The organism is Bacillus paramycoides, assembly GCF_001884235.1.
GTDB lineage: Bacteria > Bacillota > Bacilli > Bacillales > Bacillaceae_G > Bacillus_A > Bacillus_A paramycoides.
In genome coordinates this window covers 1-115,343 of the sequence record NZ_MAOI01000123.1, presented here as the reverse complement: position 1 = coordinate 115,343, position 115,343 = coordinate 1, and the positions used below count along the sequence as shown (strand labels likewise).

At 34.3% G+C, this 115,343-nt stretch carries 109 protein-coding genes, 6 pseudogenes, 1 riboswitch and 2 other annotated features (1 of these 118 running past the window's edge); of the genes and pseudogenes, 87 read left to right on the top strand and 28 right to left on the bottom strand.

Annotation, left to right across the window (positions count from 1 at the left end):
• Positions 1 to 1,269 carry the 5' portion of a putative polysaccharide biosynthesis protein gene (locus tag BAU28_RS25815; protein WP_071720718.1) on the bottom strand. Its footprint begins 366 nt before the window's first position, so the window shows 1,269 of its 1,635 coding nt (coding positions 1–1,269); it begins with the start codon at positions 1,267 to 1,269; its stop codon lies beyond the left edge, outside the window.
• 220 nt (positions 1,270 to 1,489) lie between these two features.
• Positions 1,490 to 1,713, top strand: a binding site (T-box leader).
• A 298-nt stretch (positions 1,714 to 2,011) separates the two neighbouring features.
• Between BAU28_RS25815 and BAU28_RS25810 the strand changes: the two genes are divergently transcribed.
• The 3 genes from BAU28_RS25810 to BAU28_RS25800 all read left to right on the top strand — a co-directional run bounded on the left by BAU28_RS25810 (position 2,012) and on the right by BAU28_RS25800 (position 4,699).
• A complete protein-coding gene (locus BAU28_RS25810) occupies positions 2,012 to 3,349 on the top strand; it encodes a sodium-dependent transporter (protein WP_002171358.1) in 1,338 nt (445 codons plus the stop codon).
• 308 nt (positions 3,350 to 3,657) lie between these two features.
• Positions 3,658 to 3,921, top strand: coding sequence for a CD3324 family protein (locus BAU28_RS25805; RefSeq protein ID WP_002171359.1), 264 nt, complete (start codon positions 3,658 to 3,660; stop codon positions 3,919 to 3,921).
• Between the two features lie 136 nt (positions 3,922 to 4,057).
• The gene (locus BAU28_RS25800; RefSeq protein ID WP_071720716.1) at positions 4,058 to 4,699 is read left to right on the top strand and encodes a FusB/FusC family EF-G-binding protein; all 642 of its coding nucleotides are present in this window, start codon (positions 4,058 to 4,060) and stop codon (positions 4,697 to 4,699) included.
• Between the two features lie 261 nt (positions 4,700 to 4,960).
• On the opposite strand, the gene msrA is transcribed toward BAU28_RS25800, so the two are convergent.
• Positions 4,961 to 5,497: a peptide-methionine (S)-S-oxide reductase MsrA gene (msrA, locus tag BAU28_RS25795; RefSeq protein WP_071720713.1), complete on the bottom strand. Its 537-nt coding sequence runs from the start codon at positions 5,495 to 5,497 to the stop codon at positions 4,961 to 4,963.
• A gap of 533 nt (positions 5,498 to 6,030) precedes the next feature.
• Between msrA and BAU28_RS25790 the strand changes: the two genes are divergently transcribed.
• The 5 genes from BAU28_RS25790 to ilvA all read left to right on the top strand — a co-directional run bounded on the left by BAU28_RS25790 (position 6,031) and on the right by ilvA (position 13,008).
• The gene (locus BAU28_RS25790) at positions 6,031 to 7,098 is read left to right on the top strand and encodes a Fe(3+) ABC transporter substrate-binding protein (protein WP_071720711.1); all 1,068 of its coding nucleotides are present in this window, start codon (positions 6,031 to 6,033) and stop codon (positions 7,096 to 7,098) included.
• Between the two features lie 2 nt (positions 7,099 to 7,100).
• Positions 7,101 to 8,747 (top strand): ABC transporter permease, encoded by a 1,647-nt coding sequence (locus BAU28_RS25785; RefSeq protein ID WP_165615196.1) that lies wholly within the window; start codon positions 7,101 to 7,103, stop codon positions 8,745 to 8,747.
• A 2-nt stretch (positions 8,748 to 8,749) separates the two neighbouring features.
• Positions 8,750 to 9,385: an ABC transporter ATP-binding protein gene (locus BAU28_RS25780; RefSeq protein ID WP_071720707.1), complete on the top strand. Its 636-nt coding sequence runs from the start codon at positions 8,750 to 8,752 to the stop codon at positions 9,383 to 9,385.
• A gap of 653 nt (positions 9,386 to 10,038) precedes the next feature.
• Complete coding sequence (gene ilvD / locus BAU28_RS25775) at positions 10,039 to 11,712, top strand: dihydroxy-acid dehydratase (protein ID WP_002171362.1); 1,674 nt, start codon at positions 10,039 to 10,041, stop codon at positions 11,710 to 11,712.
• Between the two features lie 33 nt (positions 11,713 to 11,745).
• On the top strand, positions 11,746 to 13,008 hold the full coding sequence (gene ilvA, locus BAU28_RS25770; RefSeq protein WP_048375923.1) for a threonine ammonia-lyase IlvA: 1,263 nt from the start codon (positions 11,746 to 11,748) through the stop codon (positions 13,006 to 13,008).
• 35 nt (positions 13,009 to 13,043) lie between these two features.
• Here the strand turns inward: ilvA and BAU28_RS25765 are convergent, their stop codons facing one another.
• Entirely contained in the window at positions 13,044 to 14,147 is a 1,104-nt protein-coding gene (locus BAU28_RS25765) for a CapA family protein (RefSeq protein WP_071720705.1), read from the bottom strand.
• Between the two features lie 305 nt (positions 14,148 to 14,452).
• Between BAU28_RS25765 and BAU28_RS25760 the strand changes: the two genes are divergently transcribed.
• The 3 genes and pseudogenes from BAU28_RS25760 to BAU28_RS25750 all read left to right on the top strand — a co-directional run bounded on the left by BAU28_RS25760 (position 14,453) and on the right by BAU28_RS25750 (position 16,801).
• The gene (locus BAU28_RS25760; RefSeq protein ID WP_025150624.1) at positions 14,453 to 15,163 is read left to right on the top strand and encodes a DUF554 domain-containing protein; all 711 of its coding nucleotides are present in this window, start codon (positions 14,453 to 14,455) and stop codon (positions 15,161 to 15,163) included.
• 21 nt (positions 15,164 to 15,184) lie between these two features.
• Positions 15,185 to 15,367, top strand: a pseudogene (locus BAU28_RS25755) (GNAT family N-acetyltransferase); the annotation flags it as partial.
• A gap of 219 nt (positions 15,368 to 15,586) precedes the next feature.
• Complete coding sequence (locus BAU28_RS25750) at positions 15,587 to 16,801, top strand: multidrug efflux MFS transporter (RefSeq protein WP_002171367.1); 1,215 nt, start codon at positions 15,587 to 15,589, stop codon at positions 16,799 to 16,801.
• Between the two features lie 54 nt (positions 16,802 to 16,855).
• On the opposite strand, the gene BAU28_RS25745 is transcribed toward BAU28_RS25750, so the two are convergent.
• Positions 16,856 to 17,617: a DODA-type extradiol aromatic ring-opening family dioxygenase gene (locus BAU28_RS25745; protein ID WP_071720704.1), complete on the bottom strand. Its 762-nt coding sequence runs from the start codon at positions 17,615 to 17,617 to the stop codon at positions 16,856 to 16,858.
• A 209-nt stretch (positions 17,618 to 17,826) separates the two neighbouring features.
• On the opposite strand from BAU28_RS25745, the gene BAU28_RS25740 reads away from it, so the two are divergent.
• The 5 genes from BAU28_RS25740 to BAU28_RS25720 all read left to right on the top strand — a co-directional run bounded on the left by BAU28_RS25740 (position 17,827) and on the right by BAU28_RS25720 (position 21,798).
• On the top strand, positions 17,827 to 18,750 hold the full coding sequence (locus BAU28_RS25740; RefSeq protein ID WP_071720702.1) for an alpha/beta fold hydrolase: 924 nt from the start codon (positions 17,827 to 17,829) through the stop codon (positions 18,748 to 18,750).
• Positions 18,751 to 18,806: 56 nt separating this feature from the next.
• Entirely contained in the window at positions 18,807 to 19,412 is a 606-nt protein-coding gene (locus tag BAU28_RS25735; protein WP_048375939.1) for a pentapeptide repeat-containing protein, read from the top strand.
• Positions 19,413 to 19,588: 176 nt separating this feature from the next.
• Positions 19,589 to 20,032: a GNAT family N-acetyltransferase gene (locus BAU28_RS25730; RefSeq protein WP_025150630.1), complete on the top strand. Its 444-nt coding sequence runs from the start codon at positions 19,589 to 19,591 to the stop codon at positions 20,030 to 20,032.
• A 27-nt stretch (positions 20,033 to 20,059) separates the two neighbouring features.
• A complete protein-coding gene (locus BAU28_RS25725) occupies positions 20,060 to 20,419 on the top strand; it encodes a YunG family protein (protein ID WP_002171372.1) in 360 nt (119 codons plus the stop codon).
• A gap of 53 nt (positions 20,420 to 20,472) precedes the next feature.
• Positions 20,473 to 21,798, top strand: coding sequence for a bifunctional S-methyl-5'-thioadenosine deaminase/S-adenosylhomocysteine deaminase (locus BAU28_RS25720; RefSeq protein WP_116500481.1), 1,326 nt, complete (start codon positions 20,473 to 20,475; stop codon positions 21,796 to 21,798).
• Between the two features lie 136 nt (positions 21,799 to 21,934).
• Here the strand turns inward: BAU28_RS25720 and BAU28_RS25715 are convergent, their stop codons facing one another.
• The 6 genes and pseudogenes from BAU28_RS25715 to BAU28_RS25690 all read right to left on the bottom strand — a co-directional run bounded on the left by BAU28_RS25715 (position 21,935) and on the right by BAU28_RS25690 (position 25,597).
• On the bottom strand, positions 21,935 to 22,432 hold the full coding sequence (locus BAU28_RS25715; protein ID WP_071720700.1) for a hypothetical protein: 498 nt from the start codon (positions 22,430 to 22,432) through the stop codon (positions 21,935 to 21,937).
• A 483-nt stretch (positions 22,433 to 22,915) separates the two neighbouring features.
• A complete protein-coding gene (locus BAU28_RS25710) occupies positions 22,916 to 23,248 on the bottom strand; it encodes a DUF2185 domain-containing protein (protein ID WP_071720698.1) in 333 nt (110 codons plus the stop codon).
• Positions 23,226 to 23,657, bottom strand: a pseudogene (locus BAU28_RS31165) (MerR family transcriptional regulator). The gene BAU28_RS25710 and the pseudogene BAU28_RS31165 overlap by 23 nt, the downstream one beginning before the upstream one ends.
• A 126-nt stretch (positions 23,658 to 23,783) precedes the next feature.
• Positions 23,784 to 24,128: a DUF2185 domain-containing protein gene (locus BAU28_RS25700; RefSeq protein WP_071720697.1), complete on the bottom strand. Its 345-nt coding sequence runs from the start codon at positions 24,126 to 24,128 to the stop codon at positions 23,784 to 23,786.
• Position 24,129: 1 nt separating this feature from the next.
• Positions 24,130 to 24,657 (bottom strand): ankyrin repeat domain-containing protein, encoded by a 528-nt coding sequence (locus tag BAU28_RS25695; RefSeq protein ID WP_071720695.1) that lies wholly within the window; start codon positions 24,655 to 24,657, stop codon positions 24,130 to 24,132.
• 16 nt (positions 24,658 to 24,673) lie between these two features.
• Entirely contained in the window at positions 24,674 to 25,597 is a 924-nt protein-coding gene (locus tag BAU28_RS25690; protein WP_071720693.1) for a WXG100 family type VII secretion target, read from the bottom strand.
• A 391-nt stretch (positions 25,598 to 25,988) separates the two neighbouring features.
• Here BAU28_RS25690 and BAU28_RS25685 point away from each other — a divergent pair, with 391 nt between their 5' ends.
• Positions 25,989 to 27,617: a peptide ABC transporter substrate-binding protein gene (locus BAU28_RS25685; protein ID WP_071720691.1), complete on the top strand. Its 1,629-nt coding sequence runs from the start codon at positions 25,989 to 25,991 to the stop codon at positions 27,615 to 27,617.
• 68 nt (positions 27,618 to 27,685) lie between these two features.
• On the opposite strand, the gene BAU28_RS25680 is transcribed toward BAU28_RS25685, so the two are convergent.
• The gene (locus BAU28_RS25680; protein WP_071720690.1) at positions 27,686 to 28,216 is read right to left on the bottom strand and encodes a GNAT family N-acetyltransferase; all 531 of its coding nucleotides are present in this window, start codon (positions 28,214 to 28,216) and stop codon (positions 27,686 to 27,688) included.
• A gap of 143 nt (positions 28,217 to 28,359) precedes the next feature.
• Here BAU28_RS25680 and BAU28_RS25675 point away from each other — a divergent pair, with 143 nt between their 5' ends.
• The 4 genes from BAU28_RS25675 to BAU28_RS25660 all read left to right on the top strand — a co-directional run bounded on the left by BAU28_RS25675 (position 28,360) and on the right by BAU28_RS25660 (position 31,904).
• Positions 28,360 to 29,058 (top strand): response regulator transcription factor, encoded by a 699-nt coding sequence (locus BAU28_RS25675; protein ID WP_025150635.1) that lies wholly within the window; start codon positions 28,360 to 28,362, stop codon positions 29,056 to 29,058.
• The gene (locus BAU28_RS25670; protein WP_071720688.1) at positions 29,024 to 30,115 is read left to right on the top strand and encodes a sensor histidine kinase; all 1,092 of its coding nucleotides are present in this window, start codon (positions 29,024 to 29,026) and stop codon (positions 30,113 to 30,115) included. The genes BAU28_RS25675 and BAU28_RS25670 overlap by 35 nt, the downstream gene beginning before the upstream one ends.
• Before the next feature lie 82 nt (positions 30,116 to 30,197).
• Complete coding sequence (locus BAU28_RS25665; protein WP_071720687.1) at positions 30,198 to 31,058, top strand: M23 family metallopeptidase; 861 nt, start codon at positions 30,198 to 30,200, stop codon at positions 31,056 to 31,058.
• 12 nt (positions 31,059 to 31,070) lie between these two features.
• Positions 31,071 to 31,904, top strand: coding sequence for an alpha/beta fold hydrolase (locus BAU28_RS25660; RefSeq protein ID WP_071720685.1), 834 nt, complete (start codon positions 31,071 to 31,073; stop codon positions 31,902 to 31,904).
• Between the two features lie 117 nt (positions 31,905 to 32,021).
• Here BAU28_RS25660 and BAU28_RS25655 read toward each other — a convergent pair whose 3' ends face one another.
• Positions 32,022 to 33,317, bottom strand: a complete 1,296-nt coding sequence (locus tag BAU28_RS25655; protein ID WP_071720683.1) for an Nramp family divalent metal transporter — start codon at positions 33,315 to 33,317, stop codon at positions 32,022 to 32,024.
• A 488-nt stretch (positions 33,318 to 33,805) separates the two neighbouring features.
• On the opposite strand from BAU28_RS25655, the gene trhO reads away from it, so the two are divergent.
• Complete coding sequence (gene trhO, locus BAU28_RS25650; RefSeq protein WP_071720681.1) at positions 33,806 to 34,765, top strand: oxygen-dependent tRNA uridine(34) hydroxylase TrhO; 960 nt, start codon at positions 33,806 to 33,808, stop codon at positions 34,763 to 34,765.
• A 234-nt stretch (positions 34,766 to 34,999) separates the two neighbouring features.
• On the opposite strand, the gene BAU28_RS25645 is transcribed toward trhO, so the two are convergent.
• Positions 35,000 to 36,475, bottom strand: coding sequence for a hypothetical protein (locus BAU28_RS25645; RefSeq protein ID WP_071720679.1), 1,476 nt, complete (start codon positions 36,473 to 36,475; stop codon positions 35,000 to 35,002).
• A gap of 175 nt (positions 36,476 to 36,650) precedes the next feature.
• Here BAU28_RS25645 and panE point away from each other — a divergent pair, with 175 nt between their 5' ends.
• A complete protein-coding gene (panE, locus tag BAU28_RS25640) occupies positions 36,651 to 37,589 on the top strand; it encodes a 2-dehydropantoate 2-reductase (RefSeq protein WP_071720677.1) in 939 nt (312 codons plus the stop codon).
• A gap of 73 nt (positions 37,590 to 37,662) precedes the next feature.
• Here the strand turns inward: panE and BAU28_RS31360 are convergent, their stop codons facing one another.
• Positions 37,663 to 37,791, bottom strand: coding sequence for a hypothetical protein (locus BAU28_RS31360; RefSeq protein ID WP_071720675.1), 129 nt, complete (start codon positions 37,789 to 37,791; stop codon positions 37,663 to 37,665).
• A 140-nt stretch (positions 37,792 to 37,931) separates the two neighbouring features.
• A riboswitch (cyclic di-AMP (ydaO/yuaA leader) is annotated at positions 37,932 to 38,078 on the top strand.
• A 142-nt stretch (positions 38,079 to 38,220) separates the two neighbouring features.
• Between BAU28_RS31360 and BAU28_RS25630 the strand changes: the two genes are divergently transcribed.
• The 5 genes from BAU28_RS25630 (at position 38,221) to BAU28_RS25610 (ending at position 45,443) form a co-directional block, all read left to right on the top strand.
• Entirely contained in the window at positions 38,221 to 40,047 is a 1,827-nt protein-coding gene (locus BAU28_RS25630) for an APC family permease (protein WP_071720673.1), read from the top strand.
• A gap of 602 nt (positions 40,048 to 40,649) precedes the next feature.
• Positions 40,650 to 41,810 (top strand): non-hemolytic enterotoxin NHE subunit A, encoded by a 1,161-nt coding sequence (gene nheA, locus BAU28_RS25625; RefSeq protein ID WP_071720671.1) that lies wholly within the window; start codon positions 40,650 to 40,652, stop codon positions 41,808 to 41,810.
• Positions 41,811 to 41,847: 37 nt separating this feature from the next.
• Positions 41,848 to 43,056, top strand: a complete 1,209-nt coding sequence (nheB, locus tag BAU28_RS25620) for a non-hemolytic enterotoxin NHE subunit B (protein ID WP_071720669.1) — start codon at positions 41,848 to 41,850, stop codon at positions 43,054 to 43,056.
• Between the two features lie 107 nt (positions 43,057 to 43,163).
• The gene (gene nheC / locus BAU28_RS25615; protein ID WP_071720667.1) at positions 43,164 to 44,243 is read left to right on the top strand and encodes a non-hemolytic enterotoxin subunit C; all 1,080 of its coding nucleotides are present in this window, start codon (positions 43,164 to 43,166) and stop codon (positions 44,241 to 44,243) included.
• Positions 44,244 to 44,495: 252 nt separating this feature from the next.
• The gene (locus tag BAU28_RS25610; RefSeq protein ID WP_025151438.1) at positions 44,496 to 45,443 is read left to right on the top strand and encodes a sugar-binding transcriptional regulator; all 948 of its coding nucleotides are present in this window, start codon (positions 44,496 to 44,498) and stop codon (positions 45,441 to 45,443) included.
• 48 nt (positions 45,444 to 45,491) lie between these two features.
• Here the strand turns inward: BAU28_RS25610 and BAU28_RS25605 are convergent, their stop codons facing one another.
• Positions 45,492 to 45,854, bottom strand: coding sequence for a hypothetical protein (locus tag BAU28_RS25605; protein WP_071720664.1), 363 nt, complete (start codon positions 45,852 to 45,854; stop codon positions 45,492 to 45,494).
• A gap of 157 nt (positions 45,855 to 46,011) precedes the next feature.
• Here BAU28_RS25605 and deoC point away from each other — a divergent pair, with 157 nt between their 5' ends.
• The 6 genes from deoC to BAU28_RS25575 all read left to right on the top strand — a co-directional run bounded on the left by deoC (position 46,012) and on the right by BAU28_RS25575 (position 50,798).
• Entirely contained in the window at positions 46,012 to 46,683 is a 672-nt protein-coding gene (gene deoC / locus BAU28_RS25600; protein WP_001017433.1) for a deoxyribose-phosphate aldolase, read from the top strand.
• A gap of 106 nt (positions 46,684 to 46,789) precedes the next feature.
• Complete coding sequence (locus BAU28_RS25595; RefSeq protein WP_071720662.1) at positions 46,790 to 47,971, top strand: NupC/NupG family nucleoside CNT transporter; 1,182 nt, start codon at positions 46,790 to 46,792, stop codon at positions 47,969 to 47,971.
• Positions 47,972 to 48,007: 36 nt separating this feature from the next.
• Positions 48,008 to 49,309: a pyrimidine-nucleoside phosphorylase gene (locus BAU28_RS25590; RefSeq protein WP_071720660.1), complete on the top strand. Its 1,302-nt coding sequence runs from the start codon at positions 48,008 to 48,010 to the stop codon at positions 49,307 to 49,309.
• Positions 49,310 to 49,342: 33 nt separating this feature from the next.
• Positions 49,343 to 49,738 carry a cytidine deaminase gene (locus tag BAU28_RS25585; RefSeq protein ID WP_000358532.1) on the top strand — a complete coding sequence of 132 codons (396 nt, stop codon included), beginning with the start codon at positions 49,343 to 49,345 and terminating at the stop codon, positions 49,736 to 49,738.
• Positions 49,739 to 49,904: 166 nt separating this feature from the next.
• Entirely contained in the window at positions 49,905 to 50,300 is a 396-nt protein-coding gene (locus BAU28_RS25580; RefSeq protein WP_002171389.1) for a DUF2871 domain-containing protein, read from the top strand.
• A gap of 15 nt (positions 50,301 to 50,315) precedes the next feature.
• Positions 50,316 to 50,798: a CcdC family protein gene (locus BAU28_RS25575; protein WP_071720659.1), complete on the top strand. Its 483-nt coding sequence runs from the start codon at positions 50,316 to 50,318 to the stop codon at positions 50,796 to 50,798.
• A gap of 50 nt (positions 50,799 to 50,848) precedes the next feature.
• Here the strand turns inward: BAU28_RS25575 and BAU28_RS25570 are convergent, their stop codons facing one another.
• Positions 50,849 to 51,079: a DUF896 domain-containing protein gene (locus tag BAU28_RS25570; protein WP_071720657.1), complete on the bottom strand. Its 231-nt coding sequence runs from the start codon at positions 51,077 to 51,079 to the stop codon at positions 50,849 to 50,851.
• A gap of 189 nt (positions 51,080 to 51,268) precedes the next feature.
• On the opposite strand from BAU28_RS25570, the gene BAU28_RS25565 reads away from it, so the two are divergent.
• Entirely contained in the window at positions 51,269 to 52,552 is a 1,284-nt protein-coding gene (locus tag BAU28_RS25565) for an aminopeptidase P family protein (protein ID WP_071720655.1), read from the top strand.
• A 118-nt stretch (positions 52,553 to 52,670) separates the two neighbouring features.
• A complete protein-coding gene (locus BAU28_RS25560) occupies positions 52,671 to 54,323 on the top strand; it encodes a multicopper oxidase family protein (RefSeq protein WP_071720653.1) in 1,653 nt (550 codons plus the stop codon).
• Between the two features lie 79 nt (positions 54,324 to 54,402).
• Here BAU28_RS25560 and BAU28_RS25555 read toward each other — a convergent pair whose 3' ends face one another.
• Positions 54,403 to 54,948, bottom strand: a complete 546-nt coding sequence (locus tag BAU28_RS25555; RefSeq protein WP_071720651.1) for a hypothetical protein — start codon at positions 54,946 to 54,948, stop codon at positions 54,403 to 54,405.
• A 351-nt stretch (positions 54,949 to 55,299) separates the two neighbouring features.
• Here BAU28_RS25555 and topB point away from each other — a divergent pair, with 351 nt between their 5' ends.
• The 5 genes and pseudogenes from topB to BAU28_RS25530 all read left to right on the top strand — a co-directional run bounded on the left by topB (position 55,300) and on the right by BAU28_RS25530 (position 59,930).
• Positions 55,300 to 57,444: a DNA topoisomerase III gene (gene topB, locus BAU28_RS25550; protein ID WP_071720649.1), complete on the top strand. Its 2,145-nt coding sequence runs from the start codon at positions 55,300 to 55,302 to the stop codon at positions 57,442 to 57,444.
• Between the two features lie 245 nt (positions 57,445 to 57,689).
• Positions 57,690 to 57,776 (top strand): annotated as a pseudogene (locus tag BAU28_RS31160) (DUF6262 family protein); the annotation flags it as partial.
• Positions 57,777 to 57,924: 148 nt separating this feature from the next.
• A complete protein-coding gene (locus BAU28_RS25540) occupies positions 57,925 to 58,407 on the top strand; it encodes a DUF2975 domain-containing protein (RefSeq protein WP_071720647.1) in 483 nt (160 codons plus the stop codon).
• A gap of 11 nt (positions 58,408 to 58,418) precedes the next feature.
• The gene (locus BAU28_RS25535) at positions 58,419 to 58,634 is read left to right on the top strand and encodes a helix-turn-helix domain-containing protein (RefSeq protein WP_071720645.1); all 216 of its coding nucleotides are present in this window, start codon (positions 58,419 to 58,421) and stop codon (positions 58,632 to 58,634) included.
• 48 nt (positions 58,635 to 58,682) lie between these two features.
• Entirely contained in the window at positions 58,683 to 59,930 is a 1,248-nt protein-coding gene (locus tag BAU28_RS25530) for a DUF4153 domain-containing protein (protein WP_071720643.1), read from the top strand.
• A 190-nt stretch (positions 59,931 to 60,120) separates the two neighbouring features.
• Here the strand turns inward: BAU28_RS25530 and BAU28_RS25525 are convergent, their stop codons facing one another.
• The gene (locus BAU28_RS25525) at positions 60,121 to 61,086 is read right to left on the bottom strand and encodes an arsenic resistance protein (protein ID WP_071720641.1); all 966 of its coding nucleotides are present in this window, start codon (positions 61,084 to 61,086) and stop codon (positions 60,121 to 60,123) included.
• A 292-nt stretch (positions 61,087 to 61,378) separates the two neighbouring features.
• Between BAU28_RS25525 and BAU28_RS25520 the strand changes: the two genes are divergently transcribed.
• The 5 genes from BAU28_RS25520 to BAU28_RS25500 all read left to right on the top strand — a co-directional run bounded on the left by BAU28_RS25520 (position 61,379) and on the right by BAU28_RS25500 (position 66,801).
• Positions 61,379 to 62,071 carry an FMN-dependent NADH-azoreductase gene (locus BAU28_RS25520; protein WP_071720640.1) on the top strand — a complete coding sequence of 231 codons (693 nt, stop codon included), beginning with the start codon at positions 61,379 to 61,381 and terminating at the stop codon, positions 62,069 to 62,071.
• Positions 62,072 to 62,309: 238 nt separating this feature from the next.
• Positions 62,310 to 63,668, top strand: coding sequence for a branched-chain amino acid transport system II carrier protein (gene brnQ, locus BAU28_RS25515; RefSeq protein ID WP_048372796.1), 1,359 nt, complete (start codon positions 62,310 to 62,312; stop codon positions 63,666 to 63,668).
• An 86-nt stretch (positions 63,669 to 63,754) separates the two neighbouring features.
• Positions 63,755 to 64,174, top strand: coding sequence for a VOC family protein (locus tag BAU28_RS25510; RefSeq protein WP_000750833.1), 420 nt, complete (start codon positions 63,755 to 63,757; stop codon positions 64,172 to 64,174).
• Positions 64,175 to 64,491: 317 nt separating this feature from the next.
• Positions 64,492 to 66,141, top strand: a complete 1,650-nt coding sequence (locus BAU28_RS25505) for a copper resistance CopC/CopD family protein (protein ID WP_071720638.1) — start codon at positions 64,492 to 64,494, stop codon at positions 66,139 to 66,141.
• A 42-nt stretch (positions 66,142 to 66,183) separates the two neighbouring features.
• Positions 66,184 to 66,801 (top strand): YcnI family copper-binding membrane protein, encoded by a 618-nt coding sequence (locus tag BAU28_RS25500; RefSeq protein ID WP_071720636.1) that lies wholly within the window; start codon positions 66,184 to 66,186, stop codon positions 66,799 to 66,801.
• A 46-nt stretch (positions 66,802 to 66,847) separates the two neighbouring features.
• Here the strand turns inward: BAU28_RS25500 and BAU28_RS25495 are convergent, their stop codons facing one another.
• Positions 66,848 to 67,753 carry a DMT family transporter gene (locus BAU28_RS25495; RefSeq protein ID WP_025150032.1) on the bottom strand — a complete coding sequence of 302 codons (906 nt, stop codon included), beginning with the start codon at positions 67,751 to 67,753 and terminating at the stop codon, positions 66,848 to 66,850.
• Between the two features lie 97 nt (positions 67,754 to 67,850).
• Between BAU28_RS25495 and BAU28_RS25490 the strand changes: the two genes are divergently transcribed.
• The 7 genes and pseudogenes from BAU28_RS25490 to BAU28_RS25460 all read left to right on the top strand — a co-directional run bounded on the left by BAU28_RS25490 (position 67,851) and on the right by BAU28_RS25460 (position 72,783).
• Entirely contained in the window at positions 67,851 to 68,720 is an 870-nt protein-coding gene (locus BAU28_RS25490) for a LysR family transcriptional regulator (protein WP_002171420.1), read from the top strand.
• Between the two features lie 120 nt (positions 68,721 to 68,840).
• Positions 68,841 to 69,272, top strand: coding sequence for an Rrf2 family transcriptional regulator (locus tag BAU28_RS25485; RefSeq protein WP_071720634.1), 432 nt, complete (start codon positions 68,841 to 68,843; stop codon positions 69,270 to 69,272).
• A gap of 71 nt (positions 69,273 to 69,343) precedes the next feature.
• The gene (locus tag BAU28_RS25480; protein ID WP_025150030.1) at positions 69,344 to 69,994 is read left to right on the top strand and encodes a DsbA family oxidoreductase; all 651 of its coding nucleotides are present in this window, start codon (positions 69,344 to 69,346) and stop codon (positions 69,992 to 69,994) included.
• Positions 69,995 to 70,065: 71 nt separating this feature from the next.
• Positions 70,066 to 70,668 (top strand): nitroreductase family protein, encoded by a 603-nt coding sequence (locus BAU28_RS25475; protein WP_071720632.1) that lies wholly within the window; start codon positions 70,066 to 70,068, stop codon positions 70,666 to 70,668.
• Positions 70,669 to 70,794: 126 nt separating this feature from the next.
• Positions 70,795 to 70,923: a hypothetical protein gene (locus BAU28_RS31355; protein ID WP_071720630.1), complete on the top strand. Its 129-nt coding sequence runs from the start codon at positions 70,795 to 70,797 to the stop codon at positions 70,921 to 70,923.
• 123 nt (positions 70,924 to 71,046) lie between these two features.
• A pseudogene (locus BAU28_RS25465) lies at positions 71,047 to 71,569 on the top strand (amidase family protein); the annotation flags it as partial.
• A 194-nt stretch (positions 71,570 to 71,763) separates the two neighbouring features.
• Positions 71,764 to 72,783 (top strand): AI-2E family transporter, encoded by a 1,020-nt coding sequence (locus tag BAU28_RS25460; protein ID WP_002171425.1) that lies wholly within the window; start codon positions 71,764 to 71,766, stop codon positions 72,781 to 72,783.
• 44 nt (positions 72,784 to 72,827) lie between these two features.
• Here the strand turns inward: BAU28_RS25460 and BAU28_RS31690 are convergent.
• Together BAU28_RS31690 and BAU28_RS25455 are read right to left on the bottom strand one after the other, a co-directional pair.
• Positions 72,828 to 72,911, bottom strand: a pseudogene (locus BAU28_RS31690) (YesK family protein); the annotation flags it as partial.
• A 102-nt stretch (positions 72,912 to 73,013) separates the two neighbouring features.
• Complete coding sequence (locus tag BAU28_RS25455) at positions 73,014 to 73,958, bottom strand: L-lactate dehydrogenase (RefSeq protein WP_002171426.1); 945 nt, start codon at positions 73,956 to 73,958, stop codon at positions 73,014 to 73,016.
• 200 nt (positions 73,959 to 74,158) lie between these two features.
• On the opposite strand from BAU28_RS25455, the gene BAU28_RS25450 reads away from it, so the two are divergent.
• The 12 genes from BAU28_RS25450 to BAU28_RS25395 all read left to right on the top strand — a co-directional run bounded on the left by BAU28_RS25450 (position 74,159) and on the right by BAU28_RS25395 (position 87,041).
• Entirely contained in the window at positions 74,159 to 75,607 is a 1,449-nt protein-coding gene (locus BAU28_RS25450) for a flavin monoamine oxidase family protein (protein ID WP_071720629.1), read from the top strand.
• A gap of 104 nt (positions 75,608 to 75,711) precedes the next feature.
• The gene (locus BAU28_RS25445; RefSeq protein ID WP_071721027.1) at positions 75,712 to 76,635 is read left to right on the top strand and encodes a CobW family GTP-binding protein; all 924 of its coding nucleotides are present in this window, start codon (positions 75,712 to 75,714) and stop codon (positions 76,633 to 76,635) included.
• A 130-nt stretch (positions 76,636 to 76,765) separates the two neighbouring features.
• The gene (locus tag BAU28_RS25440) at positions 76,766 to 77,371 is read left to right on the top strand and encodes a TetR/AcrR family transcriptional regulator (RefSeq protein WP_025150025.1); all 606 of its coding nucleotides are present in this window, start codon (positions 76,766 to 76,768) and stop codon (positions 77,369 to 77,371) included.
• A gap of 12 nt (positions 77,372 to 77,383) precedes the next feature.
• Positions 77,384 to 78,874: an o-succinylbenzoate--CoA ligase gene (locus BAU28_RS25435; RefSeq protein WP_071720627.1), complete on the top strand. Its 1,491-nt coding sequence runs from the start codon at positions 77,384 to 77,386 to the stop codon at positions 78,872 to 78,874.
• A 4-nt stretch (positions 78,875 to 78,878) separates the two neighbouring features.
• Complete coding sequence (locus BAU28_RS25430) at positions 78,879 to 79,295, top strand: MaoC family dehydratase (protein WP_025150023.1); 417 nt, start codon at positions 78,879 to 78,881, stop codon at positions 79,293 to 79,295.
• Positions 79,295 to 80,290, top strand: coding sequence for a 3-oxoacyl-ACP synthase (locus tag BAU28_RS25425; protein WP_071720625.1), 996 nt, complete (start codon positions 79,295 to 79,297; stop codon positions 80,288 to 80,290). The genes BAU28_RS25430 and BAU28_RS25425 overlap by 1 nt, the downstream gene beginning before the upstream one ends.
• Positions 80,291 to 80,352: 62 nt before the next feature.
• Positions 80,353 to 82,149 (top strand): 6-bladed beta-propeller, encoded by a 1,797-nt coding sequence (locus BAU28_RS25420; protein ID WP_071721025.1) that lies wholly within the window; start codon positions 80,353 to 80,355, stop codon positions 82,147 to 82,149.
• 234 nt (positions 82,150 to 82,383) lie between these two features.
• On the top strand, positions 82,384 to 83,601 hold the full coding sequence (locus BAU28_RS25415) for a substrate-binding domain-containing protein (protein WP_071720623.1): 1,218 nt from the start codon (positions 82,384 to 82,386) through the stop codon (positions 83,599 to 83,601).
• 98 nt (positions 83,602 to 83,699) lie between these two features.
• The gene (locus BAU28_RS25410) at positions 83,700 to 84,473 is read left to right on the top strand and encodes an ABC transporter ATP-binding protein (protein WP_071720621.1); all 774 of its coding nucleotides are present in this window, start codon (positions 83,700 to 83,702) and stop codon (positions 84,471 to 84,473) included.
• Positions 84,451 to 85,155: a branched-chain amino acid ABC transporter ATP-binding protein gene (locus tag BAU28_RS25405; RefSeq protein ID WP_002171431.1), complete on the top strand. Its 705-nt coding sequence runs from the start codon at positions 84,451 to 84,453 to the stop codon at positions 85,153 to 85,155. Before BAU28_RS25410 ends, BAU28_RS25405 begins: the two co-directional genes overlap by 23 nt.
• A gap of 22 nt (positions 85,156 to 85,177) precedes the next feature.
• A complete protein-coding gene (locus tag BAU28_RS25400) occupies positions 85,178 to 86,038 on the top strand; it encodes a branched-chain amino acid ABC transporter permease (protein WP_025150017.1) in 861 nt (286 codons plus the stop codon).
• Between the two features lie 49 nt (positions 86,039 to 86,087).
• Positions 86,088 to 87,041: a branched-chain amino acid ABC transporter permease gene (locus tag BAU28_RS25395; protein ID WP_071721023.1), complete on the top strand. Its 954-nt coding sequence runs from the start codon at positions 86,088 to 86,090 to the stop codon at positions 87,039 to 87,041.
• A gap of 207 nt (positions 87,042 to 87,248) precedes the next feature.
• Here the strand turns inward: BAU28_RS25395 and BAU28_RS25390 are convergent, their stop codons facing one another.
• Positions 87,249 to 88,031, bottom strand: a complete 783-nt coding sequence (locus tag BAU28_RS25390; RefSeq protein ID WP_071720620.1) for a LysR family transcriptional regulator — start codon at positions 88,029 to 88,031, stop codon at positions 87,249 to 87,251.
• 120 nt (positions 88,032 to 88,151) lie between these two features.
• Between BAU28_RS25390 and BAU28_RS25385 the strand changes: the two genes are divergently transcribed.
• From BAU28_RS25385 to BAU28_RS25340, 10 genes are all read left to right on the top strand, one after another.
• Positions 88,152 to 88,700, top strand: coding sequence for a DUF4865 family protein (locus BAU28_RS25385; RefSeq protein WP_071720619.1), 549 nt, complete (start codon positions 88,152 to 88,154; stop codon positions 88,698 to 88,700).
• A gap of 154 nt (positions 88,701 to 88,854) precedes the next feature.
• Positions 88,855 to 89,298, top strand: coding sequence for a MarR family winged helix-turn-helix transcriptional regulator (locus BAU28_RS25380; RefSeq protein ID WP_071720618.1), 444 nt, complete (start codon positions 88,855 to 88,857; stop codon positions 89,296 to 89,298).
• Positions 89,299 to 89,352: 54 nt separating this feature from the next.
• On the top strand, positions 89,353 to 90,294 hold the full coding sequence (locus tag BAU28_RS25375; RefSeq protein ID WP_071720617.1) for a ring-cleaving dioxygenase: 942 nt from the start codon (positions 89,353 to 89,355) through the stop codon (positions 90,292 to 90,294).
• 16 nt (positions 90,295 to 90,310) lie between these two features.
• Positions 90,311 to 91,366 (top strand): LLM class flavin-dependent oxidoreductase, encoded by a 1,056-nt coding sequence (locus BAU28_RS25370; RefSeq protein WP_071720616.1) that lies wholly within the window; start codon positions 90,311 to 90,313, stop codon positions 91,364 to 91,366.
• A 696-nt stretch (positions 91,367 to 92,062) separates the two neighbouring features.
• Positions 92,063 to 93,466 (top strand): cytochrome ubiquinol oxidase subunit I, encoded by a 1,404-nt coding sequence (cydA, locus tag BAU28_RS25365; RefSeq protein ID WP_002171439.1) that lies wholly within the window; start codon positions 92,063 to 92,065, stop codon positions 93,464 to 93,466.
• Positions 93,453 to 94,469: a cytochrome d ubiquinol oxidase subunit II gene (gene cydB, locus BAU28_RS25360; protein WP_071720615.1), complete on the top strand. Its 1,017-nt coding sequence runs from the start codon at positions 93,453 to 93,455 to the stop codon at positions 94,467 to 94,469. The genes cydA and cydB overlap by 14 nt, the downstream gene beginning before the upstream one ends.
• Positions 94,469 to 96,190 carry a thiol reductant ABC exporter subunit CydD gene (gene cydD / locus BAU28_RS25355; RefSeq protein WP_071720614.1) on the top strand — a complete coding sequence of 574 codons (1,722 nt, stop codon included), beginning with the start codon at positions 94,469 to 94,471 and terminating at the stop codon, positions 96,188 to 96,190. Before cydB ends, cydD begins: the two co-directional genes overlap by 1 nt.
• Complete coding sequence (cydC, locus tag BAU28_RS25350; RefSeq protein WP_071720613.1) at positions 96,187 to 97,911, top strand: thiol reductant ABC exporter subunit CydC; 1,725 nt, start codon at positions 96,187 to 96,189, stop codon at positions 97,909 to 97,911. The genes cydD and cydC overlap by 4 nt, the downstream gene beginning before the upstream one ends.
• 209 nt (positions 97,912 to 98,120) lie before the next feature.
• Entirely contained in the window at positions 98,121 to 98,342 is a 222-nt protein-coding gene (locus BAU28_RS25345) for a hypothetical protein (protein WP_002171443.1), read from the top strand.
• Between the two features lie 272 nt (positions 98,343 to 98,614).
• Entirely contained in the window at positions 98,615 to 99,064 is a 450-nt protein-coding gene (locus BAU28_RS25340; protein WP_048372763.1) for a DUF6376 family protein, read from the top strand.
• 35 nt (positions 99,065 to 99,099) lie between these two features.
• On the opposite strand, the gene BAU28_RS25335 is transcribed toward BAU28_RS25340, so the two are convergent.
• From BAU28_RS25335 to BAU28_RS25325, 3 genes are all read right to left on the bottom strand, one after another.
• Positions 99,100 to 99,438 (bottom strand): EamA family transporter, encoded by a 339-nt coding sequence (locus tag BAU28_RS25335; RefSeq protein WP_025150005.1) that lies wholly within the window; start codon positions 99,436 to 99,438, stop codon positions 99,100 to 99,102.
• On the bottom strand, positions 99,431 to 99,772 hold the full coding sequence (locus BAU28_RS25330; protein ID WP_025150004.1) for an EamA family transporter: 342 nt from the start codon (positions 99,770 to 99,772) through the stop codon (positions 99,431 to 99,433). Before BAU28_RS25330 ends, BAU28_RS25335 begins: the two co-directional genes overlap by 8 nt.
• A 203-nt stretch (positions 99,773 to 99,975) precedes the next feature.
• Positions 99,976 to 100,977: a S66 family peptidase gene (locus BAU28_RS25325; RefSeq protein WP_071720611.1), complete on the bottom strand. Its 1,002-nt coding sequence runs from the start codon at positions 100,975 to 100,977 to the stop codon at positions 99,976 to 99,978.
• A gap of 211 nt (positions 100,978 to 101,188) precedes the next feature.
• On the opposite strand from BAU28_RS25325, the gene BAU28_RS25320 reads away from it, so the two are divergent.
• Positions 101,189 to 102,142, top strand: coding sequence for a D-alanyl-D-alanine carboxypeptidase family protein (locus tag BAU28_RS25320; protein ID WP_071720610.1), 954 nt, complete (start codon positions 101,189 to 101,191; stop codon positions 102,140 to 102,142).
• Positions 102,143 to 102,387: 245 nt separating this feature from the next.
• The gene (locus BAU28_RS25315; RefSeq protein WP_071720606.1) at positions 102,388 to 102,987 is read left to right on the top strand and encodes a nitroreductase family protein; all 600 of its coding nucleotides are present in this window, start codon (positions 102,388 to 102,390) and stop codon (positions 102,985 to 102,987) included.
• A gap of 54 nt (positions 102,988 to 103,041) precedes the next feature.
• Here the strand turns inward: BAU28_RS25315 and BAU28_RS30590 are convergent, their stop codons facing one another.
• Positions 103,042 to 103,212, bottom strand: coding sequence for a hypothetical protein (locus BAU28_RS30590; RefSeq protein ID WP_002171452.1), 171 nt, complete (start codon positions 103,210 to 103,212; stop codon positions 103,042 to 103,044).
• Between the two features lie 607 nt (positions 103,213 to 103,819).
• On the opposite strand from BAU28_RS30590, the gene entFM reads away from it, so the two are divergent.
• Complete coding sequence (entFM, locus tag BAU28_RS25310) at positions 103,820 to 105,118, top strand: enterotoxin EntFM (RefSeq protein WP_071720604.1); 1,299 nt, start codon at positions 103,820 to 103,822, stop codon at positions 105,116 to 105,118.
• Between the two features lie 104 nt (positions 105,119 to 105,222).
• Here the strand turns inward: entFM and BAU28_RS25305 are convergent, their stop codons facing one another.
• Positions 105,223 to 105,987, bottom strand: a complete 765-nt coding sequence (locus BAU28_RS25305) for an alpha/beta fold hydrolase (RefSeq protein WP_071720602.1) — start codon at positions 105,985 to 105,987, stop codon at positions 105,223 to 105,225.
• Between the two features lie 274 nt (positions 105,988 to 106,261).
• On the opposite strand from BAU28_RS25305, the gene BAU28_RS25300 reads away from it, so the two are divergent.
• From BAU28_RS25300 to BAU28_RS25265, 8 genes and pseudogenes are all read left to right on the top strand, one after another.
• The gene (locus tag BAU28_RS25300) at positions 106,262 to 108,022 is read left to right on the top strand and encodes an ABC transporter ATP-binding protein (RefSeq protein ID WP_048372754.1); all 1,761 of its coding nucleotides are present in this window, start codon (positions 106,262 to 106,264) and stop codon (positions 108,020 to 108,022) included.
• 88 nt (positions 108,023 to 108,110) lie between these two features.
• Complete coding sequence (gene hitR, locus BAU28_RS25295) at positions 108,111 to 108,788, top strand: envelope stress response regulator transcription factor HitR (protein WP_071721021.1); 678 nt, start codon at positions 108,111 to 108,113, stop codon at positions 108,786 to 108,788.
• Positions 108,785 to 109,858, top strand: coding sequence for an envelope stress sensor histidine kinase HitS (gene hitS, locus BAU28_RS25290; protein WP_071720600.1), 1,074 nt, complete (start codon positions 108,785 to 108,787; stop codon positions 109,856 to 109,858). The genes hitR and hitS overlap by 4 nt, the downstream gene beginning before the upstream one ends.
• Positions 109,859 to 110,025: 167 nt before the next feature.
• Positions 110,026 to 110,745 carry a 3-ketoacyl-ACP reductase gene (locus BAU28_RS25285; RefSeq protein WP_071720598.1) on the top strand — a complete coding sequence of 240 codons (720 nt, stop codon included), beginning with the start codon at positions 110,026 to 110,028 and terminating at the stop codon, positions 110,743 to 110,745.
• 128 nt (positions 110,746 to 110,873) lie between these two features.
• Positions 110,874 to 111,035 (top strand): annotated as a pseudogene (locus BAU28_RS25280) (O-methyltransferase); the annotation flags it as partial.
• Positions 111,036 to 111,168: 133 nt separating this feature from the next.
• Positions 111,169 to 112,041 (top strand): aminoglycoside 6-adenylyltransferase, encoded by an 873-nt coding sequence (locus tag BAU28_RS25275; RefSeq protein ID WP_071720596.1) that lies wholly within the window; start codon positions 111,169 to 111,171, stop codon positions 112,039 to 112,041.
• 117 nt (positions 112,042 to 112,158) lie between these two features.
• Positions 112,159 to 112,989, top strand: a complete 831-nt coding sequence (locus BAU28_RS25270) for a peptidoglycan-N-acetylglucosamine deacetylase (RefSeq protein WP_071720594.1) — start codon at positions 112,159 to 112,161, stop codon at positions 112,987 to 112,989.
• Positions 112,990 to 113,060: 71 nt separating this feature from the next.
• Positions 113,061 to 113,399, top strand: a complete 339-nt coding sequence (locus tag BAU28_RS25265) for an SdpI family protein (RefSeq protein ID WP_071720592.1) — start codon at positions 113,061 to 113,063, stop codon at positions 113,397 to 113,399.
• A gap of 52 nt (positions 113,400 to 113,451) precedes the next feature.
• Here BAU28_RS25265 and BAU28_RS25260 read toward each other — a convergent pair whose 3' ends face one another.
• On the bottom strand, positions 113,452 to 114,060 hold the full coding sequence (locus tag BAU28_RS25260; RefSeq protein ID WP_071720591.1) for an NUDIX hydrolase: 609 nt from the start codon (positions 114,058 to 114,060) through the stop codon (positions 113,452 to 113,454).
• Positions 114,061 to 114,141: 81 nt separating this feature from the next.
• Here BAU28_RS25260 and BAU28_RS25255 point away from each other — a divergent pair, with 81 nt between their 5' ends.
• Positions 114,142 to 114,780, top strand: coding sequence for a pyridoxamine 5'-phosphate oxidase family protein (locus BAU28_RS25255; RefSeq protein WP_071720589.1), 639 nt, complete (start codon positions 114,142 to 114,144; stop codon positions 114,778 to 114,780).
• A 236-nt stretch (positions 114,781 to 115,016) separates the two neighbouring features.
• Positions 115,017 to 115,249, top strand: a binding site (T-box leader).
• Positions 115,250 to 115,343: the final 94 nt, after the last annotated feature.

Below are 115,343 nucleotides of genomic sequence, written 5' to 3'. Positions count from 1 at the left end.
TGGTGTGTTCACTAAAACCTTAACGAGGATACCGACTGAGAATGCAATCATTGTTTTTCTTTGATAATCAATTCCTTGTAATATAGCTGCGGAAACTGTGAAAATCGCACTTAATATAGCAGAAGGTGCAAATGAAATTAAATATTGCGATCCCCCAAGTGCAATTTCAGGATTTACATAAACCATGCGGAATGCATCGTAAGCGATACTAGCTAAACCGAATGCGGCTGGGATAGTGAAGAATAACAATACTTGGAATATCTTTGAAATTTGTTCTTGTAATTCATCTAGCTTCCCGCTTGTATAAGATTTCGTAATAGCTGGAATTATCGTTAATGAGAATCCAGTTGCAAGTGAAGCTGGAATCATAATTAACTTTTGGGCATAGTTCGTTATATAAGCGAAGACTGCATTCGCGGTTTCTAAAGGCTCTCCCATCGCTCTAAGGACATCAGCGACTGTATATTGATCTACTAGCGTATAAAGTGGAATCGCAATACCGACAAATACAATTGGAATTGCATATCGAAGTAATTCCATATAAATATTTTTTAACGGAATATCGGATGCTCTTGACTTTAGCTCGCCTTCAGGAGGTTTTAATCCATTATATTTTTTCCAGTACAGCATTAAAATTGAGACGCTGGCAAGTGCCCCGATAACAGCGCCAAATGTAGCAACTGCAACAGAAGAGGCTACTGAACCTCCTAATAGTTTTGAGACAATAAAACTACCAACTAAAATGAAAACGACACGTGCGATTTGTTCTACGACTTGAGAAACAGCACTTGGTTTCATATGTTGAAAGCCTTGGAAATAACCACGTGTAACACTCATAGCTGGTACGATAATAAGCGCGAAACTTAATGCTCGCATCGTAAGCGTTACGTCGGCGATAAATTGTGGATCTGGCGTTTTTGAACGAATAATAAATTGTGATATGTATGGTGCTCCAATAAATAAAATTAAAAATCCTAAAAAGCCCATAAACAGCATCAATTTTACGCTAGAGTTGTATAATTTTTTACTTGTACTATAATCACCAAGCGCATTATGTTTTGCAACAAATTTGGAGACGGCAATAGGAATACCAGCTGTTGAAAAACTTAATAAAATACCGTACCAAGAGTATGCATATCCGTATAAAGCGACCCCTTGCGTTCCAACTAATAATTGAAAAGGGAAGAAGTATATAAAACCTAAAATTCGTGAAATCATTGTTGCACCACTTAATAAAGCAGTGCCTTTTAAAACTTTTGAAGTAGACAAAATCCTTTCCTCCTACTCGTGCTGTCTTGCATTCATCGTATACTACTATAAACCCGCTAGAGAAGTTAATACAGTATAAACCATAAATGTTCTAATACTATTCATACAAAAGTCATATTTTGAATTTTTAAATAGAATGTAATACATAAAAATTCAAAATATGAGTTGACACTATTTTTAATGTATGATAAAAATGATAGTAATCAATTCGGAAAATAATATTTGGGCAATGAAAGGGTATAGTAGTGAAAATCTCCCTATTTCAGAGAGCTGATGGTTGGTGTGAATCAGTATATAGATTATTCATGAAGTTCGTCCTGGAGCATCTTTCATAAATCTTACATTGTGAGGAAATGAAAGACGGTAGTGCATACCGTTATCAAATAAAGTGGTGAAGATTTTTTTCACAACTAGGGTGGTACCGCGATATATATCGTCCCTACGTATTTACGTAGGGACGTTTTTTATTTAGGTCTTACTTAGTTGTGTCTTCATAACTAGGGTGGTACCGCGATATTTTATCGTCCCTACGTATTTACGTAGGGGCGTTTTTATTTAGGTCTTACTTTTGGTGTATCTTCATAACTAGGGTGGTACCGCGATATTTTTGTCGTCCCTACGTGTTTACGTAGGGGCGTTTTTTTATTAGGAAGGAAGGGAGTGTATTAGAAAATAGTATTGATAGAACAATATAAATACCGAATTGTAAAACAGAAAAAAGATAAAGAGAGGAGATAAACAAATGAATTCACAGCAATGGACATCGAAATTAGGCTTCATATTAGCTGCAGCAGGTTCAGCAATTGGTCTTGGGGCGATTTGGAAATTCCCGTATATGGCCGGCATCGGAGGAGGCGGCGCGTTCTTCCTTATTTTCATTGGTTTCACATTATTAATTGGTTTACCGCTATTATTAGCCGAATTCGTTATTGGAAGAAGTACACAAAAAGAGGCCGTTGATGCGTACAGAGAAATTGCGCCTAAAACGCTATGGCCGTGGTTAGGTAAGTTGGGGATTGTAACATGTTTCATATTACTTTCTTTCTACAGTGTTGTAGGAGGTTGGATTATATTATATTTATGGAATGCAATTACAGGTAGACTATGGGAAGGAAATGGGGCATACGAAGCTACGTTTGGTGAAATCATTTCCAATCCGTATTTAGCGGTTGGATCACAGCTATTATTTATCCTTATTACTATTTTTATCGTAAGTAAAGGTGTACAAAATGGTGTTGAAAAAGTAAATAAATATTTCATGCCAGCACTATTCGTTTTATTCTTTGTATTAATTGTTCGTGCACTTACATTAGACGGTGCTGGAGAAGGAGTTCGCTTCTTCTTGCAACCTGATTTCTCAAACGTAACGTCAGAAATTATTTTATATGCAATGGGGCAATCGTTCTTCTCGCTATCTGTCGGTGTAGCTGTTATGGTAACGTATAGCTCATACTTACCGAAAGAAGAAAGTTTACCGCGTTCAGCATTTTCTATTGTAGCTTTGACGCTTGTTATTACATTACTTGCAGGACTTGCAATTTTCCCAGTTGTGTTCGCATTTGGAATGGAACCATCTCAAGGACCGGGGCTATTATTTATCGTATTGCCAGCTATTTTTAGTAAAATGGCGTTCGGAAAATTATTCTTCATCGTTTTCTTATTACTATTCTTCTTTGCTACTATTACATCAGCAATTTCGATGTTAGAAATTAGTGTTGCGTCATTAACATCAAAAGGTAAAGGGAAACGCGAAAAAATGGCCTTAATAGTTGGGTTATTAATCTTCGTTGTTGGTGTACCATCAGCATTATCATTCGGGATTTTAAGTGATCTCAAGATTTTTGGAAAGACTGTCTTTGATTTAGCAGATTATGCGGTTAGTAACGTATTAATGCCACTAGGCGTATTACTGGTTTCCATCTTCGTTCCTTTAAAAATGAAGAAAGATGTATTAATGAAAGAGCTTGGCGTAAGTAAAAATAAAGGCTATAAACTATTCGTATTATGGTTATTCTTACTTCGCTATATTGCACCAATTGCGATTATTATCGTATTCCTAAATGTATTAGGAATCATTTAATCTAAAGCGCTAGTCTATCGTTTTAACGAAAGGCTAGCGCTTTTTCTTTAAGAAAGCATGGAAGGTGCAAGGTGAGAGGATTTGTCATATAATAAAATGCAAAAGGTATATTAGGAGGTGTTTATATGGCGATTATAATTCAATTGCCAGACACTGCAACGTCTCATGCAAAGCCAAGTATGGAAATGGCGATACTTTGCGTGAGGTAGACAAGTAATATACAATCGCCCAAATGAGCTCGTATCATTTTTTATATTTGGCTTTGCACCTTATTGAAATGAACCATAAAAAATAAGGGGCGAGCAGAAATGAAATACGTAAAAGCTGCGACTGTTTTACCAGAAAGTTTAATTATTGAAATTCAAAAGTATGTACAAGGTGAAACAATTTACATTCCAAAACAAGAAACGGAACATTATAAATGGGGTACACAATCTGGAGGAAGAAAGCAATTAGATGAACGAAATAAAGCAATTAAGGATGCGTTTAAAAGTGGAATTGCTATTCATCAACTTGCTGAAAAGTATTTTCTGTCCGGGGAAACGATTAAGAAAATCGTGTATTCTAAATAAGGAAGCCGCCTCTAATGGGAAACCTAGAGGCGGTTTTGTTATGTAAAGTTCTTTTGTAAATCGTCTTTTACATACCGTAAAACATGATTATTGTATACAATGATACTAGATCAACAATTTGTATGGAGTGATAAAGATGGAAGCTTTTATTAGAAGTGATCAATATAATTTTATAAAATCACAAGCTTATATTTTAGCAAATGGACATGCGACAGCAAATGATCGAGGGGTTATTGCGGCACTGAAATCTCTTGCTATTGAAAAAGTGCTAAATGTCTTTGAGAATTTGGCTACCGAACAAAAAGAGTTAATTGATATGGTATTAACAGTCGAAAATAGAGAAGATGCAGAAGCATTTTTACTGAAAATAAATCCATATGTAATTCCGTTTCAGGAAGTTACAGCACAAACGTTAAAAAAATTATTCCCTAAGGCAAAAAAATTAAAACTTCCTGATATGGAAGAAATCAATATGAAAGAAATATCTTATTTGGGCTGGATTGATAAAGGCTCGAGCAGGAAATTTATTATAGCGAAAAACAATAAAAATAAGTTTGTTGGTCTACAAGGAACATTCCAAAGTATAAATAAAAAAAGTATTTGTTCATTATGTCATGGGCATGAAGAAGTAGGAATGTTCTTAGTTGAGATAAAGGGTGATGTACCGGGAACTTTCGTTAAAAAGGGGAATTATATTTGTAAAGATAGTGTAGCTTGTAATCATAATATGAAATCACTTGATAAGTTGAACGATTTTATTGAGAGACTGAAAAAGTAATTCTAGAAATAAGTATGCATTACAATGGGGCCTTCAGGAAATGAACTGGAGGTTTTTTCATGTTTATTGGAGAAAGGTATTTCTGTGGAAAAATAAAAGTGAGGTGAGGACAGATAATGTCAGCTAAGAAAAGAAGGCTGATAAATGAATTAAAGCTTTGGACATTAACAGTAATCGTTCTTATCATCGTTTTGTATTTCTTCCAAAGATAATAAAACTCCATGCTTTTTCAAAAAGATGAAAAAACATGGAGAGAGTGTGTTATTTTTTTGACCAATTTTCTTTAATAAATTCTTCACGCCCAGATTCTTTTTGCTCGGTAGCATATTTCTCTGGATTCTTTTTATAAAAATTTTGGTGGTATTCCTCTGCTTCATAAAAAGGTGCAGCTGAGCGAATTTCAGTCACGATAGGATCTTTAAATATACCGCTTTCTGCTAGAGTTTGCTTCGATTTTTCTGCAAGCTCTTTTTGTGTTTCATTATGATAAAAAATTGCTGTGCGGTAAGAGGGACCGCGATCGAAAAATTGCCCACCATCATCAGTTGGATCAATTTGTGGCCAATATAAATCAAGTAATTTTTGATACGGGAAAATAGAAGGATCGAATGTAATTTGAACGACTTCTAAATGTCCTGATATCCCTGATTTTACTTGTTCGTATGTTGGATTTTCAATGTGACCACCTGCGTATCCAGAAGTGACTTTTTGGATGCCAGGAAGTTCATCAAATGGTTTTACCATACACCAAAAACAACCGCCTGCAAAGGTAGCGAGTTCGTATGTTTTTTCAGACATTGCTGTAATCCTCCTAAATATATATGTTTCATATAGTATTATATAGTTGGTTTTATTACGCAATAAAAAAGATTTGAAAATATATGTTTTTTATACAAAAGATTCTCTGCCCACATCAATTTATTGACCGTTTCTCAGTAACAATCAGAGGGAAAAGAAAATCAGTAGTATAGGTACGCTTCTACTCCTCCTAGGTAATTGAAAGCTTTAATGTTAGTAGCCTACGCGTTTATTGTTGCATGCATAAAGAATATTGATAAAAGCGTCCTGTGAAAAACTTGATGAAATATTTTATCAAGTTTTTTATTCACGTAATAATTAATACATGTAATGTAGTAATTGTGTGAATTCTTCTACATTATATATATGGATATAGAAGAAGTAAATATTTTGTCATCAATTGTAGAAAAAATGTTAAAATTCTGCATGTAAATGCTTCCGAATATAGATTGGTAATTGAATTATAGTTTTCTATAATTTATATTGATAAAGATTATCAATATCTTTAGGGGAGAATAGGGAGGATTACAAACATGAAGAAGTTGTTATCAGTTTCTTTAGCTGCCATGATGGCATTAGGGACATTGGCAGGATGCGCGTCAAAAAAAGAGGAAGACGTAGCGGCTAAAACAAAGAAAAAAGAAGAGAGTAAAGTAGTAAACGTTTATACAGCACGTCACTATGAATCGGATGATAAATTATTCGAATCCTTTACAGCAGACACAGGTGTTAAAGTTAATGTTGTAAAAGGAAAAGCAGAAGAATTAATTGAACGTTTAAAACGAGAAGGGGAAAGCACTGAAGCTGATTTATTTATTACAGTGGATGGTGGTGTGTTGAATACAGCTAAGAAAAATGGCGTATTACAACCAGTAAGTTCTAAAGAAATTGATAAAAACGTTCCAAAAAATTTACGTGATAAAGATAATGAATGGATTGGTCTTGCGACACGAGCTCGTGTTCTTGTTTATGCAAAGGACCGTGTGAAGCCAGAACAATTGTCTACATATGAGGATATTGCAACAGCGAACTGGAAAGGGAAAGTGTTAGCAAGATCTTCTACAAGTTTATATAACCAATCATTATTAGCTTCATTTATTGCATTAAATGGTGAGCAAAAGGCAGAGGAATGGGCAAAGGGTATTGTTGAAAACTTTGCACAGGATCCACAGGGCGGCGATCGTGATCAAGCGAAAGCAGTTGTTGCTGGTAAAGCGGATGTCGCAATTATGAATACGTATTACGTTGGATTATTAGCGAATTCTCAAGATCCAGAAGAAGTAAAGGTCGCGGAAAAGTTAGGTGTATTCTTCCCTAACCAAGATACAACAGGTACACACGTTAACATTAGTGGCGCTGGTTTAGTAAAACATAGTAAAAATAAAGAAAATGCAGTGAAATTAATCGAATACTTCACAAGTGAAAAAGCACAAACAGAATTATCAAAAGCAAACTTTGAATTCCCAGTTAATAAAAAAGCAGAAATGCCAGAGCTATTAAAATCATGGGGTACATTTAAAACGCAAAAAATAGACTTTGCTGTACTAGGTGAAAATAACGCGAAAGCAACACAAATCTTTAATAAAGTGGGTTGGAAATAAACATGAAAAAACAGCATTTCTTACGAATGCTGAAACAAAATATGAACAGTTGGGTAGCCATTAGCCTCGTTGGAGTAGCTATTGTTTTGCTACCCAATTTTTTCATTGTGATCAGTTTGTTTCAGAAGGTTAACGAGAATTGGCAGCACATTAAAGATTATATGTTACGTGATTACATATGGAATACTTTGCAATTAGCTTTGTTCACCGGGATATGTACGATTATTGTCGGTGTGACACTAGCTTGGCTAGTCGCGGCATATGATTTTCCACTAAAAAAGCTATTTCGATGGATGTTTGTGTTACCTTTAGCGATTCCGCCTTATATTGCAGCCTATACATATAGTGGAATGCTAAGTTATACAGGAGTTGTGCAACGTTTCTTTCGTAATACGTTAGAATGGAAGGTAGATACATCGTATTTCAATATTATGTCGATTCAAGGTGCCGTATTTATTTTTACGATAACTTTGTTTCCTTATGTATATATCATTACAAAGTCGTATTTAGAAAATCAAAGTGCTTCGTTAATAGAAAATGCACGTTTACTAGGGAAAAACCAATGGCAAGTATTCTATCAGGTTGTATTACCTATTTCACAAGTCGCAATCGTTGGAGGAGTAAGTTTAGTAATATTAGAGGTGCTAAATGATTACGGAGTAGCAAGTTATTTTGGGATTCAAACTTTTTCAACAGCAATTTTTCAGACTTGGTTTGGAATGTATGATGTGGATTCGGCGGTTAGGCTTGCAGCGATTTTAATGGTTGGAGTTATTACTTTCTTATTCATTGAAAAACTATTACGAAACCGTAAAAAGTTTAGTGCTACAACGAGTAAGACAAAGTCGTTAACACCAATTCGATTAAAAGGATGGAAAGGCTTATTAGCGTTGTCGTATTGTGTATTGATTTTCTCCTTTTCATTTGCTATTCCGTTCATACAAATGATTTCATGGGCGTTATTAACGTATGAAAGTGTGTTACAGACACAATTTATTGAATTAATAAAGAATACATTGTTTGTAGCATTGCTAGCAACAACAATTATTATTGTTCTTTCTATTATGATTGCAAATGTGTGTCGTGTTCAAAAAAATTCATTTTCCAACGTATTAACAAGGTTTGTTTCAATTGGTTACTCTATTCCTGGTGCCGTATTAGCTATTGGTGTACTTACATTATTTATTTCAGTAGATAAAGGGTTATCTACACTATATGAATGGGTAGGTACAGATCGAAAACTTGTCTTAAGTTTATCGATAGTTATGGTCATTTTTGCTTATGTAATACGATACTTAGCAATCGGATTTAATTCTATTGAAGCTGGTTTTGAAAAAATGGGGACGAAGTATTATGAAGCATCACGTATGCTAGGGTTTGGGATGACAAAAACCTTTATCAAAGTGGATTTACCACTTATGAAAGGTACTATTATTAGCGGTTTTATTCTTACTTTTGTAGATATTATGAAAGAACTTCCGTTAACGTTAATTTTACGCCCATTCAATTTTGATACGTTAGCAACGAAAACATATCAATTTGCAAGTGATGAGCGAATACAGGAAGCATCAACTCCAGCGTTAATTATTGTTTTGATTAGTATGGTATCAGTATATATCTTTTATCGTTTAGAGAAGAAGGAGGCGTAGTAATGTTTTTTGAAATGAATAATCTTAGCTTCCGTTATAAAAATGCAAAACAAGATGTTATTGATGGGCTGTCTATTTCAATTGAAAAAGGTGAAATTGTTGGGATTCTCGGGAAAAGTGGCAGTGGGAAAAGTACATTACTTCGCCTAATTGCAGGATTAGAGTATCCTTCATCAGGTAGCATTGAAATAAAGAATAAAACGATTGTAGATGATGAACATTTTCTTGTTTCAGAAAAACGAGAAGTGGGAATGGTCTTTCAAGACTATGCATTGTTTCCACATTTAACGGTGGAGAAAAATATTAAGTTTGGTTTACATCATTTCTCAAAGAGTGAGCAAAAGAATCGATTGCTACATATGCTAGAGCTTATTGATTTAAAAGGATTTGAAAAGCGTTATCCATATGAATTGAGCGGTGGACAGCAGCAGCGTGTGGCGTTAGCGCGTGCGCTAGCACCTAATCCATCCATCCTTTTAATGGATGAACCATTCAGTAATCTAGATGCAGATTTAAGAGGAAAGATTCGTCAAGAATTGAAGGATATATTAAAAAAAGAAGGAATGACATGTATTTTTGTTACACATGATCGAGAGGATGTAAATGCTATTTGTGACCGAGTAATAAATATGGAGTAAAGTATGATCGGAAAGATACTTCCGTTGAAAAGAAGATGTAGATGAATTGTATCGAAAAATTTATATCCCCCTGATTTCTCATACGTAATGAGAATCAGGGGGGTATAAATAAAGAATAACGTGAAAACAAGCATTTGATATCAAAAGTAAATAAAATTTTGTTTAGGTGTGATTCAAAATGTTAGTTGGATGAAGGTTAAGTTTATTAAAAAATTTTAAAAATATATTGACAATGAAAAGAACAAAGTCCTATAATACGTTTAATAAATGAAAGTTAATTAAGAATCTTCTGACTTTATATTTTATATATGCAAAGAAGAGGAAAGTAGATGATTATGATCGTTTCAGAGAGCTGCTCCAAGGCTGTGAGAGTAGTAACAATCGAATCATTGAAGATCACCTCGGAGCATTGCTTGCGAAAGGGAAACTGAGTAGAGGGCGGCGGCATCGTCTCCGGTAAAAGGACGGGGGTCTGATTGGACCTACAGAGCTTATATTTCGTGAGAAGTGTAAGGAAGCTGAGTGGTAACGCGAAACTCTCGCCTCAGCAATCAAAGCTACTATTAAGTAGTAGTTGATTGCTGAGGCGAGAGTTTTTATTTAAAAAAATAGATTAAGTAAGAGAAGAAATGTATAAGAAGGGATTGGACAAAATGAGAAGTGACATGATTAAAAAAGGTTTTGACAAAGCTCCGCATCGTAGTTTATTAAAAGCAACTGGTTTAAAAGATGAAGATTTTGATAAACCATTCGTAGCAATTTGTAATTCTTTTATTGAAATTATTCCAGGTCATAAGCACTTAAATGAGTTTGGGAAACTCGTAAAAGAAGCAGTGCGTGCAGCAGGCATGGTTCCATTCGAATTCAATACAATTGGAGTAGATGATGGTATTGCGATGGGGCATATCGGTATGCGTTATTCACTTCCGAGCCGTGAAATCATTGCAGATTCAGTAGAAACAGTTGTAAATGCGCATTGGTTTGATGGGATGATTTGTATTCCAAACTGCGACAAAATTACGCCGGGAATGATGATGGCTGCACTTCGTGTAAACATTCCAACTGTATTTGTTTCAGGTGGACCGATGGCAGCTGGGAAGACTTCTAAAGGGGAAGTTGTCGATTTGAGTTCTGTGTTTGAAGGGGTAGGAGCCTACCAATCTGGGAAAATTTCAGAAGAAGAATTAAAGGATATCGAAGATCATGGCTGTCCATCTTGTGGTTCTTGTTCCGGTATGTTTACAGCGAACTCTATGAATTGCTTATGTGAAGTACTAGGCTTAGCTTTGCCTGGTAACGGTAGTATTTTAGCAATTGACCCAAGGCGTGAAGAGCTAATTAAACAAGCAGCAGAAAAATTAAAAATTTTAATTGAAAGAGATATTAAACCACGCGACATTGTAACAGAAGAAGCAATTGATGATGCGTTTGCGCTTGATATGGCGATGGGTGGATCAACGAATACAGTATTACACACGCTAGCTCTCGCACAAGAAGCGGGTTTAGATTACGATATGAACCGCATTGATGCAGTTTCAAGACGTGTACCGCATTTATGTAAAGTAAGTCCAGCTTCTAATTGGCATATGGAAGATATTGATCGCGCGGGAGGGATTAGTGCAATTTTGAAAGAGATGAGCCGAAAAGAAGGGGTACTCCACCTTGATCGTATAACTGCTACTGGGCAAACGTTGCGAGAAAATATTGCTCATGCAGAGATTAAAGATAAGGAAGTTATCCATTCTCTCGAAAATCCTCATAGTGAAGAAGGGGGATTACGTATATTAAAAGGAAACCTTGCGAAAGACGGAGCGGTTATTAAAAGTGGGGCAACAGAAGTAAAACGATTTGAAGGACCTTGCGTTATTTTTAATTCACAAGATGAGGCGCTTGCCGGCATTATGCTTGGGAAAGTCAAGAAAGGAGATGTAGTTGTTATTCGTTACGAAGGACCAAGAGGCGGGCCTGGTATGCCAGAAATGTTAGCACCAACGTCAGCAATTGCTGGTATGGGATTGGGGGCAGATGTTGCACTTTTAACTGATGGTCGTTTCTCTGGTGCTTCACGTGGTATTTCGGTAGGGCATATTTCACCAGAAGCAGCTGCGGGAGGAACGATTGCACTTCTGGAACAAGGGGATATAGTTTGTATTGATGTTGAGGAACGATTGTTAGAAGTAAGAGTTAGTGATGAAGAATTAGAGAAGCGTAAAAAAGAATGGAAGCGACCAGAACCAAAAGTGAAAACTGGCTGGCTTGGACGCTATGCACAAATGGTAACATCAGCGAATACAGGTGCAGTTCTGAAAATCCCTAATTTTGATTGAGCCAATATAAAAAAGAGATAAGGATGATATAAAATGGTGCAAAATGTAAAGGAGAGAGTGAAAATTGAAGATATCTTAATGGCTCATAATTGCATGAAAGATATCGTTATTAAAACACCGCTACAACGTGATACAGTTTTATCTGAGAAATACGAATGTGACGTATATGTGAAGCGAGAAGATTTACAAGTTATCCGTTCTTTCAAAATTCGTGGTGCGTACAATTTAATCCAAAGTTTATCGAAAGAACAATTACAAAATGGTGTTGTTTGTGCAAGTGCTGGTAATCATGCACAAGGAGTTGCTTATACGTGTAATTTATTGAAGATTCCGTCTAAAATATTCATGCCGACAACGACTCCTAAACAAAAAGTATCACAAGTTGAATTTTTCGGCGGCGATTTCGCAGAAATTGTATTAGTTGGAGATACGTTTGATAGTTCTTTCCAAGAGGCGCAGCGCTATTGTGAGCAGAATAGGATGACATTTGTTCATCCGTTTGATGATCCGTATGTCGTTGCTGGTCAAGGAACAGTCGCTGTTGAAATTATGCACGATATGGAGAAACCAGTTGATTACATATTTACAGCAATTGGTGGTGGTGGATTAGCATCAGGAATCGGTACATACGTAAAAGGTGTAAGCCCAACTACAAAAGTAATCGGTGTAGAACCAATGGGGGCTGCATCTATGAAAGAATCCTTTTTACAAAATGAAAATGTCGCATTAGATAGGATTGATAGTTTTGTTGATGGCGCAGCTGTTAAAAAGGTAGGAAAGTTAACATTTGAAACTTGTAAAGATGTAATTGACGACATTGTTTTAGTGCCAGAGGGAAAGGTTTGTACGACAATATTAGAATTGTATAAGAAAAATGCGATTGTAGCGGAGCCAGCTGGTGCGCTATCTATAGCGGCGCTTGATCTATACAGAGATGAAATAAAAGATAAAACGGTTGTGTGTACGTTGAGCGGTGGGAATAATGATATTGATAGAATGCAAGAAATGAAAGAACGTTCGCTCATTTATGAAGGGTTAAAGCATTACTTCGTTATTGAATTTCCACAACGTTCAGGGGCACTACGAGAATTTCTTGATAAAGGATTAGGACCGGAAGATGATATTACCCGCTTTGAGTATATTAAGAAACATAATAAAGAGAACGGGCCTGCATTAGTGGGAGTAGAATTGAAACATAGAGAAGACTATGAGGCTTTAATTACTCGTTTTCAAGAAAATAACATTCAATTTATGGAGCTTAATAAAAATCCTGTGTTGTTTGATTTACTTATTTAATAGAAATAGAAAGAGAGCTAATAATAGCTCTCTTTCTATTTTCGTTTATTAATTATCTTACCACTTTCATCAATTTCTACATCAGTAGAAACAGTTTGTAAATATTGAAGTGCTTTTTTCTTCTCTTCTTCATTCACAGGAGAAATTTGATTGTTTCGTATTATGTAAGGATTGAACGACATTTGAACATCTTTCCCTTTAAACGTTAAGGTCAAAACGCCTGTTTCGGCACTTTTTCCGTTTACGTAGCTCGGGAATAAAAAGTTTCCTAATGAGTAAGCTACAGGAACCTTATTGTGATATTCAAATCCTTGTAGCCAATGCGGGTGACTTCCAACGATAGCGTCAGCACCTGCCTCTACCATTTTAGGAACATATTGTTTTTGATATTCTACCGGGCGATTTGATTTTTCAACGCCCCAGTGCATATAGACGATTACATAGTCTGCATCTTTCTTTTGCTCTTGAATCGTTTTTGTGACAAGATCTAGATCATATCCGTTTGTAACGCCTGGTTTATTGTCACCAGCTACCCAATTAAAGTTAGGCATAAAGCGTACGAAAGAAAGAAATTTAAACTTTTTCCCTTTTACAGTTAGTTCACGAGCTGTATAGGCATCTTCAGCATTTTTTCCGGCTCCAGTGTAAGGTAGTTTTAATTTTTCGACGTGAGAAATGGTGTCTAGTAGTCCATCTTGTCCATAATCAAGCGTATGGTTATTGCCAATATTGACAATATCGTATCCAGTATTTTTAATTGCTTGTAGTGTAGATGGATCGCTTTTTATCCAAAATTGTTGACCAGGCACTTTTTTTTCTTTTGTTGTAAATGCAGACTCTAAATTAATAAAGGAGATATCAGCTTTCGTTATTTCCTCTTTTACGTGTTGAAACGGATAATCAGCCCCGTTCTTTTCAATTATGGGACGTAATTGCCAATCGAACATCGTATCACCAGAGAAGGTGAGTGTAATTTCAGGGTCTTCGGTTTTCTTTTCGGTCGTTGAATTTGCCTTGCTTGATGCGTTTTGTAGATCTGGTTTATTTTTTGCTTTTGAAATGTAAGTGTAATTGATTAATAAAACAATTGGTGTAATGAAAAAGGCTATTAAAATAAGTCGTTTTAATAAAGTTTTCATAGCTACCGTCCCTTTTGTGTTATCCCGCTTTATTTAATTAGTAAATAGTAAATAGTAGGAGATGAAAAAACTCCCACTGACTAAAGTCTCACTTTGTACCGTAATCGTGAACTTCCACGATGATGCTCATAATGGATGTAGTAAAAGTAAGTTATAACTAGATTCATAGATGTGAAAAAGCGAGTTTTTAATAGTGAAAATCATTTGTTAATATTCATAATATTAAGTTAACATATAGATAACCTTTAAATCAATGTGTAATCCAGAATGTAGTAATAAAGAATTCAGAGGGTGGAGAATGTAAAATGGTTATATTAGGAGCAGTTGTAAATGGGGTTTGTATTATAGTTGGTACTTTACTTGGTAAATTATTTAGTAATATTCCAGAAAGTATGAAAGGAACGATTATGCACGCAATTGGTTTAGCGGTCACGGTACTGGGACTCCAAATGGCATTGAAGAGTGAAAATTTTCTCGTTGTGATTTTAAGTTTAGTAATTGGAGCGGTAATGGGGGAATGGCTACAATTAGAAGAAAGGTTAAAATGTTTAGGAGATTGGCTAGAAAATAAAGTTGGATCGAAAGGTAAAGGAAGTATATCAGAAGGTTTTGTAACAGCTACTCTTATTTTTGCAATTGGCGCGATGGGGATACTTGGTGCATTGGATAGTGGTATTCGCGGGAATCACGATGTTTTATTTACGAAGGCGATTATCGATGGGTTCATTTCTATTATATTGACGACAACTCTTGGAATTGGCGTAGTATTTTCAGCGATTCCAGTTATCTTATATGAGGGAGCAATAGCAATCTTCGCAACGCAAATTAATAGTTTTGTACCAGAGAAGTTAATGAATCAATTTATAGTTGAAATGACAGCAACTGGTGGGATTATGATTTTTGCAATTGGATTAAACTTACTTGGATTTATTAAAATTAAAGTAGCAAATTTACTTCCAGGTATATTAGTAGTTGGAGTAATTGTTTCTATTATATATGGATACGGTTTGATATAAAATCGTTAAAGGAAGTGATACTTTGGCCCGATGGGAACGGCGAAACATAATCGAGCGAAAGGAGTAGGGAAACATTTGTTGCATCATTGTTTATATAATATGAAGAAAAACGGATATGAGTATGCAATTATAGGACAAGCAGGTCCGATTGCGTTTTATGAGCGATGCTGCAATGCACGTTTAATACCTGTAGGGGATAATTAACCACATTCCTTTGCTACAATGCAAAGGAAGGTGGTTTTATATGGAGAAAATAGTATAGAACACAGGGAGTATTTTTGAAAAAGATTGATTCTGTTACAAAAACTTGTTTTCTATACAAAAATAGTGCGAGTTATAGGGTTTTATAATATATAAAGCAAATTACTAAACTTTTTCCAGGAAACGGTGTAGAATGGGTATCGAATGAAAGAAGGTGTGAAAATGGCCAGCTGGAAACGAAATTTAATGATTTGTTGGCTAGGTTGTTTTACCACTGCAGCCGGTATGAGTTTAGTAATTCCTTTTTTATCTTTTTATATTGAGGAATTAGGAGTGACTGGCACTTCTAGTATTGCACAGTGGTCGGGACTTGCATTTGGTGTAACATTTTTAATGGGTGCGATCGTATCACCGATATGGGGAAAGCTTGGTGATATACATGGACGGAAATTGATGCTTATTCGTGCGAGTCTTGGTATGGCGATAATTATGACGCTTATGGGGTTTGTGACAGATGTGTATCAATTAGTCGCACTTCGGTTTTTAATGGGAGCGGTATCAGGTTTCCTTTCTACAGCGATGACATTTATTGCAGCAGAAACTCCGCAAGAACATTCAGGTTGGGCAATTTCTACAATTTCAACTGGAGGCGTGAGTGGTTCATTACTTGGGCCAATACTCGGAGGTTATTTATCTGAGTTAATCGGAATGCGCCATGTCTTTCTAGTAACAGGAGCTTTCTTATTCCTTTCCTTTCTCATCGTCTTTTTCTTCTTACATGAAGAGAATCACTCTGCTAAAGCAAAAAAGGCACAGCCGAAAAAAGTATGGACGATGGTCCCAGCAAAACATTTAATAATAAGTTTATTTGTGGCAACGTTTATTATTCAGCTTGCAAATATGTCAATTCAACCTATTATTACGTTGTACGTAAAGCATTTGGCAGGACCAGGAACAAATCATATTGAAATGATTGCAGGTGCAGTCATGTCTGCGACAGGATTAGCAGTTATTTTGGCAGCTCCTAAGCTAGGAAGATTATCAGATCATATTGGTCCTCAAAAAACTTTAGTTGTAGCGTTGTTTGCTGCAGGAATTATTTTTATCCCGCAAGCATTTGTAACCTCAGCTTGGCAACTATTAATACTTCGTTTTTTATTAGGTATTGCACAAGCAGGATTATTACCTTCCGTACAAACTCTACTAAAACAACATACACCAACCCATGTAACGGGACGAATATTTGGATATAATCAGTCGTTTCAGTTTTTAGGAAATATGATTGGACCAGTACTTGGTGGGCAAATTGCAGCTCATGCAGGCTTCCAATATGTTTTCTTCTCTACATCATCACTTTTATTTATTGCGTGTATTTGGGTATATTTTCATAGTAAGAACGCGGAATTATCAGAGAAGCAACATTTGGAAGTTAGTTAACAAGGTGAATGAAAAAAGGAAAGGATGAAGCAATATACGCTTCATCCTTTTTCATTAAAATTGAAGACAAAGATAGCTTAACGTACCGAGCTCGTAGCTACGGTGAATGACGGTTCCTTTATTTTCACCGCTTCCCATTGCGATAAATAAAGGAACGAAATGTTCTGCTCTTGGCACAGCTAATTGTGCATGAGGAGCATTCTTTTCCCAATTAAACAATGTATCTTTATCATTAGTCTGCATATGATTTATAATCCAATCATCAAATTCAATTGCCCACTTTTCAGGTGTTATTTCATTCCATTTGAGTGCTCGTAAATTATGAACGGTAACACCGCTGCCAATTACTAAAATATCTTCTTGTCCAAGCCCTTTTAGTGCCTCTCCAATTTCAAATTGCTCTTTTGCAGGAAGGAAAGGATTTACTGATATTTGTACGACAGGAATATTTGCTTCTGGATACATACGATGTAGGAGTGTCCATGAGCCGTGATCTAAACCTCTTGTCGTATTTTTATGGACTGGAATTCCTTTGTCTTTAAATTTCGCTTCCAGCATAGTTGCAATGTGAGAAGAACCTTTAGCTCGATATTGTATTTCATATAACTCGGGAGGGAATCCACCGAAATCATAAATTGTTTCATATTCGTCATCTGAAGAAGAAATCGTCAATACTTCACTTTCCCAGTGAGCGGTGAAAATAACAATTGCTTTCGGTTTATATGTTTCTCCAAGTGTTTTTAAAAATCGTGTATAGTCTGTATCTTGAATAGCAAGCATTGGTGAACCATGCGCTAAAAATAATGATGGCATCATAATTGAAACCTCCTAAAAATATGATAATTACTTTATGTAAGCAACTATATAATCTTATAGTTGATTCGTCAAGGTAATAGTTTAGAATGTAATCGGAAAAATAGATCATTTGTCATAATGAAAGCAATTGCATATAATACATAATAAGAATAATGAATGCATATTCATATTAAAAGAAAATATACATAATAGATTTGGGAGGTGTCGAAATGAACATACAGGAAAATTTCGTTACGGCATTGGATGAATCGGAAATTTATTTACGCAAGTGGTTACCAGAAGACAATCTGCGGGGGATTGTTCAAATTGCACATGGTATGACAGAACATGCAGGTGTGTATACAGAATTTATTGATGCTTTATTAGAAGCAGGATACGGTGTTTATGCTCATGATCATAAAGGACATGGGAAAACAGTGATAAGAGAAGAGGACTATGGTCATTTTGAGCCAGATATAGGCTGGAATCAGGCTGTGTCTGATGTGATTTTTGTATCGGAAACGATAAAAAAAGAACAGAAATGTCCACTGTTTTTACTTGGACATAGTATGGGTTCTTTTTTATCAAGACGAGCTGTCCAACTTAAAGGCGAACTATATGATGGATTTCTTATTTCAGGAACTGGGGGGAATCCAGGGTTTTTAGGTGTCGTTGGTCATAAAGTAGCGACAATTGAGATGAAACTACGCGGAGCAAAAACGAAAAGTCCGATGCTAAACTTCTTATCTTTCGGAAATTTCAACTCACACTTTAAGCCGAATCGTACGAAATTTGATTGGTTATCTTCAGATATAAGTCAAGTTGATAAATATATTGCTGATCCATTCTGTGGATTCATTTGTACGACGAGCTTTTATCGAGAATTATTTCATGGTGTACTTGAAGTAAATAGATTAGAAGAATATGAGAAGACTCCGAAAAATCTTCCAATACATATTTTCTCTGGAGATCGTGATCCTGTTGGGGATATGGGGAAAGGTGTAAAAGAAGTATATGAAAACTATAAAAAATGCGGTGTGAAAGATGTAACACTTCGTTTATATGAAAATGGTAGACATGAAATGTTCCATGAAGTGAATAGAGAAGATGTATTTCAAGATTTGATTTCATGGTTAGAAGAGCATATTGTATAAGAAGAAACCTCACTTCATGCTGAAGTGAGGTTTTTTGAGAAATTGGAGGATTGATTATGAGTGAATTTGTAAATAAAGAATATGTAGAAATAGATTTTCAAGATGTTTGGATAAAAGAAGAGGAATTGAAAAATTGCACCTTCATAAAATGCCGTTTTAGAGGGATAGATGCATCAGAAGTTTTTACTCAAAATTGTAATTTTATAGAATGTGATTTTACCGGTACTCTTTTTAATGCTTCTATCCATCAAGGAACTACGTTTGCTAATTGTAGGTTTTTTGGTGCGAATCTATTTGTATCTAAGTTTGAAGAATGTAAAATGACTGGTTCTGATTTCGAAGAGGCGAATTTAGACGGAATAACAATTATATCAGGCGATTGGTCATATACGAATTTAAGGTTTGCGAACTTAAGTAAACAAATTCTAAAGGGTATTCGTTTAATTGAAGCTGACTTATATGAATGTAATTTAGAAAAAGCAGATTTGCGTGAAGCGGATTTAACGGGCGCACAATTAGGCAAAGTAAAACTTAGCGGTGCAGATTTAAGAGGAGCTGTAGTTGATAGAATTGATTTTAAAGCTTTTGATTTAAAAAACGTGAAATTAGATATAGCGCAGGCGGTTGCAGTTGCGAGATGTTATGGAGCGAAGGTAAATTAAATAATTTTAAAAAATATTTTCTATATATGAGGCTACTTTATTAGCAAGAGTCGATGTTAATAGTGTAGATACATAGATTAGCAAGTTGATTTCTAATCTATGAAAATAAAAGGTTTTTTGAATTACTTTCCGAATCATTTTAGTAGTTTACATATCGAAGGTGAGGAAAAAGAATCATGAAGATAAGAGAAGCTTTATTAAGTGAAGCAAATGAATTAAGTAAACTCGCACTACATTCAAAAGCTACTTGGGATTATAGTGAAGAATTTATTTTAGCTTGTAAGGAAGATTTAACGATTTCGGAGGATTACATAAAAAAAAATTTTGTATATGTTTTAGAAAATGATAATACAAAGATTGGATTTTTCTCATTTTTATGTAATGAAAATGCTCTCGATTTCCTATACATCCACCCTTGTTATAAAGGAAAAGGATACGGAAAAATACTTTGGAATTTTGTTATAGAAAAAGCAAATGAACTAAGGCTAAACAGCTTTACGATTGATAGTGACCCAAATGCGAAAGGGTTTTATTTGAAAATGGGGGCAAAGTTAATCGGTGAGACACCATCAACAGTGTATAAAAATCGTCTTTTACCTCTTTTACAATACGATGTGTAAAACTACCGATGTCAGGGGATGCTGAAAATGGATAGCATAAAGATTAAACAAATATATGAAGCATTAAGAAAATCTTGGTCAATAGAAACGAGTTCTAAGTGGACGAGCGAAAACCCAGCAAAGGGACAATGTGGTGTAACGGCCCTTATTGTTCAAGAATTATGCGGGGGAGAGATAAAAAAGACGAAGATAGGAGAAGTGTGGCATTTTTACAATATGGTAGATGAGAAAAGACATGATTTTACGTGGAGCCAATTTCATAAAAAATTAAAATATATGGACATTAAGTCGAGCCGTGAAGAAGCATTTGCAGATACGAATGAAATACAATATGACATTTTGAAGGAAAAGATAGCTAAAGAATTAAAATTATCTTTTGACTCTTAATCTCTGATAAGTTACTATAATGGTGGTAACTAATTAAAGGGAACTACATAGAGTTGAAAGGGGAAATACTTTTGAAAACAGCTTATGTAAGCGCTGCGATTGTAACGTTAAATGAACAAAATGAAGTGTTAGAAAACGGATATATCATTGTAGAAGATGATCGAATTATAGAAGTGAATAGTGGAGAAATCCCTTCTTATTATGAAGTGGATGAAGTAATAGACATGAAAGGAAAGTGGATTTTACCAGGGCTTGTAAATACACATACACATGTTGTTATGAGTCTTTTAAGAGGTATCGGAGATGATATGTTATTACAGCCGTGGCTAGAGACGAGAATTTGGCCTTTAGAGAGTCAATTTACTCCGGAACTTGCCGTTGCTAGTACGGAATTAGGGTTACTTGAAATGGTGAAAAGTGGTACGACAACATTCTCTGATATGTTTAACCCAATTGGAGTAGACCAAGATGCAATTATGGAAACGGTATCAAAAAGTGGAATGCGAGCTGCTGTTTCAAGAACTTTGTTCAGCTTCGGAACGAAAGAAGATGAAAAGAAAGCGATTGAAGAAGCTGAGAAATATGTGAAGCGCTATTATAAGGAAAGTGGTATGTTAACTACGATGGTTGCACCGCATAGTCCATATACATGCTCTACAGAAATGTTAGAAGAGTGTGCACGTATTGCAGTAGAAAATCAAACTATGGTTCATATTCACCTTTCTGAAACGGAGCGTGAAGTACATGATATTGAAGCAAAATACGGGAAACGTCCAGTAGAATATGCGGCAAGCTGCGGGTTATTTAAGCGACCAACAGTCATTGCACACGGTGTTGTTTTAAATGAAAATGAGCGTGCTTTCTTGGCAGAACATGATGTTCGGGTAGCTCATAATCCGAATAGTAATTTAAAATTAGGCTCTGGTATAGCGAATGTAAAAGCGATGCTAGAAGCTGGGATTAAAGTAGGAATTGCTACAGATAGTGTTGCGTCTAACAATAATTTAGACATGTTTGAAGAAATGCGTATTGCGACTTTATTACAAAAAGGTATTCATCAAGATGCAACGGCATTACCAGTTGAAACAGCTCTTTCTCTTGCGACGAAAGGAGCAGCTGAAGTAATTGGGATGAAACAAACAGGATCACTTGAGCCTGGAAAGTGTGCCGATTTTATTACAATTGATCCATCTAATAAGCCGCATTTACAACCAGCAGATGAAGTGTTATCACATCTTGTATATGCAGCAAGTGGAAAAGATATAAGTGATGTAATAATTAACGGAAAGCGTGTCGTTTGGAACGGTGAATGTAAAACATTAGATGAAGAGCGTATAATATTTGAAGCGAGTCGTTATAAACGAGGTTTACAAAGATAGGTATTTAAATGTACGTTGAGAAAGCTATCCTTTCTAGGAAATAGAATAGGGTAGCTTTTTTTGTTGAACGAATAAATATTCAATGTAATGTCGCATCTTTCTATTGATATTTCTGCTATAATATATCAAGTATTTATTATTTCTTTTCTTTAACTTCATATTTTGCTTCAACAAAATTCAATACTTTCCCTTTGGGATCATCATTTTCAAATTGAACCGCTGTAACTGTATGTACACCTGGTTTTAATGTATCTTCCTCTAATGAGAAAGTTGATTGCGTTAATTCACCAACTTGAGTAGTCAGATTAAAGATTTTATCAACGTAAACAAATGTTTGTTTGTCACCTTGGAAGTTAGCATAATCTAAACCGATTTGGTCCATGATGGTGTTTTTATCTGCGAATAAAACAGGTACATTTCCATTCTCGGAGTTTCCTGCTGGTGTATCAACTGTTATTCTTCCTTCACCAACTGGTATTGCATCTTTAGGGAAAGGATGCTTACTTGTTTTTTTAGTACTAGTTTCAGATTTTTGACTTTGTGATGTTTGGTCTTTTGCTTCACTTTTAGTATCTGTAGAACCGCATCCAACTAAAAGTCCTATTGATAGTCCTGCAATAATTAATTTTTTCAAAGATTGTTCCTCCTAGTTGATATTAATAACTTTATCATTATATCAAACATTGGAGATATTGGGATTATTGATGTAATTATAAAATAAATGCTTAGAGATTTTTGGTTCCACATAAAATCAAAATAGAAGAAACTAAAGTAGAGCTATTTTTTTTATTACCCTATTGGTGTCAAGCCGTTGTCAACGGTGGCTATAAATATGTTAAATCTGGTGGTACGAGTATTTGAAATAAGACAAAAGAATAGCGTAACTAAATATAGAATAATCTTGTCCCCATAAAAAAACACCTTCCATTAAATACTAGTTATTCAATGAAAGGTGTTTTTATTTATCTCATATTATTAGGTCAGTACGCTTAGTTTTTCTTACGCCGTTCTTGACTTTTTTACATTCTTTTCGAAGATATTTAATGAACTCACACTTGGTAAATTTACATCTCCTCGAACCATTTTACCTTGTTGTCTTTAGATTTTCGTATTCTCATCAAACTTCTTTACCAGTTAAATTATCAACAAATCTTATTTTTCCATTTTCAGAAACTAATTGTAAATCACTACCTATTGGTAGTTCGTATATTCCCAGAATGGCCGGTTCAATATTTGCTACAGTATTAAAATCACATACTACTAAATTATCAGGATTATTAATGTAATCATCATCATCAATTTCTGAAAAAAATCTCCAACCATTATCTACCGTATCTATTGATTGCTCTCTCAACATCCATTTCAATTTTCCTGTTTCATTTATTATATTTTTTGAAACAATACAGGCCCCAGCTTTTTCAATAAATTCAATAGGCTCTTTTTGATTCATATTTTTCCATCCTTTCAATTAAACTTGATCTATATGGGAATTTTCTAGCGTATTCAATGGATGAAAATCCTGTACTACCTTTAGAAATTAAATCTAAGTTTGGTTGAGAAAACCACAAATTATATAACTTTTCTAATACTTCATCCAATTTCTTTTCTATTTCCGATTTTTCTTCTTTTGAAAGAAACGAATCAAGTTCTCTATTACACCATCTCGAACTTGATCATAAGACCATTTTTGCACCTGTATTTTTTCTCTTATAGCTTTTAATTCTTCTATATTTTCCTTCGAGTATCTCCGATATCCTTCCTGACTTCGCTCCGTTTGACCATACTTTAAGCAAATCGAGAGTCACCCCTAAATGATCCGCAATAATTTTCGGTGTATACATTTCCGATTTTAGTTCCAATTTTCATTTCACCCCTGTTCTCAAACATAAATCTTCATAAAACACCCTATATGTCTTCTACACATCTAGATAAAACAAAAAGAGCATATCCCTTTCGGAATTGCCCTCTCACCTTAAAAAATAATATCAATTTCCTTTTAAAATTTGATCAATATCTTTCTCATTTTCACTTATTAAATCATAAAATCCTACATGAATATCTTCTTCATACAGCCAACATAAATCTGTACCATAAGGAGCATCAAAAATTTCTAACATAACTGGAGCTATTTCTAATATAGAGCTTGCTCCTAATACTTGAAAATTACTAGAATCATTTACATATCCATCATCATCTTCCGAAGAATAAATAGTCCACCCATTTAATTGAGGAATTTCTGATTTTTCCCTAAATGTATAACGTATTGATTTTCCAGCTACAACATTTTTAGAAACAATAAAGCCCCCGTAATCAGAATTATTTACTTTCATATTAACACTCCTCAATAATAGTTAATAAATCATTTCTCCAAGAATACTCTTTAGCATAATCTACACATGATTTTCCAAATTGATCTTTCAAATTATAGTTTGAACCATTTTTAATAAGTAATTTATACATGTCTTTATTGTCTTCTGTAGACAATTTATTTATCGTAATAGCATACTTCAAAGGAATAGCATTATATTTATCCAAAGCATTTATATTAATTTCATTATCAATAAGTAATCTTGTTATCTCTAATTCATATTCTATTGTTGGGCGTAAAACACAAAAATAAAACATATGCAATGCATTCCTTTTATCTTTAGCTGTAGTGTAATTAATATCAATACCCTCTTCAAGTAAAAATTTTATAATTTTAAGTTTTTCACTAGAATTTTTATTATTAGTCATAGCCATGCACAATAAATTAATATCTAAATCACTATCAATTTGATTAATATCACCATCATAAAATTTTTTGAAATCTTCAAAACTTCCTTCTCTAACTGCATCAAAAACATTTAATATTTTCATTCCATCATCTTCCTAACTACTCATATTTATGACTTCTATTTACAGAGGGCTTTTCTAATCTGAAATTATCCGAATTAAACTGAAATTCTTTTAACTCTTTAAGAGTAATCTCACGATTTTTATATTTCTCAAACATATTCTTATAAGTATTTCCTTCTGTATGACCAAAATCTACTTTATCTTTTCGTGCCTGTCCAGGTTTCCAGTCAAGTACCTGACTAGTATTAGGATCCCGTAAAATCCCATCTGGGTCTATCTGTTTATCAAAAACATCTTTTTCAAATTCATATTTCTTTTTACCAGATAACTGTGGTCTACCATTAGGCTTTCCGTTTTTAATATAGGGACCATTTTCTAAAGCTTTATCCGAACCCTTAACTTTTTTAGCTATATTTACAGCCTCAGTAGCTTTAGCAGTCATTTTAACTCCTTTTCCTACTTTAGCTATCTTTCCAAAGGGTGTAAGGCCGGCTACAGCTATGACACCTGCCCCAGCACGTTCCCACCCCGAAAGTTTTTCGCCAGTAGATGGATCAATACCATCCCAAACACGACGAACATCATACTCACCACTTATTTCACCCGCTATATCCCTAGCTAGTTTTTTACCATCAAAACCCTCTTTTTCTGATGATAGTGGTCCACACATTGCACCTTTTTCCATTGTAACATCTTGATTATCTGTATTGCGGAATTTTTCGGCAATTCGTTTCAAATCTTCTTCCACTTGTATAAGTGAATTGATAGATGTAAAAGCTTTTGGTCCCGCATCATTGAACATATGAATGAATTGTTGATTAGAGGCACCAATCCATTGAAAACACAAATGATCAATTTCATTACATAAATTATTATGTATAGATTCTAATGCGATTCTGGTATTACTTGCACGATTAGCAACTTCTTCTAGCATTTCAGGTGTCACTTTGATTTGAACCATTTTCTTCCTCCTTTCCCCAATTAAAATTATGAGGTGAACAGAAGAAAATGTAAATATTTAAAAAGGAAGGATATTTTCCGCACAAAAGTACAGCGGAAAAATAGCAGCAGTCCATTTTTTGCAATTCCAAAATACAGAGAAAAGAAACTGGAAGAGTTAGCAGCTAAGTATGATGTATTTGAGAGGAAATATATATAAGAAGAAATATAAAAGTGCTAACAAGTTTGCAAACGAACTTGCTAACACCTATACGAAATAGACATAAATTATCACTGATATGTCTCTTAAAAAAATGTTAATAATTAACCACTTATAATGTATAATGACTTATTGTTATAGAAGCAACAAAATATAACGTTTTATAATATTTTATTTTTAAGGAGAGCAATTTATGAAGCGAAAAAAGAGTCGTTTAATGGTAATGGCACTTGTTACATCTTTATTTTTAACAGCTTGTACTAATAAAGCTAATAAAAGTGATACAGAGGCTCAAAAACAAGTGTTAAATCTAACAGTATCAGAAGAAATTCCTTCTCTTGATACTGCGAAAACGATGGATGGTACATCAGCGCACGTTATGCAAAACATATTTGAAGGGTTATATGTACTAGATGATCAAGATAATCCTATTCCCGCTGTAGCAAAATCGTTTGAAAGAAGTGAAGATGGTAAAAAATATATATTTGATTTGCGTAAAGATGCAAAGTGGTCAAATGGAGACCCAGTAACAGCAAATGATTTTATGTTTGCGTGGAGACGAGCGGTAAGCCATGAAACAGCGTCTCAATATGCGTACATGCTGTTTTATATAAAAAATGCGAAAGAGATACATAAGGGAGCAATTCCTCCTAATGAACTTGGGGTAAAAGTAGTAGATGATTATACGCTAGAAGTTGAACTAGAACAGCCGACTCCGTATTTTTTACAGTTGCTAGCGCTACCGATATACTTACCGCAGCATGAATCATTTTTGAAAGAACAAGGGCAAAATTATGGACTTGAGCCTAGTAATCTCATATATAATGGTCCATTCGTGTTAGAGAAATGGAAGCATGAACAAGAATTTCAATTAAAGAAAAATAATACATATTGGGATAAAAAGAAAGTGAAATTAGATGAAATAAACTTTCAAATTGTAAAAGATACAATGACAGCTGTAAATTTATATGAAGCGAGTAATCTTGATCGCGTAGCTATTAATTCACAATTTGTAGACAAGTATAAAGGGAAAAAAGAATTGCATATGTCGAGCGATCCTGGAATTGCGATGCTTCGATTTAATGAAAAAAATAAAGCGTTAGCAAATAAAAAAGTTCGTCAATCTATTTCCTTAGCGTTAAATAAAGAAGATTTTGTCGCTCATTTTATTAATAATGGGGCGAAGTCTGCGAATGGACTCGTACCAGAAGGTCACAAAAATGAAGAGACAGGTAAAGATTTCAGAAAAGAAAATGGAGATATTTCTCCATATGATTTACCAAGAGCAAAGAGTATTTGGGAAGAAGCGAAAAAAGAACTTGGGGTAGAACAGATAACAATGGAGTTCTTAACGTTTGAACAAGATAACGCAAAACGTATGGCGGAATATTTAAAAGGTGATTTAGAAAAGAACTTACAAGGATTAACGATACAAATTAAACAACAGCCATTTAAACAAAAGTTGCAATTAGAACAAACAGGTGAGTACGATATATCTATGGTAATTTGGGGACCAGATTATAAAGACCCTATTAGTTATTTAGAGCCATTTACGACAAGCAATCCAAATAATAAAATGAGTTACTCCAATCCTCATTACGATGAGCTAATAAAAAAAGCTGAAAATGATTTTGTACTAGATCAGACAAAAAGATGGGAAGCGTTGCGAGAAGCTGAACGTATCGTATTAGAAGACGCTGCGATAGCACCGCTTTATCATATTGGTTCAGCTTATGTACAAAAGGATTATGTAAAAGGAATTGATAAGCATCAATTTGGTGGTGTTTATACTTATAAGAATGCTTATATCGCTAATAAGTAAAATTATTTATTCTAAAAAAGAAACCTGACTTTTAAAAGTGAGGTTTCTTTTTTTACACATAATTTCTATTAAACCGATTTTAATAAAGAATAAAAATTCGTATCATATGGGATATCATTTTGATACATATAGTTTTTTAGAACCCCTTCTTTTTCAAACCCTAATTTTAATAGCACTTTATTTGAAGCCTCATTTTCAAGAAATACAATTGCCCCGATCCGTTTTAAATGAAGCGTGTGGAAACCGTATGATATAACTTCAGACACTGCCTCAGTAGCATATCCATTTCCCCAGTGTTCAGGGAAAAAGGCATAACTTATATTTGCTCGTTTATGCTCAGAAGACCAATCATGAAAACCAATTGTTCCAATGATTCCTTTCTTGTTCTTTAATTCGATTCCCCATTTTATGCCGTTTCTTGCATTGTAACTCAACTTAAAATTATTAATGATTTGTTTTACTTGATCTACATTCTCTAATGGTTTTTGGCCATAATACCGCAATACTTCAGTATTAGAAAAGCAATGTAATATACCTGTCGCATCTTCTTCGGTAAGTTCTCGCAAAATGAGTCGATCGGTTTTTAATAGAGGAAACATGTCTTCGCTCCTTTTCATATGAAAATAGAATGTATTTGTTATTATATAATTTAATCTGAAAATAAAGATTATTCAAGGTGTAGTGGCGATTTTAATTTATGTTAAACTTAATTGTGGAATATATTTCAAAAAGAGGTTTATATATGGAGAAAAACTCAATTTTAATCGTAGACGATGATCGAGATATTATTCGATTCATAAATGTAAATTTAAAGCAAGAAGGTTTTACGGTTTTTAGTGCTGACAACGGAGAAGAGGCATTAGAGATATTGAATAATAATAATATTCAACTTGCTATCCTTGATGTTATGATGCCTCAAATGGATGGGATTGAATTGTGTAGAAGGATAAGGGAGACGCATAGTATTCCGATTATGTTTTTAAGTGCAAAATCATCAGATGTAGATAAAGTAATCGGATTAAGTACAGGAGCAGATGATTATATCGTAAAGCCATTTAGTACAATTGAATTTATTGCAAGGGTGAAAGCTCAATTAAGAAGATATACATATTTTAATCAAAATACAGTTCAAGTAATTGAAAAAAAAATAAATATTAGAGGTTTAGAAATAGATGAAGTGTCGAGAGCAGTGATGCTATATGGACAGGCAATTAATCTTACGAAAACTGAATATGATATATTGCATTTAATGGCAGCTGCAAGAAATCGTGTTTTCACAATTGAAGAAATATATGAAAGTGTTTGGAATGAAAGGGCTCATGAAAGTAATAATACGGTAATGGTTCACATTGCTAGGTTAAGAAATAAGATTGAGGGAAATCCAAAAGAGCCGAAGTTTATACAAAATGTTTGGGGAGTCGGATATAAAATTGGAGATTAAATTATTACAAGGAATTAGAGCTAAATTCTTTTTCGCATTCATATGTAGTATTTTGTTAGCTACAGTAAGTATCGTATCAGTTCAAATTTTATTAGGAAGTATATATAGTGATGTTGTCGCGTTAGAGGAAAGATATTCATTTCTTTATTTTATAGTTTTTCTTCTTTTAACCACTATATATTTTGCATTACTGTCAAAAACAACTATAAAAAGATTGAATGAGATTAATCAATGTGTGAAGGAAATAAGCAATGGTAATTTGGAAATACATATACCTATTTCGAAAAGCGATGAGATTGGTGAATTAGCGACGAATGTTAATAGAATGGCCCAAAGTTTAAAAGAGTCTATTGAGAATGAAAAAAAATCACAGGAAATGAAAAATGAAATGATTAGTAATATTTCGCACGACTTACGAACGCCTGTAACATCTTTAATAGGTTATGCTGATCTATTAGGAAATAAGCTTCATTCAAATATAGAAGAATGTGAACAATATGTAAGTGTATTAAAGCGAAAGAGCTATGAATTAAAAAGTCAGGTAGATGATTTGCTAGAATACTGTCAAATAAATTATAGAGAAAAAGAATTACATAAAGATGTAATAAATATGAAAGCATTAATTGAACAAATTATGATTGATTTTGTACCACAATTAGATGATGCCAATATGAGCTTTTATATTAAAAGTGATGAGGAGCTACATGTGGAAGTTGATGTAGCACTTATAGTGAGACTATTGGAAAATGTAATTAGTAATAGCATTATGTACGGGAAGGATGGAAAGGAAATTTTGATTCGAATTTCAAAAAGAGCATTGAATGTTGAAATAGAAATTAAAAATTTAGGGCAACGCATTCCAAAGGAGAATCTTCCTTACGTTTTTGAAAAGTTTTACCGTGGTGACAAATCACGTAGCTCTCATACGGGTGGAAAAGGGATGGGACTTGCGATTGCGAAGAGCATAGCATATCTTCATAAAGGGGATATAGCGGTGCGTAGTAACGATGAAGAAACAGTTTTTACTGTTGCTTTATCACAATATAGTAAAACGTAAGAAAGTCGTAAGTATTTCTTTCATATGTTGTAAATTTTACTTCGTATCATGGAGAATAAAGATATGAGAGTAGGGATACAGCATGTGGAAGAAATTTATATTAAAAATTTTAGTTGTTGTTTTAATTACAAGTTGGAGTTTAATTTATTTAGCTAATGGTGTTGTATCAGTTTTCGCTTGGTGGAGCATACAAATTTTCAGCTTATTTTCTATCGTTATTTTACTGGTCTCCTTAATCATTGTTGTATGGGAAATTACCTTTAGAAAATGTATAGATAAAGTGATGATTTTTATTATTCTTTTTTCTCTAATTGGTGTTTGGCCCGCGGGGTGGTTTGGTGGGATGGGGAGGATTGCTTTTCCGGCAGAAGTAGATTCCATGACTCCAAAAGTAGTAGTCCGTTTTCCATTGGATCAACGAGCGCTAATAGGATGGGGTGGTGATCGACTTGATACGAATTATCATGTGATAAAACCAAATGAACGATGGGCATATGATATTCTTATTCCACCTGCTGAAGTGAAAAGTATTAAGTTAGAGGATTACGGAATATATGGGGCAGAAGTAGTAGCGCCAGCTTCAGGAACAGTTGTATCAACTCAAAATGATGAAAGAGATTTAGTTCCAGGGACAGATGATTTTGAATCAATGGCTGGTAATCATATTTATTTACAGTTAGATGAAACAGGGACATATTTGTTTATTGCACATTTAAAGAGAGATTCCATCAAAGTGCGTGAAGGACAACATGTAAGCGAAGGGGAAGTCATTGCTCAAGTTGGTAACTCGGGAAGTTCAAGTGAACCACATTTACATATCCATCATCAAAGACAGGATCCATCCAAGACGAGTATGTTTTTTACGGAAGGATTGCCACTTTATTTTCGAACTGAAAAAGGTGCAGTGATGCCAGAAAGAGGCGAATATATAAAATGGAATTAGGGGGAAGCGCTGATGTGGGAGAAGCATTACGTTGAAACTGATAGAGGGAAATTTGAGTATTTTAAAAAGGGAGAAGGAAAACCACTTTGTGTAACACATTTATACAGTGAGTTTAATAGCAATGGCAACTTATTTGCCTCTGCATTTACGAATCTTTACACAGTGTACCTTATAAATTTAAGGGGGTGTGGAAATTCTACACACGACACAACTGAATTTAATCTAGGAATAGTAGATTCTGTACGTGATTTAGAGGCAATACGTGAAGCGTTAAATATTAAAGAATGGACGTATGCAGGTCATTCAACAGGCGGGATGCTTGCTTTACAGTATGCGGTAATGTGTCCAGAGAATCTTGTGAAAATTATAGCTGGTGGGTTATGTGCATCAGCTGAGTATATGAATCACAAAAATAGTATTTATTGTAGAGAGAACAATCAAAATGCTCGTTTAAAAGAAATATTTGCAGTGCTCAGGGACACAGCTTTTACAATTGATGAGAGGCGTGCGGTAAGTAAAGAGTGGACAATGATGTCTTTGTATAATGAATCAGCATATGACGAAATGATAACTAGACCAAATAGCGGTAAAACAGTATCAAAACGTCTTGATTACTTTTCTTACAAGGAGTTACCTACATTTGATTTACGTCCACAATTAGAGAGTGTATATATAGAGGCTCATATTTACGCTGGAATTTATGATGCACAGTGTCCACATGAATGTGCAATTGAAGTGGCGGAACTTATGCCAAATGCAATATTGTCGACATTTGAATACAGTAGTCATTTTCCGTTTATTGAGGAAGAGAAAGAGTTTAAAAAGTTTGCTGAAAGAACAGTGTAGCATGTAAATAGAAGATACAATAATGAGTCGAAAAAAATATTAATTTAACAATAAAATTTAAAATTAATAAGAGAAGGCTGTCTCTAAAACAATCTTTGGGACAGCCTTCTTCTTTCGTTATCCTGCAAACGTTTGATACAACAAGAAAATATTTAAAACAATAACGAGTGCAGCGATTATCCATGCAATGAATGTTGTAATGCGATGGTTAACGAGTGCGCCCATAATCTTCTTATTACTTGTAAACATAATAAGTGGTACTAATGCAAAGGCAATACCGAATGATAATACAACTTGGCTCATTACGAGAGCGTAAGTTGGGTTTACGCCTAAAGCGATAATAGCGAGAGGCGGAATCATTGTTATAAATCGGCGTAAATATAACGGAATATGCATTCGAATGAATCCTTGCATAATAATATCACCGGACATTGTGCCGACCGAAGAGCTAGATAATCCGGCTGATAAGAGTCCGATTCCAAATAAAGCGGCGGATGCAGGGCCGACTAAATGACTAAATTGATTAAATGCAACATCTAAATCCTCAACATGTAGACCGTTTTTAAAGAATAGTGCAGCAGCAACAATTAGCATACTTGCATTAATAGCTCCTGCGATAACCATTGCAATAATAATATCAATGAATTCGAAGCGGAAAATCTTTTTCTTTTGTTCATCATTTGTTCCGACTACGCGGCGCTGCGTTAAGGCCGAGTGTAAATATATTGCGTGTGGCATTACGGTTGCGCCTAAAATTCCAGCTGCTAATAAGATGCTATCCACACCTTGGAACTTTGGAGTAAATAGTCCTGAAAGAAGAGGGCCTAATTCCGGTTTTGCGTAAAAGACTTGGACACCAAAAGCGATAACAACGATAAATATCATTCCTGTAATAATAGCTTCTAATGGACGAAAGCCTCTGCGTTGAAATTCAAGAATAATAAATGACCCAACCGCTGTAATTAAGGCAGCTGGCAACATCGGAATTCCAAATAGTAAGTATAAGCCGAGTGCTGCCCCGATAAATTCAGCTAAATCTGTAGCCATAATAACGAGTTCCCCTTGAATCCATAAACCAATGGAAACCGGTTTGGGGAAGTTTTCGCGAGCTACTTCAGGAAGGTTTCTCCCAGTAGCGATTCCTAATTTGGCTGATAAAGTTTGAATTAATACAGCCATTAAATTAGAAGCGAGTATTACCCAAAGTAATAAATACCCATATTGTGACCCAGCCGCGATATTTGTAGCGAAGTTCCCGGGATCAATATAAGCAACTGATGCGATGAAAGCAGGCCCTAAGAATGGTAACAGTCTTTTAAAGCCTTTTGTTTGTCCGCTTAACACTAAATGGGCTGATTGAACTGTAGTACTTTGAGAAGGGACTTGTTCATCTTTTGTTATATCTTTATTCATAGTAGTTTTCCCCTTTGAAATCTTAACTTGATGAAATTATTGTATTTATTCTTACTCATTATTTCAATACATTTAAATATATTATGTGGCAATTTCATTTGAACATAAAAGTTTCCTTAATGCAAATTATATGACTGCATGCAATGAATGGTGTGAAGATGTAAAAATATTTTGGGAGTTTATGGTTGCTGAATAAAGGGGAAGATAATAAATTAAAGGGCTGTTTTTGAAATTTATGTGAACATAAAGCCTATATTACAGCATATTAATTGATGGAAATGAAATTGTATGATATATAATATATTGGGATTACAACATAACCGTAGTGTTTTGTTCTGTAATCTTGTTTTTATTTCTGTTAACTTATAGAAAAAATTGTAAATAGAAGAAAATGTGCTGACTATGCAAACTTTTTCTTATTATATATGTTTTGATATGAACGTTAACTTATACATGATTTTAAAATTTAGATAGGTGGTAGAAATACATTGGCAACTACAAAACCATATAGAGTATTACTGTATTACATGTACACAACAATTGAAAATCCAGAAGAATTCGCTGCTGAGCATTTAGAATTTTGTAATTCACTTGAATTAAAAGGAAGAATTCTTGTAGCAACAGAAGGAATTAACGGAACTTGTTCGGGAACTGTTGAACAAACAGAGAAATACATGGAAGCAATGAAGAACGACCCACGCTTTGATGGAATCGTGTTTAAAGTAGATGAAGAAGATGAGCATGCATTCAAGAAAATGCACGTGCGTCCTCGACCGGAGTTAGTTACACTTCGTCTAGAAGATGACATTAATCCGAAAGAAATAACTGGGAAATATTTAGAGCCAAAAGATTTCTATGAGGCAATGAAACAAGATGATACAGTTATCATTGATGCACGAAATGATTATGAGTTTGATTTAGGACACTTCAAAGGTGCAATTAAACCTGATATTGAATCATTCCGTGAATTACCAGATTGGATTAGAGAAAATAAAGAAACACTTGAAGGTAAAAAGATTTTAACGTACTGTACAGGCGGAATTCGTTGTGAGAAGTTTTCTGGTTGGTTAGTTCGAGAAGGTTATGAAGATGTAGGTCAGCTTCACGGCGGAATTGTAACTTACGGAAAAGATCCAGAAGTACAAGGTGAACTTTGGGATGGTCAATGTTACGTATTTGATGAGCGTATCTCTGTACCAGTAAACCGAAAAGAGCACGTTATTGTAGGTAAAGATCACTTTACGGGTGAACCGTGTGAGCGCTATGTAAACTGTGCAAATCCAGAATGTAACAAGAAAATTTTATGCTCTGAAGAAAATGAAGCAAAACATTTACGTGCATGTTCTCATGAATGTCGTGTGCACCCACGTAATCGTTATGTAGCACAACACGAATTAACAGAAGAGCAAGTAGCTGCTGCATTAGAGCAAATCGAAGCAGGGAAGTAAGCAGAATTAGTGTAATAAAAAAAGAGGATATTCCAAAGTTCATTTTGGAATATCCTCTTTTTTATTATATATAACTATTGTCAGTTTTTGTCGGCCAATCGATATATCTTAAAAATCGTTGATATATTTTGAGTTGCGGTCGATATATTTTAAAAATCGCCGATAAAAATTTCATTTACTAACGTACGGCACGCATTACAAAATTGAAAAATCATCTTTTGGAGCCAAGAGTCTTTAATTCTTATCCTCTTTCTCTTTCACAGCAGACAATACAGTTTGTTTTACCCATGCTTTACGATTCCTATGTTGTATAGCCCATTGGTATAAACCTTGCACACCTAAAATAAGTGAAATGACTATGCCGCTAAACGCGATTAAAAGAGCAAAATATTCTAGGGGTGAAGATATATGATTTGAATCAGTGTTTTTCAAAAGGTCAATCATAGTAAACCCTAGCATTTGGCCCACTACAGAGTAGAGGGTTAAAATTAATAATAAAAGGCTATCTTTTTTAGAGGCAACATTTTCTTGATATTTAAACAAACTATCAAGATTTTGTTTCGCATTCGTGAACAGTATTTCAATATTGAAAAGCTTTCTTAAACGAAAGAAAATATCTTCACTTTGTGACTGAGATACTAATTCTAAAGAAAAATAATTAGCTGTAAACGAATTGATAGAGTAAATTAACTTCTCTATCTCATTTGTATCCTGTTCAATATTTAGTTCAGCATAAGCGTTTGCCATTTTTAATAATACAATTTTATGAAATAAGTTTAATAATAAAGCGTAATAATATTCCCCATACATTTGACTAGCAAGTTTAGCTATTTTATTATCATCTTCGTTCGTAATACATGTGAAAATATGTTCTTCCATTATGAAATAACGATTAGGAGCCCACCTTTGATAGGCGTGCTGTTTTAAGTAATCATTAATATAAGGGAGATTGTTCGCACTTACATATGGTTTACCATTACTTGATAATCCAGAAAGACTGGAAGTACGATAAACATCAATAACGTTAAGTTCCATATTTTCTTTTAGCGATAACAAAGTTTGCACGTACATTCTTTGGTCTTCAAAGAAAGGAAAAGTTTGAAAGTAAGAACTTCTTAATCTTTTCTTTTCAAAAAAATCTGTTAAGCCGTTAAATAAATAACCGAAAATGAATTTTTCAACTTGGGAATATTTTTTCCCATCGCATGTTATGCAAATGTTTTCGTCCGTTTCATTTCTCGTTTCAAGTACACGGAATCGTGTAGCGAATTCTATTGCGTCTGATAGTGTCATATTTGGAGAGATGTTAACTTCAGTTCGAATTGTTAGGAACCCAAGTTCATAAGGGCATAATGTTACATCGATTGAGTGCACCGTGAACGGGACAGAGATTAGATTTGTTGTTAAATGTCCGTTTAAATTAAGATCTTTAGAATAGCGCTGTAATCCTTTTTGATGCTCAGAATGAGGAAAGAGAATTTTATTCGTAAATGAAAGATAGTATGCTTCCATATTTTGATGTGAAACATGAAACTCCCCGTAATATGTATTTTCATCTTCGAGATGATCGAGTCGAAAGGGCCGGAAATCATTTTTTTGTAAGAAAGGGAACATATTTTGTTCATATCCACTTTTGAACGAAAATGGGAAAATAAATTGAAAAATAGCTGTTGATACATATTTTTCTTCGATTGTTTGTATTGCCTCCATTTACATAGTTTCCTTTCAATATAAGCTATAGAAACAACATGCCCAAATCTTCTTAAAAATAACCACTGTTTTTCACTCGATTAAGAATGAAAATTCATCTTATTCATTAGGGGACATGTACAATATTATGTATACTAAAAGTAGTATTATCATGTTTTGAAAAGGGGGATGTAATATGCGCATTTTAGTATTAGGAGCTGGAGGCGTTGGTGGATTTTTTGGTGGACGACTAGTAGAGAAGGGAGAAGATGTTACTTTTCTCGTTCGTAGTAGACGGAAACAACAATTAGAGGAAAAAGGTCTTGTTATTCGAAGCGTTAACGGAGATTTTTCATTTCAACCGAAATTAATAACGAAAGAAGATATCACTGCTCCATTTGATGTGATTTTATTTTCAACAAAAGCATATCACCTAAAAGAGGCAATAGTAGATTTGAAATCATTTGTAGGTGAGAATACAGTCATAATCCCGCTATTGAATGGTATGGCTCATTTATCACTATTACAAAAAGAGTTTGGTGAGGAAAAGGTGATTGGTGGTTTATGCTTTATTGAAACGACATTAAATAGCGAAGGGGATGTCGTACAAACTAGTGCTGCAAACAGACTTGTATTTGGGGAAATTAAGCCTCAAGATTCAGAGAGGATGCAACGTATTTCGAAAGTATTTGCGGGTACGAAAGCTAGTTTTATTTTAAGTGAAAATATTTTGCAGGACATGTGGCACAAATATTTATTTATCACCGTAATGTCAGGAGTGACAACATTAATGCGTGCGCCAATAGGGCCGATTCGTGAAAGTGAAGGTGGACGTGAATTTATCCGAAATGTATTTGAGGAATCTATGCAAATTATGAGGGCATTTGGAGCTCCAGTTAAGGATAATATTGTTGAGGAACATATGAAAACAATTGATAAAATTTCTTATGATATGAAGTCCTCTATGCAGCGTGATATGGAAAAAGGTTCGCTCGTTGAAGGGAAACATTTGCAAGGATACTTATTGGAATTAGCGGAGCAATTTTCTATAAATGTGCCTTTATTAGGCGTTGTATATCAAAATTTAAAGGTATATGAAGAAATGATCTTAAGCGAAAAAAAAGTACAATTTTAATAGTATGAAAAAAGGGAAAGGATAGCAAAATATAAATACGTTGCTATCCTTTTTTATGTTCATTTTTGACAATCTACTCGTTTCTTTCAGTTCTTTTTGTCGTGTTTCTCTCTTTTTCACGGTTACCATATAACTGATTAATTTCATTTGCTACTGTATCTAAATATAAATCGGAAAAAAGTGGCTTCTTTTCTTTAGACATACGGGTCTCCTTTGTGGATTTTTTAGTATTCATTATGCATGTTTATCGGTGGATTATGCGCAATCATTTTAAATTTTTTCGTTTTTAAAATTTTTGTTTACTTTTTGAAAATAAAGGAGTATTATAATCCACAGTTTCAATTTTCTAAATCGCTGAGACCGCATGGTGCGGGGGACCCGTTTTAATGGATTAGTGCATAATTCAATGGGGTGAATCCTTGAAAAAGGTAGGGCTACTCATAGGCCCGAATCCGACAGCTAACCTCGTAAGCGTTATATTGAGAAGGAAGGTGGAGCTTGTGCGACAAAAAAATTAATGTCTACAAGTCTATTCGTTATGGCTTGTAGACATTTTTGCTTTCTGAAGAAATAGTTTATTGGTTGTGACTAGCAGAATGGTTCGTACAAAATTATTGGAGAGTGGACAGCAGTGGTTTCATCTATAAAAAAATTTTTAATTGGAAGACCGTTAAAATCAACCGAGTTAGGAGAACAAAAGCTTAATAAAACGAAGGCGTTAGCGATTTTATCTTCTGACGCATTGTCATCGGTTGCTTACGGTCCAGAGCAAATTTTAATTGCATTAGCAGGTCTTGGAGCAGTAGCTTATTGGTATTCTATTCCAATAGCTGTTGGGGTATTAGTATTATTGACAGCTCTTATTTTATCTTATCGACAAATTATTTTTTCTTACCCTCATGGCGGGGGGGCATATGTTGTATCAAAAGAAAATTTAGGGATGAATCCAGGCTTAATAGCAGGAGGATCTTTATTAGTTGATTACATTTTAACTGTTGCAGTAAGTGTGTCTGCAGGTACAGACGCGCTCACATCTGCTTTTCCTAGCTTACATGCACATAATGTAATCATTGCGATTATATTTGTCATATTGATTACTATTTTGAATTTAAGAGGGGTAACGGAATCAGCTTCGATTTTAGCATATCCTGTTTATTTATTTGTTTTAGCATTATTTATACTAATTGGTGTAGGAATATATAATATTTTAACTGGTCACGTTTCACCGACTTTACATTCGCCAATTGGAACACCCGTTGCAGGAATTAGTTTGTTTTTACTGTTAAGAGCATTTGCTTCAGGAAGCTCTGCTTTAACAGGTGTTGAAGCAATCTCTAATGCAATCCCAAATTTTAAAGATCCTTCTCCGAACAATGCGGCAAAAACATTGCTTGCGATGGGGGCTTTACTTGCCGTTTTATTTTCGGGAATTGTCTTTTTAGCTTACTATTATGGCATTAATCCAAGTAAACAAGTAACGGTTGTTTCACAAATCGCTGAACAAACATTTGGACGTAATTTCATGTACTATTTCATACAAGGTACAACAGCTTTAATATTAATTCTTGCTGCTAATACAGGATATTCTGCATTTCCATTATTGGCGGTTAATCTTGCGAAAGATAAGTTCATCCCGAGAATGTTTACAATTAGAGGAGACCGTCTAGGGTATTCAAACGGTATTATTATACTTGGGATTGCTTCGATTATTTTAATTGTAGCTTTCCAAGGGAAAACAGAACACTTGATTCCGCTATATGCGGTAGGGGTATTTATTCCATTTACACTTTCTCAAACTGGAATGGTACTAAAATGGCTTCGTGAAAAACCTGAGGGATGGATGTTACGATTAACGATTAATTTAACTGGTGCAGTTATTAGTTTTATCGTTATGAGTATGTTCTTTTTAACTAAATTCGCGCAAGTTTGGTCAATACTTATTTTCTTACCTGCAATCATCTTCTTGTTTCATCGAATTAAGAAGCATTACGATGCAGTCGGTGATCAATTAAGTTTAAAGACTTGTGAACCGCTTATTCCGATTGAGGGGAATGTAATTGTTGTTCCTGTAGCTGGCATGACTCATGTAGTAGAAAATTCATTGAACTATGCTAAGGCTCTTTCTCCAGATCAAGTTATTGCTGTATATGTTTCTTTTGACAGAGAAGAGGAAAAGAAATTTGAAGAGAAATGGAAGAAGTGGCAACCTGAAGTAAGGCTTGTTACATTACATTCTCATTATAGAAGTATTATTCAGCCGCTAACTAAGTTCATTGATACAGTGCAATATAAAGCGAGTGAATCAAATTACCGAGTTACGGTCGTTATACCACAGTTTATTCCGAAAAAAGGTTGGCATAACATTCTTCATAATCAGTCTAGTTTACTCATTCGTGCGTTTCTACTGTATCGAAGAAATGTTGTTATTACGACAGTGCCATATCATTTGAAAAAATAAGAAAAATAAATTTTAGAGATAGCTTCACTTTTGTGAAGCTATCTTTTTGTATGTTCTATGCATAATTGCATATCGACCTAAAAGATATACTAATATAATTTTATTGTTTGTGGGTTAGTCACGTTTTCTAGTGTAAGTTATGGATATTTCAATTGAGTTAGTCTCTCGGATTTTATTTTGAAATAAGGACATGAGAGCTTGAAAATAAAGGGAATTAAAATACTTCTTTACGGTAGATAAATAGCTGTGTTTAAATGACCTTACAGTACAAAACTTAAATGGAAACAAAACGAAATTTCATATTTTCATACGTTAATTAGTTTAAAATGAATAATATTTTTATGTAATATATTCACTGTGTGAATGTGGGAATTGCGATAAAATAGAAATTTTATACAATATTATTCATACTAAGCACATATGAAAAGTTATGAAATGTTTTATAACAATAAGTAAGTACTGTAGCAATAAAACTTGAGAGAGGTGGTTAGTACATGAATCACGATGAGAACGTTCTCTATTTTTAACCATCTCAATATATGTAAGAAAATAAAATAATACAATGCGATATTAATAGTTGCTAATACATAGGAGGAGTTAAAGTGAAAAAGACTTTAATTACAGGGTTATTGGTTACAGCAGTATCTACGAGTTGCTTCGTTCCTGTAAGCGCTTACGCTGAGGGGGGGCAAACAGAAGTGAAAACAGTATATGCGCAAAATGTAATTGCTCCAAATACATTATCAAATTCAATTAGAATGTTAGGATCACAGTCACCGCTCATACAAGCATACGGATTAGTTATTTTGCAACAACCAGACATTAAGGTAAATGCTATGAGTAGTTTGACGAATCACCAAAAGTTTGCAAAGGCGAATGTACGAGAGTGGATAGATGAATATAATCCGAAGTTAATTGACTTAAACCAAGAGATGATGAGATATAGCACTAGATTTAATAGCTATTATAGTAAGCTCTATGAACTAGCAGGAAAAGTAAATGAAGATGTACAGGCCAAAGCAGATTTTACAAGCGCATATGGAAAATTGCAATTGCAAGTACAAAGCATCCAAGAGAGTATGGAGCAAGACCTATTAGAATTAAATCGATTTAAATCGGTATTAGACAAAGATAGTAGCAATTTATCAATTAAAGCTGATGAAGCAATAAAAACACTGCAGGGATCAAGTGGAGATATTGTGAAATTAAGAGAAGACATAAAAAGAATTCAAGGGGAAATTCAAGCTGAACTAACAAACATTTTGAACAGACCACAAGAAATTATTAAAGGTTCTATTAATATCGGAAAACAAGTATTTACAATCACTAATCAAACTGCACAAACGAAAACAATTGATTTTGTTTCTATCGGTACTTTAAGTAATGAAATTGTAAATGCTGCAGATAGTCAAACGAGGGAAGCAGCTCTTCGTATTCAACAAAAGCAAAAAGAGCTATTACCACTTATTCAAAAGTTATCACAAACTGAATCAGAGGCGACTCAAATTACATTCGTTGAAGATCAAGTAAGTAGTTTTACAGAACTAATTGATCGCCAAATCTCAACTTTAGAAACGTTATTAACAGATTGGAAAGTTTTAAATAATAATATGATCCAAATTCAAACAAACATTGAAGAAGGCACGTATACAGACAGTAGTTTACTTCAAAAACATTTCAATCAACTTAAAAAAATAAGTGATGAAATGAATAAGCAAACAAATCAATTTGAAGATTACGTTACAAACGTTGAAGTACATTAAAAAGAAAAATAATTAGCGATATAGGGAGAGAAGAAAAATGACAAACAAACCTTATAAAGTAATGGCTCTATCAGCACTTATGGCAGTATTTGCAGCAGGGAATATTATGCCGGCCCATACTTATGCAGCTGAAAGTACAGTAAAACAAGCTCCAGTTCATGCGGTAGCAAAAGCTTATAATGACTATGAAGAATATTCATTAGGACCAGAAGGCCTGAAAGATGCAATGGAAAGAACAGGTTCAAACGCTTTAGTAATGGATCTGTACGCTTTAACAATTATTAAACAAGGTAATGTTAACTTTGGAAATGTAACGTCGGTTGATGCTGCTTTAAAAGGTAAAGTTATTCAGCATCAAGATACGGCTAGAGGAAATGCAAAACAATGGTTAGATGTATTAAAGCCACAGCTTATTTCAACGAATCAAAATATTATTAATTACAATACGAAGTTCCAAAATTATTACGATACTTTAGTTAAGGCTGTAGATGAGAAGGATAAAGCTACACTTACGAAAGGTCTAACTAGATTATCAAGTAGTATTAATGAAAATAAAGCGCAAGTAGATCAGTTAGTAGAAGATTTGAAGAAATTCCGAAATAAAATGACTGGGGATACTCAAAACTTCAAAAGCGATGCAAATCAAATTACATCCATTTTAGCTAGTCAAGATGCTGGAATTCCGCTTCTGCAAAATCAAATCACAACGTATAATGAAGCAATTAGTAAATATAATGCAATTATTATCGGTTCATCTGTTGCGACAGCATTAGGACCAATTGCAATTATCGGTGGCGCGGTTGTTATTGCTACTGGAGCAGGAACTCCGCTAGGAATCGCATTAATTGCAGGCGGAACAGCAGCTGTAGGTGGTGGAACAGCTGGAATTGTACTAGCTAAAAAAGAACTTGATAATGCACAATCTGAAATTCAAAAAATAACAGGACAAATTACAACGGCTCAATTAGAAGTAGCAGGTTTAACAAACATTAAAACACAAACAGAATATTTAACAAACACTATTGATACTGCAATTACAGCATTGCAAAATATTTCAAACCAATGGTATACAATGGGATCAAAATACAATTCTTTACTTCAAAATGTAGATTCAATTAGTCCAAACGACCTTGTTTTCATTAAAGAGGATTTAAACATTGCGAAAGATAGCTGGAAAAACATTAAAGACTATGCAGAAAAGATTTATGCTGAAGATATTAAAGTAGTAGATACGAAAAAAGCATAATCGAATACGAATCGTTAGAGCGTTAAGTATTGATGAATGATTTGAAGCTCCTGTTCAGTTGTGAGCAGGAGCTTTTTATATCCTTATAAAGAGAATAGGTGAAAAGTATGCAGAAAAGATTTTATAAAAAATGTCTTTTAACGCTAATGATTGCTGGGGTGGCAACGAGTAATGCGTTTCCTTTACATCCTTTTGCAGCAGAACAAAATGTAAAAGCATTACAAGAAAATGCGAAAAATTATTCTCTCGGTCCAGCAGGATTCCAAGATGTAATGGCGCAAACGACATCAAGCATATTTGCAATGGATTCATATGCAAAACTAATTCAAAATCAACAAGAGACTGATTTGAGTAAAATAAGTTCAATTAATGGTGAGTTAAGAGGGAATATGATTCAGCATCAAAAAGATGCAAAAATTAACGCATCATATTGGCTAAATGAAATGAAACCTCAAATTATGAAGACAGATCAAAATATTATTGATTTTAATAATACGTTTCAGACATACTATAATCGTTTATTAGCAGCGATTGATCAAAAAGATAGTGTGAAGTTTAAAGCAGATTTAGAAAAATTATATGCGGACATTTTAAAGAATCAAAATGAGGTAGACGTATTATTAGGGAATTTAAAAGCTTATCGCGATAGAATGGCGAAGGATACAAATAGCTTTAAAGAAGACTCGAATCAATTAACAGCGATTTTAGCAAGTACGAATGCTGGTATTCCAGCTCTGGAACAGCAAATCAATACATATAACGATTCGATTAAAAAGAGTAACGATATGGTCATTGCTGGTGGGGTACTTTGCGTAGCGCTAATTACATGTCTTGCTGGCGGACCGATGATTGGGATTGCGAAAAAAGATATTGCAAATGCAGAACGAGAAATAGCCAATTTAAAGGATAGAATTTCTGGAGCACAAGCAGAAGTGGCAACTTTGACAGATGTGAAAAATAAAACAACAAATATGACAGAAACAATTGACGCAGCAATTACTGCATTGCAAAATATATCAAATCAATGGTATACGGTAGGTGCAAAATATAATAATTTACTACAAAACGTAAAGGGAATCAGTCCTGAAGAATTTACATTTATAAAAGAAGATTTAAATACGGCGAAAGATAGCTGGACAGATGTAAAGAATTATACAGAGAAATTACATGAAGGCGTGACGAAGTAAAGTTTTAGCCGAATTATAATACAGGTGCTATTTTTGTCATTATTTGTTGATAAGTCGATATATTTGAAAAACCTTTGATATAATTTCATTTACTTTGGTACGGTTCTAAAAAGGGATGTAACCTAGTCAAAAACTTCGACTTAGGGGACATCCCTTTATTTTTTATTGTTCATTAGTCGAAATTTCTTGCATAAAGCTGTATAATGCTTGTAACGAAAGGGAAATACAGGAAAGGATATGTAATTAGTTACTATGGATAAAGATAAACAACAATTAAGTGTCGAAGTTGCAAGATTATATTATCAATCAGATTATAGTCAGCAAGAAATTGCTAATAAATTAAATATTTCAAGACCTACGATTTCTAGATTATTAAAGTATGCAAAAGAAAAAGGGTTTGTTCAAATTAGTATAGCTGATCCATTTGCTGATTTAGATAACGTAGGGAATTTACTTAAAGAAAAGTATAATTTGTTAGAGGCTCATGTTGTATTTTCTCCTGTACCAGAATATGCAACGATTACGGAGTACATTAGTAAATATGCTGCTGAGTATATGGAAAAGACAGTTGAAAACGGTGATATCGTTGGTGTTAGCTGGGGAATGACGATGTATGAAATCGCTAGAAAAATCGTACCGCAACATGTAAAAGGGGTAGAGGTTGTTCAATTAAAAGGTGGCATTAGTCACTCGAGTGTAAATACATATGCGAATGAGACAATTGCTTTATTTGCAGATGCTTTTCAAACGACGCCAAGAAATCTACCACTTCCAGTTATATTTGATAATGCGGTAACAAAAGAATTAGTAGAGCAAGATAGACATATTCATCATATTATCGAAATGGGAAAACAAGCAAACATTGCAATTTTCACTGTCGGAACAGTGCGTGATGAAGCGTTATTATTCCGATTAGGATATTTAGATAAGGATGAAACGAGCTTACTGAAAAAACAAGCGGTCGGTGACATTTGTTCACGTTTCTTTGATGGAGACGGAAATATTAGTAGCGAAGAAATTAATCAGCGTACAATTGGAATTGAGTTAGAAGAATTAAAGTTAAAGAAACGTTCTATTTTAGTTGCAGGTGGTAATAGAAAAATAAAAGCAATTGATGGAGCGTTAAGTGGTGGGTATGCAAATGTGCTAATTATAGATCAGCATACGGCGAAAGAATTGTTACATTATCAAAAAGGTTAGAAATAAAAGGCTTTCTCAAAAGGATACTTTTGAGAAAGCCTTTTATTTTTAGTATGAATAAATCAATGTGTAGTACCTTGTAAAGTATTTGTAAGGAACGCTCTTTGATTGATCTCCTTTTTCAAAAATTAGTGAGTTAGCCATAATATCTCTATCTACAAAACTCCATCCATCTTGTTCCATCTTTTCGATAAAAGGTTCCATTTTTCCTCGTTTTACTAAGTATGGTGATTGCTCATCTATCGAACTTACTTCTACCATCTCTTTATCGTGAATAACCATTTTAGACATAGCTAAAGCAAATGGAATGGGGTTACCTTCTTGGAAAATAACATCCCTTTTTTGAAAAATAAATATGGATAGTAAGGTGCATACTAGCAATGTGAATATAAAGAATTTTGATTTTAACAAGGGGATCACATCCTTTCAATTACAAGTTTACACTATTTTCAATTTATCTCAATAAATTCCTTCTTGGAAAAGAATGAACAAAATTTCAAAAGTGTATTTACATTTGTTCAACTAAGAGTTAGAATGAAGTTGTTAAAAGATATGAGGAGTGAAGATAATGAACATTGCAAAGTTAATTGACCATACAATTTTAAAAGCTAATTCTACAAAAGAAGATGTTATGAAAGTAATCGAAGAAGCAAAGGAATATAAATTCGCTTCTGTTTGTATTAATCCTACATGGGTAAAGCTAGCTGCTGATGAATTAGCTGGACATGATGTAGATGTTTGTACTGTAATCGGTTTCCCATTAGGAGCAAGCACTACTGAAACAAAAGCATTTGAAACAAAAGATGCTATCGCAAAAGGTGCAACTGAAGTTGATATGGTAATCAACGTTGGTGCTTTAAAAGATGGCGACAATGAACTTGTTGAAAAAGATATTTATGAAGTAGTACAAGCAGCGAAAGGAAAAGCTCTTGTAAAAGTTATTATTGAAACTTGCCTTCTAACAGACGAAGAAAAAGTTCGTGCTTGTGAATTATCAGTGAAAGCTGGTGCTGATTTCGTAAAAACTTCAACTGGATTCTCAACTGGCGGAGCAACTGCAGAAGATATCGCATTAATGCGTAAAACAGTTGGACCAAATGTTGGTGTAAAAGCATCTGGTGGCGTTCGTACACGTGAAGATGCAGATAAAATGGTAGCTGCTGGAGCTTCTCGCGTTGGAGCAAGTGCTAGTGTTGCAATCGTATTAAATGATGCAAAAGGTGCTACAGATAACTACTAATTAATAATGAAGTAAAGAGCAATAGATACACCTTTAAAGTAAAGTGTATCTATTGCTTTAACAATTGAAAAAAATGTAAGCGGATACGAATGGGAGGAGACGGCTTATGAAATACTTAATCGGTGTTTTAGGCCTCGTATTGATTTTAGGTATCGCTTGGCTTGCTAGTAATGATAAAAAGAAAGTCAAATTTCGCCCAATCATAACGATGGTTATATTACAATTCATTTTGGGATTTTTATTATTAAATACGAGTATTGGGAATATATTAATTAGCGGAATCGCTGATGGTTTTGGAGAATTATTAAAGTATGCCGCTGATGGTGTTAATTTCGTATTTGGTGGATTAGTAAATCAAAAAGAGTTTTCATTCTTTTTAGGGGTATTAATGCCAATTGTATTTATATCAGCGTTAATAGGTATCTTACAACATATTAAAATACTGCCTTTTATCGTGAAGTATATTGGTCTAGCTTTAAGTAAAGTAAACGGTATGGGGAAACTTGAGTCATATAATGCGGTAGCTTCTGCAATTTTAGGACAATCTGAAGTGTTTATTTCAGTAAAAAAACAACTAGGATTATTGCCAGAAAAAAGAATGTACACTTTATGTGCATCCGCAATGTCTACAGTTTCAATGTCTATCGTTGGATCGTACATGGTTTTATTGAAGCCGCAATATGTAGTAACCGCTTTAGTACTTAACTTATTTGGTGGTTTTATAATTGCTTCTATTATTAACCCATATGAGGTTACTGAAGAAGAAGATATGTTAGAAGTACAAGAAGAAGAGAAAAAGACCTTTTTTGAAGTATTAGGGGAATATATTATAGATGGATTTAAAGTTGCGATTACAGTAGCAGCTATGTTAGTTGGCTTCGTTGCTCTGATTGCCTTTATTAATGCATTATTTAAAGGTGTAATCGGTATCTCATTCCAAGAAATTCTTGGTTATGTATTTGCACCATTTGCATTTATTATGGGCGTTCCGTGGCATGAAGCAGTTAATGCCGGCAATATTATGGCGACAAAACTTGTATCAAATGAATTTGTAGCGATGACAGATTTAGCACAAGGAAACTTTAATTTCTCAGCTAGAACAACAGCGATTATATCTGTATTCTTAGTTTCATTTGCAAACTTCTCTTCAATTGGAATTATTGCAGGAGCAGTGAAAAGCTTAAATGAAAAACAGGGGAACGTAGTCGCAAGATTCGGCTTGAAATTACTTTTCGGTGCAACATTAGTAAGTTTCTTATCAGCGACGGTTGTTGGCTTACTATTTTAATAGATTCATATAATATGAAAAGGAATGGTGATTGTAATGAGAATGGTAGATATTATTGCGAAAAAACGTGATGGAAAAGAATTAACGACTGAAGAAATTAATTTCTTTATTAATGGTTATACAGACGGAAGTATTCCTGATTATCAAGTGAGTGCACTTGCAATGGCAATCTTCTTCCAGGATATGACGGATCGTGAACGTGCAGACTTAACAATGGCAATGGTTGAGTCTGGAGAAACTATCGACTTATCAGCAATTGAAGGCATTAAAGTAGATAAGCATTCAACTGGCGGTGTTGGTGATACAACAACATTAGTATTAGGACCATTAGTTGCTGCTTTAGATGTACCAGTAGCAAAAATGTCTGGCCGTGGTTTAGGACATACGGGCGGAACAATTGACAAATTAGAAGCAGTAGAAGGATTCCACGTTGAAATTACAAAAGAACAATTCATTGATATTGTAAACCGTGACAAAGTGGCAGTTATCGGACAAACTGGAAATTTAACACCTGCTGATAAAAAAATCTATGCATTACGTGATGTAACAGGAACGGTAAACTCAATTCCTCTAATCGCAAGTTCAATTATGAGTAAAAAAATTGCAGCTGGCGCCGATGCAATCGTACTTGATGTAAAAACAGGTGCAGGAGCATTTATGAAAACAGAAGAGGATGCAAAAGAATTAGCACATGCAATGGTACGTATCGGAAATAATGTTGGACGTCAAACGATGGCAGTTATTTCAGATATGTCACAACCTCTTGGTTTTGCGATTGGTAACGCTCTAGAAGTGAAGGAAGCAATTGATACTTTAAAAGGTGAAGGTCCAGAAGATTTAACAGAATTAGTACTTGTATTAGGTAGTCAAATGGTTGTACTTGCGAAAAAAGCCAATACATTAGAAGAAGCTCGTGAAATGTTACTGGAAGTTATGAAAAACGGAAAAGCAACTGAGAAATTTAAAGAGTTCTTAAGCAATCAAGGTGGAGACAGCTCGATTGTAGATAATCCAGAAAAAATGCCACAGGCGAAGTATGTAATTGATGTACCTGCTAAAACTTCAGGTGTTATTTCAAACATTGTTGCAGATGAAATCGGTATCGCAGCTATGTTACTTGGTGCAGGCCGTGCAACGAAAGAAGATGAAATCGATTTAGCTGTAGGTTTAATGTTACGTAAAAAAGTTGGCGATGAAGTAAAAGAAGGCGAGCCATTCGTAACAATCTATGCAAATCGTGAAAATGTAGAAGATGTAAAAGCTAAAATTTATGAAAACATTTCTATCTCTGAAACAGCAGTGGCTCCTAAATTAGTTCATACAGTTATTACTGATTAATCATAATTACATTTACTTTGAGGAGGAAATAATATGGATAAGAAAAAATATATTGAAGAAGCAAATAAGATGTTATCAAAAGCATATATTCCGTATTCAAAATTTCCTGTTGGTGCAGCGTTAGTTACGAAAGAAGGTAAAATCTATACTGGTTGTAATATAGAAAATGCTTCTTACGGATTATGTAACTGTGCAGAAAGAACGGCAATCTTTAAAGCAGTCTCAGAAGGTGAGCGTGACTTTAGTTATTTAGTCATTACAGGCGAAACTGACGGACCAATTTCACCATGTGGTGCATGTAGACAAGTTATTGCTGAATTTTGTGATCCGAAAATGCCTGTTTTACTAACGAATGTAAAAGGCGATGAAAAAGAAGTGACGGTTGAACAGTTGTTGCCGGGTGCTTTCTCAATTGAAGATTTAAAATAAGATAAAAAGGGCCTTCCACAATCAACAGTTGTGGAAGGTCTTTTTTTGTATAAAAAGAACAATGTAATATTCTGTTCATATTCCGTTCATAAACTTTGAGTAAAATGATTGCAGCGAATATGGAAAGTGACGATATTAATTGTCGTTCTACAGCAGGAGGAATATAATGAAGAAATTATATAATGCAGCATTCATGTACTTAATTATTGGCTTATTATCAGGTGTATTTGCAAGAGAGTATACAAAAGCACAAGGAATTAAAGGATCCACTATGTTACAGCTAGTGCATACGCACGTATTAGTATTAGGATTCATATTCTTTTTGGTTGCTTTAGCTTTATTTAAAGTGTTTCATGTACAAGAAACAAAAAGCTTCCGCGCATGGTTTGTTGTTTATAATGCAGGATTAATTTTTACTATCGCTACAATGGTATTTAGAGGTCTTCTACAAGTAAACGGAACGGACTTTAACGGTTTAAGCCATATGGCTGGATTAGCTCATGTCATTATTAGTGTCGGGCTTGTTTGGTTTATGATTTTGCTAAAAAAGTCGTTTAAATAGATAGGAGTGGAGAATATGAGTTTAGCACTTTTATCAAGTATCGTAGCAGTTTGTATGGCCGTTGGAGTGATGTTTCTTCGATTTAAGTCAGCGAAAAAACCGGTAACGAAAAAGAAAATTATATTACCGCCAATCTTTATGAGTACGGGCGCATCGATGTACTTCTTACCAGAGTTTCGGTTAACATCGTTAGAAATAGTAGAGGCAATTAGCGTAGGACTTATTTTCTCTATATTTCTTATTAAAACAACTAAGTTTGAAATAAAAGGCGAAGAGATATATATGAAACCGTCAAAAGCGTTCATATTTATTTTAGTTGGTTTATTAGCTGTACGGGTAGCATTAAAATCATATTTAAGTCAATCGATTGATTTAGCGCAATTAAGCGGGATGTTTTTCTTACTTGCCTTTGCGATGATTGTATCGTGGAGAATTGCTATGTATCGCTCGTATACTAAATTAGAAAAGACAATAAAAAGAGCTGGAATTTCTATATAGGAATTCCAGCTCTTTTTATGTTTTATTGAATGTATTCTTTAACGCGGAGCTCATTCGCTGAATTTCAAACGGTCTTGGGCATGCTGTAAAGCAATAGGAGTAACGTTCTCGCCGCTAGGATCTACAATTTTTGTATTTAATAAAATGGAATCTAAACTTCCGCGAAATTCTTTCGTATAGCTTTTTCTTAGCGTTTGTTGCTCTTTTTTTTCTGCACTATTTAATCCTAAAGTTTTTTCTTTTTTTGCTAATTCGTTAATACGGAATAAAATGTTTTTCATTTTGCTCACCTCTTATTTTAAATTAAATTAGTTACTTACTAATTTATAGTTATTTTAACTCGTATAGTTTGTTATGTCAACATCATCTACAAATGGGTTAAAAATTGACGAAAAATTATAACAATAATAAAATGAATAACAGAGGCCAATTAGTTTTAAAAGCATACATAGAACGTTAGGGGGATTATTATGAAGTCAACATTTTTTACTCAAAATAGAGAACGATTAGTAAAAACATTACCGGAGGAATGTATTACTATTTTATTTGCGGGACAAGCACCTCATATGTCAGCTGATGCACATTATAAATTTGTACCGAATCGTAATTTTTACTACTTAACGGGAATCAATGAGCCAAATGTTATTTTCATGCTAAAAAAGTTTGGGAATAGTGTAGAAGAGACTCTTTTCATTGAAAAATCAGATCCAGTGCTTGAGAAGTGGGTTGGAAAAACAGTTTCTAAAGAAGAAGCAGAGAAATTATCAGGTATAAAGAAAGTTGTATATATAGAGAGCTTTGAAAAAACAATGTCAAATACACTTTTCACCGAAAATGTGAAACATGTGAATTTAGATTTGGAGCTTCGTGAGTGGAAAGGTATAGAGACGAAAACGTTAGCGTTTGCTAAACATGTAAGAGAACAATATCCTCACATTACAATCGGAAATGTTTATCCGAACATTTGTGAATTACGAGTGTTTAAAACAGAAGAAGAAATTGAAATCATAAAAGAAGCTATTGCTGTTACTAAAGAGGGCATTTATAACGTACTGAAGCATGCAAAAGCAGATATGATGGAATATGAATTAGAAGCTCATTTTGATTTTACGCTGAAATCATCTGGTATTAAACATCATGCGTTTAATACAATTTTGGCGAGCGGTAAAAATGCTACTGTGTTGCATTATGAAGATAATGATGCAAAAGTGGGGCAAAGTGATTTAGTACTGCTCGATTTAGGTGCTCAAAAAGACTACTATAATGCTGATATTAGTTACACATTCCCAGCTACTGGAACATTCTCTAGTCGCCAAAAACAAATATATAATATAGTGTTAAAAGCATTAAAAGAAACAACGGAACTTATTAAGCCAGGTTTAAAATTCGCTGCATTAAATGAACATACAAAAAAAGTGCTAGCAGAAGAATGTAAAGCAATTGGTTTAATTCAAGAAGACGAGGAATTAACTAAATATTATTATCATGGTGTCAGCCACTTCCTTGGTTTAGATACGCATGATGTAGGAACATATAAAGATAGAGTATTAGAAGAAGGTATGGTCATTACGATTGAACCGGGTCTATATATTGAAGAAGAATCAATTGGAATTCGTATTGAAGATGATATTCTTGTAACAAAGGATGGGTATGAAAACTTGTCAAAAGATATCATTAGAGAAGTTGAAGAGATTGAAGAGTTTATGAGAGAAAATAATGTGAATGTAAAAGAAGATGAAGTTGTTACGAAATAATAATTAGAAGAGGCGCTCAATTTTGGGTGCCTTTTTATTTTGTTCATTTTACATCTCCATATTTTCTTGAAAATCATCTTCTATAATGATTTTGAAATAGAAAAAGGAGGGATTTACCATGAAGAGATTTGTATTAACAGCAGTTATAGTCTCTGTAATATCTTTAATTACTGCATGTTCTGCGACCACAAATATAACAAATGATCATAAAAATATGAATGATAAAAAAGCAGAACAGACTGAAACGGCTACAAAACCATTGAAAGTTGTAAAAGGACCAGAAGTCATTTTAATAGCGAAAGAAGAAAAGCAAAAGCTAAGTAATGGTGTTATTGCTCCAGTCTGGACATTTAATGGTTCATCTCCTGGGCCGGAAATTAGGGTGAAAAAAGGTGAAAAGGTTAAAGTGACATTAAAAAATGAATTATCTGCACCTGTATCTATTCATTGGCATGGGTATCCTGTTCCGAATAACATGGATGGAATTCCAGGCGTGACACAAGATGCGGTTGAGTCTGGAAAAAGTTTCATCTATGAATTCGAAGCAAACGTACCAGGAACGTATTGGTATCACTCGCATCAAGATTCTGTAAATCAGCTAGATAGAGGTTTGTATGGTGCTCTTGTTGTAGAAGATACAAATGAAAAATATGATAAAGATTACACATTAATGTTAGATGAATGGGTAACAGATAAAGAAGAAATTGATAAGCAGTTAAAAGAAATGACAAAAGGGAAAACAGAAAAAGCAGACGGTAATAAATCTAAGGATAATGAAAGAACGAAAAAGAATGATGATATGAAAGGCATGGATCATTCCGGTATGGACATGGGCAGTGATAAAAAAGACTCCGGCAATATGGCGGGTATGGATCATGGGAATATGAAGATGGAAGGTCATGATATGAGTATGTATGACCTATTCACTATCAATGGTAAAAGCGGTGGTTTAGTGGAACCATTAAAAGTGAACAAGGGAGAGAAAGTTCGACTTCGACTAGTTAATGCTGGTTACCTATCACATGATATACATGTTCACGGTCATGATATGAAAGTCATTGCGACAGATGGCCAACCAATTAATGATCCAAAAGTTATTAAGGACAAAGTAATTTCAATTGCACCTGGTGAACGTTATGATGTTGAATTTACAGCTAACAATCCTGGGAAATGGTATGTTGAAGACCATTCGGAAAATAAAGGTACAAAAGGAATGAAAGCTGTTATTGAATATGATGGCAGCAAAGAGATGAAAGACAAGGCAAATGAAAAAGGAAAATTACCAAAATTAGATATGACGAAATACGGTACTAAAAAATTAGGTAGTTTCACGTTAGACCAGCAGTATACTACCACATATAATATGGACTTGAATACGAAAATGAATGGAAATGAAATGGTATATACAATAAACGGAAAAGTATTTCCGGATATCGACCCAATTCCAGTGAAAAAGGGTGACTTAGTAAAAGTAAAATTAGTAAATCGCTCTAAAACAGATGATCACCCAATGCATTTACACGGTCATTTCTTCCAAGTATTAAGTAAAGATGGAAAACCGATAGAAGGTTCTCCAATTGTTAAAGATACATTGAACTTAAAACCAGGAGAAGAATATGAAGTAGCCTTTGTAGCAGACAATCCAGGTGAATGGATGTTCCACTGTCATGATTTACACCATGCTTCAGCAGGAATGGTAACAGAAGTAAAATATAAAGATTACAAATCTGATTATGTTCCAAACCCTAATATTCCAAATAAGCCAGAATAATATAAAATTCATGTAATTTATTATGATATAAAGCAGTTATCTTATTGGATAGCTGCTTTATTAATTTTGATTGTAAGTGTTAATGCATGTGTTGATCGTGCCCTGAGGAAGATGGGGGAGTATGATCTGGGAATGTCACGAATACAGTAAGAACAATTACTACGCTAATGGAAAGTAATAATAGAAACCGTCGGTGGATATAAGTAGAAAAGTTCTCTGATAACAATTGAATCATACATGACATGGTAATAGTTATGGTAAGTAAGAGGCTAATAAGAAGTATACTATGAGCTTGTTGAGTGTTTAACATTTCTGTAATCATTGCTCCCATCATACTTGCCATTAATCCAGAGAACATTCCTTCTAAGGCAGTATACAGGTGAAAACGTAGACCGACTAAAAGACCGATAAAACCACTAATCAAAATAGCAAGCAAAGTAGAATATAGTAGTTCACCTTTAAAGAGAATACCTAAATAAAAACCTATACTTAAACCGATACTCATACTAAAAGACATGATAAATACCATATACTCCATTAGGGTACCCTTACGTTTAGAAATATATGATGTAATAATAATCGAGATACAACAAAGTGTTAAGGCAGTTAACGTATAAGTAAACATCATGATACCTCCCTGTCCTATCATTCACTTCATCATATGTTTAAATGGAGGGTACTTATGCTTATATATATCTGCAAATTATCTGCACAATTTAATGAATGTAAGCAAGTAGTAATAAAGGAAAGAAAGGACGCTTGATTTTTTTTGGCGTCTTTTTTGCTTGTAAGCATGTGAAAGAAATTGTTATATAATGAGTTTCTATTGTGAAGCCATAAAGAATAAGCGTATAATATTATAGGTCTCACATTTGTGAGGCAAACCGCGAATGATAAATAAGATTGTTGTATTATCATCGCTTCTAAACATATAGACAATGAAAGTAACACTGGAATACAGATAGGGAGTTATAAAATGAAATTAATTATTGCCGAGAAACCAGATCAAGGTTTGGCTCTTGTTTCACAGTTTAAATATCGCAGGAAAGATGGATATTTAGAAGTAGAAGCAAATGAGTTATTTCCAAATGGAGCGTACTGTACATGGGCAATTGGTCATTTGACGCAGTTATGTAATCCAGAACATTATCACGCTGAGTGGAAAAAATGGTCGCTCGATACATTACCAATGATTCCAGAGCGATTTCAGTTTGAGGTAACAAAGTCAAAGTATAAGCAATTTAATGTAGTGAAACAGCTGTTACATAATCCGGGGGTAACAGAAATTATTCACGCGGGCGATGCTGGGCGTGAAGGGGAACTGATCGTAAGAAATATTATTAATCTTTGCAACGTGCAAAAGCCGATGAAACGTCTTTGGATTTCATCTTTAACGAAGCAAGCAATTTATCAAGGGTTTAAAAACTTACTTGATGAATCAGATACGATTAATACGTATTACGAAGCATATACAAGATCTTGCGCCGACTGGGTCGTTGGTATGAATGCATCACGTGTCTTTAGTATTTTGCTAAAGAAAAAGGGAATGAATGATGTGTTTTCCGCTGGTCGTGTACAAACACCAACATTAGCATTGATCGTAAAGCGTGAAAAAGAAATAGAGAACTTTAAGTCAGAGCCATTTTGGGAAGTGTTCGCAACCTTTAATATAGAAGGAAAGAAGTATGAGGGGAAATGGGAGAAAGATAATGAGTCCCGCTTAAATGATCCTGATTTGGCAAATAAAATTGCAGCGTTTTGTCAAAATAAACCGGCTGTAGTAAAAGAAATGAAAACGGAGCGTAAAGAGTTTCAGCCGCCGTTTTTATTTAATTTATCATCACTACAAGCAACGGCAAACAAAGCTTTTAAATTTTCACCGAAAAAGACGCTTGATATAACGCAAGCACTATATCAAAAAGGGATAGTATCTTATCCACGTTCAGATTCTAACTATGTAACACAAGGAGAAGCAGCGACGTTCCCTGATATTTTACAGAAGTTAAGTCAGTTTGATGAATATAAAGGTTTATTGCCAGCACCAATTGAATCAATTATGAGCAACAAGCGCTATGTGAATGAAAAGAAAGTTACAGATCACTACGCAATTATACCGACAGAGCAAGTGACAAATCCAAGCAAACTATCAGGTGATGAAAAGAAAATTTACGATATGATCGTAAGAAGACTTATTGCGGCGCATTATGAAGTAGCAATCTTTGACTACACAACGATTACAACGCTTGTAGACGAACGTGCGGAGTTCATTTCGAAAGGAAAACAGCAAATTCAAGAAGGTTGGCGTAAAGTTATTTTCCAAGACGATAAAGATGACGAAACGATTCTTCCAATTGTCGCTGAAGGTGAACAAGGGAAAGTTGTAAAGGTGAAAGTGAAAGAAGGAAAAACACAGCCACCGAAACGTTATACAGAAGGACAACTTATTACGTTAATGAAAACGGCCGGTAAGTATTTAGATAATGAAGAACTTGAGAAAGTATTGAAGAAAACAGAAGGTCTAGGTACAGAGGCAACTCGTGCAGGTATTATTACGATGCTGAAGGATCGTAAATATATAGATGTGCAGAAAAACCAAGTGTATGCAACCGATAAAGGGAAAGTATTAATTACAGCAATTGGAGACAAAATTTTAGCTTCACCAGAAATGACTGCGAAATGGGAGCAGCGCCTTGCGGAAATTGGAGAAGGTACAGCTTCACCAGCTACTTTCATGGAACAGACGAAAAAATTATCAGCTAAAATTATTGAAGACGCGGTAGAAATGTCGGAGAAGTGGGACTTCACTGGATTACATGTTGAATCGATTGAACGAAAAGGATCGAAATTTACAACAGGTAAAAAGGTTGGGAACTGTAAAAAATGTGATGGCGATGTTATTGACAAGTCCACATTTTACGGTTGTTCAAACTACAATACAACACAATGTGACTTTACCATCTCGAAGAAGATATTAAGTAAAACAATTTCGCAAAAAAACATGACAAAGCTCTTAAAAGGTGAGAAGACCGATTTAATTAAAGGCTTTAAAAAGGGCGAGAAGACCTTTGATGCGAAGTTAGAGTGGAAAGATAATAAGATTAACTTTGTGTTTGAAAATTAAGTGGTTTCAACAAAAAAAGTGCTTTACTAAATAAAAAAGCTCCTGCCCGAGTAAAAGGTGCTATAACAGGTTAGGTTTGAAAAATATTGATAGAAAAGAAAAAGCATGACAATTTTATGTCATGCTTTTTTATTTTTTAATTACAGACTTTTGTGTACTAATACTAAAAAATATTTAAAATAATTGTTTGAAAAGATGGTATTAAATAGGATGTTTATATTATCTTTATCATTTCTTTTATATAAAGGAAAAATAAAAAATTAGAAAATGAAAACAAGCAATTAAGAGAACAACTGAAAGTAACTTACACCGATGTTTATAAAAAGTTATAGAGCATTTCTTTGAATGAGGAATGCTTTATATTTTTTTCTTAAAACAAAATCCGCAATAAAAACATTATTTGAATTGATAAAAATTTATTGTAAAACGATAAAAAATATATTAGAATCAAAAACAGAATAAATAAGTGAGGTGCTTTTTATGGGAAAAGTAACAACGTTATTTTTAAAAATAGTTGTTATTCTTTTAGGGGTCCCAGTTCTTGCTCTGTGCATCTTTTTGGTGCCTGAGATGGCGAATCTTGCAGTAAAATTGCTTCCACAGTTTGCTTTTATACAATATCTCGTTTTCATTGCTTTTGATGCATCGGCTATACCTTTTTATTTTGCTTTGTATCAGGCTTTCAAACTCTTATGCTATATTGACAAAAATAAAGCTTTCTCTGATTTATCTGTAAAAGCTTTAAAGAAAATCAAATACTGTGCCATCACAATCAGTATTTTGCATGTGCTAGTTTGGCCGCTCTTCTATATCTTTGCAGAAGTAGAAGACGCATCAGGAGTTATCTTTGTCGGATTGGTTGTTCCTTTTGCTTCGATGGTTATCGCAGTCTTTGCGGCTGTTCTTCAAAAACTTTTACAAGATGCAATTAATATCAAATCAGAAAATGATTTAACGGTCTGAGGTGAATAACAATGGCAATTATAATTAACATTGATGTGATGTTAGCAAAAAGGAAAATGAGCGTAACAGAACTTTCGGAGAAGGTTGGAATAACAATAGCGAACCTTTCTATATTGAAAAATGGAAAGGCAAAAGCGATTCGATTAGCCACTTTAGAGGCAATTTGTAAGGCTTTAAAATGTCAGCCTGAAGATATTTTAGAATACAAAAGTGAAGAAGACAGTTAAATATTGTGGAGGAAACTTAATATAACAATTATTAGGGGAGGTATAACTATGGACATTAACAATTTGATTATTGAAAATATTGATAAGCCTCATGAGTTGGAGAGAATGTATAGAAAAGACCCGAAAGCTTTTAAAAAGTCATTCTCACATGCATGGGAACAAAACCCTGATTCTCAGGTTCTTGGTGTTTGGTATGAAAGATTGCATTTCAAGGAGACAGCAAATACAGAAAAAACTTCCTTGCTTCAAAAAGGTTTCTTATTCATGGGTATTTTAGCTATTCTGGCCGGGATAAGTACCAGAATCATTTTCCACTTTGTCGAACAGGAAGCAATTGCTCCAATTAACCTGGCTTTTGGTATAATGCCCTTTATTGCTGCCTATTTTGTTTACAATAATATTCCGAAAAAAAGTGTTATTTATTCCCTTGCAGCGCTGTTCCTAATTTCCGGGTTTTATCTTAATATGTTGCCATTAAATTATAAAGATAGTATTATCCTTGCTTATTTACACCTTCCCATATTTTTATGGGTATTGGTAGGTCTTGCATTTACAGGAAATGAATATTCAAAAGGTAGTACAAGGTTAGCTTATATTAAATTTAATTTGGAATATTGTATTCTCTACGCCAGCATGGCAGTTAGCGGAATGGTACTAGCAGCATTAACAATGCAGTTATTTAGGTTTGTTGACTTGAATATAGAAGACTTCTATTTTAGTAATGTTGTTTTATTTGGTGCTGCCGCTCTTGCTATTGTGGCTACATATCTGGTATCAATGAATCTTAAACTTGCTAAGAATATTACACCATATATAGCTAAAATTTTTAGTCCTCTTGTCCTGATCACATTGTTGATCTATCTTATAACGGTTATATGGGTCGGAAAAAATCCATTCTTGGACCGCAATTTCCTGATAGTCTTCAACGGAATACTCCTTGGTGTATTGGCTGTTACCATATTTTCCATTATCGAGAGCGATTCAGACAAGAAAAAGAACATTTCAGATTATATAAATTTTGCCTTAATTGTTCTTGCGCTTATCATTGACAGTGTGGCTTTGTCAGCCATCGTGTTCAGACTTTCTTCTTATGGGATTACGCCTAATAGACTTGCTGTTTTAGGAGTAAACATACTTATCTGGGCAAACCTAATTTGGATTATGCTCTCCTATATGCGTTTTCTACAAAACAAATCCGGGCCTTTAACTATCCAAGATGCCGTTACTAAGTATTTGCCAATCTACGGACTTTGGGCAGCTTTCGTTACATTTACTTTTCCTATAATTTTTAATTAGAAAGGATCTGTTAATGTAACGAAAAGTTAATCTTCTATAACATATAAAATTTTTAGAGCCGATTGATTTATTATAATTGGAATTATTACGTTTGTAGTTTCGGTTATTTCATTTGTATTGATAAATAAGAAATAAGTGTTGTATGTAATCTTTCCATAATAAAAAACGTCCCATTTTGGGACGTTTTTTATTATGTGTATTGCTGTTTTTTCTTAATAAGTAACAACACTTGTGAGACACAAGCAAGAACTGGCAACTCAATCAACGGTCCAATAACGAGTGCAAGTGCGATAAGAGGCTCGTCTGGAAAAGCAGTCACAGCAATAGCAAGTGCAACAGGCGAGTTTCTTGCTAACGTTGTTAAGCTTAGACTTACTGTATCTTTATAAGATAAATGCATGATGCGCCCGATAAATTGTCCTAGTAAAAAATTAATGATGAAGAACAATAGAACAGGAATCAGTAATAATAAAACGACATTCATATTTTGTAGTAAATATTTACCTTGTGATGCAAACATCGCTACAATTGCTAAACTTAAAAATACAATTTGAGCAGAGCTGAAAAATGGAATGATTTTATTCTCGAGTGCGTCAGCTTTTTTCATTTTATTCATAATGAATTTTGTAGCGTGTGCAAGTAAAAATGGTAAGACGATTACAATAACAATACTTTCTACTAAAACTGAAACCGCTACAGTCTTCATTACACCAGCAAATAAAAATAAATAAATTGGAAGCAGTAATACTTGTAAAATTAAATTTACGGGTAAAATTGCTGTAGAAAGTGCTACATTTCCTTTCGCTATTTCAGTAAATATTAAGTACCAATCTGTACATGGAGTAACCATCAACATTATAAATCCAATCCAAAGTGCTGGGTGGTCTGAAAGAAATAATGCACCTAATCCCCAAGCAAGGAAAGGTGTCCATAAAAAGTTAATGGTAAGGCTTGTTCCAGCAAATTTTAAATTGCGAAATCCATTTTTTATTTCTTTTAATGGGATGCTGAGGAATAATCCATATAGCATGAAAAATAAGGAGGGGACAATGAATTTGTCTGAATACGTATGTACGATATTAAATTGTCCGAGTGCGATGCCACATGTAACAGCAAAAAGAATAATAAAAGTTTGAATCTTTTCTATAGTGCTCATGAATAAATCCTTTCTATATATGAATTTTCCTCTCTAAGTTTATTATACAAGTAATAAAGATGTATTTGGTGTTCAATTGTATTTTAGTTAATATTTTTAATTCGAGATTTTGTTTTTTATTAAAAGTTACTTGACTAAAGTAAGTGACTATATTACAATCACTTACATAAGGTAATTAAATAACGAAAAGTTGTAATAGCTTAACTTAAGGTATCTATTGGAACTTTTTCTTAGAATAAGAATTTTTATGATGATGAATAATGAATATGAAAAGAAAGATTAGGTGAAGAAAATGGGACTATTTAGCTCATTATTTGGTAAGAAAGAAGAAAATACGAATGTAGAGGAGAATAAAAAAATGTCAAAAGTATTATTTGTTAAAGCAAACGATCGTCCAGCGGAGCAAGCAATTAGTTCAAAAATGTATGAAACATTTGTAAGTACTTATAAGGAAGCAAATCCAAATACAGAAATTACGGAGTTAGATTTATTTGCATTAGATCTTCCTTATTACGGAAATATCGCTATTTCAGGTGGATATAAACGTAGTCAAGGAATGGAGTTAACAGCTGAAGAAGAGAAGGCCGTTGCTACAGTAGATCAATATTTAAATCAGTTTTTAGAAGCTGATAAAGTTGTATTTGCGTTCCCATTATGGAACTTCACAGTGCCAGCGCCTTTAGTTACTTATATTTCATATCTTTCTCAAGCTGGAAAAACATTTAAATATACAGCAAATGGTCCAGAAGGTTTAGCTGGTGATAAGAAAGTAGTTGTATTAGGTGCTCGTGGTTCAGATTACTCTTCAGAACAAATGGCTCCTATGGAAATGGCAGTTAATTATGTAACAACTGTGCTTGGATTCTGGGGAATTACAAATCCAGAGACAGTTGTAATTGAAGGACACAATCAATATCCAGATCGCTCACAACAAATTGTTGAAGAAGGTTTAGAAAACGTTAAAAAAGTAGCTGCAAAATTTTAATTTAGGATAGCAAAAGAGAAAAACCAACATGGATGACCATGTTGGTTTTTTAGTCTAGTTTCTATGTTAAAAAATGTATATTTATAAAATAAAAGAAAAGTTTGAAAATAGTATTGCAAAATATTATATATCAAACTATAATGAGTTCAAGAATAGTTGATACTTAAATTAAATATTCAGAAAATTCAATTAGTTAAAATTGGAAATGAGATAAGGAATTTTGAATGGGGGTTTTATTATGACGAATAAAGTACCGTTTTCGTTCATAGTAGTTATCGGATTAATGTTATTTGCACTATTTTTTGGAGCAGGGAATTTAATTTTCCCAGCTATGCTTGGTCAATCAGCGGGTGAGAATGTATGGATTGCAAACGCTGGATTTTTAGTAACAGGAGTAGGATTGCCATTACTTGGTGTATTAGCATTTGGAATTTCAGGTAAAGACGATTTACAGTCATTAGCAAGTCGCGCTCATCCGGTATTTGGGATTGTGTTTACAACAGTTTTATACTTAGCGATCGGTCCGTTATTTGCAATACCAAGAACAGGGAACGTTTCTTATGAAATTGGTCTTAAGCCTTTTATGCCAGAGGGATTAGGTTCTACACCTTTAATTCTTTTTACAATTATATTCTTTAGCATCACTTGTTTTTTTTCGCTAAATCCTGCGAAAATTGTCGATATTGTTGGAAAAATATTAACGCCAATTAAATTAACATTCATCGGTATTTTAGTAATCGTTGCTTTTATTCATCCGATTGGAGATATGCAAGCACCAGTTGAAGGGTATACATCACATGCATTTTTTAAAGGATTCCAAGAAGGATACTTAACAATGGACACGCTTGCATCGTTCGTATTCGGGATCATCATCATTAATGCAATTAAAGAAAAAGGTGCGAAAACGAAAACACAAATTATGGTCGTTTGTGCAAAAGCAACAATCATTGCAGCATCTATCTTAGCAATGATTTATACAGCACTTTCTTATATGGGAGCTTCAAGTGTTGCGAAGCTTGGACATTTAGAAAATGGTGGAGAAGTATTAGCGAAAGTTTCGAACTACTATTTCGGATCATATGGTGGAATATTATTAGGATTAATGATTACAGTTGCTTGTTTAACAACTAGCGTGGGACTTGTATCAGCATGTTCTTCATTTTTCCATAAGTTATTCCCACAAGTTCCTTACAAAGTAATTGCAATTACGCTATGTGTGTTTAGTGCCATTGTGGCGAATGTTGGATTAACGCAATTAATCTCAGTTTCGGTTCCTGTATTAACAGCGATTTACCCACTAGCAATCGTGTTGATTTTCTTAACATTCTTCCACTCGTTATTCAAAGGAAGAGCTGAAGTTTATCAAGTGAGTTTAATCGTAACGTTTATCATCAGCTTATTTGATGGATTAAGTGCAGCTGGAGTTAACATTGAAGTGGTAAGCCGAGTGTTCACTAAATTCCTTCCGATGCAGGAAGTAGGTTTAGGCTGGATTTTCCCAGCGATTATCGGTGGATTTATCGGATATGGTATTAGCGTTTTAAAAGTGAAAAATCAAGTTCAACCAACAGCTAGAGCAAATAAGAAAATAGGTTAAACAAAAAAAGTTATAGAACTTGTTTCTATAACTTTTTTTGTTAATATTGATAAGGATAGAAAAAATAAAGTAGTAGGGGAAATAGAATGAAAAAAACAATTGATCATATCGGAATCGCAGTTCGTGACATAGATAGTACGATACGCTTTTATGAAAAAGTTTTGTTAGGAACTTTAATAGATCGATACGTAAGTGAAGCACCCGGTGTTGAAAGTGAAGTAGCTATTCTTGAAGTAGATGGTGATAGAATTGAATTACTTGCGCCGACGAATAATACAACTTCTCCAATAGCACGATTTATTAAGCAAAAAGGTAAAGGTGTTCATCACGTTGCCTATCGTGTCGATGATTTAGATGTAGCTTTAGAAGAGTTAAAAGAACAAGGTATTCGAACGTTAGAACATACACTTCGAATTAATAAACATGGTAGACGATTAATTTACCTTAACCCAGCGGATACAGAGGGAACGATTATTGAGTATTGTGATTATCCGGAAGAGAAATAAATGAAAAGGTGTTACGTAATAACGTAACGCCTTTTCATTTATGTATTTCACACTTTCTTCACAAATGATTCACGATAACTTTTCTTCTTCGGAAACTTATATAAATATATTTTATGCTATAATAATAATCAGCTTTAAAAATATAAGTAGTATCCATGAAGGTAGCTACTATTATATTGAAAGTATAGAGGTGAGAAATAAATAGAGAGTAATACGGTATAGAACCTTATATTTAATCAGGTTAATATTTTATCGAAAAATAAAACTTAGAAAGTAAAAAGTAATGAAAGTGTAGTGACGAAAAAGAAAGAAGTGAAATGAGTGTGAAAGTAATAAGAAGGTTAGGGGCATGGGTATTAATAGCATGCGTGTGTATTATATTGATACCAAAAAGCGTATCTGCTCATGCGTATGTTGTGAAATCAAACCCTACGGAAAATGAAACGTTAAAGAAAGCACCATCTGTTGTGAAAATTGAATTCGATGAGGATATACAAGTTTCACGATTTAATACATTGTTTGTAAGAGATTCCTCAGGTAAAAGAGTAGATTTAAAAGATGCTCATATAGATAAAAGTAATAAAAAATTATTAGAAGCTGGGTTAAAAGAGAATCTCAAAAATGGTCTCTACTCTGTTCAGTGGAAAGCTATTTCAGCTGATGGACATCCAATTCAAGGAGTTATTCCATTCCGTATTGGGTCAGCAGAAGCGGGAACAGATGATATAAAAGTAGAAGAGATGGGCTATGTTCCCAAAATCGATATGATTGTGGAACGCGGAATTTTATATACAAGTTTCTCACTATTTTTAGGAGTTCTATTCTTTAATCTTATTATTTATAAAGGGAAGGGAATTGAAGTTCAATCAAGGAGTAAGAAAGTAATATGGATATCATTATTTGGTATATTCATTAGTTTACTATTCAATTTACCATTGCAAGCGAAAATGAACGCTGATGTTTCATGGCTAGAAGCATTCGATCCTTTATTATTAAAAGAAACATTACAGCTATCTGTTTTTGGTTATGTATGGATCACTCAAATTGCTCTTATTAGTACGCTCATGATTGTTACATATTTTGCGATGAAACGTGAAAAGCTCTCGTCTTTTAAAGTATGGAGCATTCCACTTGTATTGTTCATTAGTTTACTTATAATGAAGGCCTTAAATAGTCACGCATATGGTTTAAAGTTTAAAGAAATTGCTATCGCTATGGATTTTCTACATTTATTTGCAGCTTCATTATGGATTGGTGGTCTGTCATCGATTATTCTTCTTTTACGTAAAGAGGATGACATATGGACCATGTATTGGGATGCAATTAAGCGTTTTTCACCATGGGCAACAGGTGCTGTCATTGTGATATTAATAACAGGCCTTTTTAATAGTACATTTTTTATTCCAACGATTCATTCGCTATTTGATACGAAGTATGGATTAGCCTTATTAACAAAGATACTTTTATTCGTTTGCATGGGGATATTGGGGATTTTTCATTATGTGAAAGGGAGAATGAGAGCTCAGAAAAGGTTAGGAGCTTCAGTGAAAGTAGAGTTTATTGTTGGGATTATCGTTTTCATAATCGTAGCATTTATGACAAACGTACAAACACCGCCGATGCCCCCTACTGGACCTTTTACAGAGAGTAAACAAGTAGATAATGGATATGAACTTACTTTACATGTAAGTCCTAATAAGGTAGGACAGAATACATTCCATATTAATGTAAAGGATGAGACTGGACAGCCTGTTACCGATATGGAACAAATCGTATTGACGACTCAATCATTAGATATGAATATGGGCAAAGGTTCATTTAAAGTTTCGGCAGTTTCACCGGGAGAATATGAAGCGGAAGGGATGTATATTAATATGACAGGAAACTGGAATATACATGTTCATGGATTAACAAAATCTCTTGATAGCTTCGATTTAGATTTTAAATTTATTGTAGGTGGCCGCTAGGGACTTCTTACTTATAGATAGTCAAAAAGGAGTTATAAGAAAATGAAACGTATAAAAAAATTAGGAACAACAATGATAGCAACTATAATTGCAATGGGAATTTTTTCGTTACCTGTTAGTGCTCATGTAACCGTAAAACCAGCAACTTCTGACGTTAACTCTTGGGAGACTTACACAATAAAAGTACCCGTTGAAAAAAATGTAGCAACAACAAAAATCACACTGAAAATACCGTCTGGAGTTGAGTTTCAACAGTATGAGCCAGTGCCAGGATGGAAAGTAGAAGAACAAAAAGATACAGCTGGAAAAGTTAAAACTGTAGTATGGGAAGCAACAGGAGAGGGGATTTTACCTGGTCAGTTCCAGCGATTTACTTTCGTTGCTAAAAATCCAGATAAAGAGCAAAAAATAGCTTGGGATGCATATCAACAATACAAAGACGGAGAAATTGTTGAATGGACAGGCGATGAGAAAGCTGAGAAGCCACATTCACTTACGACTATTACAAAAGGTACATCCACGGGAGAACATGGAGAAGTGTCTAGTGTGGAAAAGAATGAAGGTACAAGTAATATGCAAACAATAGCAATTGTCTTATCTATTTTAGCGATTGCATCATCGATGGGTACGTGTATTTTTGTAGTACGTCGTAAAAAGTAAGATATAAGAAAGAGCCTACAAGCAGTAGGCTCTTTCTTATATCTATTTATTTCACTTCAACTTGCTGCCCTACAGCAAGTGTTTTCGGCTTTATATTTACAAAACAAATACTCACCACAATAAATAATAGTCCAATAAATAGGCTAATTGTAATGGCCTCATGTAAGAAAATTGAACTTACAATAATAGCGATAAGAGGGATAAGGAATGTATAAGCTCCAACTTTACTCGCTTCACCAGCTCCAACAAGTGTGAAGTAAGCAAGCCACCCCATTGCAATAACGAAGAATGAAATAAAGAGTAGTACACTTACAAAAGGTATACTCCAAGCGATGTTAGACCAACTTTCAAATTCTGAACCGAATCCGATTAAGCAAAATCCACCAATAATAAGTTGAAGTGTTACCATCCAAATGGCATTAACGCGGTGTCCAGTTTTCTTAATAAATACTGTGCCGAGTGCCCAGCCGATAGCGCATCCTAAAGCAAGTAGCACACCAATAATAGAAATATGTCCAGTTAAACTACTAGAGCTAATAACCCCTACACCAATAAATCCGAGAATAAGTCCGAAAACTTTCAAGCCATACATTGATTCTTCAAGCCAAATCCATGAGAAAATGCCGAGTAAGACTGGTTGGAGAAATACGATTGCGGAGAAGAGTCCGGCGGGCATATATTGAAGTCCGACAGTTTGTAGTCCGTAAAATAAAATGATATTGAGTAAAGATGAAATAAAGTATAAATGCCAAGTTTCTTTTAAATTTAATTGTTTGTATTTTGGTAATGCGAAAATAAGTAGGATAAATCCTCCTATTAATGTTCTAATCCCTGCAAAGAGTACGGGTGGTGTGTAATGCAGAGCAAATTTAGATAACGGCCAATTGATTCCCCACATAAAAACGAGAAAGGTAAGGATTATGGCCGTCTTAGTTCGAGAAAGCTGTGTCACTGTGAGACCTCCTTGTTGTTATTCATTTCACTATGATATGATATCGACTATGATAAATAAAATGAATCTTTTTTATAAGGAGTATAAGTGATTAGTTATGACAATTACACAACTTCAAGTTTTAATTAAAACGGTTGAGTTAGGTAGTTTTACGAAGGCTGCCGGGGTTTTAAATATGACGCAACCAGCCGTTAGTCATGCGATTTCAAGTATTGAGTCAGAGTTAGGAGTTACTATTCTTATACGTGATAAACGAAAAGGGTTAATCGTTACGGATGTTGGAAACAGAATTCTTGTACATATTAGAGAAATCTTGAATGGTGTTGAGAAGATTGAACAAGAAGTGGCGATGGAGAAAGGGCATGAAGTTGGAACGATTCGTATAGGAAGTTTTCCGAGTGCCTCGGCGTATTTCTTACCGAAAATGATTAATATCTTTCGTGAAAAGTATCCCAATTTACAATTAGTTCTTTGTGAGGGAGCGCTAAAAGAAGTTGAAGATTGGTTATTATCACGAGTTATCGATATTGGAATTGTCATTTTACCGAATAAAGATATGGAAATAGTCCCAGTAACGAAAGGGAAGATGGTTGTAGTTTTAAGGGACGATCATCCCCTTTGTAAGAAAAGTTCTATTACGATAAGTGATTTAGAGAACGAACCGATTATACTATTTAAAGGTGGATATGAACCGCCGATTATTGATATGTTCAAACAAGCAAACGTGCCACTTCGAGTTGAATATGCAGTTTCGACTGTAACAACATCTTTAAATATGATTCAAGAAGGATTAGGAATTGCAATATTAGCTGAATTATCTTTAACGAATTTACCAAAGAACGTGCAAACGCGAGAATTGGAGCCGCAAGTGTGGAGAGAAATTGCTTTAGCTGTTCCTTCATTAAAGGAAGCTTCACTTGCTGTTCAGTTATTTATTGAAGAATTTCAAGAGTTATTTGCAGAATAAGATAAGGTGTCTCATATATCGTAATGAGGCACTTTTTTTATTTACCTAAAAAAATCTATAAAAAGGATTGACTTATCTTTTTGTTGTAACTATAATGATTACATCGAGGTGGTGATAACGATGAAAATTAGTAGCCGCTTTTCTATAGCTGTTCACATTTTATCTATTTTGAAAAACAATCCATCTTCAGTTTGTACGTCGGACTATATGGCCGAAAGTGTAAATACAAATCCGGTAGTAATTCGCAAAATAATGTCTTACTTGAAACAAGCTGGATTTGTTTACGTAAATCGTGGACCAGGTGGTGCGGGATTATTAAAGGATTTACATGAAATCACATTGTTAGATGTATATCACGCAGTGAATGTAGTAGAAGCAGACAAACTATTTCATATGCACGAGCAACCAAATCCAGATTGTCCAATTGGAGCAAATATTCAAGCTGTGTTAGAAGTTATTTTAATTCAAGCACAATCCGCGATGGAAGAAGTTTTGAGAAATATTACGATGGGACAGTTGTTTGAATCCTTGCAAGAGAAAATGAATTCTTGAAATAATATCTATATTTTTTTGTTATTATTGTAACTATATTGATTACAACTATAAAGGTAAGGTGTAAAGATATGACTGTAAAAATGAAAGTATACTCAGACTTTATATGCCCGTTTTGCTTTTTAGCAAAAGGTCCATTAGATGAAGTAGCGAAAGAGAAAGATGTAGAAATTGAATGGATGCCATTTGAATTGCGTCCAAGTCCATATTCTAAAATAGATCCTTGGAATGAGCCAGATAAATTAGGTTCATGGGATGCTTTCATACTTCCTACTGCAAAGAAATTAGGAATTGAAATGCGATTACCACGTGTTTCACCGCATCCATATACACATTTAGCTTTCGAAGGATGTCAATTTGCGAAAGAACGTGGACTTGGAAATGAGTATCATCACCGTGTATTCACAGCATTTTTCCAAGAAGAACAAAACATTGAGGATATTGATGTTTTAACGAAATTAGCGGTAGAAGTAGGGCTTCCTGAAGCTGAATTTAAAGATGCTTTAGTAACTCGTAAATATAAAGAAAAACATCAAGAAGCAATTCAACATGCATATGATGAAGCGAATATTATGGCTGTCCCAACTGTAATGATTGGAGATGAAGTCATTCAAGGGCTTGCTAGTAAAGAAACGTTACAAAGAGTAATTGATAAAGAAATCGAGAAGGATAAAACAAATTCATTTGAAGGAATGCAATGTAATACGGATGGCTATTGCTAATTCGTTTGTCATGGAGGAATCAAATTAATTTGTTTAAATAAATTATAAAACATACATTTGGAGGAATTAAAATGTCAGCAACTACAACAAATTTAAAAGAAGCAATCGTAAACCGCCGTTCAATTCGTAAAGTAACAAAAAGCGCTACAATAACAAAAGAAAAAATTGAAGAAGTTTTAAAAACGGCTTTACACGCACCAACTTCTTTCAATATGCAAAGTGGCCGTATGGTCGTATTAATGGATGGAGAGCATGAAAAGTTTTGGGATATCGTAAAAGAAACACTAAGAGCCCGCGTACCAGCAGAAAACTTTGAAGCAACTGTAGAAAGACTAAAAGGCTTCCATGCAGGTGTAGGAACAGTACTATTCTTTGAAGATCAAGCAACAGTAGAAAAAATGCAAGAAAATGCACCATTATATAAAGAGCAGTTCCCATTCTGGTCTCATCAAGGAAATGCAATGTTACAACATACGGTATGGATGCTATTATCTGCTGAAGGAATTGGAGCATCATTACAACATTACAATCCAATCGTAGATGCTGAAGTGAAAGAAACTTGGAACATTCCAGCAGAGTGGAGCTTAGTAGGACAAATGCCATTTGGTGAACCAAATGAACAACCAGGAGAAAGAACATTCTTACCTACTGAAGATGTAGTGAAATTTTATTAAGAAATACAATATATAATGAGAAGGAAGCTGTGATTAGAAACAGCTTCCTTTTTTGTATTGGTGTTAATTTATGTGCATTTAGGGAAGGAATATAAGAAATAATCCAGTGAGAAGGGAAGTAGAAAAATGAATGATGATAAAAAATATACAGTGGTAGGTACTGATGTTGAGGAAGTAAAACGTTTAAATAAAAATTCAGGGTTAACCTATAACCAAGTGAAGGAATTGTTAGCGAAGCGAATGGAAAAAAAGTAATGATTTGATTGGAATAATTAATTGTATCATTTAGCATTTTGTCTAGAGAGAGTTAAGAAGATAACTCTCTTTTTTCAATCTGAAAATTTACTAGTGAGCAACTTGTAGATTGGAGGGAACAACATAAAAAAATGGGTAAAGGTAACGTTGTCTATCGCAGGAGGGATTGTCCTATTGGCATGTGCCGGAGGATATACGTATATAAAAATTATTTTCCAAAGGAACCTGAGCGAATTGTATATGATGAAGAACGAGTGTTAAAACCGATACATAATCAGCTTAAAGGAGTCAACATAGATAATATTAAGATAAAAGCAAAAGAAGTTGTGAATGCCACTGTAGATGAGCTTCAAAAATGGTCGAGGATGGGAAATTATCATATGAAGAATTAACGAGTATTTATCTCTTTAGAATACAGGAACATGATCAAAATGGAATAGCATTAAATGCTGTTACAGAGATTAATCCTAATGCGATGGAGGAAGCACGAAAGTTAGATAAAGAGAGAGCGTTAAATAAGAAATCGAACTTAAATGGCATTCCTGTCATCGTAAAAGATAATGTACAAACGGAAAAAGAAGCGGCAACATTATTTAATTCAGTGGTAGGTTATGACGAAAAAGATACTATGACAGAAAAACGAAAGATAAAGATAGAATTGATAAAGTAGTTTTTAGAAAGTATTAGACAAAAAAATCCGACAATAAAAAAGAAAAAAAGGATTCTTCCCAATTAGTAAGAAAGATTGTCTATAGAAGTTCATAAAATGTAATAGTATTACAATGAATAAGTGTGTGTTGTAATACTATTACATTTTATGAAGGGGGAGGTTAATTCTTAATGAATGAAGTGAAAAATTTCTTTCGAAGTAGAGGGTTTCAACGGTTTCTCGTTTTAATAATATTAGCACTTGTATTATATGGATTAAAAAGTATGATCAATTTAATCCTAATTACGTTTATACTGACATTTTTAATGGATCGGTTTCAACGCTTTATTTCAAAAAAATTGAAAGTGAATAGGAAGGTCGTTATTGCTTGTTTGTATATAATATTAGTGACATTTATTGTCACAACATTGTATAAGTATTTACCGGTACTAACGATACAAATTTCACAATTAATTTATCAATTTAAATTGTTTTTTCAACATCCACCTGATAATGAGATGATTAGATACGTACTTTCAGCAATTAATGAAATGGAAGTATCAAAATATATTGAACAAGGTGTGGATGTCATCTATCAATCAATAGCAAACATAGGAAAGGTAAGTTTGCAAATATTATTGTCTCTTATTTTAAGCTTATTTTTCTTATTAGAAAAAGAGCGAATTATTTCATTCACGTCCAAATTTAAAGATAGTAAATTAAAGATTTTTTATGAGGAGATTGCATATTTCGGCGAAAGATTTGCAAGATCGTTTGGAAAGGTGATTGAAGCACAGTTTTTAATTGCGGTTGTAAATGGTGTTCTCACTGTAATCGCACTTGTCATTTTAGGGTTTCCGCAGCTTCTTGTATTAGCTGTCATGGTTTTTCTACTCGGTTTGATTCCAGTTGCTGGTGTTATTATTTCCTTGTTTCCACTTTGTATAATTGCCTATAACGTCGGTGGGGTTATGTATGTTGTATACATACTAGTATTCATTACAGTAATCCATGCTCTTGAAAGTTATTTTTTAAATCCAAAATTTATGTCTGCAAAAACGAATTTGCCTGTTTTTTATACATTTATGATTCTTATCTTTTCAGAGCATTTCCTCGGAATATGGGGGCTTATTATCGGGATTCCGATCTTTATCTTTTTATTAGATATACTTGACGTAACTAATGATGAACCGATTAAAGATAATAAATGATAGAAAATGTAACCGATGTTTTCTCTTGGTGAAAACATCGGTTATTTTTTCTTTGGAAATAGTGTTCTTAAGAGTATTAAGGATGTTACAGCTAGTAAGAGGGCTCCAATCGGCCAAGAATCATCCATGAAATCACTCCTTTCTGCCATGGAGAATAGTAACGTTTATATTGAGGGGAAATAAAAAGCAATCCAATATGAGTTGGATTGCTTTTTTTACTAGATATTTGATTAAAGTACAGGAGCCAGTGTTTCTTTTAATACTTGAACAGAATGATCGAATTTTAATTCTTCTTCTTCACTTAATTCAACTTCTAAAATTTCACGAACACCGCCGCGGTTTAAGACAGCAGGTACGCCGATATAAACGTCTTGTTGGCCGTATTGACCTTCAAGATATGCTGATACAGTTAATACGCTGTTTTCATTGTTCAAGATTGCTTTCGTAACACGCAGCAGTGACATACCAATGCCGTAGTATGTAGCACCTTTTCGTTCAATAATGTGGTAAGCTGCGTCACGAACGTTTATAAAGATTTCATCTAAATCTTTTTGGTTATATGTGTTGTCTTTTTCAAGAAGTGTTTCTAGCTTTTGAATACCAACTGATACGTGACTCCAAACTGGAAGTTCTGTATCACCGTGCTCTCCAATAATATAAGCGTGAATGTTATGAGGGCCAATATCGAAGTACTCACCTAACATATAGCGGAAACGAGCAGAATCAAGTGTTGTACCAGAACCGATTACTCGTTCTTTCGGTAAACCAGATTCTTTCCAAGTTACGTAAGTTAAAATATCTACAGGGTTAGTTGCGATTAAGAAGATGCCATCAAATCCGCTGTCCATAATGCTACGAACAATTTGTTTGAAGATTTTAGCGTTTTTCTCGACTAAATCTAAGCGTGTTTCACCTGGCTTTTGTGGTAATCCAGCTGTAATTACAACAAGATCTGCGTCTTTACAATCTTCATAACTACCTTTCCAAACTTTTGTTGGAGCTGGTGCGAAAGGTACGGCATGGCTTAAGTCCATTGCTTCTCCTTCTGCTTTTGCTTCATTTACATCAACTAAAACAAATTCTTCAGCGACAGCTTGGTTAATCATACAGTAAGCATAGCTACATCCTACTGCTCCTGTTCCTACTAATACAACACGGTTAATACCTTTTTTCATTTCAAAATTCCTCGCTATTTCGTTAATTTTATTACGTAAGATAATACGTCTTACTTCTATAGTTTCGTATCTATTTTATTACATTTTATAAAAGATATTCAAGTAATTGAAAATATATCCGTCCAATTACTTGACCGAAACATAGGAACCCTGCTAAACGAATATAATTCAGTAAAATCCTTCATAAAAGGGGACTTGGCATGGGGAATCCATTATCGATGGAAAAAATGCTTCAAATTATCCATGAGGGGCTTGCCAAAACAAATAACCCCAAAAGGATTACAATTGCTGGTGCGGGGATATCTGGATTAGTTGCAGCATCTTTATTAAAAGAAGCTGGGCACGAGGTAACGATTATAGAAGCAAATAACAGAATAGGCGGCAGGGTGTATACAATTCGTAAGCCATTTAGCACAGGATTATATTTTAACGCAGGCCCTATGCGTATTCCGGAGACTCATGATTTAACTTTAGCTTACATTCGTAAATTTAAACTAAAGTTAAATCTTTTTATTAATAAAACTTCTTCAGATATAATCTATACGAATAATATTAGAACGAGATTGAATGTGTTTGAAAATGATCCAAGTGTACTCGGATATCCAGTTTTAAAAACAGAAAGAGGGAAAACGGCAGAAGAATTAATATTAGAGGTATTAGAACCGATACTTAATTATATTAAGAAAGATCCTAATAAAAACTGGATTATTGTTGAAAAAAAGTATAAAACATATTCACTCGGTTCTTTTTTAACCGAGTATTATTCTGATGGAGCAATAGATATGATCGGTGTACTTCTTGATATGGAAGCATATATGGGAATGTCTTTAATTGAAGTATTACGGGAAATGATTTTTTTTACTTCAACGACAAAATATTACGAGATAACGGGCGGGATGGATGCATTACCAAATTCATTTTTACAACAGCTAAAGGATAATATTTTCATGTCATATAAAGTAGAAAAAATAATACAAGAAGATAATAAAGTGATGATGCAAGTAAACCGTGAAAAAACGTTAGAGCGATTTATAATAACGGGTGATATTGCCATTGTCACAATTCCATTTACAGCTTTGCGCTTTGTAGAAGTACAGCCGTATCATTTATTCTCTTATTTTAAAAGGCGGGCAATTCGTGAATTGAATTATATTGCAGCGACTAAAATTGCGATAGAGTTCAAAAGTAGATTTTGGGAAAGAGCGGGGCAGTGTGGTGGGAAATCAATTACAGATTTACCTATACGCTTTACATATTATCCGAGTTATGGCATTCATACACCAGGGGCAGCTATCGTTTTAGCAAGTTATACGTGGGCAGATGAGGCGTTAACATGGGATAGTCTCTCGAATAGAGAACGTATTCGTTATGCATTAAAAAATTTAGCGCAAATATATGGTACCGTGGTTTATAGTGAGTTTGTAACAGGTGCTTCTTTTAGTTGGAGTCAAAATCCGTATTCTTGCGGAGCATTTACAGCTTTTGAGCCAGGACAAGAGCTTGAACTGTTTCCATATATTACACCAACAGCTGGAAGAGTGCATTTTTCAGGAGAACATACGACGTTAACACATGGATGGATGCAAGGGGCAATCGAGTCCGGAATTAGAGTTGCTCATGAAGTGAATGAAAATGAAACGATAATCTAGCAGTTTTGTTTACAAATAGTTATTCTTTTAATAAAATGATAAATATAAATCGTAATAATTACGCTTTGAAGAAATTTGAAGTAGAGAAATGGATGGTCGGTCATATGAGTAAAGTAGAAATTCATATATTAGGTGGTTTTTTAGGTAGCGGGAAATCAACGTTGCTGCAAAATTTATTATTAGCAGAAAAGAAGAAAAATCGAAAAGTTGCTGTTTTAATGAATGAAATAGGTGAATACTCGGTAGATACAGATATTATTGGAAAAGAGAATGTGTTAAGAGAACTTCTAAAAGGATGTATTTGTTGTACGTTAAAAGAAGAGCTTGAAATACAATTACATTCACTATATCAACAAGAAAGACCGGATGTAATTTATATAGAAACAACAGGCGTCGCACATCCAATTGAGGTGTTAGATGCATGTGTATCACCAATTCTAGCACCTTTCCTTGAAGTGAAATCTATAGTAGTCGTATTAGATGCAGTGAGATGGTTAAATCGAAGTGTATTAAGTGCAAATGTACAACAGCTATTACATGAGCAATTGAAATATGGAAGCCATATTCTCATTAATAAATCAGATTTATTAACAGAAGAAGATAAGAACAAAGTATTTGAAGACGTAAAAGCAATCAATAATCATGCGAAATTGTATGAAACAAAGTATTGCAATATATCTTTGAATGATATAGAAGAAGCTGAATTTGGAAGTAATGAAGAGCATGAAACATTACATGTAAAACAGCATTTGCATATACAAACGATGACATATCAATTTACGAAATCAATCGATCAAGATAAATTATATGAATGGCTTTCAAATTTACCTGATGGCATTTATCGTGTGAAAGGTTTCGTGAAATTCCATGGAGATAAGTACCCACACTTATTACAATATTCATTTGGGGTACCAACTTTATTAGAACAGGATTTCGGTTTCCCGACAAACTTGGTGATAATAGGGGAAGGGCTAGATAAGAAACAATTGGTTGAAGGGTTAGAGAAGGTCGAGTTTAACGCTAACTGAGAGTAAAAGACTAACCTATTTTAGGTTAGTCTTTTTTAGTGTACGGAAAAGTACTTGTCGGATTTTGCCTAATTAAAATAGTTGTAAAATTCAGAAATAAATTTATAATCAAATCTAAGAGGTGATTCAGGTGTCAGAAAAAATAATAGTGGATGTAAAAAACTTAACAACAAAAGGACTTGAAACGAGAGAAAAGTTATTGTGTGCTGCAGAAAAAGTATTTGGTAGTAAAGGATATTATGAGGCTTCTATTGTGAATATTACGCAAGAAGCAAATGTGGCACACGGAACATTTTATAATTATTTTCCAACTAAAAAAGATATATTTGATGAATTAATTCGCAAGTTTAACCGTGAATTACGCTTAATTATTAAAGAAGAAATGAAAGGGGGATCTAGTAATGAGGAGGCACAAAGAAGAGGTTTTCAAGCATTTTTTCGATGGGTAAAAACACGACCGAATTTATATAATATAGTACAACAAGCAGTTGTCGTTGATAACGAAATATATAAATGGTACTATGCAAAATTGGCAACTGGATTTATCAAAAGTTTATCGGCAGGTATGGAAGCGGAGGAGTTTAAAAGGCTTGATACGGAAACAACCGCATATTGTCTTATGTCAATTGGACAGTTTCTAGGTATGCGATGGGGACATTGGGAAGGGCAAGATGTTCCTGAGAATGCTTTTGAATCAGCGATGGCATTAATATTCGAAGGGTTGAAGAAAAGATAGGGGGAGAGAAATATGCAAGGCATTGCTTATTGGATTGAAAAAAGAGCGTATTTACATCCAGATCGCATTGCCATTATTACGGAAGCAGAGGAAATAACTTATAAACAATTACATGAGTATGTGAGTAAAGTAGCAGCATATTTAATTTACGATTTAAATATGCAAAAAGGAGAGAGGATAGCTATTTTATCACAAAACAGCTTGGAATATATTGTCCTTTTATTTGCTATAGCGAAGGCAGAATGTATTGCTGTACCACTTAATATACGATTAACAGAAAATGAACTTATATTCCAGTTGAAAGATAGTGGAACTACAGTTTTATTTGTAGAGGAAACATTTCAAAACATGGCACTTTCAATGGAGAAGGTATCATATGTACAAAGAGTTATTTCGATTAATAGTTTAAAAGAAATAGAAGATAGAAAAACGCAATATTTTGAGGATATAAATGAAAGCGCATCCTTTGTTATATGTTATACATCGGGAACAACAGGAACACCAAAAGGGGCTGTACTTACACAAAAAAATATGTTTTGGAATGCGCTTAATAATACGCTAGCGATTGATCTAACTATTCACGATCGTTGTATTGTATTATTGCCTTTATTTCATATTGGAGGGATGGGTTTATTTGCATTTCCGACTTTGTTTGCAGGTGGAATGATCATTATTCCAAGAAAATTCGAGCCAACTACAGCTCTTTCCATGATAGAAAAACATAAAGTGACTGTTGTGATGGGAGTACCTACAATTCATCAATCATTAATTAATTGCTCAAATTTTGAAACTACGAATTTACAATCAGTTCGCTGGTTTTATAACGGTGGTGCTCCGTGTCCAGAAGAGTTGATACAAGAGTTTATAGATAGAGGATTTTTATTTGGTCAAGGTTTTGGTATGACGGAAACATCACCAACCGTATTTATGCTTTCAGAAGAAGATGCAAGACGTAAAGTAGGCTCAATTGGAAAACCTGTTCTGTTTTGTGATTATGTACTTATCGATGAAAATAAAAATAAAGTTGAAGTTGGTGAAGTTGGAGAGTTAATTATTAGAGGGCCGAATGTAATGAGGGAATATTGGAATCGACCAGATGCAACAGAGGCAACTATTCAAGATGGTTGGTTATATACGGGTGATTTAGCTAAAGTTGATGAAGATGGTTTTGTATACATTGTCGGTAGAAAAAAAGAAATGATAATTTCAGGTGGTGAAAATATTTATCCACTTGAAGTAGAACAAGTCATTAATAAGCTTTCGGAAGTATGTGAGGTAGCGGTCATTGGTATGCAACATTTAAAGTGGGGAGAGGTTCCAATCGCCTTTGTTGTGAAAAAGAGTAGAAGTGTATTAACTGAAAAAGAAGTAATCAATCATTGTCGTTTATTTCTAGCAAAATATAAAATTCCAAAAGAGATTGTATTTCTAGAGGAATTACCTAAAAATGCAACTGGTAAAATTCAAAAAGTACAGTTAGTTAATCAATTGAAAAGTAGGTGAAGGCATGACTATATATAGCCCTGGCCAACAGGCAACATGTAGTAAAACAATAACGGAAACAGATTTTGTTCTATTTGCAGGCTTGAGTGGGGATTTTAATCCAATCCATATTGATCATGAGTATGCGAAAAAAACTAGATTTAATCAAAGAATAGCTCATGGTTTACTAACTTCTAGTTTATTATCTCAATTGTTAGGGGTTCATTTACCAGGAAAAGGATCTGTTTATATGGAACAAACTATTAAATTTACAGCACCGGTTTTTATTGGGGATACAATTACAGCTACTGCAACTGTCCAAGAGTTTTTTAAAGAGAAGAGAATATTAAAATTAGTTACTGAGTGTCATAATCAAAATGGAGAATTAGTATTAACAGGTGTAGCTACTATGATGGTGCCGAAAGAAGGGGGAGTGGTCTAATGAATATTGGGATTGAAGCGACTGGTGTTTTCTTCCCAAAAGGTGTAGAGACAGCGGCAGATTTATCTGCAAAAACAGGTATTCCTGAAAAAATTATTATAGAAAAGTTTGGATTATATGAAAAACATGTCGCAGACGAAACGATGCATGCATCAGATTTAGCAATTGCTGCCGCAAAGCCAATTTTATTGGAAATCGATCCTCTATCTATTGACGTAGTCATTTATTTTGGCAGCCCACATAAAGATTACCACGTATGGTCTAGTGCCCCAAAAATTCAGCATGAACTTGGATTGAAAAATGCCTATGCTTTTGAAATTATGAATGTTAGTTCTTGTTTTCCAATTGTCCTCAAAGTCGCCAAAGATATGCTCAATTCCGATAAATCAATTGAAAATATTTTGTTAGTAGGTGGATGTAAAGAATCTCAAATTGTAGATTATGATAACCCACGCTCACGTTTTATGTTTAATTTCGCTGATGGTGGAAGTGCAGCTTTAGTAAAAAAAGGAGCTATAAATGGTGAAATATTAGGAAGTGCTATTATAACGGATGGCTCATTTCACGAAGATGTTCGTATCCCGGCAGGTGGATCGAAACAAATTGCTAGTTATGATACGGTTGAGAATCGACAACATTATATCGATGTAATAGATCCTATTAGTATGAAAGAACGTTTAGACCCGATTTCAACTCCTAACTTTGAAAAGGTTATTCGGGAGGCATTAAGAAAAAGTGGATTAACTCCCAAAGATATTAAAGTATTGTTACCACTGCATACAAAACGCTCTATGTTAATAGAATTGTTACAGGGGCTGGGCTTAGTAGAAGAACAAGTTGTATATTTAGATCATTATGGGCATATGTCAGCGCTTGACCCGTGTATCGGTCTTCACTTTGCAAATGAACAAGGGAAATTACAGCCTGGAGATATTGCAGTAGCTGTTAGTGCAGGTACTGGGTATACTTGGGCAGCTACTGTGATCAGGTGGTAGTAAGGATGGATTTTATCAAAAAAATTATATGTTGCTTTTTCATTGTTACTGTGAGTCTTGGGATGTTTACTTCTGTAGGAAGTGCCTCGGCTGTAAAATATGTGAAATCATGGGGGAGTGAGCAAGATACTTCTAAGTTATTAAGGACGCCTGTAGCAATGGCAAGGGATGCAAAAGGATACTTGTATGTTGTTGATATGGGAAATAATAGGGTTGTGAAAATAGATAAGAATGGAGAAATTGTTGACACTATAGGAACTTTAGGCGAAGGTCCGGGACAGTTTAATATGCCATTTGGTATTGCTGTTGATAAGGAAGGTAATATTTTAGTCGCGGATACAGCAAATTATCGTATTCAAAAATTTAATGAGCAGTTTCAATTTATTAAAAGTTGGGGCACGAAAGGTCAAGGAAATGCGCAGTTCTCTTTTCCTAGGGAAATTGCAGTAGATAGCAATAACAATTACTATATTACGGATGAGTACAATCATCGTATTCAAAAATATAGCCCAGATGGAGAGTATATTCAAACAATCGGGAGTTATGGAAAGGCGAATGGAGAATTTGCTTTACCGCAAGGAATCGCGATAAATAAACAAGATGAGATTTATATTGCGGACACATATAACAATCGTATTCAAGTGTTTGATAAAAATGGGGAGTTTCAGCGGATAATCGGAAATGGAAGTTCAGGTTTAGGCCCATATCAATTCTATCATCCAAGAGGAATAAATTTCGATTCAATATCTGGATCGTTATATGTAGCAGATACATATAACAATCGGATAATGAAATTTACAAATAAAGATCAATTTTTATATACAGTAGGTAACTTTTTTCAATTTGTTTATCCCAATCAAGTTCTTCCAGATGGTCAAGGGAATATCTTTATTACGGATACGGGAAATAATCGTGTACTTTTATATAATGAGGTAGGTTTAACAGCGATAATGAAGAAAATCATAGGTAATGAAAGGAATGGAGATACACAATACTCAGGGCCTTATGATGTTGAAAGAGACACGAATGGGAATGTTTTTGTATCTGATTCCTTTAATCATCGAATTTTAAAATATGATGTATCTGGGAAGATTGTTGGGAAGTGGGGAAGTTTATTTGGTGCTGGTGGACCACTTGGATTCGGAAGTCTTCCAGGACAGTTTTTTGTTCCGAGACAAATTGCAATGGATCGTTACAATAATGTGTATGTATCTGATTCTGTAAATCATCGTATCCAAAAGTTTACTAATTCAGGGACAGTGCTTGCTTCATATGGTTCATTTGGAGTATTACCAGGATTTTTTCAATTTCCATCTGGAATAGCAATTGATAGTAAAGGAAACATATTTATAGCTGATTCAGAAAATAACCGTATTCAAAAATTCAATCCATTCTTTGTATATATGAAAGAATGGGGGAGAAAGGGAAGTGGAGAGGGAGAGTTTTCTCAACCTATGCAATTAGCAATTGATTCAAAAGATAATGTTTATGTTGTTGATCGGATTAATAATAGGATTCAAAAATTTGATAACAACGGTAAATTTCTTATTAAATGGGGTACAAATAATGGGGCAGGAAACTTAGATCCGCTAGAAAATTGGAGAGAGGGTCCAGGAGATCTCTTTTTGCCAATAGGAATTGAAATTGATATAAATAATACGGTTTATGTCACAGATACTTCTAATAATCGTGTAAATATTTATAATGAGAATGGAATTTTTTTAGAGTCTTTTGGAAGTTTTAATGGTATGTCAGGACAGTTCTTTTCACCACAAGGAATAGATGTAGATAGCCAAGGAAATATAATAATTGCAGATGGTTTACTCCAAAGAATTCAATTTTTTAAGAAAGCAAATTAATGCTGGAGACTCAAAATACTTGTTAGAAAGGGTAGAAGTTTAATAGTGTGGAAATGTTGTATGTATAGGAATAAAATATTTATATCAAATTGTAAAGGTATTCAATGGAAATCGGAGAAAATACATTTATACTAACAACCTTGTTTATAGTATTCAAAGAAAAAGTCATAATTACGGATGGGTTACTTTGGCGTATTTGATTCTATCAGAAAGTAAAGTATGGGGAGGATCACAATGTCGATGAAAAAACGTAAGTGGCTAAAAACATTGGTTACTGGTTGTGTTTTGGGATCATTATTAGTAACGGCAGCTTGTTCAGGAAAGAAGACAAGTACAGAAGATGAAAAAACGATTAAGGTAGGAGTTCTTGCCTCATTAACTGGTCCATTAGAATCGTATGGAAAACAAACGGTAAATGGATTTGAATTAGGGTTAGACTATGCAACTGGTGGAACAGGAAAAGTGGAAGGGAAGAAGATCAAGTTTGTCGTAGAAGATACAGAGACGAAAGCAGACGTAGCAGTTAAGAAGGCTACAAAATTATTAGAAGAAGAGAAAGTTGATTTTTTAGTCGGATCTTCTAGTTCAAGTGATACATTAGCAGTATTACCGATAGCTCAAGAATATGAAAAAATTATGGTTGTAGAACCGGCAGTGGCTGATAGCATTACCGGAAAGAACTGGAATAAATATATTTTTAGAACAGGTAGAAATTCATCTCAAGATGCAGTGGCTGGTGCTGCGGCAATTGCTAAAAAAGATGTGAAAATAGCAACGCTAGCACAAGATAATGCTTACGGTCGTGAGGGGATTGCTGCATTCAAGGCTGGAGCGAAGAAGTTAGGTGCAAATATTGTAAACGAGCAATACGCGGATACGAACTCAACGGATTTCACTGCAAATATTCAAAATATTATAAGCTCAAAACCAGATTATTTATTTATCGTTTGGGCAGGTGCGAATTCTCCATGGAAACAGTTGAAAGATATGAATGTGGAAGCACAAGGCATTAAAATTTCTACTGGTGCACCTGATATACCAGCATTAAAAACGATGGATGCGTTAGTAGGAATGCAAGGATTTTCTGTATATTATCACACACTTCCTAAAAATAAGGTGAATGATTGGTTAGTAGAAGAACATAAAAAACGTTTTAATGGTGCTGTTCCAGATTTATTTACAGCGGGAGGGATGTCCGCGGCGATTTCTATCGTCGAAGCTTTAAAGAAAACGAAGGGCGATACGGATGTAGATACACTTATTAAGAAAATGGAAGGAATGGAATTTGAGACACCAAAAGGCAAGATGAAATTTAGAGAGAAAGATCATCAAGCATTACAAACTCTGTATTCTATAACGTTGAAAAAGCAAGAGGGTGTTGATTATCCTGTACCAGTGCTAGAGAGAGAATTAACGATGAAAGAAACAGAACCGTCAGTTCAAAATAAATAAACTGAATTTTCAGTTCAATTTGTATAAAGAGGGTATTCCCTCTTTATACTCATTTCTTTTAAAAGTTTAAACATAATCGCTTTTAGGGGAGGAATCTTGTGACACATTTGTTAGAGACGAAAAATCTTAGTGTATCTTTTGGTGAGCATCATGTTATTAAGGATGTTAATTTAACGGTACAAAAAGGAAAGCTCATTTCAATTATTGGGCCGAATGGTGCTGGAAAGACCACTTTATTCAATTTATTAAGTGGGCAAATTTCTCCGACGAAAGGTGAAGTTTATTTTAAAGGGCAGGATATTACAAAGCTATCAATTTCAGATCGAACGCGCTTAGGAATTGGTCGTTCTTTTCAACTGACAAATATTTTTCCAGAGCTAACAGTGCTTGAAAATGTGCGTTTAAGTGTTCAATCATTCGTTCAAGATTATTACAGTTTCTTTCCGAATTCAGCCAAGTTAAAGCAGCAAACTGGAGAGGCGAGACGTCTTTTAAAAACAGTACTACTTCACGAGAAAGGGGACGTATTGGCAAAAGATTTAGCTCACGGGGAAAAAAGAAAGTTAGAGCTGGCTATGTTGTTAGCATTAAAGACAGATGTATTACTACTTGATGAGCCGACGGCAGGTATTTCAGTTGAGGAAGTTCCGGCTATATTACAAGTAATCGAAAATATTAAAAAGAATCCAGAGAGCACAATTGTACTTATTGAACACAAAATGGATATGGTGCTAGGTTTATCAGATCATCTTATCGTTTTATTTCATGGTGAGTTATTGGCTGAAGGATTACCGGAAGAGATGATGAAAGATGAACGTGTACAAAGTGCTTATTTAGGGGGATTATACAGTGGCACTATTACAAGTGAATAATATTGAGACGTATTTAGATCAGTTTCATATTTTACAAGGAGTATCACTCTCGGTTGAGAAAGGGACGATTACTGTATTGTTTGGAAGAAATGGAGCTGGAAAAACAACAACATTGCGCTCAGTTATGGGATTTCATCGGATAGCAAATGGAGAAGTTTATTATGATAGTACAAAAGTAAATGGACTATCTACACATTTAATTTCAAGAAAAGGTATAGGCTATGTGCCGGAAAATCAAGGGATTTTTCATGATTTAACGGTAGAAGAGACATTCGTACTTGCTAAGGGGAAAAACGGGGAAGAAGCGGAAGAGAAGCTAGAATGGATGCTTGAACTTTTTCCAGACTTAAAGCAATTTTGGTATAAAAAAAGCGGACTTTTAAGCGGGGGACAAAAACAAATGCTGGCGATTTCAAGAGCATTTATCAATAGTGATGGGCTATTGCTTATTGATGAGCCGAGTAAAGGGCTGTCTCCAATTATGATAGAAAAATTAATGGTAGCAATTTTGAAAATGAAGGAGAAAACGACTGTTTTACTTGTTGAACAAAATTTCATGATGGCTAGTCAAATCGGTGATTACTTCTACATTATGGATAATGGGCGCATTGTGCATAACGGTTTCATGGAGGAACTGCGAGAAGATAAGGAAACATGTCATAAATATTTAGGTATTTCTTAACATTGATACGGGGGGATAGAACGTGGATGTGCTAATTAACTTATTTGTAAACGGCGTTTCGACAGGGATGCTTATTTTTTTATTAGCGTCTGGTCTATCACTTATTTTCGGTTTAATGAGCGTACTGAATTTTGCACATGGCGGTTTATTTGCATGGGGAGCATTTACAGGCGTTTGGTTATTCAATATGACAGGGAGTTATTTATTAGCGCTAATTGGAGCAGTCGCTATGGGGATGTTTCTCGGTTTCATTTTAGAAAGATTTCTTATCAGGCCAGTGTATGGAAACCATGTTCGGCAGCTTCTCGTTACGCTCGGAGGAATGCTCGTTCTTAGCGAGTGCATCAAAATATTTTGGGGACCAAATCCCATTGGGGCAAAATTACCGTTATGGTTACAAGGAAGTTTTACATTTGGAGGCGTTATACTAATTAAATATCGCCTATTCGTCATTTTAGTTGGGATACTAATTTACATTGCTTTACTATTACTGCTGAAAAAAACAAAGATAGGACTAATGATTCGCGCTGGTGTAATGGATAAAGAGATGGTCCAGGCCCTTGGTATTAACGTAAAAGCGATATTCTCGTTTGTCTTTTTATTAGGAGCGGGGATGGCTGCGTTAGGTGGTTTCCTACTTGCACCATATTCAGGCGTTATTTTCGCTGAGATGGGCATGCAGTACGCAATTTTAGCTTTTATAGTAGTTATCATTGGAGGATTAGGTAGTGTACAAGGTTCGGCGATAGCTTCTTTAATCGTCGGTTTAGCCGGAGCTTTTACAGCGTATTTTATGCCAGATTTATCGCTTGCAATCAATATGTTAATGTTACTATTTTTCTTGATAGTGAAGCCAACGGGGCTCGTTGGTGAAAAGGGGTGAAATGGTGAACAGCACATCGGATCGAATCAAAGTATACTTTGGATTATTTATGTTCATTTGTTTAAGTGTATTTCCGTTCGTAAATGATTCACGGAGCTTGTTAATTTTGTTCACTCAAATCTTCATCTTTGCTATTTTCGCTATGAGTTTTGATGTTCTGCTTGGATATACAGGTATTGTTTCATTTGGTCATTGCATGTTCTTTGGTATAGGAGCATATGGGGTAGCACTATTATTTGATCGGCAAGGAGTATCGATAACGAACTTTTTTATAGGAATAGCGGCCGCTGTAATTATTTCAGCTATTGTAAGCTATATAATCGGTTTGCTTTCGTTACGTTTGAAAAGTCATTTTTATGCAATGTTAACGCTCGCTATTTCCCAATTGTTTTTTGTACTTGCTGAAAAATGGCGTTCACTGACTCATGGAGGAGATGGATTTACATTTGGTGTACCAGATATATTCCGTGATCGTTTTACGTATTATTACGTAACACTTATATGTTTAATTGCTATTTTTATTTTGTTACGATTGTTCACAAAATCTTCTATTGGAAAAGTATTAAAGGCAATTTCACAAAATGAACAACGTGTTGAAGCACTTGGGTATAAAGTTCTTCATTATAAAATTATCGCGAGTGTAGTGGCAGGGGTAGTAGCTGCGATTAGCGGAGGATTATTCGTTATCACATTGCGTTTTGTAAATACGACGGTATTTTCAATTGATATGACGCTAAATGCATTATTGATGACAATGATCGGAGGAGTTGGAACGTTAATCGGAGCCATTGCTGGAGCTGGGATTATTGAATCACTGAAATATTATTTATCAGAACTAGCGACTGAGTATCCGATTTTTGAACGATGGACGATTATTCTTGGCTTGTTGTATATTATCGTGCTTCTAGTTTTTCCAAAAGGATTAGTTGGAACGTTTAAGAAGTTGAAGAATTTAAAAAGAAGTAAGAAGGAGAAAAGCACCGGGGTGGAGCAGAACGTGTAAAGTCTAATGAAATGTATGGATAATGAGGCAAGTCTCCAAGATGAAAAGGGATGTCCGAGTAGTTGAACTTTTTAACTAGGTAACATCTCTTTTTATTTTGGTGAACTGTACGATAGTAAATGAGATTATATCGGCGATTTTTAAAATTTATCGATCACAACTTGAAATATATCAGCGATTCGACAAAAGGTGACAAATATAACGGCCTTATTTGTTAAAAAGTTCACCTGGAATCTCTTTTTCTAAGTCTTGAGCTGTAAAGAAGTTAATAGATAATTTTTCAATCGCCACATCTTCAATTGGTGCTAATTTATCATTTTTAATCGGTAAAAAAGCTATACCATTTCCTTCAGCAATAAATTCTTCAATAAGTGAATAAGAATCTAACTGTTGAAGTTGACGCTGAGATAGATTGTTTTCTTTTAGAAATTGTATTGTCCGATTTCTAAAGGGGCACTTCGTATCGTTACTAACGAAAAATAGTTCCTTTGAATAGTCGACTTTACACTTTTCTTTTGCTTTTAATAAGCCAATAGAAATTGTTGTACTGAATACTTTGTTAAAGGTTGAATCTAGATTATCCTCATAAGTTATGACCATATCAACTTTGTGTAACAGTTTTTGGAGATGGCTACTACTTTCTATATATACTTGATAATTTCTGAAATTTTCTTTAATACGTACACTCAAATAACTAGCTAAAATAGATTGTGACGTCGCTATTCGGTAAGAAGTGTTCGTTTTAATTTCATTTTTAGCTTCCTCTAATAAATTCAATATTTTATTCGTATAATCTAACAAAATGTCACCTGAAGGTAGCAGTGAAACCCCCTTGTTATCTCTATGTAGTAAAGGTGTTTCTAATTCTTGTTCTAATTTTTTGATTCGCTCAGTTACATTTGGTTGCACATAACCTAACTCTTTAGCAGCTTTACTAATAGAGCCTTCATTAGCTACAGTTTTAAATATGATAAGATCATTTATTTCCATTCATTTCACCCCCTCATTTGGTATCATTATAAATGATACCAAGCATAATTTATACCTATTTTACACCGATCCAACATCGATTTATCATTATGTATATAATATCGAAAGTGAGTGATAAACATGATTGGGATGCAATATAAGGTCATTTTGCCAAAAGATTATGATATGGGGATAATTAGACAAAGGGTAAAAAATAATGGGTATAAAACAGACGATTTTCAAGACCTAAATTTTAAAGCATATTTAATTACTGAAGCAGGGGAAAATGAAAATTTATTTAATTGTTACGCTCCATTATATATATGGAATAACCATGAAGGGATGAATAGATTTATCTTTGATGGTTATTACGACAATATTTTAGACTCATTTGGATGGCAACAAATTAATATTGGTGTTCCTTTAGTTGTTAATCTAAGTGATGATTTTCAGAAGAGTAGATATGTTGTTGAATATGCAGGAAGTATCTCTCAAAGTAAATCTTTGATTGGGACTCAATTTAATACTGTGCATCAAAATGCGCAAGATACAGAAAAGAATTTAGGGAATATATTAGTTTATAATCCAGATAAATGGGGATATAGTCAATTTAGTTTTTATGAAGAGAAGCCTGAAATTAATGCAATGAACGGTATTACAATTTATGAGATTTTACACATCTCACGATAAAGATTATAAAAATGCTTGTACGGAAAAACTCCATTGTAAGAGAGGTTCTTTCTGCTGTATATCAGAGTGAAGAAAATATATGTAATTTTCACTTGCATTACTATCACTTGAGTGGTAAAGTGATAGTGAGATTAACGATAGGAAGTGATAAAACATGCGTGAAAATACGATAGGATCGTTAATCTGGTTACGATTAATACGATTTACGAACCAAAGTAATCAGATGTCAAATGAGTTTTTGAAACGTTTTGATTTGACGACAGCTCAATTTGATGTACTTATGCAAATACGAATTTATCAACCACTTACACAAATGGAGTTAGCGGAGAAGGTTACCGTTACACAAGGTGGTATTTCTCGAATGTTAACACGCCTTGAAAAAGAAGGATATATTGCACGAAAACAAGAATGGAAAACGAAAACGATTAGCCTTACTGATAAGGGTGAAGCGGTATTAGAAAAAGCATTACCAGAGCAACTTGCATTTCAATCATCATTTTTTGATGATGTATTGAATGAGGAAGAACAGAAAATACTATACGAGTTAATGACAAAAGTTCATAAGCATAGTGAAAAAAAAGAATTACCACACGAGTAATTTTTTTTACACTATCAATTGACTAATCAAGTGATAGTTAGAGGAGGAAATATTATGTACACAATTCCAGGACATCACCACATTTCGATGGTGACAAAAAATGCACAAGTGAATAATGACTTTTATCAAAATGTGTTAGGGCTACGCCGTGTGAAAAAGACAGTCAATCAAGATAATCCATTTATGTATCATTTGTTTTATGGTGATTTAACAGGTAGTGCAGGAACTGAATTATCATTTTTTGAAATGCCGAATGTAGGTAGAACAGTTCGTGGTACAAATGCAATCACACAAATTGGTTTACTCGTACCTTCGTCAGAGAGTCTTACATTTTGGAAGAAACGTTTTGAATCATTGCAAGTGACTCATGGAGAAATTACAACATACGCGGGTCGTGATGCTCTGCACTTTGAAGATCCGGACGGTTTACGGTTAGTGCTACTAAATAATAACAGTGAAGAAGTGCCTGAATATTGGACTGCATGGGATGATTCTTCTGTAGAGAAAAATCATCGTATTTTAGGTATGGGAACAGTTGAAATGACAGTGCGCAGTTTAAATAAATTATCAAAAACATTAACAGATTTGTTTGGTTATAAAGAAGTATCTCGTTCAGACGATGAGGGGATTTATCAATCTATCGCTGGCCAATCTTTTGGAGAAATTTTGGTGAAACAGCAAGAGGGAGAGAGCGAAAGACCTGGCAAAGGAAGTATTCATCATTTAGCTATTCGTGTGAAAAATGATGAAGAACTGAGTTATTGGAATGAAGCAGTGAAAGATAAAGGGTTTCAATCAACAGGGATTATCGATCGTTTTTATTTTAAAAGCTTATATTTCCGTGAATCAAATGGAATTTTATTTGAGATTGCGACGGATGGACCAGGATTTACTGTAGATTCAGCAGTTGAAGAATTAGGAAAAGGGCTTGATTTACCACCATTTTTAGAAGAGAGAAGAAAAGAAATAGGAGAGAAGTTAGCACCACTTAATTAAAAGGGAGAGAGCAACTATGGAAAAATATCGAATTGATACAAGTAAAGGAATTGAATTTGGACTATATTCAATTGGGGATCATATTTTAAATCCGCACAATGGTTCGAAAGTTAGTGCGGCAAAGCGAATCCATGAATTAATTGAAACAAGTAAATTGGCGGATGAAGCAGGACTTGATGTGTTTGCTATCGGTGAAAGTCATCAAGCACATTTTACAACGCAAGCTCATACAGTTATTTTAGGGGCTATTGCACAAGCTACGAAAAACATTAAGATTGCGAGTTCTGCGACAGTATTAAGTACGTCAGATCCGGTGCGTGTATATGAAGACTTTGCCACAATTGATTTAATTTCTAATGGTCGTGCTGAAATCGTTGCTGGTCGTGGATCTCGTATTGGAGGATATAGTTTACTTGGTTACGATGTAAATGATTATGAAGAATTATTTGAAGAGAAGATGGATCTTTTATTAAAAATAAATAAAGAAGAAAGTGTAACATGGAAGGGGCAGTTTAGAACGCCACTGGAGCATGCGGTAATTATACCGAGAGCTAAAAATAATAATATGCCAATTTGGCGTGCTGTTGGGGGACCACCTGCTAGTGCAATTAAGGCAGGACACGCTGGCGTACCAATGATGCTTACGACACTTGGTGGTCCAGCAGTTAATTTTAAAGTTTCAATTGATGCATATCGTGAAGCTGCTGAAAAAAGTGGTTTTGATCCAGCAACATTGCCAATTGCGACTACAAGTTTATTTTATACAGCAGAAAATTCACAAGATGCCCTTAGTGAATATTATCCTCATATTAATGCTGGTATGCTTGCACTACGTGGTGGCGGGTATCCAAAACAACAATTTACAAATGCAGTAGATTACCGTGACGCGTTAATGATAGGTAGCCCGCAACAAATAATTGAAAAAATACTTTACCAATATGAATTGTTTGGACAGCAACGTTTTATGGCACAAATTGATTTTGGCGGTGTACCATTTGATAAGATTGAGAAAAACATTGAATTGATTGCTACTGAAATTATGCCGGCTGTTAGAAGATATACAACGAAATAATGATAAAAGTACCGAGAATATAATCTATTCTCGGTACTTTTTTATATTTATCCCGTTATTTAGTGGCCACCCGATTGGCGTGAGCTAATATTCAATGCGGGATGGATAAATTCAAACTGAATACAATTTGAAAAAATGACAAAAAAACGAACTTTTTGTCTAGGGAAAGGGAAGTTTTTTTCTATTTGTGAATAACAATATTATTCGTTTGAATTTTGGAAATGCATTTTTCTCTTGACAAAAATCAAGTGTTTTTTGAGAGTGGTTTCGAGGACATTTTTTCATGAGATAGTCAAGTGTATGAAGAGGAAAACGTAATTATTATTGATAAATGAGTTTGTTTTATGTTTAAAAAATACGTTTTTATAATATGAAAAATCTAATTCAAAAAAATTACAAATGACATATTTCAGACAAAATGATGTCAATAATACGTCAAAAATCAGCTGAATTTATTATGTGAGTATATTATACAATTCGATTAACGAATAAAACACTACAGAAATAGTGAAAAGATAAATCGTGTAAAAAAGTTCTTTTGTAATTATCAAAAAAACTGACAATTTATATTTTCAAAAAGTACATAAACGAATTTATCTTTTGTATTTCCAAATGATTGGATTGTTCATTATGAAGTGAATTCATACAATTCAATCGATATTACGATATAAAAATTATGAAGGAAGTGAGTTTAGCATGGATACGCTCGAATTGGCACGAATACAATTTGCATCTACAACGATTTTTCATTACTTTTTCGTTCCGCTATCTATTGGCTTAGCTTTTATCATCGCGTTAATGCAAACGTTGTATGTGGTAAAGGGACAAGAAGTTTATAAGAAGATGACAAAGTTTTGGACACAAATATTCCTTGTTAACTTCGCAGTAGGAGTTGTAACAGGTATTTTACAAGAATTTCAGTTTGGTATGAACTGGTCAACGTATTCACGTTTTGTTGGTGATGTTTTCGGACCATCACTTGCAATTGAAGGTTTATTAGCATTTTTCATTGAGTCTACATTCCTAGGTTTATGGGTATTCGGTGAGGATAAACTTCCTAAGCGAATTCACCTTTTATGTATTTGGCTCCTTTCAATTGGAACAATGTTATCAGCATTTTGGATTTTAACTGCAAATGCATTTATGCAAGCTCCAGTAGGATATGAAATGGCAGCAGATGGACGTGCACAAATGAATGATTTCTTGGCGATTATTCAAAATCCACAATTATGGGTGCAATTCCCACATACAATTACAGCGGCACTTGCAACAGGTGCATTCTTTATTGCTGGTGTCAGTGCATGGAAAATTACAAAACAACAAGAGACTGAGGTGTTTAAGAAGTCTTTCCGAGTTTCTATCGTTGTTGGAACGATTTCAACAGCATTGGTATTATTCTTCGGTCATGCACAAGCGCAAAATTTAATTAAGACACATCCGATGAAAATGGCTGCAGCTGAAGCATTATGGAATACGAGTGAGGACCCAGCACCATTTACAGTATTTGCGAAAATTGATACAGAGAAGAAAGAAAATTCGTTTGAAATTCAAATTCCTTACATGCTAAGTCTATTGTCATACGATAAATTTAGTGGTCAAGTAGAAGGAATGAATCAAATTCAAAAGCAATATGAAGAAAAATATGGACCTGGAGATTATATTCCACCAGTACACACAATGTTTTGGAGTTTTAGAGCGATGGTAATGAGTGGAACGTTCATGTTGCTTCTTGGAGCATACGGATGGTTCTTATCAAGAAAAGATCGCTTAACTGAAAAACCTTGGTATTTAAAAATAATGGTATATGCAATTGCACTACCGTTTATCGGTAATACAGTAGGGTGGATTATGACTGAAATGGGACGTCAACCTTGGGTTGTCTTCGGTGTTATGAAAACAAAAGATGCTGTATCTCCAAACGTTACATTTGGAGAAGTATTATTCTCTCTTATTTCATTCACATCACTATATTTAATTATCGGAGGAATTACTATTTACTTATTCGTTCGTATCATTAAAGGTCATGCGAATAAGAAAGCGAAAAAGGATTATCAAAGCCATGATCCATTTGATAAGGAGGAAGATTATGTTATCTCTTAATGAATTGTGGTTTGTAGTTATCTCAATCTTATTTGTAGGCTTCTTTGTACTTGAAGGTTTCGATTTCGGTGTAGGTATAGTTTCAAGGTTTTTAGGAAAGAACGATTTAGAAAAAAGAATTTACTTAAATACAATTGGGCCATTTTGGCACGCGAATGAAGTGTGGCTTGTTTGTGCTGGTGGCGCTATGTTCGCGGCATTCCCGCACTGGTATGCAACTCTATTTAGTGGGTTTTACATTCCTTTTGTATTTATGCTTTTAGCTTTAATTATAAGAGGTGTTTCCTTTAAATTCCGTGCGAAAATAGAGAATCATAAATGGAAAGGTTTTTGGGATTGGGGCATGTTTATTGGAAGTCTCCTACCGCCTATCCTTTGGGGAGTTGCAATTGCAAACTTTATGGTAGGTGTACCAATTGATGAAAGTAAAAATGTTGTAGGTGGATTCATGAAGTTACTTCATCCATTTGCGTTACTTGGAGGAGTAATGTTCCTTCTTCTATGTATTGTTCATGGTTTGCAATTTCTTACTATACGCACAACAGGGAAACTGCGAGAACGTGCACGTATTGCCGCAACAAAAATCGCACCTATTGCATTAATAATTCTTCTTGTTTTTGCAGGTGTAGGGTTATGGAAAACAGATATTTTCGTTGCACATGGTTCAGAATGGATAATGGTTCCGATTGGGGCTTTCGTAGCGTTATTTGTATCTACGTTATTAAATAAAAGAAGAAGAGATGGTTGGGCTTTCTTTATGACGAGTTTAACAATCATTTTATTAAGCGCGAGTGTGTTTATCGGTATGTTCCCGCGTGTCATGATTAGTTCATTAGGAGCGGCGAATGATTTGACAATTTATAATGCGGCATCAGGGCCTTACGCATTAAAATTAATGAGTTATTTTGCACTTGCTATTTTACCGTTTGTTATTGGTAGTCAAATATGGAGTTTCTATGTATTTAGACAACCTGTTAAGTCAGAAAAAGATTTGGAGTACTAATGAAAAGAAAAAGAGGACTTCCATCGTATCCTGGTAGCCGAGTTTTATATGTAGCATTAAGTTTTATTAGTGTTTTAGAGGCGTGTAGTATTATTGCACAGACAGTCTTTTTAGCACGAGCGATTACCTTTTTATTTCATGGGGAAACAGTGCAAGCTGTACTAAATGAAGTTGTTTATTTTGGAATCACGTTTGCAGCTCGTCAAATATTAGTGCGAACATCACAAATATTGGTTGAGCGTTTCGCTGAAAAAACAGGATTGGCATTACGTAAACAGTTAATAGAAGCATATTTTACATTAGGACCGAGATTTGTCCAAACGAACGGGACCGGTCATCTGGTTACCTTATCCATTGAAGGGATAGAGAAGTTCAAAACATATATTGAATTAACGATTCCTCGAATGATTCGAAGTTGTATCGTTCCAGCGCTTGTTGTTTTATATGTTTTTACACTAGATATAGAGTCTGGAATCATTTTAGTTGTAACGATTCCGATCGTTATTATATTTATGATTCTATTAGGATTAGCAGCGCAGAAAATGGCTGATAACCAATATGATACGTATCGTGTTCTTTCAAATCACTTTGTAGATACACTAAAAGGATTAGAAACATTAAAGTATTTAGGGAAAAGTCAGGAGCATGAAGGCAAAATTGAAAAAGTAAGTAAAAGGTATAGAAAAGCAACACTTCGCACTTTGCGAGTTGCTTTTCTTTCTTCTTTTGCACTAGATTTCTTTACGAGTTTATCAATTGCCTTTGTAGCAGTAGGTTTAGGTATTCGTTTAATAGACGGATCGATTCTTTTATTGCCGGCTCTTACTATTCTAATTTTAGCTCCCGAATATTTTTTACCAATTAAGCAAGTTGGAGCGAACTATCATGCTACATTAGATGGACAAATTGCAATGGAGCAAATTGAAGAGATCGTAAAACAACAAAAAGCTATGGAACCGAAAGAATCAAATGTAGATATAGCGTGGAATTCTTTGAGCAGCATGAAATTACAAAATATAAAAGTTAATAATGAAGAATCTGAAAAGGTCATATTAGAAGAGGTTCATTTCAATTGGAAAGGGAACGGTGCGATTGGCATTATTGGCGAAAGTGGAGCAGGGAAATCAACGTTAATAGATGTGTTAGCAGGATTCTTACATCCGTCCGATGGAAATATGATTATAAATGGTGTGGAAATTGATACATCTACTCGTGATAGTTGGCAAAAAAACATTGCTTATATTCCGCAACAACCTTATATTTTCCCACTTTCATTAAAAGATAATATTTGTTTCTATGAAACAAATATTACTGATGAAGAAGTTGAGAGAGTTATAGATGAGGTAGGTCTTCGTTCACTTGTTGCATCGCTTCCGGATGGGATGCACGAAAGAATTGGGGAAGGTGGACGTATGCTAAGTGGCGGACAGGAACAACGTGTTGCGATGGCACGTGCACTTTTGAGCAATAAACCAATCATTTTATTAGATGAGCCTACGGCACATCTTGATATTGAAACTGAATTTGAAATAAAACAAGCGATGTTACGTCTGTTTAAAGGTAAGTTAGTATTTCTTGCAACACATCGTTTGCATTGGATGAAACAGATGGATCATATTGTTATTTTAAATAAAGGCAAGATAATAGAAAGTGGAACATATGAAGAGCTTTTAGATAAAGAGTCATTACATTTTCATGGGAAAGGGAGGAGAGAGAGATGAGTAACTGGATTAGACCTTATATAAAGCAAAATAAAGGTAGGATGACTTTGACTATTTTCCTCGGGCTTCTTGGAGTTAGTTCAGGTGCGATGTTACTTTTCATTTCAGGTTATTTAATTTCTAAATCTGCTCTCAGACCAGAAAATGTAATGGCTGTATATGTTCCAATCGTTGCAACGCGTGCGTTTAGTATAGGGCAAGCTGTCTTTCATTATGTTGAGCGTTTAGTTGGGCATGATGTCGTCCTTCGTATATTAGAAAAAATGAGGACAAAACTATATAAAATTGTAGAACCGCAGGCGTTATTTTTTCGCTCGCGATTTCAAACTGGTGATGTATTAGGTGTATTGTCTGAGGATATAGAGCATTTACAAAACCTATATTTGCGTACGATATTCCCTAGTATATTAGCACTAGTTGTATATAGCATCTTCGTTCTTGTTATCGGTGCATTTGACGTAGTATTTGCACTTATCGCAGGGTGTATGTTAGCTGTTATCGTTTTTCTTATTCCGTTCGTATCGCTACTCTTGATGAAACGACATCATGTTACTTTGAAACGAGGAAGAAATCGTTTGTATCAGCAACTGACAGATGCTGTATTTGGGTTATCTGATTGGCAGGCAAGTGGTAGAAAAGATGAATTTATTAATGAGTATGTAGCGCGAAATGCTCAGTTGTTAAAGACAGAGAAAAGAGTGAAACGCTGGTACCATATTCGAGACAGTATCATTCATTTAATAGTAGGTATTGTCGTCATTTCAATGATTATGTGGACTGGAAATCAATCTGCAAGTGAACAGATTGCCCCTACAGTTATCGCAGCCTTCGTATTAATGACATTATCTGTGACAAATGTGCTTATTCCTGTATCGGATGCTATCGATCGAATTCCATCATATGTAGAATCTGCTCATAGGCTTAATAGCGTAGAAAGTGATAGCGTTCTGCAAGATGGAAATGAGTTACCTGGAGATAAAGATTACGTTGCACAAAAACATATAGATATTGAACTGAATAATATATCGTATAATTATCCGAATAGTAATGAACCTGTATTAAAAGATGTATCATTACACATAAAGGCAGGAAAGAAAATTGCTATTTTAGGTAGAAGTGGAACAGGGAAATCTACTTTATTAAAATTGTTAACTGGTGCGCTACGTCCGGTGAATGGCCAAGTTCTATTGAATGGTGAACAAGCTCATACGAACCTTTTGTCAAAATATATTTCTGTATTAAACCAAAAACCACATTTATTCGATACGACAATTGGAAATAATGTGCGAATTGGTAAACCAGATGCTACTGATGAAGAGATATGGAAGGCTCTAGAGAAAGCACAACTAGCTTCACATATTGCTTCTCTTCCTGATGGATTACAAACAAAAATGCATGAAATGGGTATGAGATTTTCTGGCGGGGAGAGGCAAAGGGTAGCTTTTGCAAGAACTCTTATGCAAGAAGCACCAATCATTGTACTTGATGAGCCGACTATCGGTTTAGATCCTAAAACGGAATTGTCTTTAATAGAAACGATGTTTTCTGCAACTGAAGAAAAGACTGTTCTATGGATCACTCATCATTTAGTAGGGATTGAACATGTTGATGAAGTTATTTTCCTTGATGATGGTCAAATCGCTATGCAAGGTAGTCATGAACAGTTACTGAAAGAAAATGAGAAATATCGTAGGTTATACGAGCTTGATAAAGGTATATAAGAATGAAATGCAGAAAAACACAAATTCTTGATAGTTCAAGGTTTGTGTTTTTTTACGCGTATTCGTGGCATCGTTGTATATGATGTAGTAGCGAGATGAGTATGTAATGATTAAAGTTTAGCTTTATATTGTGAGAAGGGGTGTTTAAAACCTAGCCTTTCAAGGCAATACTGAGCCATAGTGAATGGATTGTTGGAAGGCGTGATTATATGTTTGAAGAAGATGGTATCATTTTAATTATGGAACCTGCTGATGAACGGAATTTGAGGAGATTTATTTTTACAATACCGAAGTCAGTGTATGAAAAAAAGGAGATTTTATTACATTACGGAACACCTTTAGGACAAGGATATACCGACATTATAGAAGATATTATTAGTGTACATATAGAAATAGATATTGTAACGGTAATAGGGCATGTAAGAGGATAAAGTGGTGGAGGTTATTTCCCGCACCAATCGGGATTTTACACGCAGTTGATGCAGGATAGATGAGTGATGAGCCCCCGAAAACAGATATACTTAAAATAAGTATGTCTGTTTTTATATTTAAATGAAGGTAGTCACGAGGTAGAAATGTAAAAAATTATATATCGTACGAAATACACGTTGAAAAGGAGAAAAATGATTTCTCTAGAATGTATAAGAAGAAAACTATGTGTTTATAAATGTATAAAAGTATGACAAGTATTTAGGAGGTAAAAATGAAGTTTACAAAAGCAATCTTACTTTCAATTGTAGTTTCAATTGGTTTAATGGGATGCTCGCTAGTAGAGGAAGGGAAGAACTCCATAGATTATGCTCAAAAGGCGACAGACTATGTGAATAAAATAAGTGCATTTGCAAATGAAGCACCAGCATTAGCTGAAAAAGCTATTAATGATGGGGAAGCTCGAAAAGAATTGGAAACGAAACTTAGTGAAATTAAACAAGATATACCAGCTTTTAATGAATTAACACCACCAGATGTAGCGAAGGATCTTCACCAGCAAATTGTCGGATATAATGAAAAGTTAAATACATTAATTGATGCCTCTATGAAAAAGGTAGAGGAAGGGAAAATAGATGTAGAGCAATTTAAAAACTCTGAGCTCATGCAGACGATAGAACAAGTTCGTGATTTGAAAGATAAAATTCAAAACTTAGGGCAATAATAAAAAGATCCGTTTGTAATAAACGGATCTTTTTATTATTGTATACAATAAACGATTACACCAACGACGATAATAATGTTGCCGATGATTTTTCGTTTTGTTATTTTTTCCCCTAAGAAATACCAGCCAAAAATTAATATGATGATGTAACTTAAAGATTCTAATGCAGATGCTTGTTTTAATGCTAACCCCTTTAAGGCAATCACGTTTAATCCGGCATTAATTACAAATAAAGAGTAGCCAATGATGACATAAGGATTCACATATTCTTTTATTCTAGAATCATATTGTTGTAAAGTAGCCTTTTTTAATAAAATTTGTGAGTAATTGGCTAAAATTATCCCGAAAATCAATAATAACATATAACTATTCATCTTTTGTCACCACCACAATTCCGACGATAATAATAGCTGCACCAAGTAAATGATTCCACAGTATCGTATCTCCAAATAGGAAGACTGACCAAAGCATTGACCATAGTATAATAATCCCGCGGTGTGAATATGCTTTTGATATTTCAAAATGCTTAATTACTTGTTGCCAAAGAATTGCATATCCAAATAAAAGTACAACGAGCCCGAAATAAGCAATGAAAAATGAGATTGAAGCAATAGGGAATTGCGCAGCCCATTTCATGTAAACCATAATGATAGAATATATCAAGAAGGCTACATGTAGAAATACATAGTTTTTAATAGTAGGTTTCATATATTCACTCTCTTTTACGTATAAGTACATATATTTAAAGTGGAAGTATATAATCAATAGCTTCTTATTCATATAGAATGCATATTGAAATAGTCTTTGTTGATTCTTTCACATTCCAAAATATATAGTATCATGTCTTCTAATGTAAAACAATAGAAGGCAATACGTAGCTTTCGTTTTGAAGAGAATAGAGGTAGTGTACTTTAGATTTTCCACTGTTCTATAATTTGTATCGTTTTATTTGTTGCATCCATCTCCACTTGAATACCTATTGGCATAGTAATCATTGGATGAGTATGACAACAATCGAAATCAGCTAGAATAGGAATCTCTTGGTTTTGTAGTACTTCTAGTAGTATTTCGTAGGGTTTTCGATTTGTACCACAATCATCGAATTGTTCATGTTTTCCAATGATGATACCAGAAACTTTATTAAATACGCCGTTAATCTTCAGTAATGAAAAACTTCTTTCAATAGTAGCTGCATCTTTTGAGCTATCTTCAATAAATAGAATGTCACCTTCTTGAATATGTGGCATGTACGGGCTACCCCAAATACCTTGTATTGTGTTTAAGTTCCCACCAATAATCCGTCCAGTAGCTTTTCCGCCAATTACTGAAATCCAATTGTTCGGTCGAAGTTCTTTTTCCTTCGTTTTTTCTTCCCAATTAATAAATTCATCTGACCAAAATAACGGCTGGTTTATGTTGTAAGGAAGAGGTTGATCAGTTATTAAAGTATCTGCAAAATATTTGTACGTGTAATCTACGAAAGGCTCAAATTCACCAAAAGAAGGAACAAGTGCTGGACCATAAAATGTAGGGATTCCTGTTTTTGCATAAATTCCTAGTAATAACGCTGTTGCGTCTGAATAGCCAATCATTATTTTAGGATTCTTTTGAAAAGCGGCATAATCAATATAAGGTAATAATGAATTGGAATTCATTCCTCCAATTGTCGACATGATACACGAAACGTTAGGATTTCTAATCAATTCATTTAGTTCTTCTGAACGTTCTTGAATGCTCCCTGAACGATAAAAATCATATTGACCTGTTAGTGAGCCTTCTAGTATGCGAAATCCTTTCTGTTGTAAGTATAATTTCGCTCGCTCAAACCTTTTTGGAGAAGTATATGTTATTGGTGAAGAGGGGGAGTAGATCCCAATTGTATCACCGTATACTAATGTTTTTGGAAGTATCATTTGTAGAAATCCTTTCTATTTATAATGTTTTTGTCTCGTGTTATTATTGAATATTCTTAAATTTAGTTATTTTTAGTGTAGCATATATATAAGGAATTCAAATAATAATTGCTATAGATGAATAATTATGCTATTTAATCTTGACGATATAAAGTAATTGTTGTTATGGTTAAATGTGAATGTATTAAAGGTTTGCTAAAGGAGTTTTGAAATGAAGCGGTTAAAATGGGGAAAGGTAACGATCCTACTAGTAATTATTTTGGGTATATGTTGGTTCTTTTTCCAAGGAGCTCAAAAGAGTGGAACCAATATAGAGGGTCAGCCTTTACAAGTGGCAGAGCTACCCAAAACAGGACTATCTGAAAAAGTAGTTCCACAAAAGTACATCCCACCGGAAATTGATGCAAAAGCAGCTATGATTATCGATGCGAGTGATGGAGATATTATTTATCAATATAATGAAAATGAAGCTTTTGCGCCAGCTAGTATGTCTAAGATGATGACGGCGTATCTTCTTTTAGAGAGTATACATAATGGGAAAGTTCGCTGGGAAGATCCAGTGAAAATAAGTGCGAAAGCGGCACAAACAGAGGGTGCGAAAATTCCAGTGCAAGTTAATGACACATTAACTGTTAATGATTTATACCATGCGTTAATGATTGAGTCGGCTAATAATTCGGCTGTCGCTTTAGCAGAACATATAGCTCAGACAGAAAAAAACTTCGTCCAACTAATGAATGAAAAAGCGAAGCAGTTAGAAATGTCAGATAAAGCAAAATTCGCGAATGCTTCCGGATTGCAGGAGCCTGATGGAAGTGAAACAAAAATGACAGCAGCTGACGTAGCTAAATTAGCGTATCATCTTATAAAAGATTATCCAGAGATATTAGAAGTGACGCACTTAAGTCAAAGTCAGTTAGCATTTAATAATATTAATGTTAAAACCACAAATGAAATGTTAAACAAGAATAATAAAGGTTTATATATAGAAGGAATGGACGGACTGAAAACAGGATTTACAGATAGCGCAGGGTATTGTTTTACAGGTACTGCAAAACAAGGTGATAGTCGTATTATTACAGTTGTCATGGGCACAAAAGGTAAAACAAAACGTTTTACAGAAACACAAAAGCTAATGTCCTATGCGTTTCAATTGGTTAATTAAGTGAAGGAATAATGTAGGTCGCTATATAAAAAATACAGACAGCTTATTTGAATCCTGATTTGGATGACGATAAGCTGTTTTTTTGTTTTTTGAAGTATAGGAAGTGAAAAATTAAGGGATATCATTTGAGTTTGTTTTTGTTTGTTGATAATATTAAGTTAAGAACTTATTATTGATAAGTTTAAGGGGCATTATATGCTTCGTACATATGATACTGCCTCAAATAAAATTTGGAGGGAATTGTGATGGCAAAAGATTTTTACTCAGCACTTGAAGACAGAAGATCTATTTATGCGATAAGTAAAGAGCAAGTAGTTTCTGATGAAAGAATTCAAGAAGTGATTTATCATGCTGTGAAACATACACCTTCGGCTTTTAATTCTCAAAGTGCAAGAGTTGTTGTATTACTAGGTGAACAACACGACAAATTATGGGATATTACGAAAGAAACGTTACGAAAAATTGTACCTGAAAATAATTTCGCCCCTACTGAAGAGAAAATGAATGCATTTAAAAGTGGCTATGGAACAGTTTTATATTTCGAAGATAGTAAAGTAGTAGAAAGTTTGCAAGAGAACTTTGCGTTATACAAAGACAATTTCCCTACATGGTCTCAACAATCTTCAGGAATGTTGCAATTTGCGGTTTGGACAGCATTAGAAATTGAAGGTTTTGGTGCTACATTACAACATTACAATCCGTTAGTTGATGATGAAGTAAGAAAAGAATGGGATGTACCAGAAAGCTGGAAGTTAATTGCGCAAATGCCATTTGGTAAACCAGTGGTCTCTGCAGGGGATAAGGAATCACAGCCATTAGAAACTCGTGTGAAAATTTACAAATAAAATAAAATAAAATGAAAAATAGAAGGTGAACAGAGATATAATCTGTTCACCTTCTTATACATGGTATGAGCTTGTATGCTGAATTGTTTTCATCTGCTCTTTTAATTCGTATTTCTTTGTTTCAATAGTTGTTACCTTTTTAAATGTTGTAAATGATAATAATCGCGTAAGAGCATAGTATAGTTCGATATTATTATTTATGTGATCGTCTATAATTTTTTCCACGAATGTAACTCCTCTTTTTATGTGACTATACATATTTTATCAATTAATCCCTAATGATTCCATAGTTAGTAAAAAAAACAAATAGTCAATTGTGTTTTTGGAATTGGAATGCTCACGAGTGGGACGGGATTTTTGTGTGTGAAATCTTACAAATTATCACTTTGTTTAAAATCATAGATAATATAGAAAATTAATTTTCTTAAAATATTATACTATTGATAAACGAAGTATTTTTTGTCATGATAAGAATATGCCTCATGAAAAGAACTTTCTAGAAAACCATTGTGTATTTACATTAGATTAATGAAATTTTTATGTTTGATATAAAGTGTGAATTTTATATTAAAATAATTAATAAGGTATTGGATTTTGATGTAATACATAAGAAATTTGAAAAAATCGTTGCAAAAACACACTGTTTAATGGTAAAGTTCACATGAAGTTCACACGGAATTCACTTCATTCGTTTAAAATGAACGACGTGTGAAAAATAAAACTCTTGCTAAAAAATGGAACTGGATGAATATTTTACTTTGATAATATTGTAAAGTATTAAGTTTATAGTTTTTCTCAAGAGGATAGTAGGGAAAGGAAGTAAAGACAACTTATGAAAAAAGTAATCGCAGGTTTAGCAGCAGCGTCTGTAGCAGGCGTAGCAGTTCCTGGAATGGATTCTGCTCATGCACAAGTTTCAAATGATGCGCTAAAAGAAATTAATGGACAAGCTCAAACACAAACTCAAACGACTGTAACTGAAACAAAAAATGTAGAAACAACTTCTGAATTAAAATACACAGTAACAGCTGATGTATTAAATGTACGTTCAGGCGCTGGTACAGGACATAACGTTATTTCTAAAGTAAAAGAAGGTCAAGTACTACAAGTAATCGGACAAGAAAACGGTTGGTTCAAAGTTAATGTAAATGGTCAAACAGGTTATGTAAGTGGGGACTTCGTAACAACTGGTGGCAATAAAGGAACTACTGTTCAACAAGGAACAGGTGCTTATACAGTAAACGTTTCTTCACTAAACGTACGTACAGGCCCAAGCGCGTCTCATACTGTTTTAGGTTCTGTAAACAAAGGTAAAACAGTTCAAGTTGTAGGTGAAGTTCAAGATTGGTTTAAAATTAACTTCAATGGTGGAACTGGATACGTAAGTAAAGACTTCGTAACAAAAGGTGGTTCAGCTGTATCTAACGAAACACAGCAACCAACTACAAACAACAATACTACTACAGTTCAAACTGGTGGTTCATATGTTGTTAACACAGGTGCTTTAAAAGTACGTACAGGTCCAGCTACATATAACCCTGTAATTGGTGGGGTAACAAACGGTACAGTATTAAACGTTACTGGTGCTGAAAATGGTTGGTATAAAATTAACCATAACGGCCGCACTGGTTACGTAAGTGCAGACTTTGTTAAGTTTGTAAAAGGCGGAGTGAACAATGTAGTTACTGGTGGTAACCAAGGTACGAACCAAGGTACGAACCAAGGACAAAACCAAGTACAAAAACCAACAGCGCCAACGGGTGGAGATACATCATCAATCGCTGGATTTGCTAGATCTTTAAATGGTTCACCATATGTATTTGGTGGTCAAACTACTGCTGGTTTCGACTGCAGTGGATTCATTCACTACGTATTAAATAAAACTGGTCATTCAGGCGATCGTCAAACAGTTGCTGGATACTGGAGCTCTAAAACAAAAACTAGCAATCCACAACCAGGTGATTTAGTATACTTCTCTAACACTTATAAATCAGGTCTTTCTCACATGGGTGTTTACTTAGGAAACGGTCAGTTCATTAGTGCAGAGAATGAAAGTGTTGGTGTAAGAATTAGTTCAATTAATAACTCTTACTGGTCTAAACACCTAACAGGTTACACAAAAGCATACTAAGAAAAAGTAGTTTATAAACTACTTTTCGTATAGAGAAAAGGCTTTCCAGGGAAACTTGGGAAGCCTTTTTCATAGTTATATAAACTAGAAATATAGGGTAGCCTTTATTTCAAATTTCCATGCAAAAATTTAGCATATAAATCATGGAAATAGTTTGGACGAAACAAATTTGCTGCATGTCCAGCCAATGGAATTTCTTTATATAAAACATTAGGAAGAATGGACTTTAAATCAAAAAGACAAGATTTATAGAGATGATCATGTTCACCCATTACCCATAATATAGGGTGAGGAAGTCCTTTTAATTTTGATTTTAAGTCGAATTCTAAGCGATGACGTAATGATTGAGCAATTATAGACGAATGTAATTGTAACCCAAAGCGATAATAAATATTTCGTGAAATAACAGCGAAAGGATTTGCCTTTAATATTCCGCTTGGGAAAATTGTATTTGCATATTGAGAAAGCCAAGTGGAATATTCATCTCCTCGCTTTTCCCAAAATTTTTGAAACACGTTATATAAAAGGGAAGGATTATTATAATGTCCACCAATATGACAAATGCTTAACACTTTTTCTGGGTGCATTTGTGCAAAAATTGTAGAAATATAACAGCCATAGCTTAAAGCGCAAATATGTGCCTCTTTAATTCCCTCTTTTTCATACAAGTTTAATAATTGATCTACGAGCCGCTGCAATGAAAATTCAATATCTTCTCCTTTATCTTCGCCGTGACCTAATAAGTCATAAGTTATAATGTTGTAGGAAGCGGAAAATCGTTTATGCTCTTTTTTGAAGGCACGGCGATTTCCAACTAATCCATGAATAAAAATGATTGTTTCCTTTTCGGAATGTGTATTTGTTTGCAAAAAGGATACTCCTTTCGATGCTGGAGATTTATATAGTATTTTAAATTAGCTAATTGATAAAATTAGTTATATATTTTCTATGCGTAGTCTATAATTCGCATAGAATAATAATAAGTACCTGGTAATAATATCAGATATTTATACTTGTTGTAAAGATGAGTTTATATGTATATTTTGTAAGAATAGAAAAAGTGTGTTTACATTCAGTTTACATTTATAGCGTATTCTAGTTTTAGAAATAATAGTTTTGTTTATAACGAGGAGATGAAAGACAATGGAAGTTAGGAATACAGAAAAGAAAAAAGGGAATTGGAGGCAGTTTTTACGTCTCATTCAAGACACAAATCCACCCAAAGGCATTCTTATTTTCGCTTTATTAATGAGCTTGCTTTCTACTGGAGCGAGTTTGTTTATTCCAATGTTAACAAAAGGTTTAGTCGATAATTTTTCAATTTCATCAATTAGTACGGGACAAATTATTGGATTAGTTGCATTCTTTATTATGCAAACAATTGCTGCAGGGTTGTCTATTTATTTACTGAATTATATCGGGCAAAAAATTGTGGCTGGACTTAGGGAGCGATTATGGAAAAAGGTACTTATCTTACCAGTGTCTTATTATGATCAAAACAGAACGGGAGATACAATTAGTCGTATGACAAATGATACAGGTGTTGTTAAAACATTAATTTCTGAGCATTTGTCAAACTTATTAACAGGCGGTATCTCAATTATTGGATCATTAATTGTATTATTTGTTTTAGACTGGAAAATGACGATTTTACTTTTAACGGTTATTCCGTTATCGGTATTAATTTTAGTTCCACTTGGACGAAAAATGTATAAGATTTCAAAAGCACTTCAAGATGAAACGGCTTCTTTTACTAGTGTATTAACACAAGTACTATCAGAAATTCGCTTAGTGAAATCTTCAAATACAGAAAAAAGAGAATATGAAACTGGTAATAAAGGTATCGAAAAGCTATTGCAATTTGGTTTGAAAGAAGGAAAAGTGCAAGCTTTAATTTCACCAGTTATGTCGTTTGTATTAATGGCATTACTTGTTATTATCGTAGGCTACGGTGGAATGCGAGTTTCTAGTGGTGCATTAACAACAGGTGAACTTGTAGCGTTTATTTTATATTTAGTTCAAATTATAATGCCAATGAGTCAGTTATCTATGTTCTTTACGCAATTCCAAAAGGCGATTGGTGCAACTGAAAGAATTAATACAATTTTAGAGTATGAAGTAGAAGACCATGAAACTGGTGTGAAAGTTACAAATGCAAAGCAGCCGATAGTGATTGAAAATGTTCATTTCGAGTATAACGAAGAAGAGAAAGTCTTGAAAAATATCGATTTCACGATTGAATCCGGAAAAGTAACGGCAATTGTAGGGCCAAGTGGTAGCGGGAAAACAACTTTATTCTCATTGTTAGAACGTTTTTATGAGCCAACGAAAGGTGTTATTAAATTAGGGGAAGAACCAATTACAGCATATTCATTACAGTCATGGCGACGTCAAATTGGTTACGTTTCACAAGATAGTCCGTTAATTGATGGAACGATTCGTGATAATATTTGTTACGGTGTTGAAGGTGAAGTGACTGATAAAGAAATCGAAAAAGTAGCAGCGATGGCGTATGTTGATGCATTTATTCATGATTTACCAAACGGGTATGCAACAGAAGTGGGAGAGCGTGGTGTGAAGCTTTCTGGAGGACAAAGACAACGAATTGCGATTGCTCGAGCACTGCTTCGAGATCCGCAAATTCTAATGTTAGATGAAGCGACTTCAAGTCTTGATAGTAAATCGGAATCGGTTGTTCAGAAGGCTTTAAATAACTTAATGAAAGGTAGAACGACTTTAGTTATTGCGCATAGACTTTCTACTGTAGTAGATGCAGATAAAATTATCTTTATTGAAAAAGGGAATTTGACAGGTAGTGGATCTCATGACGAATTATTACGAACGCATGACATGTACCGTGAATTTGCAACGCAGCAGTTGAAAATTAAAGAAGGTGCATTATAGAATGAAAACAATCAGTGAGGGTGAACCTCACTGATTGTTGATTTTAGAGAGTTGTAAAAAGTATGTTAAGCAGAAAGGATATGATTCCTTGATACCTAAAATATTAATTGTAGATGACGATCCGCACATTAGAGAACTCGTTTCTGTATTTATAGAACGAGAAGGTTTTCAAACATATGAGGCGGTTGATGGACTGGATGCTCTAAAAAAAATAGAAGAAGTAAAAGTTGATATGGTAATCCTTGATATAATGATGCCGAATATGGATGGGTATGATTTATGTTATGAATTAAGAAAATACTATGATATGCCGATTCTTATGATAACTGCTAAAGGTGAAACATCTCAAAAAGTAAAAGGATTTCACCTCGGAACAGATGATTATCTTGTGAAACCATTTGATCCGTTAGAATTAGTTGTAAGAGTCAAGGCATTATTGAAACGTTACCAAATTACAGTATCGCAAACTATTCAAGTGGGGAATGTACTTTTAAATCGTAAAACATTTGAAGTTACAGTTGGAGAACAAACGGTGACGCTACCGCTAAAAGAATTTGAGTTGCTCTTTACATTAGGATCTAAAGCGGGAAGAACTTGTTCACGAGAGCAATTAATAGAAGGCGTATGGGGATATGATTTTGAAGGGAATGAACGCACGCTAGACGTTCATATTAATCGGTTGCGTGAAAAGTTTCAAGAAGAGCTATCGAAGTTTAATATAAGGACGATAAGGGGCTTAGGGTACCGCTTAGAGGTAAGTAAATGAGACAAAGAGAGAGAATGAGTAAGATGAAGATGTTAAAAGTAATGGGGGCGATAGTAGCGCTCTTTACTTTTCTTACTATAATTTGGTCAATAGCTTTTTTTGTATCGTCTAGTGTAATGAAAGCTTTTGAAATAAACGTATCGCCTTTTATTACTTTTCTAATTAGTGATATGGTCGGCTTTGTATTTATTGTTCTTATTTGGGTATTGATCGGAGTATTAATGAGACCGAAGCGAGAGGCGATGATTTGGACGATCATTGAACCGATACAAAAAATTGCAAAAGGAGATTTCTCCGTAAAAATACGAAATGAAGAAAAGTATGATGGAGAAATTGGAGTGCTTGTAAAAAGTATTAACGATATGACAGATGAGCTAAATACAATGGAGAAAATGAGACAAGAGTTTGTATCGAATGTTTCTCACGAAATACAGTCACCATTAACATCTATAAAAGGATTTGCTCGGGCACTACAAGATGATAATCTTACTGATGAAAAAAGGAAGCATTATCTTACCATTATTGAAACTGAAACAACGAGATTATCTAAATTGAGTCAAAATTTATTAAAGTTAACACTTTTAGAATCAGAAGAGTATTCACCAGAAAGAGTTACCTATCGATTAGATCAACAGTTGAAACAGATTGTGTTAAATAGTGAGCCGCTCTGGGATGAAAAAGGAATTGAGTTGGAACTTGATTTAGAGAAAGTTCTTTTCACTGCAGACCAAGAAAGTATGAGTCAAGTATGGATTAACCTAATTCATAATAGCATTAAATTCACGCCAAATGGTGGCACGATTACAATTCAGTTAAAAGAACATGAGAAATTAATAGAAGTGTGTATTCATGATACGGGAATTGGTATTTCAGAAGAACAAAAACAACATATATTTGAACGGTTTTTTAAAGCTGATTCTTCACGAAATCGAGCGTATGGAGGAAGCGGTTTAGGATTAGCGATAGTAAAAAAAGTAGTCGATCTACATCAAGGAGAAATAAAGGTTGAGAGCATAGAAGGACATGGTGCGGAATTTATTGTACGTATTCCTAATCATGAAGAAAAGTAGTGCTAGGGGTGTTCCTTTAGCACTACTTTTCTTTAAAGGTACATTTATTATTACTATAGTTACCTATAAGTAACCTACGCACATGAAAGTGCATCATTGCCTTTTTACATAAACATAGATACACTTTTAATATAATAAATAACTGAGAAGAGTAAGGAGTGTTATACTTGGCAGAATTATTACAAGGGAAAAATGCTTTAATTACAGGAGCAGGTAGAGGGATTGGTCGCGCTGTAGCGATCGCATTAGCGAAAGAAGGCGTGAATGTAGGTCTTTTAGCTCGTTCAGAAGAAAATTTAAAAGCAGTTGCGAAGGAAGTGGAAGCAGAAGGCGTAAAAGCTGTTATTGCGACTGCAGATGTATCTTCATATGAAGAGGTAACTACTGCAATTGACACGTTAAAAAACGGTTTAGGATCTATCGATATTTTAATTAATAACGCAGGTATTTCTAAGTTTGGTAAATTTTTAGAATTAGACGTTGCTGATTGGGAAAAAATCATTCAAGTAAACTTAATGGGTGTATACTATGCAACTCGTGCAGCTTTACCAAGCATGATTGAACAACAATCTGGTGATATTATTAATATTTCATCTACAGCAGGGCAAAAAGGTGCACCTGTAACGAGTGCATATAGTGCTTCTAAATTTGGTGTTCTTGGTTTAACAGAATCGTTAGCGATGGAAGTCCGTAAACATAACATTCGTGTAACAGCTTTAACACCAAGTACAGTAGCAACTGATATGGCGGTAGATTTAGGATTAACTGATGGAAATCCTGATAAAGTAATGCAAGCGGAAGATATTGCAGAATTTATCGTAGCACAGCTGAAATTAAATAAACGTACATTTATTAAATCTGCTGGACTTTGGTCTACTAATCCGTAAGTGCTAAATTTAAAAACAGAGAAGGGACATCTATTCGTAATGGAGTGGATGTCCCTTCTCTATTTTTGTATATAAAACAGAATTTTCGGTATAATCATAAGTGAATGGTAGAAAAGCATTAAAAACTTGAAGGAGAAGTTATTGACAATACTAGTAGTGATCCCCGTGTACAAGGGATACGTCGTTTCTATGAGATAATAGCTGTTGAGCCACGTGTAAGTGCTACAGCGCTTCAAACTGTCGGAAGTAAAGGGTATGATGGATTTGTAATGGCAGTCGTAAAAGAGTGATGTAAGGAGGTAAAAGGGATGAAAAAGAAGTTTCAAAAATTATAACGTGTATCGTGTGCAACACAGTTAGCCCGTGGACCTCCAACATACATAACAATATAAGTTTATATATAAAATTGGAGGTTAGGAATAGATGAGAACTGAAAAAGAAATGATAGACTTAATTATAAATACAGCAAAAGAAGATGAGAGAATTCGAGCGGTTATTATGAATGGATCACGCGTGAATCCGAATGTGAAAAAAGACTGTTTTCAAGATTATGATATTATTTATGTTGTGAAAGAAATACAGTCTTTTACGTGTGATCATAGTTGGATTAAACGATTTGGAGAAATAATGATTGTGCAAATGCCGGAAGAAATGTCATTAGTTCCAGCTGATGAAGATGGAAAGTTTCCGTATTTAATGCAGTTTACGGATGGGAATCGGATTGATTTAACGCTAGTTCCATTTGATTTGATAAATAAGTTCGTTGGACAAGATAGTTTAAGTAAATTGCTTCTTGATAAAGATGATTGTATTGGAGAATTTCCACCAGCAAGCGATAAAGATTATATTATAAAAAAGCCTACAGCAAAAGAATTTTTGGATTGCTGTAATGAGTTTTGGTGGTGCAGTACCAATGTGGCAAAGGGGCTATGGAGAGAAGAGCTTTCTTACGTGAAAGGAATGCTTGATGGCCCAGTACGAGATATGCTCATTGTTATGCTAGAATGGCATATTGGGATGAAAACAGGCTTTACTGTTAATACAGGGAAGTTTGGAAAGCATTTCGAACAGTATTTTGAAAAAGATATGTGGGAGCAATTTAAAAAGACATTTTCAAATGAAGAATATGAAAACATTTGGGAGTCATTTTTTGTAATGGGAGATCTATTTAGGGAAGTAGCAAATGATATTGCTAACGCTTATGGATATCAATACCCACAAGGTGATGATGACAGAGTGACAAGTTATTTAAAACATGTGAGAAAATTACCGAGAGATAGTAAAGTAATTTATTAATTATATTGATTAATAGGACTGTCCTAATAATGGACAGTCCTATTTTTGTATATTGATAAGAAATTCTCTGACAAAGTGTATATAAGCGACATATGAAATTTTAGGGAGGTTTTTATCATGTATTATTTTTATTCACCAGAAATGTTCGTTCCATTTCAATGGGGACTAGAACGAGATGTTTCGTATGCTTATATGCCATATAACTCATTTTATTATGGAGACTATATAAGCGCAGTGCCATACGCATTAAATGTTCCTCAAAATTATCAAATCCAAATGAAAGAAGCGGATCGGGGGTCATGGACACCGTTTTCGTGGGTCGAAAAATATGCGTATGCATTTTCAGGACCATACAATAAAGCGGAAGTAGCTCTTACATTTGATGATGGACCAGATTTAGTATTTACACCAAAAATATTAGATAAGTTAAAAAACCATAATGTGAAAGCAACCTTTTTCCTACTCGGTGAAAATGCAGAAAGGTATCCGAATGTAGTAAAGCGTATCGCTAATGAAGGGCATGTAATTGGTAATCATACGTATAATCATCCGAATTTAGCGAAAGTAAATGAGGCAGAGTATCGTAATCAAATTATAAAAACGGAAGAAATATTAAATCGTTTAGCTGGTTATGCTCCTAAATTTATACGTCCACCATATGGTGAAATACTTGAAAATCAATTGAAATGGGCAACGGAGCAAAATTTTATGATTGTACAGTGGAGTGTCGATACGGTTGATTGGAAAGGTGTAAGTGCTGATACGATCACAAATAATGTGTTAGGAAATTCATTTCCAGGTAGTGTAATACTTCAGCATTCTACACCAGGTGGGCATTTACAAGGATCAGTAGATGCGCTAGACAAAATTATTCCGCAGCTAAAAACGAAAGGGGCACGTTTTGTAACACTTCCAAGTATGTTCCAGACATCGAAAGAGAGAAAATAAAAGTGTTAATAATTGGAAGTGTTAGCGTTATACCGTATAATGAAAGTGTAAGTTAGGAGGGGATATAGTTGATGTATGCACTAGTAAACATAGGAATGAGCATATTGATTGGTGGTATATTTATACTTGCCGCACTTATTCTCCAAAAGAATCCACCGACAGATATAAACGCAGCATACGGTTACCGGACGAAACGATCTATGAAAAATAAAGAATTATGGGATGCTGGTAACCAGTATAGTGCAGAAGTGATGAAACAAAATGGATTCATTATGACGTTGATAGGAAGTATTATTAGTATCCTGTTTAGATATCCCCATACAACTTTAGTGATTTTGATTGTTATGCTATTGTTGATTATTCACTTATTTATGCGAGTAGAGAAAAGATTAAAGACACTTGAACAATAATGAAAAATAAAATAGGGCTCCCGGGCAATATAAGCTGGGAGTCCTATTTTATTTACAAACTATTATTTTTTAGCAATTCCTGTCCTTGCTCTACAACAAATTCATAGTATTCAAGTTCATAAGGATAGATATCTTCAAATGTTATCGTTATCGGTTTCCTGTTTAAAACAGAAATAGCCGTTAAAGATGAAATATCTCTTTTTAATAGTTGTAGAAAAGAAGTTGCATGTACTTTCATCACATCATCTACTTCTTCACCTGGTGCAAATGGAAGTGGTTTTATTACATTGTGAAAATACATATGACAAAACTCACGATCAATAAGATTTGAAATTTCATAATCTATTTTAAAGATGCCTTTGTATGCTAAATCAGTAGTTTGAAAGGAAAGTCCCAATTCTTCTTCAATTTCACGTAGGCCGCCAATTTGTACATCTTCATCATGCATAATGTGTCCAGCTGATGTAATATCCCATATACCCGGTGCCTCTTTTTTATTTTTAGAGCGTAATTGAAAATATAAAAACATATCTTCAGCATCTTTTTCTACAAACCAGCAATGAAATGTTTCGTGCCAATCACCGTCACGATGCACTTCATCACGTAATTTCTTTCCAAGTGTATTTCTTTCAGGATCAAATATCGTTAACCACTCTGTCATTTTAATTCCCCTTTCTGCAAATTTTATTATACAATATTTGTATTGAATTTTGGGAAAATAAAGAAAAAGAGGTGGGTATAAGTGAGGATTGAAAGTAAAGAAATAGAATCGATTATTTCTACAGAGGAAGAATTACGACAAATATTGGGGCAACCTAGTGAACGCGCTTTGAAAAAAGTTATATCATCACTTGATCATCATTGCGTAGATTTTCTATCTAAATCTCCTTTTCTAGTATTGTCTACTGCAAATAAATTCGGAGAGTGTGATGCTTCGCCGAGAGGAGATGCACCTGGATTTGTATACATCCTAAATAAAAATAAAATTATTATTCCTGAAAGACCGGGTAATCGTCGTATAGACTCTATTTTAAATATTATTTCGAATTCGCACGTAGGATTAATCTTTTTTATCCCTGGTCTCGGAGAGTCACTGAGAATAAACGGCCGTGCTTACGTTACAAATGATGAAGAAATATTAAAAGAAATGCAGGCGAATGGACGTAATCCTTTACTTGGAATCGTTGTTGAAATAGAAGAATGCTATATTCATTGCGCAAAAGCTTTTATCCGTTCAAAAATGTGGGATTCAGAATCGTGGTTAAATAAAAAAGAGCTACCTTCAGCAGCGAAAATGTTACTTGAGCATGCGAAAGTGAATGCTTCAGAAGAGGAAGTTGCACGTTCTTTAGAAGAAAGTTATACGAAAAGATTGTATTAAAAATTCCTTTATCAATATAGTTTTAGTGAGAGGGGAATCTTCACGTTTTAGAATGAGATTTTCATATGTGAACTGCTGGTTTATAAGTTGGAAAGTTGTAAGATACGTAATAAGAACAGTCTTTGTAAAATGTTATTGTGAAATATAATAAAAAAATATATTTAAATTAGTGAGTGAAAATAGGCTTGCGTTTTAAAATTTTCATAACTATAATAAGTTAACAAATAAACATGAACGAAAAAGTAACGATAAGGACATGAGATGATTTTTACGGTTTACAGAGAGGGAAGCCAAAGGCTGGGAGCTTCCTAACACGAGAAATGATCTTACCACCTTTGAACTTCAATAGTGAACGAGCAATCTAGTAATTATTGACGGTATCAGCCGTTATCTGAACTTGAGCAATCTGGAAGGAAATAAGTCTGGGTTGGAACAAGGGTGGAACCACGAAAACACATTCGTCCCTTTACTAGGGATGAGTGTGTTTTTTTATGGATTTTAAGATTGAAAATTTAAAATAATTAAAAAATAGTATTGATTTTGTTTTTTATGCGAGTATAATG

Bases quoted from the DNA above. Each gene is read 5' to 3' on its own strand.
- BAU28_RS25485 (WP_071720634.1), top strand. From the start codon at position 68,841: ATGAAAATTAGTAGCCGCTTTTCTATAGCTGTTCACATTTTATCTATT.
- cydA (WP_002171439.1), top strand. From the start codon at position 92,063: ATGGATACGCTCGAATTGGCACGAATACAATTTGCATCTACAACGATT.
- deoC (WP_001017433.1), top strand. From the start codon at position 46,012: ATGAACATTGCAAAGTTAATTGACCATACAATTTTAAAAGCTAATTCT.
- BAU28_RS25455 (WP_002171426.1), bottom strand. From the start codon at position 73,958: ATGAAAAAAGGTATTAACCGTGTTGTATTAGTAGGAACAGGAGCAGTA.
- BAU28_RS25655 (WP_071720683.1), bottom strand. From the start codon at position 33,317: ATGAATAAAGATATAACAAAAGATGAACAAGTCCCTTCTCAAAGTACT.
- BAU28_RS25585 (WP_000358532.1), top strand. From the start codon at position 49,343: ATGGATAAGAAAAAATATATTGAAGAAGCAAATAAGATGTTATCAAAA.
- cydC (WP_071720613.1), top strand. From the start codon at position 96,187: ATGAGTAACTGGATTAGACCTTATATAAAGCAAAATAAAGGTAGGATG.
- BAU28_RS25260 (WP_071720591.1), bottom strand. From the start codon at position 114,060: ATGACAGAGTGGTTAACGATATTTGATCCTGAAAGAAATACACTTGGA.
- BAU28_RS25750 (WP_002171367.1), top strand. From the start codon at position 15,587: ATGGCCAGCTGGAAACGAAATTTAATGATTTGTTGGCTAGGTTGTTTT.
- BAU28_RS25385 (WP_071720619.1), top strand. From the start codon at position 88,152: ATGATTGGGATGCAATATAAGGTCATTTTGCCAAAAGATTATGATATG.
- BAU28_RS25430 (WP_025150023.1), top strand. From the start codon at position 78,879: ATGACTATATATAGCCCTGGCCAACAGGCAACATGTAGTAAAACAATA.
- BAU28_RS25730 (WP_025150630.1), top strand. From the start codon at position 19,589: ATGAAGATAAGAGAAGCTTTATTAAGTGAAGCAAATGAATTAAGTAAA.
- BAU28_RS25595 (WP_071720662.1), top strand. From the start codon at position 46,790: ATGAAATACTTAATCGGTGTTTTAGGCCTCGTATTGATTTTAGGTATC.
- BAU28_RS25725 (WP_002171372.1), top strand. From the start codon at position 20,060: ATGGATAGCATAAAGATTAAACAAATATATGAAGCATTAAGAAAATCT.
- BAU28_RS25300 (WP_048372754.1), top strand. From the start codon at position 106,262: ATGGAAGTTAGGAATACAGAAAAGAAAAAAGGGAATTGGAGGCAGTTT.
- BAU28_RS25645 (WP_071720679.1), bottom strand. From the start codon at position 36,475: ATGGAGGCAATACAAACAATCGAAGAAAAATATGTATCAACAGCTATT.
- BAU28_RS25490 (WP_002171420.1), top strand. From the start codon at position 67,851: ATGACAATTACACAACTTCAAGTTTTAATTAAAACGGTTGAGTTAGGT.
- BAU28_RS25805 (WP_002171359.1), top strand. From the start codon at position 3,658: ATGAAATACGTAAAAGCTGCGACTGTTTTACCAGAAAGTTTAATTATT.
- BAU28_RS25335 (WP_025150005.1), bottom strand. From the start codon at position 99,438: ATGAATAGTTATATGTTATTATTGATTTTCGGGATAATTTTAGCCAAT.
- cydB (WP_071720615.1), top strand. From the start codon at position 93,453: ATGTTATCTCTTAATGAATTGTGGTTTGTAGTTATCTCAATCTTATTT.
- BAU28_RS25480 (WP_025150030.1), top strand. From the start codon at position 69,344: ATGACTGTAAAAATGAAAGTATACTCAGACTTTATATGCCCGTTTTGC.
- BAU28_RS25415 (WP_071720623.1), top strand. From the start codon at position 82,384: ATGTCGATGAAAAAACGTAAGTGGCTAAAAACATTGGTTACTGGTTGT.
- BAU28_RS25690 (WP_071720693.1), bottom strand. From the start codon at position 25,597: ATGGTTCAAATCAAAGTGACACCTGAAATGCTAGAAGAAGTTGCTAAT.
- BAU28_RS25765 (WP_071720705.1), bottom strand. From the start codon at position 14,147: ATGAAAACTTTATTAAAACGACTTATTTTAATAGCCTTTTTCATTACA.
- BAU28_RS25575 (WP_071720659.1), top strand. From the start codon at position 50,316: ATGAGTTTAGCACTTTTATCAAGTATCGTAGCAGTTTGTATGGCCGTT.
- ilvA (WP_048375923.1), top strand. From the start codon at position 11,746: ATGGTGCAAAATGTAAAGGAGAGAGTGAAAATTGAAGATATCTTAATG.
- BAU28_RS25695 (WP_071720695.1), bottom strand. From the start codon at position 24,657: ATGAAAATATTAAATGTTTTTGATGCAGTTAGAGAAGGAAGTTTTGAA.
- BAU28_RS25540 (WP_071720647.1), top strand. From the start codon at position 57,925: ATGGGAAAAGTAACAACGTTATTTTTAAAAATAGTTGTTATTCTTTTA.
- BAU28_RS25780 (WP_071720707.1), top strand. From the start codon at position 8,750: ATGTTTTTTGAAATGAATAATCTTAGCTTCCGTTATAAAAATGCAAAA.
- brnQ (WP_048372796.1), top strand. From the start codon at position 62,310: ATGACGAATAAAGTACCGTTTTCGTTCATAGTAGTTATCGGATTAATG.
- BAU28_RS25790 (WP_071720711.1), top strand. From the start codon at position 6,031: ATGAAGAAGTTGTTATCAGTTTCTTTAGCTGCCATGATGGCATTAGGG.
- ilvD (WP_002171362.1), top strand. From the start codon at position 10,039: ATGAGAAGTGACATGATTAAAAAAGGTTTTGACAAAGCTCCGCATCGT.
- BAU28_RS25375 (WP_071720617.1), top strand. From the start codon at position 89,353: ATGTACACAATTCCAGGACATCACCACATTTCGATGGTGACAAAAAAT.
- BAU28_RS25565 (WP_071720655.1), top strand. From the start codon at position 51,269: ATGAAGTCAACATTTTTTACTCAAAATAGAGAACGATTAGTAAAAACA.
- BAU28_RS25800 (WP_071720716.1), top strand. From the start codon at position 4,058: ATGGAAGCTTTTATTAGAAGTGATCAATATAATTTTATAAAATCACAA.
- BAU28_RS25275 (WP_071720596.1), top strand. From the start codon at position 111,169: ATGAGAACTGAAAAAGAAATGATAGACTTAATTATAAATACAGCAAAA.
- BAU28_RS25265 (WP_071720592.1), top strand. From the start codon at position 113,061: ATGTATGCACTAGTAAACATAGGAATGAGCATATTGATTGGTGGTATA.
- topB (WP_071720649.1), top strand. From the start codon at position 55,300: ATGAAATTAATTATTGCCGAGAAACCAGATCAAGGTTTGGCTCTTGTT.
- hitS (WP_071720600.1), top strand. From the start codon at position 108,785: ATGAGACAAAGAGAGAGAATGAGTAAGATGAAGATGTTAAAAGTAATG.
- BAU28_RS25670 (WP_071720688.1), top strand. From the start codon at position 29,024: ATGTTTGGGGAGTCGGATATAAAATTGGAGATTAAATTATTACAAGGA.
- panE (WP_071720677.1), top strand. From the start codon at position 36,651: ATGCGCATTTTAGTATTAGGAGCTGGAGGCGTTGGTGGATTTTTTGGT.
- BAU28_RS25270 (WP_071720594.1), top strand. From the start codon at position 112,159: ATGTATTATTTTTATTCACCAGAAATGTTCGTTCCATTTCAATGGGGA.
- nheB (WP_071720669.1), top strand. From the start codon at position 41,848: ATGACAAACAAACCTTATAAAGTAATGGCTCTATCAGCACTTATGGCA.
- BAU28_RS25325 (WP_071720611.1), bottom strand. From the start codon at position 100,977: ATGATACTTCCAAAAACATTAGTATACGGTGATACAATTGGGATCTAC.
- BAU28_RS25590 (WP_071720660.1), top strand. From the start codon at position 48,008: ATGAGAATGGTAGATATTATTGCGAAAAAACGTGATGGAAAAGAATTA.
- BAU28_RS25445 (WP_071721027.1), top strand. From the start codon at position 75,712: ATGAGTAAAGTAGAAATTCATATATTAGGTGGTTTTTTAGGTAGCGGG.
- BAU28_RS25425 (WP_071720625.1), top strand. From the start codon at position 79,295: ATGAATATTGGGATTGAAGCGACTGGTGTTTTCTTCCCAAAAGGTGTA.
- BAU28_RS25535 (WP_071720645.1), top strand. From the start codon at position 58,419: ATGGCAATTATAATTAACATTGATGTGATGTTAGCAAAAAGGAAAATG.
- BAU28_RS25390 (WP_071720620.1), bottom strand. From the start codon at position 88,031: ATGGAAATAAATGATCTTATCATATTTAAAACTGTAGCTAATGAAGGC.
- BAU28_RS25680 (WP_071720690.1), bottom strand. From the start codon at position 28,216: ATGTTTCCTCTATTAAAAACCGATCGACTCATTTTGCGAGAACTTACC.
- BAU28_RS25420 (WP_071721025.1), top strand. From the start codon at position 80,353: ATGTTTACTTCTGTAGGAAGTGCCTCGGCTGTAAAATATGTGAAATCA.
- BAU28_RS25330 (WP_025150004.1), bottom strand. From the start codon at position 99,772: ATGAAACCTACTATTAAAAACTATGTATTTCTACATGTAGCCTTCTTG.
- BAU28_RS25745 (WP_071720704.1), bottom strand. From the start codon at position 17,617: ATGATGCCATCATTATTTTTAGCGCATGGTTCACCAATGCTTGCTATT.
- BAU28_RS25580 (WP_002171389.1), top strand. From the start codon at position 49,905: ATGAAGAAATTATATAATGCAGCATTCATGTACTTAATTATTGGCTTA.
- BAU28_RS25450 (WP_071720629.1), top strand. From the start codon at position 74,159: ATGGGGAATCCATTATCGATGGAAAAAATGCTTCAAATTATCCATGAG.
- BAU28_RS25460 (WP_002171425.1), top strand. From the start codon at position 71,764: ATGAATGAAGTGAAAAATTTCTTTCGAAGTAGAGGGTTTCAACGGTTT.
- BAU28_RS25700 (WP_071720697.1), bottom strand. From the start codon at position 24,128: ATGAAAGTAAATAATTCTGATTACGGGGGCTTTATTGTTTCTAAAAAT.
- BAU28_RS25530 (WP_071720643.1), top strand. From the start codon at position 58,683: ATGGACATTAACAATTTGATTATTGAAAATATTGATAAGCCTCATGAG.
- BAU28_RS25475 (WP_071720632.1), top strand. From the start codon at position 70,066: ATGTCAGCAACTACAACAAATTTAAAAGAAGCAATCGTAAACCGCCGT.
- BAU28_RS25555 (WP_071720651.1), bottom strand. From the start codon at position 54,948: ATGTTTACTTATACGTTAACTGCCTTAACACTTTGTTGTATCTCGATT.
- BAU28_RS25660 (WP_071720685.1), top strand. From the start codon at position 31,071: ATGTGGGAGAAGCATTACGTTGAAACTGATAGAGGGAAATTTGAGTAT.
- BAU28_RS31355 (WP_071720630.1), top strand. From the start codon at position 70,795: ATGAATGATGATAAAAAATATACAGTGGTAGGTACTGATGTTGAGGAA.
- BAU28_RS25675 (WP_025150635.1), top strand. From the start codon at position 28,360: ATGGAGAAAAACTCAATTTTAATCGTAGACGATGATCGAGATATTATT.
- BAU28_RS25345 (WP_002171443.1), top strand. From the start codon at position 98,121: ATGTTTGAAGAAGATGGTATCATTTTAATTATGGAACCTGCTGATGAA.
- BAU28_RS25435 (WP_071720627.1), top strand. From the start codon at position 77,384: ATGCAAGGCATTGCTTATTGGATTGAAAAAAGAGCGTATTTACATCCA.
- BAU28_RS25810 (WP_002171358.1), top strand. From the start codon at position 2,012: ATGAATTCACAGCAATGGACATCGAAATTAGGCTTCATATTAGCTGCA.
- BAU28_RS25505 (WP_071720638.1), top strand. From the start codon at position 64,492: ATGAGTGTGAAAGTAATAAGAAGGTTAGGGGCATGGGTATTAATAGCA.
- BAU28_RS31360 (WP_071720675.1), bottom strand. From the start codon at position 37,791: ATGTCTAAAGAAAAGAAGCCACTTTTTTCCGATTTATATTTAGATACA.
- BAU28_RS25315 (WP_071720606.1), top strand. From the start codon at position 102,388: ATGGCAAAAGATTTTTACTCAGCACTTGAAGACAGAAGATCTATTTAT.
- BAU28_RS25785 (WP_165615196.1), top strand. From the start codon at position 7,101: ATGAAAAAACAGCATTTCTTACGAATGCTGAAACAAAATATGAACAGT.
- nheC (WP_071720667.1), top strand. From the start codon at position 43,164: ATGCAGAAAAGATTTTATAAAAAATGTCTTTTAACGCTAATGATTGCT.
- BAU28_RS25510 (WP_000750833.1), top strand. From the start codon at position 63,755: ATGAAAAAAACAATTGATCATATCGGAATCGCAGTTCGTGACATAGAT.
- BAU28_RS25760 (WP_025150624.1), top strand. From the start codon at position 14,453: ATGGTTATATTAGGAGCAGTTGTAAATGGGGTTTGTATTATAGTTGGT.
- BAU28_RS25525 (WP_071720641.1), bottom strand. From the start codon at position 61,086: ATGAGCACTATAGAAAAGATTCAAACTTTTATTATTCTTTTTGCTGTT.
- BAU28_RS25735 (WP_048375939.1), top strand. From the start codon at position 18,807: ATGAGTGAATTTGTAAATAAAGAATATGTAGAAATAGATTTTCAAGAT.
- msrA (WP_071720713.1), bottom strand. From the start codon at position 5,497: ATGTCTGAAAAAACATACGAACTCGCTACCTTTGCAGGCGGTTGTTTT.
- BAU28_RS25500 (WP_071720636.1), top strand. From the start codon at position 66,184: ATGAAACGTATAAAAAAATTAGGAACAACAATGATAGCAACTATAATT.
- BAU28_RS25520 (WP_071720640.1), top strand. From the start codon at position 61,379: ATGGGACTATTTAGCTCATTATTTGGTAAGAAAGAAGAAAATACGAAT.
- BAU28_RS25560 (WP_071720653.1), top strand. From the start codon at position 52,671: ATGAAGAGATTTGTATTAACAGCAGTTATAGTCTCTGTAATATCTTTA.
- BAU28_RS25685 (WP_071720691.1), top strand. From the start codon at position 25,989: ATGAAGCGAAAAAAGAGTCGTTTAATGGTAATGGCACTTGTTACATCT.
- BAU28_RS25710 (WP_071720698.1), bottom strand. From the start codon at position 23,248: ATGAATCAAAAAGAGCCTATTGAATTTATTGAAAAAGCTGGGGCCTGT.
- BAU28_RS25340 (WP_048372763.1), top strand. From the start codon at position 98,615: ATGAAGTTTACAAAAGCAATCTTACTTTCAATTGTAGTTTCAATTGGT.
- BAU28_RS25320 (WP_071720610.1), top strand. From the start codon at position 101,189: ATGAAGCGGTTAAAATGGGGAAAGGTAACGATCCTACTAGTAATTATT.
- BAU28_RS25665 (WP_071720687.1), top strand. From the start codon at position 30,198: ATGTGGAAGAAATTTATATTAAAAATTTTAGTTGTTGTTTTAATTACA.
- BAU28_RS25610 (WP_025151438.1), top strand. From the start codon at position 44,496: ATGGATAAAGATAAACAACAATTAAGTGTCGAAGTTGCAAGATTATAT.
- BAU28_RS25370 (WP_071720616.1), top strand. From the start codon at position 90,311: ATGGAAAAATATCGAATTGATACAAGTAAAGGAATTGAATTTGGACTA.
- BAU28_RS25380 (WP_071720618.1), top strand. From the start codon at position 88,855: ATGCGTGAAAATACGATAGGATCGTTAATCTGGTTACGATTAATACGA.
- BAU28_RS25740 (WP_071720702.1), top strand. From the start codon at position 17,827: ATGAACATACAGGAAAATTTCGTTACGGCATTGGATGAATCGGAAATT.
- BAU28_RS25570 (WP_071720657.1), bottom strand. From the start codon at position 51,079: ATGAAAAACATTTTATTCCGTATTAACGAATTAGCAAAAAAAGAAAAA.
- entFM (WP_071720604.1), top strand. From the start codon at position 103,820: ATGAAAAAAGTAATCGCAGGTTTAGCAGCAGCGTCTGTAGCAGGCGTA.
- cydD (WP_071720614.1), top strand. From the start codon at position 94,469: ATGAAAAGAAAAAGAGGACTTCCATCGTATCCTGGTAGCCGAGTTTTA.
- BAU28_RS25395 (WP_071721023.1), top strand. From the start codon at position 86,088: ATGTTCATTTGTTTAAGTGTATTTCCGTTCGTAAATGATTCACGGAGC.